Genomic DNA, 112766 nt, shown 5'->3' on the forward strand with positions numbered 1-112766 from the left:
ACCCGGCGCGCCCGGCGCCGGGCGCGCCCGTGGCCGACGGGAGCGGTGCCGCCTGATGCCCCGACTGTTCCACGCCCTCCTTCTCCTTCTCGCGGCGTCGTTCGCCTGCCAGGCGCAGGCACAGCCGCAGCAGGTGCCGGCACAGCGCCTGCGCATCGTCGGCGGCCTCGCCGGGGTCACCCAGTACACGCGGCACGAGGAGAACTTCTGGGCCCGCGAGCTCGCCGCGCGAACCGGCGGACGCTACAGCGCCAGCATCGTGCCCTTCGACCGCGCCGGCGTGCCGGGCCAGGAGATGCTCAGCCTGATCCAGCTCGGCGTGGTGCCCTTCGGCACCGCGCTCATGAGCCAGATGGCGGTGCAGTTCCCCGAGCTGGGCACGCCCGACATGGCCGGGCTCAATCCCGACATCGCGACGCTGCGCCGCGTGGTCGGCGCCTTCCGACCCTACCTGGCGCGCACGCTGCGCGAGCGCTACGGCGCGGAGCTGCTGGCGATCTACACCTATCCGGCGCAGGCCGTGTTCTGCGCGCGGCCCGTGGCGCGGCTGGCCGACCTCGCGAACCGGCGCGTGCGGGTGTCGAGCGCGACGCAGGCCGATTTCATGCGCGCGCTCGGGGCAACGCCCGTCTACACCGAATTCGCGGCCATCATGTCGAACATGACGACCGGCAACACCGACTGCGCGATCACCGGCACCATGTCGGGCCACACGCTGGGCCTGCACGCGGTGACGAGTTCGCTCTACACCATGCCGCTGAGCTGGGGCCTGGCGGTGTTCGCGGCCAACCGCGAGAACCTCGAGGCGCTCCCGCCCGACCTGCAGGCGCTGCTGCGCACCGAACTGCCGAAGCTCGAGGCCGCGGTCTGGGACCAGTCCGAGCGCGAGACCACCGAGGGCATCGCCTGCAACACCGGCGCGGCCGGCTGCACCCGGCCCGTGAAGGGGCGGATGACGGCGGTCGCCCCCTCGCCCCAGGACGAGGCGCGCCGGCGCGAGATCTTCGCGACCCGCGTGCTGCCCGGCTGGCTGCAGCGCTGCGGCCCGGTCTGCGCGCAGGTCTGGAACGACACCGTCGGCCCCGCGGTCGGCATCCGCGCCCCGCTCGCCCGGTGACACAGCGCTTCTCCCGCCGCGTGGTGGCCGTGGTCTACGGCGTGGCCCTGCTGCTGCTGGGCACGCTGGCGGCCGTGGCGAGCAGCATCATCTGGGACGCGCGCGGCAAGGCCATCGCCAATGCGCAGACCCAGGCGACGCGCTTCGTCGGCGGCTCGGAGGCGGCGCTCAACCGCGCGCTGCTGAGCATCGACATGATGCTCGCCGGCGCGGGCGAGCAGTTGCGCGAATCCCCGCGCGACCGCATCGCCGAGGATGCCAACCGGCCCGAGGTGCGGCGGCTGGTCGGCAACCTGGTGCGGCAGAACCTGCTGGTGCGCTTCGTCGCCTTCGTCGATGCGCAGGGCGTGCCCATCGCGTCGTCGGACCGGCGCGGCGCCCAGATCCCGATGGCGCTGCCCGAGGGCTTCGCGCACGACGTGCTGGCGCAGCCGCTGTCGACCATGGCGGTGAGCGCGCCGATCTCGAGCCCCGCCACGCTGCAGCAGGTGGTGTTCTTCGCGCGCGCCGTGCCGCTGGCCGACGGCAGCCGCATCCTCGCCGTGGCCGAGGTGCAGATCTCGCTGCTGGCGCTGGTGACGATGCAGGGCGCCGTCATCCCGGGCCTGGAGGTCACGCTCGAGCGCGACGCGGGCTCGCTGCTGGTGAGCGTGCCGGCGCGCGACGACCTGCTCGGCCGGCAGCTCGAGCCACCGCTGAGCGAGCAGACCAGCGACGGCCGCCCGGTGCAGATGGCCGCGCGCCTGAGCGGCGTGCCCGCGATCCTGGTGGCGCGCCCCACGCTGCACCGCAACCTGCTGATCGTCGCGAGCATCCCGCTGGACGCGGCGCTGCACGACTGGCGCCATGAGCGCGACCGCATCGCATGGACCGGCGTCCTGGTCGGCGCGATGATCCTCGCGATCGCGGCCTTCACCCACCTGCAGCTGCGGCGCCAATGGCAGGCGCGGCAGGAACTGGTCCGCTCCAAGGCCACGCTCGACCAGGCGCTCGAGTCGATGATCGGCGGCTTCGTGCTGCTCGACGCCGACGACCGCGTGCTGGCCTGGAACCACAGCTTCGTCGCGATGTTCCCGTGGGTGCGGCCGCTGCTCGCGCCGCAGGTGCCGTTTCGCGAGCTGGTGGCCGAGACCGCGAAGCACGTGGTGCACGAAGGCGGGCCGGGCGGCTGGCTCGACCTGAACATGCCGCAGCTCGCGCGCGAGCATTCCGAGCAGGAGGCGGTGTTCGACGACGGCCGGGTCACGCAGGCCACGCGCAGCCGCACGCCCGACGGCGGCACCGTCTGCGTCTACCAGGACATCACCGAGAAACGGCGCCACATGGCCGCCATCGTCGAGAGCAAGGCGCAGCTGCAGGCCACGCTCGAGGCGCTGCCCGACCTGCTGCTCGAGGTCGGGCTCGACGGCATCTGCCACGGCCACCATGCGCCGCGCGTACCGCTGCCGGGCATCCAGGTCGACCAGCCGGCCGGCCGGCGGCTGCAGGAGCTGCTGCCGCCGCAGGCGAGCGCGGAGGTCATGGCGGCGCTCAAGGAAGCCAACGAGACCGGGCGCTCGAGCGGGCGCCAGTTCGAGCGCCGCTACGCGCGCAGCAAGGCCTGGTTCGAGATCTCGGTCTCGCGCAAGGCCAGCGGCGCGCAGGCCGATCCGCGCTTCATCGTGATCCTGCGCAACATCACCGAGAGCAAGCGGGCGGCCGACGAGGTCGAGCAGCTGGCCTTCTACGACACGCTCACCGGCCTGCCCAACCGGCGGCTGCTGGTGGACCGGATCAAGCAGGCCATCGATGCCGCGCCGGGGCGCTCGCGCTGGAGCGCGCTGCTGTTCCTCGACCTCGACAACTTCAAGACCGTGAACGACGCGCACGGCCACGACACCGGCGACGTGATGCTCAAGCAGGTGGCCAAGCGCCTCACCGCCTGCCTGCGCCGCGGCGACACCGTGGCGCGGCTGGGCGGCGACGAGTTCGTCGTGATGCTGGCCGAGCTGCACGAACGGCGGCTGATCGCGACCTCAGAGACCGAGGCCATCGGCGCGGCCATCCTCGAGCAGCTCAACCGGCCCTACCAGCTCGGCAGCCAGCAGCACCACAGCACCTGCAGCATCGGCGTGGCGCTGTTCGACACCGCCGATGCCTCGCTCGACGAGGTGATCAAGCAGGCCGACATCGCGATGTACGACGCCAAGACCGCCGGCGGCAACGCGCTGCGTTTCTTCGAGACCCGCATGCAGACCAGCATCACCGCGCGCGCGGCGCTCGAGAACGAGCTGCACGCGGCCGTCGAGCAGCGGCAGTTCGTGCTGCACTACCAGAGCCAGGTCACGAGCGAGGATCGCGTGGTCGCCGCCGAGGTGCTGGTGCGCTGGCAGCATCCGCTGCGCGGCCTGCTGGCACCCGGCGAATTCATCGCCGCGGCCGAGGACACCGGGCTCATCATCCCGCTGGGCCTGTGGGTGCTCGAGACCGCCTGCCGCCAGCTCGCAGCCTGGAGCGAGGACCCGCGGCGCGCGCACCTGCAGCTGTCGGTCAACGTGAGCGCGCGGCAGTTCCGCACCGACGACTTCGTCAAGCAGGTCGCCCGCGTGCTCGAGCGCACCGGCGCCGATCCGCGCCAGCTCAAGCTCGAGCTGACCGAGAGCCTGCTGCAGTTCAAGGTCGCCGACACCATCGCCAAGATGAAGACCCTGGCCGGCATGGGCATCCAGTTCTCGATGGACGACTTCGGCACCGGCTTCTCGTCGCTGTCGTACATGATCCAGTTGCCGCTCAACCAGATCAAGGTCGACAAGTACTTCGTGCACGGCATCGGCCTGAACCCGAAGGTGGAGCTGGTGATCCAGACCATCATCGGCATGGCGCTCAACCTCGAGCTGCAGATCGTGGCCGAAGGCGTGGAGACGCAGGCGCAACGCGAGTTCCTCGAGCGCCACGGCTGCCACCTGTACCAGGGCTACCTGTTTGGCAAGCCCAAGGCGCTGGAAGCCTACGAGCGCGACCTCGACGCGCAGGCCTGATCGGCCCGCACAATGGCCCCCGGTGAACCGCGCGAGGCGATCGACATGAAACTGCTGCTGTTGGGTGCGACGGGTCTGGTGGGCGGTCGGGCACTGCAGCTCGCGCTCTCGGACGATGCCTTCTCCGAGGTGATCGCGCCGACGCGAACGCCACTCGCGGCCCACGCCAGGCTGGTCAACCCGGTCGCCTCGAAGCTCGAGGAGCTGGTGCCGGCCTGCATCGCGCAACGGCCCGACGCCGTGGTCTGCGCGCTAGGCACGACGCAGGCGAAAGCCGGTTCGAAAGAGGCCTTCCGCTACGTCGACCACGAGCTGCCCCTCGCCTTCGGCCGGGCCGCGCACGCCGCCGGCGTGGGCACCTTCGCGATCGTCACGGCGATGGGCGCGTCGGCCAGCTCCCTCTTCTTCTACCCGCGCACCAAGGGCGAAGTGGAGCGGGACATCCGCGCGATCGGATTCCGCTCGCTGACGATCTGCAGGCCCAGCCTGATCGGTGGCGAGCGCCATGAAGAAAGGCGCGCGGAAGGCATGGCGCTGACCTTGGCGCGGCGCCTGGGGCCGGTCCTGCCGGCGCGATGGCGCGTCAACCCGGCACAGGCCATCGCCGCGGCGCTGCTCGGCGCGGCGGTCGCCGCCAAGCCTGGCTGTCATTGGATTCGCTCCGAAGACATGCAATATATTTTTCAATAACACCCGGTCCCGGGGGCGTTTTCAGGGTCGCGGCGCGGCCGCGGAATTTCACTTCCATTGCACGGCGTATTCCCTATCGAAGGGTTTACCTGTACGGCGACGTCCCATCCAGACAGGCTCAATACTGCATGCGTGCCGGCAGTCACAGTTACGTGAATGCACTTTATTGCACGCATACACCTGGATGGAGACCCATGAAAACAAACCCACCATCGATGCTCCCGGCCGCGCTCGCGGCGCTTCTGCTCACCGCCTGCGGTGGCGGCAGCGGCAGCCACAACGCGTTCCTGCCGATCGCCACCGGCACGCCGCCACCTCCCGCGAGCGCCGCGCCGCTGGCCTGCGATGACACGCTCAAGGCGAACTTCAAGCCCGATGCGCTGACCACCGTGGTGGCGGTCAAGGCTTTCAAGAAGGGCGACGCGCTCATCCTCGGCGGCACGGCAACCGGCGCGACGCCGCTGGCCGCCAACGACGTCTGCATGGTCAAGCTCAATGTCGGGCCCGGCAACCCCGGCCCCGCGGACGCGCCCTCGACTTCGCCGGGCATCGGCATCGAGGTCTGGCTGCCCGCGAAGGCGGCCTGGAACTCGCGCGTCCACGCGCTGGGCGGCGGCGGCTGGCAGGGCGGCGCCGCGGGCAGCGCGAGCGCCATCGCCAGCACCGACGCGGCCGGCGTCGCCGGCAAGGAAGGCGCGGTCTCCTCGACCACGGACACCGGCCATGCCTCGTCCGCCGGCGGTTCGTTCGCGATGAATCCGGACGGCACCATCAACAAGACGCTGTGGACCGACTTCGCCAGCCGCGGCATCCACGAGCAGGCCGTCAAGACGAAGGCGCTGGCCGCGGCCTACTACGGCGCGGCACCCAAGTACGCCTATTGGGACGGCGGCTCCACGGGCGGTCGCCAGGGCCTGAACCTGGCGCAGAACCATCCCGCCGACTTCGACGGCATCGTCGCCAACTACCCGGCCATCCACTGGAGCCGCTTCATCACGGCGGAGCTCTATCCCCAGATCGTCTTCCAGCGCGACCTGGGCGGCGTCGCACCGACGCAGGCCCAGCAGGACCTGGTCTCCAACGCGGCCATCGCCGCCTGCGACCTGGTGGGCGGCCAGCATCTGGGCTACGTGCTCGATCCGCAGTCCTGCAGCTACGACCCGACGACGGACGCCAGCGTGCTCTGCACCGCCGATGGCGGCAGCAACGCCACCGCCGCCTGCGCGAGCAAGGCACAGGCGCGGGCCATCAACAAGATCTGGTACGGCATGACGGCCGACGGCTCGGCGCCGGCGCCCGCGGCGGACAACGGCTGGTCCGCGGCCTCGTCCTCCACGCTGCTCGGCACCGGCAACCAGCGCTGGTACGGCCTGACGCGCGGCACTTCCCTCTATGGCGCGATGTTCTCCGCCTTCGGCCTCAATGGCCTCGCAAGCCCGAACGGCGCCTTCCCCATCGCCTCGGACCAGGTCGCGCTCGAGCTGCAGAACTCCACCCTCGGCGATCCCTCGTTCCTGAACGCGACCGGCAACGGCCAGTCGCTCTGGAAGCAGCTGAGCTACGCGCAACTGAGCAATGCCTACGACCGCGGCCTCGCGCTACAAGCGGAGTTCGGGAACATCAACACCGACAACCCGGACCTCTCGGCGTTCAGGAACCGCGGCGGCAAGCTGCTGACCTGGCACGGCCTGGCGGACGAACTCATCATGCCGCAGGGCACGGTGAACTACTACAACAGCGTCGTCGCGAAGATGGGCGGACTGAGCGACGTGCAGGGCTTCTACCGGCTCTACCTGGTGCCGGGCGCCGGCCACGGCGACCCGAACGGCACCTCGAACCCGGGCGCGGCGGTTCCGTACTTCGCGCCGACCCAGTTCTACGACACGCTGACGGCCTGGGTGGAACAAGGCAAGGCGCCCGAGGCGCTGACGCTGCAGTCGCCCGGCGCGGCGCCGAAGACCCGCCCGATCTGCGTGTACCCGAAGAAGATCGCCTACACCAGCGGCGATGCGGGATCGGCCGCGAGCTACACCTGCTCGTAGCGTTCAGTCCGGTTCGAGCAGCCGCCCGGGGTCAGCAGGTTGCGGAGATCGAGCCGCCGTGGGCCGCCAGGTCGGCGCCGAGCACCTGGGTCGGCCCGAGCACGGACCGCAGATGGGCGATGAAGTCGACCGGGTTCATGCGGACTGCACCCAGCGCGTCACTCGGGCTTGATGCCGGCGGCCTTGATCAGCGGGCCCAGCCGGTCCATGTCCGCGCGCAGGGCACGCGAAAGCTGCTCGGGCGCGCCGCCGAGGATCAGCGCGCCATCGGCCTCGAGCTTGGCCTTCACGTCGGGCGTGCGCAGCGTCTCGTTGAGCTTGGCGTTCAGCACCGCGACGATCGCCGCCGGCGTTCCGGCCGGTGCCACGATGCCGTACCAGCTCACGAGCTCGAAGCCCGGGAAGCCGCTCTCCGCGATCGTCGGCACGCCCGGCAGCGCGGGCGAGCGCTGCGCCGAGGTGACGGCGATGCCGCGCACCTTGCCGCCTTCGATGAAGCCGCGCATCGTGACGCTGGTCCCGACCCAGGCGTCGAGCCGGCCGCCCAACATGTCGGGCATGCCCTGGGCGATGCCGCGGTAGGGAATCAGGTTGAACTTCGCGCCCGACTGCTTCTGCAGCAGCTCGGTCGCCAGCAGCGGGCTCACGGTCGGATAGCCGATGCTCACCGAGCCCGGGTCCTTCTTCGCCTTCGCGATGGCGGCCCCGAGATGGGCCGCGCCGCTGGCCGCGTCGACCGTGAACACATAGGGCGTGGAGGCGATCAGCCCGATCGGCTGGAAGTCCTTCACCGGGTCGAAGGGCAGCTTGTCGTAGAGCGACGGACTCAGCGCGATGTGATCGGTGAGCGTGAGGCCGAGCGTGTAGCCGTCGGCCCTGGACTTCGCCACCGCCTGCAGCGCGATGTTGCCGTTGGCGCCCGCGCGGTTGTCGATGATGACGCTGGTCTTGAGCAGCTCGCCGAGCGTGGGCGCCAACACGCGCGCCAGCTTGTCGCCGCCGCCGCCCGGCGGGAAGGGAACGATCAGGCGCACGGGCTTGTCGGGGTAGTCGGTGTCGGCGCGTGCCGGCAGGCCGAAGGTGGAGGCGAGCGCGAGGCCCAGGAGGCTCGCCGCGGCGAGGCCGCGGCGCTTCGTGTTCGGTGTGCGCTGGATGGGGTGCATGTGATGTCTCCGGTTGGTTGTTGTGTGGCAGGCGGCCGCGCCCCGGCCGCCGGCGGTCCGGCGGCAAGGTGTCCTCGCGGCAACAGAAAGATCAGCTCGTCTCGACGGCGGCTTCCGGCACGCGGGCCGGCGCCGTGTGGCGCGATCGGATCGACGCGATCGCGCACGCATGGAAGCGCTCGATGTCCTCGGGGCGCGCCACGGTCATCTCCAGGTCGTTGAGCCAGCCGTTGTGCAGCCCGTAAACCCAGCCATGCACCATCAGCGGCTGGCCGCGGCGCCAGGCGTCCTGGACCACGTCGGTGCGGCAGACGTTGAGCGTCTGCTCGACCACGTTGAGCTCGCACAGCGCGTCCAGCCGCCGTTCCTCGGGCACCTCGTCGAACCAGGCGGCATGCTTCTCGAACACGTCGGCCACGTGGCGGATCCATGCGTCCGCGATGCCGATGCGCAGGCCCCGGAGCGCCGCGCCGACGCCGCCGCAGCCCGAGTGGCCCACCACGATCACGTGCTCGACCTTCAGCAGGTCGACCGCGTACTGCACGACCGCGAGGCAGTTGAGGTCCGAATGCGCCACCACGTTCGCGACGTTGCGGTGCACGAAGAGCTCACCGGGCCGCAGGCCCACGAGCTCGTTGGCGGGCACGCGGCTGTCGGCGCATCCGATCCACAGGTACTTGGGTGCCTGCTGGCGCAGCAGCGACGAGAAGAAGCCGGGTTCGCTCGTCTCGACCTCGCTCGCCCAGTCGCGGTTCTTCGCCAGCAGCTTGCTCAGCGCGTCCATGGTCTGCGCGGGGCCGCGGGCCTCAGACGTGCGCTTCGGCACCCAGCAGCGCGGTGCGAAAGCGGCTGCGCAGGAACGGGCCGTCGCGCGGCGGCAGCGCCGTCGGCGCGGGATCCGTCGTGACCTTGATGGTCGCGAGCACCGGGCCCTGGCCGTGGAGGATCCTGTCGACCGCCTCCTCGAGCTCCGCGGCCGTGCGCACCGTCAGCGCCTGCGGGAAGCCCGTGGCCTTGGCCACCTCGGTGATGTCGACGCCGCGGCCCGCATGGGCCGGCTGCATGCCGGTCTCCGCGTAGTGCTCGTTGTCGATCACGACGACCGTGAGGTTCTCGGTGCGGTCGACCGCGGCGGTCGCCAGCGAGCCCAGGCCCATCATCATCTCGCCGTCGCCAACGAACACGATGACGCGCTTCTTCGGCTGCGCGCGGGCCAGACCCAGGCCCACCATCACGGCGCCGCCCATCGCGCCCCAGAGGTAGAAGTTCTGCGGACCGTCGCCCGCGGCGGCCACGTCGAAGGTCGGGTTTCCCAGGCTGGTGATGGCCAGCGCCTCGCCCCGGTCGCGAAGGATGCGCGCCACCACTTCGCGGCGATTCAGGACGGCTTGGTTCTCTGCTGTGGATGACATGGCGATGCTCACTTGTTGAAATTCTTCGTGCCGATGACGCGCTGCCCGATCAGCACCGCGACGCTGCGCCCGGTCTGGTAGGCGAACTTCGCGCCGGCGAGCACGGTGGGCGGAACCTCCTCGGGCGAATCGGCGCGGTACACGTAGACGCCCGAGTCCTCGAGCACCGCCTGCGTCGACTTGCCCATCGCGACCTGCCAGGGGTTGAACTCGCCCCATTCGCCGCGCATCGTCACGACCATGAACAGCGGCATGCGCGTCTCGTGCTGCAGCGACAGCATGTTGATGCAGTTGCCGACGCCGCTGGACTGCAGCAGCAGCACGCCGCGGTCGCCACCGAGCCAGGCACCGCCCAGCATCGCGACGCCCTCCTCCTCGGTGGTGAGCGAGACCGCGTGGATCCCGGGGTCCGCCTCGCACATGCGGATCAGCTGGCTGTGGCCCGCGTCGGGGACGTAGGCGACCTGCCGGACGCCGAGGTTCTTGAAGCCTTCGAAGATTTGCTGAGGCCAATCGATGGTGGACATGGGAGTGAGTGGAGGTGGTGAATGATGGAAAGAAGGGATCGATGCTCAGCGCATGACGAAGGGATTGGCCGTCGCCGCGCCGGTGTTGATCCAGACGCTCTTGGTCTGCAGGTATTCGTTGATCGCGTCCATGCCGTTCTCGCGGCCCAGGCCCGAATCCTTGTAGCCGCCGAACGGCGACATGAAGCTCACGGCGCGGTAGGTGTTGATCCACACCATGCCGGCCTGCAACCGCTCGGACATCCGGAACGCACGGCCCATGTCGCGCGTCCACACGCCCGAGCCGAGCCCGAAGCGCACGTCGTTGGCGATGCGCACCGCGTCGTCCTCGTCCTTGAAGCGGATGATCGAGAGCACGGGGCCGAAGACCTCTTCCTGCGCGATGCGCATGCCGTTGTCGACGTCGCCGAAGATCGTCGGCTGCACGAACCAGCCGGTGCCGCAGGCCTCGCCGGTGGCGGGACCGCCGCCGAGCAGCAGCCGGGCACCCTCGTCCTTCGCGATCCGGATGTAGCTCAGCACCTTGTCGTACTGGGGTCGCGTGGTCACCGGGCCGACCTGGGTGTCCATCGACATCGGGTCGCCCATGCGCGCGGTGCGCGCCAGTGCAAGCAGGCGCTCGACCACCTCGTCGTACACCGCGTCCTGCACCAGCAGGCGCGAGCCCGCGATGCAGGTCTGGCCGGTGGCCGCGAAGATGCCCGAGACCGCGCCGTTCACGGCGTCGTCGAGGTTCGCGTCCGCGAAGACGATGTTGGGCGACTTGCCGCCGAGCTCCAGGCTCACGTGCTTGAACTGGCGCGCGGCCGCCTCGTTGATGGCGCGGCCGGTGGCGTCGGCGCCGGTGAAGGTGATCTTCGCGACCCGCGGATGCTCGACGAGCGTGGCGCCCACCTCGCGGCCGAAGCCCGTGACCACGTTGATCACGCCGGCGGGAAAGCCCGCCTCCTCGAACAGCCGGGCGAATTCCAGGCTCGATGCCGAGGTGAACTCCGAGGGCTTGATGACCACCGTGCAGCCCGCGGCGAGCGCGGGCGCGATCTTCCAAGTGGCCAGCAGCAGCGGCGAGTTCCAGGGCGTGATGGCGGCCACCACGCCGAGCGGCTCGCGGCGCGTGAAGTTGAAGTAGCCCGGCTTGTCGAGCGGCATCACGCGCCCTTCGACCTTGTCGGCCAGGCCGCCGAAGTAGTAGAACCACTGCGGGATGTAGTCGAGCTGCCCCAGCATCTCGGCCAGCAGCTTGCCGTTGTCGCGCACCTCGATCTCGGCCAGCCGGCGCGCATCGCGGGCGATCAGGTCGCCGACGCGGCGCAGCAGCGCACCGCGCTCGGTGGCCGTGAGCCTGGCCCAGGGGCCCTCGGTGAAGGCCCGGTGCGCCGCCTGCACGGCGGCGTCCACGTCGGCCGCGCTGCCCGAGGCGATCTCGGCCCAGGCCTCGCCGGTGTAGGGGTTGTGTGTTTCGAACCAGGTACCGCCGAGAGGGGCGGCTTCCTGTCCGTCGATCCAGTGTGAGTAGCGTTTCATATCGGTGGACGAAGCTTCCTACATCGATGCGCGCGGCGCCATTTGCGATTCGCAAACAGGCACTTCAGGAGTGATCAAGGCGGCGCGACGAACAGGGCATGGGACGGTTGCGCGGGCCTATTCCTTGGCCACGTAGGCTTCCGCCGGCTTGTCGCTCGGATTGGCCCAGGCGTTCTTCGTGGCTTCGCCCAGCGGCAGGTTGATGGTCACGCCCACGGGCGGGATCGGCTTCAGGAACCACTTGTCGTAGAGCCTGGCGAGCTCGCCCGACCTGGCCTGGGCCTTGATGCTCTCGTCCACCGCGGCCTTGAACGCGGGGTCGTCCTTGCGGATCATGATCGCGATGGGCTCGACGGCCAGCACGTCGGGCAGCAGCCTGAAGTCCTTCGGCGACTTCGACTTCGCCGCCAGCGAGGCCAGCACCGAGGCGTCGAGCACGAAGGCATCGGCGCGGTCGGATTCGAGCAGCAGGAAGCTGTCGGAATGGTCCTTACCGTAGACCTCGGAGAAGCTCAGGTTCTCGGCGCGCTTCTGCTTGCGCAGGGTCTGCAGCGGCGTGGTGCCGGTGGTGGTGACGACCGTCTTGCCCTTGAGGTCCGCGAGCGCATGGATGCTCGAATTCGCCTTCACGAGGATCTTGGTCTCCTCGATGTAGGTGGTCACGCCGAAGGCCACGTCCTTCTGCCGCGCGGCGTTGTTGGTGGTCGAGCCGCACTCGAGGTCGACGGTGCCGTTCTGCACCAGCGGAATGCGGTTCTGCGAGGTCACGGGCTGGTACTTGACCTCGAGCTTGCGGCCGAGCGACTTCTCGAGGTCCTTGATGATGTTGGCACAGACGTCGAAGTGAAAGCCCGTGTACTGGCCGTTGCCCAGCGTGTAGGCCAGGCCCGAGGACTCGCGCACGCCCTCGGTGATGGCGCCCGAGGCCTTGACCTTGGCGAGGGTGTCGTTGGCCTGCGCGAGCGCGCTGCCGGCGGTCAGCGCGGCCGATGCCGCCAACGCGGAGACGGCCAGGATCGATGCTTGTTTCTTCTTCATGCGGGAGCTCCAGCGGAGGATGGGAAAAAAGGGAGTTCAGGCAGCGCGCGCCGCCACCAGCTGTTCGGCGGCAGCCAGCCGCACGCACAGCGCGACCACTTCGGCGGCGCGGCCCAGCTGCTCGATCGACGGCGAGGACGGCGCGATGCGCAGCGTGCGGTCCAACGGATCGATGCCGCCCGGGAACGGCGCGCCGGCCGGCGTGAGCGTGACCCCCGCGCGGCCCGCGAGCTCGACCACGCGGCGGGCCGTGCCCGGCTGCACGTCGAGCGCGATGAAGTAGCCGCCGCGCGGGCGCGTCCATTGCGCGATGCCCAGCGGGCCCAGTTCGCGCTCGAACACATCCAGCACGCGGTCGAAGCGCGGCGCCAGCAGGGCGCGGTGGCGCAGCATCAGCATCTCGAGGCCCACGCGATCGCGCAGGAAGCGCACATGGCGCAGCTGGTTGAGCTTGTCGGGACCCACGCTGCGCACCGCCGCATGGCCGAGCCACCAGCGCAGGTTCTCGGGCGAGGCGCCGAACAGCGCTACGCCGGCACCGGCGAAGGTGATCTTCGAGGTGGAGGCGAACACCAGCGGCCGGTTCGCATGGCCGTGCGCCGCGCAGCGCTCGGCGATGTTCGCGATCTGCACCTCCTCCACGCCGAGGTGGTGCAGGCCGTAGGCGTTATCCCAGAACAGGCGGAAGTCCGGCGCGGCCGTGGGCATGGACGCGAGCGCCTCGACGACCGCATCCGAATACACGGCGCCGGTCGGGTTGCTGTACTTGGGCACGCACCACATGCCGCGCACCGACGGGTCCTGCACATGGGCGCGCACCGCCTCCATGTCGGGCCCGTCGTCGTGCAGCGGCACCGGGATCAGGCGGATGCCGAAGGCCTCGCAGATCGCGAAGTGGCGGTCGTAGCCGGGCACCGGGCAGAGGAAGGCGACGCCCGAGGGCACGGCATGCCATGGCTCGCTGCCGCCGGGCACGCCGGCGCGCCAGGCGTGCGAGACGCAGTCGTACATCATCGACAGGCTCGAGTTGCCGCCGGCGACCACCTGCTCGGGCGGCACGCCGAGCATGAAGGCGAACAGCCGGCGCGCTTCGGGCAGGCCCTGCAGGCCCATGTAGTTGCGGCAGTCGGTGCCGTCCTCGGCGAGGAAGTCCTGCGTGCCGGGCAGCGCCAGCAAACCTTCGGACAGCGCGACCTGTTCGGCCGACGGCACGCCGCGCGCCATGCTGAGCTTCAGCGGATTCGCGCAGAGCGCTTCATGGGCCTGCGCCCACTGTCGATGCAAGGTGTCGAGTGCCGCCGGTGAAGCGTGGATCAGTTCGTTCATGGGTCCGTGGTGTTGCGCACGGCGTTGCATGCCGGCGCGCGGAGCTTCCTGGATCCGTGCGCCGCGCGCTATTTGAGATTCGCAAACGGGCACTTCGCGAGCCCTCAAGGCAGGAGCGGTGCGGGGTCGATGTCGAACAGGGCCTGCTCATCCGGCCGGTGTTTGGCCACGCGAAATGGCGGCTTGTGGAAGCGCAAATTGCGCGGCCCGCGCGCGGTGGGCATTCTTCAGGGCGAACTCACTGGCGAAACCATGACACTGCCCCAACGCTCCTTCCTCTTCGTGCCCGCGAACCGTCCCGACCGCTTCGACAAGGCGCTGGCCTGCGGCGCCGATGCCGTCGTCATCGACCTCGAGGACGCGGTGCCTCCCGAGAACAAGACCGAGGCGCGCCATTCCGTGGCCGCCTGGCTGGCGGCCCACCATCGCGTGATCGTCCGCATCAACGCGGCCGACACGCCCTGGTTCAAGGACGACCTAGCGCTGGCCCGGCTGCCCGGTGTCGCGGGCATCATGCTGCCCAAGACGGAGCGCATCGACGAGGTCTTCAGCGTGTCGTGCATCGGCGCGGGCACGGCGGTGTTTCCGATGATCGAGACCGCGGCCGGGCTGCACAACGTCCACACCATCGCGCGGGCGCAGGGCGTGCAGCGGCTGGTGTTCGGATCGATCGACTTCCAGCTCGACCTGGGCATCTCGGGCGACGAGCTCGAACTGCTGCCCTACCGCGCGCAGCTGGTGATGGCCTCGCGCCTGGCCCGGCTGGGCGCGCCGATCGACGGCGTCAGCACTTCCATTGACGACCAGGCCGCGCTCGCGGCCGACACGCTGCGTTCGCGGCGGCTCGGCTTCGGCGCCAAGCTGTGCATCCATCCGAAGCAGGTGGGCGTGGTGAACTCGGCCTTCTGTGCCACCGCCGAGGAACTCGCCTGGGCACGCCGCGTGCTCGAGGCGGCCGCGCGTTCGGCGGGCGCTGCCATCGCAGTGGACGGCAGGATGGTGGACCGCCCCGTCATGATGCGTGCCCAGGCGATCGTGCAGGAAGCAGGCGAACGTGCGTTGCGACTGGCCGGCGCGGCAGCGGCGCAGTCATGAACAAGACCGACCCGGTGCTTGCGCGCTGCTCAAGCCCGGGGGGCTGAAAATCAATCGGCCTCGCCGCCCGAGGACCGCGTGGCCGACAGCGCATCGGCCTTCAGCAGCTCGACCAGGTCGCGCGCGAAGCCCGGCAAGGCTTCGAGGCTGCGAAAGCAGATCTGCAGGTTGCGCAGCGCCCAGTCGTCCTCGAGCTGGACGACCTGGACGGCCATGTACTGCCGGTAACGCTCGGCCGAGGTGCCCGGCATGATGCTGATGCCGACGTTCGATTCGGTCATCTTGCAGCAGGCCTCGAAGTTGCCGACCTGGATGCGCGGCTTGAGCACGCGGTTCATGTCGCGGGCGATCTGGTTCAGGAACGAATGGATGGCCGTGCCCTCGTTGAGCACCACGTGCTCGTACTCGAGGGTCTCGGCGAAGGGCACCGGCGAGCGGACCGCGAGCGCATGGCCGTCGGGCACCACCAGCACCAGCCGGTCCTCGCGATAGGGCACGACCTCGAGCCCCTCGGTGCGCACGCGCCCCGAGACGATGCCGATGTCGGTGTGCCCGTCGGACACCGCGCGCACGATGTCGCCGCTGCCGCGCTCGCGCAGGTCGACGTTCACGTCGGGATGGGTGATGAGGTAACGGCTCATCACGGCCGGCAGGAAATCGGTGATGGCCGTCGTGCTCGCGAACACGCGCAGATGGCCCTTGATGCCGCTCGCGTACTCCTGCAGGTCGTTGCGCAGGTGCTCGAGCTGGCCGACCACCAGGCGCGCGTGATAGGCCAGCGCCTGACCCGGCGGCGAGAGGGTCACGCCCTGGCTGCTGCGGTACAGCAGCTTGGTGCCCACGCTTTCCTCGAGGTTCTTGACGCGGATGCTCGCCGCCGAGACCGACATGAACGTGGCCTCGGCGCCGCGCGTGAGGCTGTTGGCCTCGGCGATGGCCAGGAACAGCCGCAGGTCTACCAGATCGAAGTGGATCATCTTGCTTTCCGACTTTGCCGCTCGCCCGCCGCCCCGGCCCGCGAGCTCATCGGGAATCGACCGGCTCCAGCAGGATGCCGACGCGCGCCACCGACATCAGCGACCAGGCCCAGCCGATGACGCTCTGCATCTCGGCGGCCGTGGCGCCGTGGCGGTAGAGCGCCAGGCGCGTCGCCTTCTCTTCCAGTTCATGGCGCTCGAGGGTGTTGCCGGGATCGCCCTTGGGTTCGTCGACGCGGCCCTCGAGGCGGCGGCCGTCGATGGTATCAACATGCACCTTGCCGATCCATCGCGCCGGATAGGCCCGGTCCACCTCGGCATCGAGAACCATGCTCACCTTGTCGTGGAAGGCCGAGACCGCGGCGTCCTTGAAGTGCCCGTCGAATTCCGACAGGCCCGCGCGGCCATGCACAGCCACCAGGCCGAGCACGGTGCCCATCGAGAACTTCGACTGGTGCACGGTCTGCGGATCGGTGACCGGGCCGAGGACATCGATGGCCGCCTGGTGCACCTGCGCCGTCACCGCCTTCACGTCGCCGGCCGCGAGCTGGTGGCGCTGCAGGATCTGCTGCAGCGCATCGGCCGCGGGATGCGTGTGGCGACACGAAGCGTGGAACTTGAACGAGGTCTCGGCCAGCGCCCAGCGCGTGCCGAGGCCGTCCGTGAGCCGGGCCGGATCGGCATCGCTCGACATGCCCGCGGCCATGCCCTGCGCGCCGGTCAGGATGCGCCGCGCGCCCGTGAAGTCGTCCTTGGCCAGGTAGGCCGCCGTGAGGCCGGCGCCGGCCGCATGCGCCGTGTGCAGCTGCTTCGAATCGGCGGCGTCGCGCAGGAACTCCCACAGGCCCGAGGCCTGGGTGCCCGCGGAACCGATCGCATGCAGCATCTGGTCGGGCGTGAGCGCCAGCAGGTGGCCGGCCGTCACCGCGGCGGCCACGGCACCCGCGGTGCCGGTGGTGTGGAAGATCTTGTAGTGCGAGCGGCCCAGGAACTCGCCGACGCGGATGCCGACCTCGTAGCCGGCAACCGCCGCGGTCAGCAACTGCGCGCCGCTGAGGCCATGCGCCTGGGAGATCGCGAGCGCCACCGGGAACACCACGGCGGCCGGATGGAACACGGAGCCGTTGTGCACGTCGTCCTGCTCGGCGAAATGCGAAGCCGCAGCATTCGCCATCGCGGCCATCAGGGGGCTGGAACGCGTGCGGTGGATCAGGATCTCGCTGCGGCCGTCGCCCGCGCCCATGGCGGACGCGAAGCGCGTGATGCTCTCGACCGGGCGCGCGCCCTTGCCGGCCAGTGCCGAGCCGACCCAGTCGAGGAGCAGGTCCTCGGCGCGGCGCAGCACCGCCGGCGGAATGTCTTCGGCCTTCAGGTCGGCGGCAAAGCTGGCCAGGATGGACTCGGGGGTGCTCGAGGTGGTCATGTCGAATGTTCTTTCAGAGGATCTGGCTGTCGCGCAGGCGCGCGATCTCTTCGGGGCCATAGCCCAGCGCTTGCAGGATGGCGTCGGTGTGCTCGCCCAGCGCAGGAACCGGGTCCATGCGCGGCGCGAAGCGGTCGTTGTCGGCCGGCGGCTTCAGCGCCAAGATCGGCCCGACGGGCGAACCCACCTCGAGCCAGCGCTCGCGAGCGCGCAGCTGGGGATGGGCCCAGACGTCCGCGATGCCGTTGACGCTGGCGTTGCCGATGTTGGCGGCGTCGAGGCGCGCGATGCACTGGGCCGCCGTCAGCGGCTGCAGCAGCGACTCGATGCGCTGCTTGAGTTCCACCCGGTGGGCGCTGCGCTTGGCGTTGGCGTCGAAGCGTTCGTCGGTGGCCAGCTCCGGGTGCGCGAGCACCTGTTCGCAGAAGGCCTTCCACTCGCGCTCGTTCTGCAGGCCGAACAGCACGGTCTTGCCGTCGCCCGCCGTGAAGGGGCCGTAGGGATAGATGCTCGGATGGCTGGCGCCCGCGCGCGCGGCCTGCGCCTGACCCTCGAAGCCGTAGTAGAGCGGGTTGCCCATCCATTCGGCGAGGCACTCGAGCATCGACACGTCGATGTGGCTGCCCTCGCCGGTGATGCCGCGCTGGATCAGTGCCGCCAGCACCGCGCTGTAGGCATACATGCCGGCGGCGATGTCGGCCACCGAGATGCCGGCGCGCGCCATCTCCTCGGGCGAGCCGGTCACCGACAGCAGGCCGGCCTCGGCCTGGATCAGCAGGTCGTAGGCCTTCTTGTCGCGGAACGGTCCCGAGCTGCCGTAGCCCGAGATGTCGCAGACGATCAGGCGCTTGTGCGTGGGGCGCAGCGCTTCCTCGGACAGGCCGAGCCGCGCCGCGGCGCCAGGCGCCAGGTTCTGCACCAGCACGTCGGCCTGGCCCAGCAGCCTGGCGAGCACCTGTCGCGCCTCGGGATGCTTGACGTCGAGGGTGATGCTTTCCTTGGACCGGTTGATCCAGACGAAATAGGAGGCCTCGCCGCGCACGCGCCGGTCGTAGGCGCGCGCGAAGTCGCCGACGCCCGGGCGCTCGATCTTGATGACCCGCGCACCCATGTCCGCGAGCTGGCGCGTGGCGAAGGGCGCCGCGACCGCGTGCTCGAGCGTGACGACGGTGATGCCTTCGAGCGGGCGCCTGCCGGAAGTTCGTGCCATGGCGCTCAGAAGGAACGCGGCAGGCCGAGCAGGTGCTCCGCGACGTACGCGTAGATCAGGTTGGTGGAGATCGGCGCGACCTGGTAGAGGCGCGTCTCGCGGAACTTGCGCTCGATGTCGTATTCGTTCGCGAAGCCGAAGCCGCCATGAAACTGCAGGCAGGTGTTGGCCGCTTCCCAGCTCGCCTTGGCCGCCAGGTACTTCGCCATGTTGGCCTGCGCGCCGCAGGGCTGGTGCGCATCGAACAGCTCGCAGGCCTTGAAGCGCATGAGGTTGGCGGCCTCGACCTCGATGTAGGCGTCGGCGATCGGGAACTGCACGCCCTGGTTCTGGCCGATCGGGCGGCCGAACACCACGCGCTCGTTGACATACTTGGTCACGCGGTCGATGAACCAGTAGCCGTCGCCGATGCACTCGGCCGCGATCAGCGTGCGCTCGGCATTCAGGCCGTCGAGGATGTACTTGAAGCCCTGGCCTTCCTCGCCGATCAGGTTCTCGGCCGGGATCTTGAGGTTCTCGAAGAACAGCTCGTTGGTCTCGTGGTTCACCATGTTCGGGATCGGCCGCACCGTCATCCCGCTCTTCTCGGCCGCGCGCAGGTCGACCAGGAAGATCGACATGCCCTCGGACTTCTTCCTGACCTCGGCCAGCGGCGTGGTGCGTGCCAGCAGGATCATCCAGTCGGAGTGCTGCACGCGCGAGATCCAGACCTTCTGGCCGTTGATGACGTAGCGGTCGCCCTTCTTCACGGCCGTGGTCTTGATCTTGGTGGTGTCGGTGCCGGTCGTGGGCTCGGTCACGCCCATCGACTGCAGGCGCCATTCGCCCGAGGCGATCTTGGGCAGGTAGAGCTGCTTCTGCTGCTCGGAGCCGTGGCGCAGCAGCGTGCCCATGTTGTACATCTGTCCGTGGCAGGCGCCGGAGTTGCCGCCCGAGCGGTTGATCTCCTCCATGATCACCGAGGCCTCGGTCAGGCCCAGGCCAGAGCCGCCGTACTCGGCGGGGATCAGCGCCGCGAGCCAGCCCGCCTTGGTCAGCGCATCGACGAAGGCCTCGGGATAGGCGCGCTGCTCGTCGATCTTGCGGTGGTATTCGTCGGGAAACTCGGCGCAGAGTGCGCGCACGGCATCGCGGATGTCTTGGTACTTGTCGACGGCGTTCTTCGTCATTGGATCGCTGCTTGCTTGCTGGTTAGAAAAAACTGGCGCGGGCTTCCATCGCCAGCGCGCCGTCATGGTTGCGTGCCCACAGTTTCTGCGAACCGTCGGCCTCGGCCTTGCCGCACAGCTCGAAGGCGGCGGTGTCGAACAGGGGATGCACGGCGCGGAAGGCGAAGCCGCGCACGCGGCGCCGCGGCAGCTGGCGGCTCGCGAGCCCCAACAGCAGCGTGGCCACCATCGGGCCGTGGACCACCAGGCCCGGATAGCCCTCCACCTCGGTGGCGTAGGGCCGGTCGTAGTGGATGCGGTGGCCGTTGAAGGTCAGCGCGGAATAGCGGAACAGCAGCACCGGATCGGGCACGACGGTCTCGCGGTAGTCCTCGTCCGTGGCCGCCTTTTTTTCCGCCGGGGCAGGCGCGCCCGCGACCGGCATGCCGCGGTAGACGATGTCCTGCTGCTCGGTGATGGCGATGCCCCTCGCATTCGAGATCTCGTGGCGCACCTTGACGAAGACCAGCGGCCCGCTCTTGCCGTCCTTGGCATCCACGTCGAGGATGCGCGACTGGCGCACGATCTCGTCGCCCACCTGCAGCGGATGGTGGAACTGCAGCTCGCCGCCGGCCCACATGCGGCGCGGCAGTGCGATCGGCGGCAGGAAGCCGCCGCGCAGCGGATGGCCGTCGGCGCCGATCTGGTCCTGGCGCGCCAGCGGGATGAAATGCAGCCAGTGCCACAGCGGGGGCACGTCGCTGCCCAGGTTGAAGGCGAGGTCGTCCCGGTTGAACGTGGCGGCCAGCGCCGACAGGGGCGCAGCGCCCACGTCGTCGCCCCTGCGCTCGGTGCGGCCGATCCAGGTCCGGAGATCGACGGAGGTCTCGGTGGTCATGACCGCAGCATTGCCCGATCCGGCGAAACGCGCAATTTGGGATTCGCAAAGTGCGTCTTGTTGAGCCTTCAACGCGCCGGCTACCACCCGGTGCCGGGCGTCTTCGCGCCCTGACATCGGGTCAGTGGCCGGCCGGCCGCGCCTCCTCGGCATCGAAGGCACCACGCCCGCCGCGCTGCAGCCGCAGCCCATAGCCGCGGATCTTGGCGTAGAGCGTGGGCTTCGCGATGCCGAGCCGGCGCGCGGTCTCGGTCACGTTGAAGCCGCAGGCACGCAGCGCATTCGCGATCGCCTCCTTCTCGACCTCCTCGAGCGTGCGCACCTCGGAGGCCGGGCGCACCGGCGGCGGCGGCACGGCGTCGGGTTTCTGGCCGCCGGAGAACCACGCGGGCAGGTCGTCGACGCAGGCGGTCTCGGCATCGGTCATGTTCACCAGCCGCTCGACGGTGTTCTCGAGCTCGCGCACGTTGCCGGGCCACGGATGCGCGACCAGCCGCTGCATCAGGGCCGGCGAGACGCGGAACACGTTCTTGCGCAGCAGCTGCGCGTACTTGCGCAGGAAGTGGTGCACCAGCACGGGCACGTCCTCGGGCCGCTCGCGCAGCGAGGGCAGCTCGATCCCGATCACGTGGCAGCGGTAGTAGAGGTCTTCGCGGAACTCGCGCCGCTCGATCATGGCCTGCAGGTCGCGGTTGCTGGCCGAGATCACGCGCACGTCGATCGGGATGCTGCGCGTGTCGCCCACGCGCACCACCTCGCGCTCCTGCAGCACGCGCAGCAGCTTGGCCTGCACGTCGATCGGCAGCTCGGAGATCTCGTCCAGGAAGATGGTGCCGCTGCTGGCCGCCTCGAACTTGCCGGGCCGGCCCTCGCGCGTGGCGCCGGTGAAGCTGCCGGGCGCATAGCCGAACAGCTCGCTCTCGATCAGGTCGCGCGGCAGCGCGGCGCAGTTGATCGCGATGAATGGCCCCGCGGCGCGCGCGCTGGCGTTGTGGATGGCCTGGGCGAAGACCTCCTTGCCGACGCCGCTCTGGCCGATCAGCAGCACGTTGGCGAAACCGCGCGCGGCCTTGCGCGCGGCCTCGACGGCCGCCACCAACGGCGGCGCCGTGCCCACCACGTCGTCGAAGCTGTAGCGCGCATGGTTGCCCGCGATGCGGTCGGCCATGCGGCGGGCGCGCTGGATCTCGCGAAACGAATTCACGATCGACACCACCTGGCCCGCCGCGTTCTTGATCGGCACCGCGGTGTCGACCAGGTGCAGGTGCCGCTGCGGCGAGTCGATGATCAGCTCGCGGTCGATGTAGCCCTCGCCGGTTTCCAGCAGCGGCTGGATGATCGGCGCGAAATCGAGCAGCGAGCCGAAGGGCTTGCCAATGCTCTCGCGCGGATGCAGGCTCAGGATGCGGCCGGCCGCGGCATTCATGTGCTTGACCATCAGGTCGCGGTCGACCACCAGCAGGCCGTCGGTGATGTGCTCGACGATCGCGGACTGCTCCTGCAGCAGCGCGCCCTGCTGCTCGGCCACCAGCTCGGCCGAATGCGCGGCGGCCCACAGGTGGGCCAGCAGGCGCAGTTCGTCGCCGAGGTCGGCGCTGTCCGGCCGCGCGAGCAGCGCCACGAACAGCGCTTCGCCGGTCTTCGAGTCGGCGGCGCGCAGGTGCAGGCACTCGAAGCCCCGCGGCTGCGCCACCGGCAGGCAGGGAGCCCCCGCGACGCCCTCAGCCGACAGCGCGGCCACCAGAACCGAGGCCTCGATGCCGGGCGCGGTCCAGGCGCGCCGCGGCACGCGACCCGCGCCGAACAGCAGCGCGCCGTGGCCCTGGGCGACCGCCCGCTCGACCAGCACGTTCCAGACCTCGTCGAGCATCGGCGTCATCGCGTTCCTTGTCCTCGTCAGCCCGGCGCGCGCGGCGAGGACGCCGCGGCCGACCGGTCGCGCCGATTCTGCCAAGGAAGCGCGGGCGGCGGAACGCTGGCGCCATCCCTCGGCACACGCGCGCTCATTGCTTGCGCTCGACCGGCACCAGCTTGCCGCCGGCGATCTGGTAGGCCGTGACCGGCGCCTTGAGCCACTCGCCGGTGGCGTCGAACTGCACCGGGCCGAGCATCGAATCCATCTTCAGCGTCTTCAGCGCGGCCGTGACCTTCTTCGGCTCGTCGCTGCCGGCCTGCTGCATCGCGCGCGCGACCACCAGCGTCGCCACGTAGAAGGCCGGCGCATAGGCGTCGATCGGCGCGTCGAAGGTCTTGGTGAAGCGCTCGCGGAAGGCCGGGCCGCCCGGCAGGCTGTCGAGCGGGCGCCCGCTCTGCGCGCAGAAGTAGCGGCCCTCGAGCAGCTTGCCGCCCAGCGGCACCACCTCGGCCGTGCAGATGCCGTCGCCGCCGAGCAGCAGCGCGTTGATGTCGAGCTGGCGCATCTGGCGCGCGACGCCCGCGCCCTGCGCGTAGTATCCGCCGAGGAACACCGCCTCGGGCGCGAGCCCCTTGAACTTGGTCAGGATGGCGGTGAAGTCGGTGGCCTTGTCGTTGGTGAACTCGCGCCCCACCACCTCGAGGCCCAGGCCCTTGGCGGTCTGCACGAAGATGTCGGCCACGCCGGTGCCGTAGGCGGTGCGGTCGTCGATCACCGCCACCTTTCGCAGGCCGCGCGAGGCGGCGAACTCGGCCATGGCCGCGCCCATCACGTTGTCGTTGGCAGCGAGCCGGAAGGTGCTCGCGAAGCCCTGGCGCGTGAGCTGTGGGTTCGAGGACGCGCCGGTGATCATCGGGATGTCCTCCTGGCTGTAGATGCGCGAAGCGGGAATCGAGACGCCCGAGTTGTAGTGCCCGATGACCGCGCGCACGCCGGTGTCGACCATCTTCTGCGCCACCTGGGTGCCGGTGCGCGGATCGCCCTGGTCGTCCTCCGAGACCAACTCGAAGCGCGCGCGCTTGCCGCCGATGCGGAAGTCCTGCGCGTTGAGATCGGCGATGGCAAGCTTCACGCCGCGTTCGTTGTCGCGGCCCGCGTTGGCCTGCGGACCGCTGAGCGGGCCGGCATGGCCGATCTTGACGACCAGGTCCTGCGCGCTGGCGGGCAGGAGGGAGGCCCACAGGCCCAGGGAAGCAGCAAGAAGCAGGAAACGGCGCATGTTCTGTACCTCGAAGTGAATGGAAGAAACCGACTAGTCCAGGAGGGCGAGCACGCCCTCGAGGGTGGGGAACTCGTGGTCGGGCCGCGGCTGCCAGACGCTCAGCCGCTCGGCGCCGCGGTTGATCCAGGCCACCTGCATGCCCAGCGGCTTGGCGCCGTCGATGTCGGCCCAGCTCGCCAGCGAGCAATGCAGCACCGACTCCGCCGGTACCGCGAGGCGGTCGAGCGCGAGCCTGAAAATCGATTCCGAAGGCTTGTAGGCCCGTGCCATCTCGGCCGTGGTGACCTGGTCGAAGAAACGCACGAGCTGGCTGCGCTGCCACAGGTCGCTGTCCATGTTGGTGATGGGCATCAGCGGAAAGCGCTCGGCCAGCCGTTGCAGGATGGCCTCGACCTCGGGATGCGGCGGCGCCGACTCGACCAGGTGGCCGAGGTAGAGCTCGTTGAGCAGGTCGATGTCGAGCCGCGCCGTGACGCCGGGCTCGATGGCCTCGAGCGTCTCGCGCAGCGCCTCGCGCGCCACCTGGCGATAGGGGCGCCAGCGCCCGCCGCGGTAGCGCTGCACGTTGCGGATGTCCCAGTCGAGGTAGAGCTCGAACAGCGGCCGCTCGGTGCGCAGGCCGGCTTCGGCCAGCACGGCCTCGATGCCGGCCATGCCGCCGCGGTCGACGTCGACCAGGGTTCCGAAGTAGTCGAAGGTGATGGCCCGGACGTTCATCGCGGTCTCCCCGTTCAGGCGCGACGCCCGAACTTCAGCACGCGCTCGGCGGCGTCGGGCGTGGCGAAGGCGGCCACGGTGGCCTCCTGCTCGAGCTCGAGCGCCACCGCGAGGTTCGACTGCGCCTGCATCGTCACCACGCGCTTGAGCCGCGACACCGAGCCCCGCGACTTCGAAGCCACCACCGCCGCCACCTCGAAGGCGCGCGCCAGCACGCGCTCGGGCGGCACCACCCAGTTCGCGAGCCCCAGCCGCAGCAGGTCGGCGGCCGACTGGCGCTCGCCCAGCAGCCAGAGCTCCATCGCGCGCTGGTGGCCCACGGCCTGCGGCAGCAGCCAGGTCACGCCGCCGGTCACGAACTGGCCCCAGTCCATCTCCGGGAAGAAGCACACCAGGTCCTCGGAGGCCACCACCAGGTCGCAGTTCAGCAGCCATTCGAAGCCGCCGCCGACCGCGAAGCCGTGGATCGCGCCGATCACTGGCTTGCCGCCGAACATCAGGTCGCGCGTGATGGTCTGGATGCGCTCGATGTGATGGCGGATCGAGGCCGGCGTGCGCGTCTGCTCGCCGAACTCCTTGAGGTCGTCGCCGGCGCAGAAGGCCCGGCCCGCGCCCGAGAACACGATCGCGCGCACGTCGGCCGAGGACTGCGCCTCGCGCAGCGCCTCGTGCAGGTCGTCGAGCACCACGGCGCTGATGGCGTTGAGTCGCTCGGGCCGCTGCAGCCGCACGTGCGCGATGCCGTCGCTGGTTTCGAGGGTGACGTAGTCCATGGCGAAAATTCCTTTGCTCGTTTGTTGGTCCCTGGCGGGTCTTCAATGCTTCTCGACCCACTGGGTCTTGCCGTCGGTGCGTTCGTAGAACTCAAACGGCACCATTTCCACCAGCGCACTCGCGCCCGCGCGCTCGCGCACCGCGATCTCCAGCCGGCGCGCGGCCGCTTCCCAGTCGGCCGGCGCGAGCCCTGCGGCCGCCTCGGCCCGCAGCTCGACGCGGTCGTAGGGGCCGGGCCCGCGCAGCACGATGCGGAAGTGCCCCGAGCTCAGCGCGGGCAGCGACTCGATCGCCGCGCGCACCGCGCTCGGGAACACGTTGATGCCGCGCACGTTGAACATGTCGTCGGTGCGCCCGCTGACGCGGAAGCGCCAGGCGGTGCGGCCGTCGGGGCCGGGCTCGGTGCCGGTCACCGTCACCACGTCGCGCGTGCGGTAGCGCACCAGCGGCTGGCACTCCTTGCACAGGTGGGTGCAGACCAGCTCGCCGACCGTGCCCTCGCGGATCGGCAGCCGCTGCAGGGTGGCGGGATCGAGGATCTCGGCAAACACCACGTCGCCGGCGTGGAACAGCAGGTCGGTGGTCCAGTCGGTTTGGCCGCCGAGGATGCTCATCACCTCCGACAGGCCGAAGTTCGCGTTGCGCACCTTGAAGCCCCAGCGCGCCTCCATCTGCGCGCGGAACTCGGCGTTGTCGAGCCCCGCCTCGCCGCCGAACAGGCCCAGCTTCAGTCCCAGATCGGCCGGCTGCAGCCCCGGATAGTGCTGGCGCAGCACGCTCTCGAGCAGCGCCGGATAGGACGGCGTGCACGAGATCGCCGTGATCTTCAGGTCGAGGATGGCATCGATCAGCTGCCGCGTGTTGCCCACGCCGAAGGGCAGCACGGTGGCGCCGGCCGCCTCGAGCGTGGTGTGGTCGGTGAAGCCACCGGTCCACATGCAGTAGTTGAGGCAATGCACCACGCGGTCGCTGGGCCGCAGGCCCGAGGCCCACATCGAGCGGCCGCCGACCTCGGCCACGATCTCGGCGTCGCGGCGCGAATTGGCGAGGATCAGCGGCCGGCCCGTGGTGCCCGAGGTGCGGTGCAGCCGCACCACGCGCCCCTCGGCGCAGGCCACGTAGTCGCCGAGCGGGTAGTCGGCCTCCTGGCTCAGGCGCAGTTCGTCCTTCTCGGTCAGCGGCAGCTCCTGCAGCTCGTCGAGGGTGAGCGCGCGGTCGAGCCAGCCCGACAGCTTGCGCCGGTAGAACACCGAGCGGGTGCGCACGTAGCGCCACTGCTCGGTCCAGCGTGCTTCCTGCAGTGAACGCAGGGTCGCGGGCGAGAGCGTCTCGACCTCGGGATGCAGCATCGCGGCGGTGCTCATCGCGCGGCCTCCGCGGCGCCGTTCGCGCGGTGCAGCGCCGTGGCTTCGACCGCGGCGGCCGGCACGATCGCACGCGCATGCTCGCCCGTGGCCACGACGCCCGCGTCGTCACGCGCCTCGACCCCGAACACGTAGAGGCGTTTCTCGCGGCGCAGCAAGGTGGCTTTCGCGCGGACCACCTGGCCGAGCGCCGTGGGCGCGCCGTGCACGAGCTGGACCCGGTGTCCGACCGACATCTCGCCGGCGCGCAGGGCGGGCACGAGGATGGCCGCGCAGGCGCGCTCGAGCAGGCCGACCAGGGCCGGCGTGGCGAGCACCCGCGGATAGGCCTCGCCGGATTCTTCGGCGAAGGCGCTGGCCAGGTGCTTCGGCGCGACGACGAGCGTGGCGCTGCCGGTCGCGCCCTCGCGCAGCGCGGGCCGGCCGTCGGGATCGGCGCCGTGCGCGCCGGGTGTTTCGGGGGTGGCTGTGGTAGAGGTCATGCACACGACATGGCAAGCGCCGTGCCAAGGAAAAACACCGTTTTTTGCGCGCCGAAAGCAGTGGTTTCGAGGCTTTTTGGGGCCTTTTGGCGGCCGTCAGGCCCTCGGCGCGCGGCCACCGAACAACTCCTGAACGTTCAGCTTCTGAACGGGCGGCAGCATTCGACCCACCCGCCACGGTGGCCCGTCAGCGGCGGATGTGCTCGCGCCCCACCACCGCCGTCGGCGTGGCTGTCATGGTCGCGTAGCGGATCTCGACGAACGGCGTGGCGAAACGATGCCGCCCTGGCGCAGTCAGGGTGCCGTCGTCGACGCGGCGCTCTGGCGTCGTGCCGCCGGCGCCTCGTCGCCGACCGCGTCCCCGATCACGGCGCGCGTGGCCACCGCCTGCTCCAGCAGCCATGCGCCGAAGGCCTGGAGCTCGGGCCGGCCGTCGCCATCGCGCGGGCCGCTCACGAGCCAGTAGGCCATCGGCGAATCCATGCGCTGGCGCGGCAGCACCTCGACCAGGTCGCCGTTGGCGAGGCTCTCGGCGATCAGCGGGCTGCGCGCGAGCACCACGCCCTGGCCGGTCAACGCGGCCTGCGCCATCTGGTAGTCGTAGTTGAAGTAGAGCCAGCGGCGCGGCTGGATGCGGGCCAGGCCGTTGGTCTCGAACCAGCGGCGCCAGACCAGCCACTCGACGTAGCTCGGATGCGCGTCGCCGACCTCGATCAGCGTGAAGCGCGCGAGGTCCTCGGGCTTCTCGATCGGCGGGCTGCTCTTGATGAGCCAGGGGCTCGCCACCGGCATCAGGTGCTCGCCGAACAGCCGCACCGCGCCCTCGGGCATGTGCTCGGCGCGGCCGTAGCGCAGCGCGAGGTCGATGTCGCTGACCTCGAGATCGATCACCGCGTCGGAGGCATCGATGCGGATGTCGATGTCGGGATGGTCGCGCTGGAAGGCCTCCAGCCGCGGGATCAGCCACATCGAGGCGAACGAGGCGAAGGTGGTCAGCGCCACGCTGCGGCGCGACGCGCTCTGGCGGATCTGCCGGATGGTGCTGTCGATGCGCGGCAGCGCCTGCTGCACCGCGAGCAGCAGCTGGGCGCCGGCGCTCGTGAGCTCGACCGCGCGCGTGTGGCGCAGGAACAGGCGCACGCCGACCTCCTCCTCGAGCGCCTGGATCTGGCGGCTCACGGCCGGCTGCGTGAGCGCCATCTCCTCGGCCGCGGCGCGGAAGTTCAGGTGCCGCGCGACGACCTCGAAGGCGCGCAGGTGGCCGGCACCGATGGGACGCGTGCGCAAGGGAGATGGGGAGTGCTGCATGAAGGGAGTCGGCCGGCAGGCCACCGGGTACGGCCGCGATTGTGGCGCCGCCGCGTGACGGGCGGCAAACCGCGGCTCAGACGATGCGCCCGAACCATAGCACCGACAGCGCCGCGCCCGTGATCGCGAGCAGCGCCGACAGCAGCGCCAGCAGGCCCGAGAGCTCGTTCTCGCGCGGCTGCACCTGCACGCGCGAGCCGAGCTTCTCGTAGACGCCGTGCAGCGCCTCGGCGGTGCCGGCGTGGTGGTACTCGCCGCCGGTCATGCGCGCCACTTCGCGCAGGGTGGGCTCGTCGAGCTTCATGTAGATCGCCATGCCGTCGGGCGCGGCGATGTCGCCGTCGAGCGTGCCCATGCCGATCACGTAGACGCGCACGCCGCGGTCGGCCGCCATCTTCGCGGCCTCGAGCGTGTCGATGCCGGTGGTGCGGCGGCCGTCGCTCAGCAGGATGATCGCGGCGGCATCGTAGGAGCCGGGCGCCACCGGCGTGATCTGGCGCGGCGGCGGCTTCGCCTTGTCGTCGAGGCTGCGACCGCGCGGCGCGTTGCCGCCGAAGGTCATCTCGCCGAGGCTGATGTTGTCCTGCGGGAACAGTTCGGCCAGGCACAGCACGATCGCATCGCCGACCGCGGTGCCCATCTGCATCTGGAAGGCATCGATGCTGGCCGCGAGCGCATCGCGGTCGAGCGTGGCGCGCTGCGCGACCTGGCTGCTGCCGGCGAAGGTGACAAGGCCGACCTCGATGCGCCGCGGCAGCTCGCGCAGGAAGGACTTGGCCGCCGCCTGCGCTGCCTCGAGCCGAGTTGGCTTGACGTCGTTCACGCGCATGCTCAGCGAGACGTCCATCGCCAGCATGATCGAGGTGCGCGCCCAGGGCAGCGGCACGCGCGCCACCGGCCGCGCCGCGGCGAACAGCAGGCCGGCGCAGGCCAGCAGGAACAGCGCGGGCGGCAGGTGCCGGCGCCAGCCGCGCCGCAGCGTCGCGGCGCCCTCGGTCTGCAGCCGGCCATAGCGTTGAGCGAGCCGGCCGCGGCGCCGCAGCAGCCATGCATAGGCCAGCGGCAGCGGCGCGAGCGCCAGCAGGAACCAGAGGTAACCGGGCCACAGGAAGGACATCGGCGCTGCCTTGGAGGTGGAGGATGCGGATCGGCCGTACGCCGGCGCATCCGCAAGCATCGTGCCCATGAAGCCGCGCCCGCGCAATCGGCCGGCCGGCCAGTCCCTGCATTGATGCGGGGCTCTTATCAGTGGGGCGGCTGCATTTCATTGGACCGCGCCATGGGCGCCGGGGATCATCCTGCCCCGAAGCGCGCCGCGCCGCGGCGCCTCGCCAGGAGACCCCGATGAGCGCACGCACGCTGCTGACCTCGATGTTCCGCTACAAGGCCTGGGCCGACGAGGGCCTGTTCGCGGGCCTGCTGGCCGCGCGGGGCCGGCTGCCCGACGACGACCTCGAGGCGGCCTGGGCCACCCTCGACCACGCCCATGCGGTCGACGGCATCTTCAGGGCCCACCTCGAGGGCCGGCCCCATGGCTACGGCGGCACCCACTCGCCCGAGCGGCTCGCGCCCGGACTCCTGCTGCAGGCGGTGCGCGACAACGACCGCTGGTTCCTGGCGCATGTGCAGGCGATCGGCGACGACGAGCTGGCAGCCAGCCTCGACTTCGACTTCACCGACGGCTCGGCCGGCCGCATGTCGCGCGAGGAGATGCTGGGCCACGTGATCGCGCATGGCGGCTACCACCGCGGCGAGGTGGGGCGAATCCTCACGCGCCACACGGGCTCGTCGCCGCGCGACACCTTCACGGCCTACCTGCACGAGGCCGAGCCGGCGCGCCGGTTGCGCAGGTAGCGCCCTCCCCGTTTTCTTTCCGCTACACCCCGCGCCTGGGGGTTGGCACGGATTTGGCTTGCTGCATGAATTGTGCACAATTTCTTTTGAAGAGCGCACAATTATTGGGCTGACTGGCGGCTGCCACGGCCTTCCATCCACCCATTTGGGGCATCGCCCCCCAAGGACATGCAGATGAATCGCTCAGCATCCGGCCTCTCGCGCCGCGCCTTCGGGCAGGGACTCCTCGCCGCTTCCACGCTGGCCGCGCCGGCCTGGGTGCGCGCCCAGGGCAAGGGCCGCGAACTCGTGGTCGGCGGCGCGGGCAGCCACAAGGCCTTCCTCGATCCGCTGATCCCGGTGTTCGAGAAGCAGACCGGCTGCAAGGTGATCTTCGAGGGCACGCGCTCGCTCGTGAACCTCGAGAAGATGGTCAACAACAAGGGCCGCCAGTACATGTCGGTGGTGCTGATGGACGACCCGGTGATGATCCCGGCCGTCAAGGAAGGCGTGCTGGAGCCGCTCACCGCCAAGGACATTCCCAGCCTCGCGAAGCTCAAGCCCGGCACGGTCCACATGGACGGCATGTGGGCCAACTACATGCAGTCGACCACCGGCGTGGCGGTCAACACCGGAAAGCTCAAGCAACTGCCCTCGTACGCGGCGCTGTGGGAGCCGGCCAACAAGGGCAAGGTCGTGATCCCCTCGCTGCAGAACACCGAGGGCCTGTCGATGTTCCTGGTGGCGGCCGCGCTCGAGACCGGCAAGCCGATGAAGGATTCGCAGTACCAGCCCGAGGCGGCGTTCCGCAAGCTCAAGGCGCTCAAGCCCAACCTGCTGACCGTCTACACCCAGCTGCCGCAGGCGCTGAACCTGCTCGAGCAGGGCGAGGCCACGGCCATCGCGGGCATGATCGGATTCAACGCCTTCGACCGCAAGGCCAAGGGCGCGCCGATCGACTTCGTGCTGCCGAAGGAAGGCGGCATGGCCATGCCGACCGGCATCGCCAAGGTCCGGGGCGGGCCGCAGGCCGACCTCGCCAATGCCTTCGTCGAGGCGATGCTCGGTGCCTGGCAGCAGCAGATTGCCGAGATCTCGCTCGCGATGCCCACCAACACCGGCGTGGCCGCGCCGGCCGGCCTGCCCAAGGGCGAGGTGTTCATTCCCGACTGGGCCTACATCGCCGAGAACCGCAAGGCCTGGGTGGAGCGCTGGGACCGCGAGATGGCGCTGTGAGGCGCGCCGCATGAGCACCCTCGAACTGAGCGGGATCGTCAAGCGCTACGGCGCGCAGACGGTCGTGGACGGGCTGGACCTGCAGGTGGGGTCCGGCGAATTCGTGTCGCTGCTCGGACCCTCGGGCTGCGGCAAGACCACGCTGCTGCGCATCGTCGCCGGGCTCGCATCGTGCGACGCCGGCACGGTGCGCGTGGGCGGCAGCGACGTGACCGCGCTGCCCGCGCACCAGCGCAACATCGGCGTGGTGTTCCAGAGCTATGCGCTGTTCCCGCACCTCACGGTCAGCGAGAACATCGCCTTCGGCCTGAAGGCCCGCGGCACGCCGCGCGCCGAGCTCGCGCCGGCGGTGGACGCGGCGCTGCGCTCGGTGCGGCTCGCGGCGCTCGCGGACCGGCCGATCTCGGCGCTGTCGGGCGGCCAGCAGCAGCGCGTGGCGGTGGCGCGCGCGATCGCCACGCGGCCGCGGCTGATCCTGCTCGACGAGCCGCTGTCGGCGCTCGATCGCAAGCTGCGCGAGACCATGCAGGTCGAGCTGCGCCAGATCCTGCGCGACGCGGGCATGACGGCGATCTTCGTCACGCACGACCAGGAAGAGGCGCTGGTGATGTCCGACCGCATCGCGGTGATGAACCGCGGCGCGATCGAACAGCTCGACGTGCCCGAGCACATCTACGGCCAGCCGCGCACCGAGTTCGCGCTCAACTTCGTGGGCCTCTCCTCGCAATGGCGCGGCACGCTCGAGGGCGCGCGCGTGCGCACCGCCTGCGGCGAGATCGAGGTGCCGGCCGAGCGCGCGCGCGACGTCGGCGCGGGCGGCCTGCGCCACGAGGTGCTGGTGGGCGTGCGGCCCGAGCGGCTGCGTGCCTCGCGCGATCCGCAGCCCGCGGCCGCGGGCATGAACCGGCTGTCGCTGGTGGTGAGCCAGACGGTCTACCGCGGCGCCAACCGGCTGGTCTACTTCAGCGCGCCCGGCGGCGGCGCGACGCTGCTCGCGGAATTCCCGGCCCACGACGACCTGGCGCCGCGCCCCGGCGAGACGCTGTCGGTGCAATGGCCGGTGTCCGACACGCTGCTGTTCGCGGCCGAGGCGGCGCCATGAGCGGCACCATGCGCCGCGCCGAAGGATCGCCGGGCTGGCTCGCCGTGCCGGGCACGGGCTACCTCGTGTTGCTGTTCGTGCTGCCGCTGGCCGCGCTGCTGGCCACCAGCTTCCAGGGCGAACAGGGCGGCTTCTCGCTCGCGGGCTACGCGCGCTTCGCGACCGATCCCTTCAGCGCCGTCGTGGTCTGGAACACGCTGAAGATCGCGCTGCTCGTCACGCTGCTGTGCCTCTTGATCGGCTACCCGGTGGGCTTCGCCATGGCGCGCGCCTCGCTGCCGGTGCAGGGGCTGATGTTCCTCGCGTTGATCCTGCCGCTGTCGGTGGGCGTGGTGGTCAAGAGCTTCGCCTGGACCATCCTGCTGCGCAGCAACGGCCTGGTCAACCAGGTATTGCTGGGCCTGGGGCTGGTCGACGAGCCGGCGCGGCTGCTGTTCAACGAGCGCGGGCTGGTGATCGCCGCGGTGCACGTGTTCCTGCCCTTCATGGTGCTGCCGGTGTTCACGGTGGCGCGCCAGATCGACTCGCGCCTGGCCGAGGCCGCCGCCACGCTCGGCGCGGCGCCGCTGCATGCCTTCGCGCGCGTGACCTGGCCGCTGTCGCTGCCGGGCGTGGTGGCGGGTTCGGCCTTCGTGTTCTCGATGGCGGTGTCGATGTACGTGATCCCCGCGCTGCTGGTGGGCGACCGCTACCAGACCCTGCCCGCGCTGCTGGCGCGCGCCTACCTGTTCATGCGCGACCGGCAGTCGGGCTCGACGCTCGCGGTGATCCTGCTGGCCATCGCGGTCGCGGTGGTGGTGGGCAGCACGCTGCTCACGCGCCGGCTGCAGGCGCGCGCGCAGCCACAAGGAGCCACGACATGAGCGCCGCGCCGGGCCGCCCCAAGCAAGCTCGCACCGCAGTGCGAAGCACGGAGGTACTTCGATGAGCACACGCTGGAACCGCCTCGCGGGCGGGCTGCTGATGGCGGCGACCGCGGTCTTCATGCTCGCGCCGCTGGTGGTGGTGGTGCTGGTCTCGTTCAGCCCCTCGCCGGTGTTCAACCTGCCCGAGGGCCAGTGGTCGCTGCGCTGGTACCGCGCGATGCTGGCCAAGGAGGGCCTGGCCGACACCGTGCTGCTGTCGGCCGCGGTGGCCGCGGGCGCGACGCTGGCGGCGCTGGTGCTCGGCACGCTGTGCGCGATCGCGATCGAGCAGGGGCGCTTCCGCGGCCGCGAGGCGCTGCTGGCCTTCCTGGTCTCGCCGCTGATGATGCCGGGGCTGGTGATCGGCGTGGCGCTGCTGCAGGCCTTCCGCGCGGTCGGGCTGGCCAACGTGTTCTGGAGCCTGCTGATCGGGCACGTGGTCATCACCCTGCCCTACGTCACGCGCACGGTGCATGCGAGCCTGGCGCTGTTCGACACCCGGCTGCTCGAGGCGGCGCAGACCCTGGGGCTGTCGCGCCCGCGCGCGCTGCTGCAGGTGATGGTGCCGGCGCTGGCACCGGCCTTCCTGACCTCGGGGCTGTTCGCCTTCCTCGCCTCGATGGACAACTACCCGATCTCGATCTTCCTGACCGACGCGCGCAGCAAGACGCTGCCGATCGAGATCCTGCACTACCTGGAGGAGTCGCCAGACCCCACCATCGCCGCCATCTCGGCCTGCCTGATCCTGCTGGCCGCCGTGGTGCTCTTCATCGCCGAAAGGCTGGTCGGCCTGCGCCGGCTGGCCCAGTTCTGACCATGGCCGATTCATCCCCTGCTTCCACTCCACCCTCCACGCGCGACTTCATCGGCTACGGCCGCGACCTGCCCGCCGTGCACTGGCCCGAGGCGGCGCGCGTGGCCGTCTCCTTCGTCGTCAACTTCGAGGAGGGCGCGGAGTTCTCCATGACCGACGGCGACAGCCGCAACGAGGCCATCTACGAGGTGATCGACGGCCAGCCGGTGCCCGACCGCTGCATCGACAGCCACTTCGAGTACGGCACGCGCGTGGCCTACTGGCGCATCGCCGACCTGTTCGAGCAGCATGGCGGGCACTTCACGCTCAGCGCCTGCGGCCGCGCGGTGGAGCGCTCGCCGTGGCTGGCGCGGCACGCATCGCAGGCCGGCCACGAGGTCTCGGCGCACGGCTGGCGCTGGGAGCGCGGCATCGACCTCACGCTCGACGAGGAGCGGCTGGCCATCGACCGCTGCTGCACCGCGATCGAGGCCGCCACCGGGCGCCGCCCCGTGGGCTGGCACACGCGCTCCAACCCGAGCCCGCACACGCGCCGCCTGCTGGTGGAGCGCGGCTTCCTCTACGACAGCGACGCCTACAACGACGACACGCCCTACCGCGTGGCGGTCGACGGCCGGCCGCACCTCGTGCTGCCCTATGCTTTCGACACCAACGACATGCAGTTCCAGAACACCCAGCGCTTCGATACCGGCGACGCCTTCGCCGACTACGTCTGTGCCGCCTACGACTGGCTGTGGCGCGAGGGCAGCGACGCGCCGCGCATGCTGTCGGTGGGCCTGCACCTGCGCATGATCGGCCGGCCCGGGCGCATCGGCGCGCTCGAGCGCATCCTGCGCCACCTCCACGACAAGGGCGGCGCCTGGGTGACCAGCCGCGAACGCATCGCCCGCCACTGGTTGGCGCACACCGACGAGGGCACGGCCGCATGAAGGAACGCGAGGACGCGGTCTACGACACGCTCTCGCGCGCGCTGCTGGCCGGCGCGCTCGCGCCCGGCGCACCGCTGCGCGAGACCGCGCTGGCCGAGGTCTTCGGCGTGAGCCGCGAGCGCATCCGCAAGATCCTGCTGCGGCTGGGCACCAACCGGCTGATCGAGATGATCCCGAACCGCGGCGCCTTCGTGGCCGCGCCCTCGCTCGAGCAGGCGCGCTCGATCTACGACGCACGCCGCATCCTCGAGGGCGGCATCGTCGCCCACCTGGCGCAGAACGCGGGCGCCGAGGCGCTGCGCCGCCTCGACGAGCACATGGAACGCGAGCAGGCCGCGCTGGCCGAGGGCGACCGCGCCACCTCGGTGCGGCTGTCGGCCGACTTCCACATGATCCTGGCCGAGGCCACGGGCAACACCTTCATCCTGCAGCAGATGCAGGAACTGGTGAGCCGGACCTCGATGCTGGTGGCGATGTACGAGGCGCCGCATTCGGCGCAATGCGCCTGCGACGAGCACCGCGACATCTTCACCTCGCTGCTCAAGGGCGACGGCGGCGGTGCCGCGCGCGCGATGCGCTCGCACCTGTCGCTGGTCGAGACCCGGCTGCGACCCGGCGCGGCCGCGCCCTCGCAGGACGTGGTGGGCGTGCTGCTGCGCATGTGGGCGGGCCAGCGCGCCGCGCAGTCCACGGACGAAGGCCGATGAGCGACGCCACGCTGCTGGTGCTCAACCCGAACACCAGCCAGGCGATGACCGAAGCCGTGGTCTCGGCCGCCCGCGCGCTGCTGCCGCCGGGCCTGCGGGCCATCGGCTGGACCGCCTCCGCCGGGCCGCCGGTGATCAAGGACCGCCCGAGCTACGACGCGGCCGCGGCCGCGATGCCGGCGCTGCTGGCCGAGGCGCCGCGCGCCGACGCCATCCTGCTGGCCTGCTTCGGCGACCCCGGGCTGGCGGTGCTGCGCGAGCGCGCCGGCGTGCCCGTGACCGGCCTGGCGGAGGCCGCCATCCTGGCCGCGCGGCAACGCGGCGAGCGCTTCGCGATCCTCACGGCGGGCGCGACCTGGGTGCCGATCCTCACCGACTGCGTGGCGGCCGGCGGCGCGTCGCACCTGCTGGCGGGCGTGTTCGCGCTCGATGGCGACGGCGCGGCGCTGCGGGCCGATCCCGAGCGCTTCCGCGCGCAGGTGCGCGCGCTGTCGGCCCGCGCGCGCGCGGCCGGCGCAACGCGGCTGGTGCCCGGCGGGGCGGCCTTCGAAGGGCTGCGCTTCGATTGGGCCGAGGGCCTGGCGGTGGACCGGCCGGTCGAGGCGGCCGTGGCGCTGCTCGCACACGCGCTGCCCAAGCCCCCGGCCTGAGCGCCGGGCCCGGCGCGGGCGGGTTGGATTTCGATACAAATTCGTGCCCCGCTCGCTGGCCCGCGCCGCCCCTGGCGAAACGCCGTCCGGGCCACTGCCAGCGGGCCCGGCCTCGGGATTCCGCCGAGGGTCGGCGGTGTAGACTGCCGGGTTTTTCCGACTCTGGCATGGCGCACGTTCCACAGCGCACTGGTTTCAACGGTTCGGCGCTCGTCCGCTTGCTCTCCCGACTGACCGATGGCGACATCCGCGAATCCGAACAGGCTTCGGCGGACCGGCTGAGCCAATGGTTCGGCTGGACCGACGCGATCTCGCTGTCGGCCGCCCTCAACGGCACGCCGGCCAGCCTGCCGCCGGCCCCGCGGGGTTCGGTGCGCGCCGATGAAAGCGAATGCGCGCGCGTGCGCGCCGCGCTGGCCCAGGCGATCGCCGAGGACAGCAGCTTCGCGCCCGCCAAGGCACGCGCGGCCGCGGCCACCGCCGGCGCCGAAACGCCGCCGCCCGACTTCGCGCCGATGCGCCAGCGCTACCTCGCGCGGCAGCAGGCGATGGAGACGGCCATCGGCCCGCTGCGCGGCCGGCTGCGCGCGCGGCTCGCGGCCGGTTCGCACGACATGGCGCGGCTCGCCGCCGTCGACGTGGTGATGGAACAGGTGCTGGGCGCGCGCGAACGCAGCCTGCTGGCGAGCGTGCCGGCGGCGCTCGAGAAGCGCTTCGCGCGGCTGCGCAAGGCCCGCCAGGACGAGGAAACGGGCGCGGAAGACAACGCCGCCGGCGGCCATGCCGACTGGCTCGCGGTCTTCCGCAAGGACATCCAGGACGTGCTGCAGGCCGAACTGGACTTTCGATTTCAACCGGTCGACGGGCTGCTCGAAGCCCTGCGCGCCGGTCACAAGGGCTGACTGGATACACATGACCCGATTTCTCCATCACGCCGTGTTCGTCGCAGGCCTGGCCGTCGTCGGCTGGGTCGGCGCCGGCTACATCGGCACGAACACGCTGGCGCTGGCCGTCACCGGGCTCGTGGCCGCGTTCTACCTGATGGGCGGGCTCGAACTGCACCGCTTCCAGCAGGCCACGGGCTCGCTGGTGCAGGCGACGAACGCGCTGTCCGAGCCCCCGGCCAGCCTCGGCGACTGGCTCGCCTCGCTGCATCCCTCGCTGCGCAACGCGGTGCGCCTGCGCGTCGAGGGCGAACGCGTGGGCCTGCCCGGGCCGGCGCTGGCGCCCTACCTCGCGGGCCTGCTGGTGCTGCTGGGCATGCTCGGCACCTTCCTCGGCATGGTGGTCACGCTCAACGGCACCGGCGCGGCGCTGCAGGGCGCGACTGACCTCGAGGCGATCCGCGAATCGCTCTCGGCCCCGGTGCGCGGCCTCGGCCTCGCCTTCGGCACCTCGGTGGCCGGCGTGGCGGCCTCGGCGGCGCTGGGCCTGGTGTCGGCGCTGTGCCGGCGCGAACGGCTGCAGGCCTCGCAGGCGCTCGACGCGAAGATCGCGAGCACCCTGCGCGTGCACTCGCAGGCGCACCGGCGCGACGAATCCTTCAAGCTGCTGCAGCGCCAGGCCGACCTGATGCCCGAGCTGGTCGGCCAGCTGCAGGCCATGATGGGCGCGATGGAGCGCCAGACCCAGGTGCTCAGCGAGCGCCTGATCGGCAACCAGGCCGAGTTCCACGGCAAGGCCGAGGCGGTCTACGCCGGCCTCGCGAGCTCGGTCGACCAGTCGCTCAAGCACAGCCTGATCGAGAGCGCGCGCGTGGCCGGCGCCGCGATCCAGCCGGTGGTCGAGGCCACCATGGCCGGCATCGCGCGCGAGACCGCCTCGCTGCACGGCAGCATCGCGCAGACGGTGCAGCAGCAGCTCGAGGGCCTGTCGTCGCGCTTCGAGGCCAGCACCGGCCGCGTGGCCGACACCTGGCAGGGCGCGCTCGCCGCGCACCAGCGCACCAGCGAGGCGCTGTCGAGCGACCTGCGCGGCTCGCTCGAAGGCTTCGCGCAGAGCTTCGAGCAGCGCTCGACCGCGCTGGTCGACGGCGTGTCGACGCGGCTCGAGACCACGGTCGGCAAGGTGTCCGACACCTGGCAACAGGCGCTGGCGCGGCATCAGGAGACGAGCGACAGGCTCTCGGGCGACGCGCAGCAGGCGCTGTCGGCCGCCGCCACGGCCTTCGAGGCGCATGCGGCCTCGCTGCTGCGCACCGTGGGCGACGCGCGGGGCGAGCTGCAGGCTGCACTGGCCGCGCGCGACGAGCAAAGGCTCGCGGCCTGGACCGAATCGCTGACCTCGATGGGCGCGGCCCTGCAGAAGGAATGGCAGCAGGCCGGCGCGCAGGCACTGATCCACCAGCAGAAGCTGCTCGACACCCAGGCCGATCTCTCGTCGCGCGACGAGGAACGGCTGTCGGCCTGGACCCGCTCGCTCGCGGCGATGGCCGCGTCGCTGCAGCAGGAATGGCAACAGGCGGGCAGCCATGTGCTGGGCCATCAGCAGAAGCTGCTCGCAACGCAAGCCGACCTCGCCGCGCGCGACGAGGAGCGCCTCGCGGCCTTCACCGGCTCGCTCGAGGCCATGGCCGCGTCGCTGCGGCAGGAATGGCAACAGGCCGGTGCCCATGCGCTCAACCATCAACAGAAGCTGCTCGAGACGCAGGCCGACCTCTCGTCGCGCGACGAACAGCGCCTCGCCGCCTGGACCGGTTCGCTCGAGTCCATGGCCACTTCGCTGCAGCGTGAATGGCGGCAGGCCGGTGCGCACAGCGCCGACCAGCAGCGCCAGCTGCTCGATGCGCTGACGAAGACCGCCGGCGAGATGTCGTCGCAGAACGAGGCGCATGCCAAGCGCACCGTCACCGAGATCGCGCAGCTGCTGCAAGCGGCCGCCGAAGCGCCGCGCGCCGCCGCCGAGGTGGTGTCGGAGCTGCGCCAGAAGCTGTCGGACAGCATGGCGCGCGACAACGCGATGCTCGAGGAACGCAACCGCCTGCTCGAGACGCTGGGCACGCTGCTCGACGCGGTCAACCATGCCTCCACCGAGCAGCGCAGTGCGGTCGACGCGCTGGTGGCGGCCTCGGCCGAGGCCATGGAGCGCGCGGGCAGCCGCTTCGCCGAACAGGTGGAGACGCAGACCGGCAAGATGGCCGAGGTGGCCGCGCAGGTCACGGGCAGCGCGGTCGAGGTCGCGAGCCTCGGCGAGACCTTCGGCTTCGCGGTGCAGCGCTTCGGCGAATCGAACGACAAGCTGGTGGCGCACCTGCAGCGCGTGGAAGGCGCGCTTGGCAAGTCGATGGCGCGCAGCGACGAACAGCTGGCCTACTACGTGGCGCAGGCGCGCGAGGTCATCGACCTCAGCATCATGTCGCAGAAGCAGATCGTCGAAGACCTGCAGCAGATCGCCAGCCGGCAGCCCGCCGCCGTGGCCAGCGAGGCGTGATGCGCCAGGACGCGGACATCGACGACGCCGGTCTCGACACCAGCGTGCCGGTCTGGGCCGTCTTCGGCGACCTGATGTCGGGCCTGCTCGGCGCCTTCGTGCTGATCCTGGTCTGCGCGATCGGCATGCAGCTCGACCTCGCGGCCAGGCTCGAATCCGAGGTCAAGCAGCGCCAGGCCGAGGCGCAGCGCCGCGAGGCGCTCGAGAAGGCGCTGGCCGGGCCGCTGGCCGCGGGCCGCGTCACGCTCAACAACGGGCGCATCGGCATCAGCGGCAGCGTGCTGTTCGCCTTCAACTCCGCCGACCTGCAGCCCGAGGGCCGGCAGGTGCTGCGCAGCCTGGCGGCGCCGCTGGCCACCTACTTGCGTTCGCGCGACGAGATCCTGATGGTGAGCGGCTTCACCGACAACCGCCAGATGCGCGAGGGCGCGCGCCTGTTCGCCGACAACTGGGAGCTCTCGGCCCAGCGCGCGCTGACCGTGACCCGCACGCTGATCGAGGAAGGCGTGCCCTCCTCCGCGGTGTTCGCCGCGGCCTTCGGCGCCGAACAGGCCGTGGCCTCGAATGCCGATGCCGATGGCCGCGCGAAGAACCGGCGCGTGGAGATGGCGCCGACGCCGCGCCCCTCCTATGCGGCGGGCACCGGCACCGCAGCGAAGGCCCGTGAGTAGCGACGCGCCCATCGACGCGAACAACGACCCGCTCGCGGTCGTCGCGGCCTGGCGCGCGCGCGGGGCCGAGCGCTTCGATCCCGTGCGGCTGCATTTCATCGAGACGCTCGCGAAACGCACCGCGGCGCAGCATGGCGAGGCCAGGCGGCTGCTCGACGAGCGGCTGCGGCAACTGCTGAGCCGCTACGGCGAGGACTTCGAGAAGGCGGTGCCGCAGGCGCCGGCCGCGGCTGCGCGGCCATTGCCACGCAGCGCGCTCGCCGAGCTCGTCGAACACATCGCGCGCCAGTCGCCGCTGTCCGAGGAAGCCTCGGCGCCCAGCGGTGCCGTGCCGGCTCGCGCCACGTCGGCGAGCCCCGCCTCGTCCGTCGCCGCCGCGCCCGCCGAGCTCAAGACCATGCGCTACTTCCGCGGCACCTGGTCGCGCCTGAGCGCCGATCGCCGGCTCACGCAGTCGCTCGCGAAGATGCCCGAGAACGCGGGTCCGCTCAATTCGCACCACCTCGTGCACCGCGCGCTGATCCTCATGCGCGATCTCTCGCCCGAGTACCTCAACCGCTTCATGACCTACGTCGACACCTTGCTGTGGGTGGAGCAGTTGCAGGCCAGCCAGGCTTCGGCACCCACGGCGCGGGCCGAGGGCGGGAAGAAGTCGGGACGCGGGAAGTCGGGCTGAACGTCCCCTTTTGCCGCAGGGCCATGGGGAAACACATTGAATGTGGCCTCCATGCACATCGTCACCGTCCACTTCCACATCGCCCCCGAACACCGGGAAGACTTCCTCCGCGAGATCAAGGCCAACGCCTCGCGCTCGGTCGAGCACGAGCCCGGCTGCCGGCAGTTCGACGTCTGCGTGGCGCCCGACGACGCGGGCCATGTCTTCCTCTACGAGGTCTACGACGACCGCGCGGCCTTCGACGCGCATCTGGCGAGCGCGCACTTCCAGAGCTTCAACAGCCTGACGACCGACTGGGTGGTCTCGAAGCAGGTGCAGAGCTTCGAGCGGGTCTGAGGCAGCGCCCTCAGCCCTGCTTCGCGGCCGGCTCCTGGACCGCGAGCACGGCCTTCAGCAGGCCGGGAAAGCGCTTGTCGACTTCCTTGCGGCGCAGTTCGTTCATGTGCGCCGGGCCGTCGGTGCGGGTGCGCACGATGCCCGCTTCGCGCAACACCCTGAAGTGATGCGACATGCTCGACTTCGCCCTGCCGCCACCCAGCGCGGCGCAGGTGGCCTCGCCGCAACCGGCCAGTTCGTGCACCACGCGCAGCCGCTCGGGATCGCTCAGGGCATAGAGGACCTGGGTCAGCGAGACATCGTCGAGGGCCGGATGGTGGAGGCTGCGCATCGCGCGACCATAGCACGGATCGCGATTTGTCCTATTGTTCGATATTTATCGAACTAGAGTACTATCGAATCTTGTCATTCACACGTTCACCGGGGATCCGATGTCAAGCCTCTTCTCGCCTTTCACCCTGAAAGACGTCACGCTGAAAAACCGCATGATCGTCTCGCCGATGTGTCAGTACTCCGCCGTCGACGGCGTGGTCAACGACTGGCACCACGTCCATCTGTCGGGCCTCGCGCGCGGCGGCGCGGCCCTGGTCATCGCCGAAGCCACGGCCGTCTCGCCCGAGGGCCGCATCACGCCCGGATGCGCCGGGATCTGGACCGACGCGCAGGCCGACGAATGGCGCAAGATCGTCGCCTCGGTCAAAGCCGCGGGCGCCGTGCCCGGCATCCAGATCGCCCACGCCGGGCGCAAGGCGAGCGCCAACCGGCCCTGGGAAGGCGACGACCACATTGCCGCCGACGACGCGCGCGGCTGGCAGACCATCGCCCCCTCGGCCGTCGCGTTCGGCGGCGGCCTCCCGAAGGTGCCCGAGGCCATGACCTTGGCCGACATCCAGCGCGTCAAGGGCGACTTCGTGGCCGCGGCCCGGCGCGCGCTCGACGCGGGCTTCGAATGGCTCGAGCTGCATTTCGCGCACGGCTACCTCGCGCAGAGCTTCTTCTCGACCTGGTCCAACAAGCGGACCGACGCCTACGGCGGCGACTTCGAAGGCCGCGCGCGCTTCCTGATCGAGACGCTCGCCGCCGTGCGCGAGGTCTGGCCCGAACGCCTGCCGCTCGCGGCCCGCTTCGGCGTGACCGAGTTCGCCGGCCAGGACGACCTCGAGGAAGGCATCGAGCTCGTGCGCAGGCTCAAGGCGGCCGGCCTCGACTTTATCGACGTCAGCATCGGCTTCTCGACGCCCACCGCGAAGATCCCGTGGGGCCCGGCGCTGATGGCGCCGATCGCGCAGCGCGTGCGACGCGAAACGGGCCTGCCCGCCACCACGAGCTGGTTCATCAGCGAGCCCCGGCAGGCGGACGAGCTGGTCGCCGGCGGCACCGTCGACCTGGTCACGCTGGGCCGGCCGCTGCTCGCAAATCCGCACTGGCCGTACCGCGCCGCGCTCGAGCTCGGCGTGGACAAGGCGGCCTGGACGCTGCCGGCGCCTTACGCGCATTGGCTGGAGCGCTACCGGTCCTCGTGATTTGCGCGACGCGGGAGCCCGGCGGCGGGCTCAGGCAGCGACGCCTGGCTGCGACCCCGGCAGCCCGTGGCCGCCGCTCACCGCGTTGACGAAGAGATAGGAAAGCACCTTCACGGCGGTGGAGTCGTCGATAAAGCGATCGGGGAAGTCGCCCCCCTTTGCGGTCCAGTTGTAGCAGGTGTATTCGAGCATCGAGCACAGCGCGGAGGCCGCGAGCTCGGTGTCGAGGTCGCGCGCATAGCCCTGCTTCTTGGACAGCTCGATCAGCGCGGAGACACCGCGGATGCCCTGCTGGCGCACGTTGCGCCAGGCGCGTTCGAACTGGCTGTCGACCATCGCCATCTGGAAGGCCGCGGTGGCCGTGGGCCAGTCGTCGCGGTAGATCTTCCAGAACGCGCCCAGCCGCGTGGACAGCGTGTCGAACGCCGTCTCCCGCTCCTCGAGCGGCTTGTTGACCTCGTCCTTGAGGCGGCGGCGGAAGTCCTCGACCAACTCGAGCAGCAACTGCTCCTTGGTCTTGAAGTACAGGTAGAAGGCGCCCGGCGACTTGCCGGCCTTGGCCATGATGTCCGCGATCTTCACGCCCGAGAACCCGTCGCTCGCGATCGCGCGCTTGGCCGCCTGCTTGACCGCCTCGCGGGTCGCGTCGCCCTTGGTGGTCGCACGCTTGCGGACTGCTACCTCTGCTTCCATTCTGAATCTTCCTTTACTTGCGATTATGCAATAGAGGCTCCTCTCTCTTTGGCCTAAACCTAGGGTTTACGATATATGAATGGAGATTTACTTTTATATTTGACGGCGTTTTAATCAGGCATCGCAGGAAATCACCCTCGAAAGAGGACGAATCCCTTCGTGTGAACATGAATTCATGTTCGTCACGAAAACAACAAAAGGAGACAACGATGCTTTCAAGACGATCGCTCATGCAGGGCGCGCTCGGCGCCGGGTTCGGCGCGCTGTCCCAGGCGCCGGCGCTGGCACAGGCGGCCGAATGGCCGCAGCGCCCGGTGCGGCTGGTGGTGCCGTTCGCCCCCGGCGGCGGCGCGGACATCGCCACGCGGCAGCTGTGCGAGCAGCTGCGCAAGGGCTGGGGCGGCACGGCCACCGTCATCGACAACAAGCCCGGCGCCAACACCATCATCGCGGCCGAGACCGTGCTCAACGCGCCGCGCGACGGCAGCACCTTCCTCGCGACCATCTCGTTGACGACGCAGCTGCCCTACCTCATGGCCAAGGTGCCGTTCAATCCCGCCACCGACTTGGTGCCGGTGGGCGCGATCACCGTCGAGCAGCTGGTGCTGGTGGCCAACCCCGCCGCCGGCGCGCGCACCCTGCCCGAGCTGTTCGCCGCCGCGCGGCGCGAGCCCCATCGCTTCGCCTTCGGCTCCTACGGTATCGGCTCCAACTCGCACCTGGTGCTCAACGAGCTCAACCGCGCCTCGGGCACCGAGATCGTCCACTCGCCCTACAAGGGCGCGGCGCCCGCCGTGCAGGCGGTGCTGGGGGGCGAGGTCACGCTGGCGGTCTCGAACTACGGCACGGTCAAGCAGCACATCGCGAGCGGCAAGCTGGTGCCCCTGGCCGTGACCGGCGAGCGGCGCTCGCGCTTCCTGCCGGCCGTCCCCTCCTTCGCCGAACTGGGCATCAAGGGCTTCGAGACGCCGGCCTGGATCGGCGTCTTCGCCGCGCGCGGCGTGCCCGACGCCATCGTCCAGAAGCTCGGCGCCGACATGCGCAAGGCGCTGCAGGCCCCCGAACTGGTCACCAAGCTCGTCGACTTTGGCCAGGAGCCGGGCCAGATGACGGTGGCCGAGTTCCAGGCACTGGTGCGGCGCGACGAAGAGAACGCGGGCCGGATGATCCGCGCGGCCGGGATCCGACTCGAATGAACGAGACGCCGATCGTCCAGGCGCTCGCGGCGCTCGCCACGGCGCATCCCGATCGCCGCGCGTTCGCCGGCGAGGGCGAGGCCTCGCGCTGGGGCGAAGTGCTGCGGCGCGTGGCCTCGATGGCCGGCGGCCTGCGCGCGGCGGGCCTGAACCCCGGTGACCGCGCGGCCACGCTCGCGCTCAATTCGCCGCGCCATTTCGAGCTGCTGCTGGCCGTGTGGTGGGCTGGCGGCGTGCTGGTGCCGCTCAACACGCGGCTCGCGAACGACGAGCTGCGCTTCATCCTCGCGCATTCGCGGGCATCGATGCTGGTCGTGGACGACGACTTCCGCGACTTCGGCCAGGCCATCGCCGCCGCGGCGGATGCGCCGAAGTCGGTGCTGACGCTCGACGAGGCGCTGCATGGCCACCTTGCCGCCAGCGAGCCGATCCCGGCCTTCGCGGTTGACCCCGCGGCGCTCGCGGCGCTCATGTACACCGGCGGCACCACCGGCCTGCCCAAGGGCGTGGAACTCACGCACCGCAACTTCGCCGCCGCGGCCACCAACATGCGGCGCGATCTCGCGCACGACGAGCACACGGTGTACCTGCATGCCGCGCCGATGTTCCACCTGGCCGACCTCGGCATCGGCCTGGCCGTGAGCCTGGCCGGCGGCGGCCACGGCTTCATGGCGCGCTTCACGCCCGAGGACTTCTACCGGCGGCTCGCGCGCGACGGCATCACCCACCTGCAGCTGGTGCCGACGATGCTCGCCGCGGTGCTCGATGCGCCGTGCCGCGACGACGCGCTGCTCGCGCGCGTGCGCCGCATCTCGTACGGCGCGGCGCCGATCTCCGCCGCGCTGCTGCAGCGCGTGCTCGACGCCTTTCCGAATGCCGGCATCCACCAGTTCTACGGCATGACCGAAAGCTGCGGCGCCTGCGTCATGCTGCCTCCCGAACGGCACGTGCTCGCGGGACCGCTCGCCGGCAAGCTCGGCGCCGCCGGCACCGCGACCGAGGGCTTCGAGATCCGGATCGTGGACGGCCAGGGGCAGCCGCTGCCCGCGGGCCAGGTCGGCGAGATCCAGATCCGCGGCGTGCCCGTGATGCGCGGCTACTGGAACGATGCCGCGCAGACGCAGGCAACGCTGAAGGACGGGTGGCTGGGCTCGGGCGACGGCGGCTACCTCGACGACGAGGGCTTCCTGTTCGTGGTCGATCGTATCAAGGACATGATCATCAGCGGCGGCGAGAACATCTACTGCGCCGAGGTCGAGAGCGCCATCGCCGGCCATCCCGCCGTGCGCGAATGCGCGGTGATCGGCCTGCCCGACGACCATTGGGGCGAACGCGTCCATGCGGTCGTCGTCGCGCGTGCCGGCTTCGCGCTGGACCGCGAGGCGCTCGACGCCCACTGCCGCGCGCGGCTGGCCGGCTACAAGGTGCCGCGCAGCTACGACTTCGCCGAATCGCTGCCGCTGTCGGGTGTCGGCAAGGTCCAGAAAAAGGCGCTGCGCGAGGCGCATCTCCTGAGGAGCGCGGCGCGATGACCGAACTGCTCTTCACACGCCACCTGTTCCAGCCCGAGCACGAGGACTTCCGCGCCCAGGTGCGGCGCTTCGTCGCGGAGCGCATCGTGCCGCACCACCGCGACTGGGAGCGCGCCGGCCAGGTGCCGCGCGACATCTGGCGGCAGGCCGGCCAGCTCGGCATGCTGTGCTGCACCGTCGACAGCCGATGGGGCGGCGCGGGCGCCGACTATCTCTACACCGTGGTCGCGCTCGAGGAGATGGCTTTCGCGCATGCGGCCGGGCCGGGCTTCGGCATCCATTCGGAAATGGCCGTGCCCTACCTCGCCCATTTCGGCAGCAATGCGCAGCGCGAGCGCTGGCTGCCGCGTCTGGTGGCGGGCGATGCCATCGCCGCGGTCGCGATGACCGAGCCCGCCGCGGGCAGCGACCTGCGCGCCATCCGCACCCGCGCCCGGCGAACGGACGGCGGCTGGCGCCTCTCGGGCCAGAAGGTGTTCATCTCCAACGGGCAACTCGCCGACCTGTTCGTGGTCGCGGCCAAGACCGACGACGACGAACGGCTGTCGATCTTCCTGGTCGATGCCGCCCTGCAAGGCGTGCAGCGTGGCCGCAAGCTCGAGAAGCTCGGCCATCACGCGCAGGACACGTCCGAACTCTTCTTCGACGAAGTACAACTCGATGGCGCGGACCTGCTCGGCGAGGCCGGCCAGGGCATGCGCTACCTGATGCACGGCCTGGCGCGCGAGCGGCTGACCATCTGCATCACCTGCCAGACCCGGGCCGAGGCAGTGTTCCGCGACACCTGCGCCTACGTGGCCGAGCGCCGCGTGTTCGACGCGCCGCTGTCGCAGATGCAGAACACGCGCTTCGCGCTCGCCACGGCGAAGGCGGACCTGCTCGCGGGCCGCGCGCTGGTCGACCGGCTGATCGCCGAGCACATGGCCGGCACGCTGGACGCGACCACGGCCGCGGCGGGAAAGCTCTGGGTGACCGAGATGCTCGGGCGCTGCGTCGACGCCTGCCTGCAGCAGCACGGCGGCTGGGGCTACATGTCGGAGTACGAGGTGTCGCGCGCCTATGCGGATGCGCGCGTGGAGCGCATCGCCGGCGGCACCTCCGAAATCATGAAGGAAATCATTGCGCGCGGCCTCTGGCCCCGCGCATCGGGCAGCAACTAGAGAGGTACGGAAATTGGAAGCATTGATCTACGACGCGGTGCGCACGCCGCGCGGCCGCGGCAAGGCACAGGGCGCACTGCACACGCTGTCGCCGCTCGAACTGTCGGCCACGGTGCTGCGGGCCCTGCCCGAGCGCAACGGCTTCGACCCCGCGGTGGTCGATGAAGTCATCCTCGGCTGCGTGGAGGCCGTCGGCGACCAGGGCGCGAACATCGCGCGCTCGGCCGTGATCGAGGCCGGCTACGGCGACACGGTGCCCGGTTTCATGGTGGCGCGCTTCTGCGGCTCAGGCCTGGACGCGGTCAACGCCGCGACCGCCAAGATCATGGCGGGCCAGGCCGACTGCGTGGTCGCGGGCGGCGTCGAAATGAACTCGCTGGTGCCGATGCTCTTCGGCACCGGCGGCCCCTCGGTCTCGGACGTCTATTTCAACGACCGCGTGCTGCAGACGCCCCAGGGCGTGGCGGCGGACCTGATCGCCACCCTCGAAGGCTTCTCGCGCGCCGACGTCGATGCCTTCGCGGCGCGCTCGCACCAGAACGCGGCCGCCGCGCAGCGCGCCGGCTGGTTCGACCGCTCGCTGGTGCCCGTGCACGACCGCAACGGCCGCCTGTGCCTGGCAACCGACGAGCTGGTGCGGCCCGAGACCACGGTCGATTCGCTCGCGGCGCTCAAGGCCTCGTTCCTGAGCTCCGGCGAGAAGATGGGTTTCGACGCCACCGTGCGCTACCGCTACCCGCAGGTCGACAGGGTGAACCACGTGCACCACGCCGGCAATTCATCCGGCATCTCGGACGGCGCTTCCGCGGTGCTGCTCGGCAGCCACCGGCTCGGCGACCAGTTGGGCCGCAAGCCCCGCGCGCGCGTGCTCGCCACCGCGAGCGCGGCCGCCGACCCCTGCGTCATGCTGACCGCTCCCACGCCGGCCACCGAGAAGGCGCTCGCGCGCGCCGGGCTGCGCATCCAGGACATCGACCTGTTCGAGGTCAACGAGGCCTTCGCCTCCGTGGTGCTCAAGTACATGAAAGACCTGGGGGTCGATCCCGAGCGCATGAACGTCGCCGGCGGCGCGATCGCGCTCGGCCATCCGGTCGGCGCGACCGGCGGGATGCTGATCGGGACGCTGGTCGATGAACTCGAGCGCCGCGGACTGCGCCGCGGGCTGGTCGCGATGTGCACCGGCCTGGGCATGGGCGTCGCAACGATTGTGGAACTGGTCTGAGGGAGCGCTGCAAATGATCGACTACGAACAAGACGCCGACGGCGTCGCCCACATCGTCTGGAACAACCCGGACGGACCGGTCAACCTCAAGACCGACGCCTCGATCGCGGCCTTCTCGGCGGCGGTCGACCGGGCGCTGGCCGACGACGCGGTGCGCGGCGTGCTGGTGCGCTCGGCCAAGCGCGACTTCGTCGCGGGCGGCGACCTGCTGGGCCTCTATGCCACGCAGACGGCCGAAGGCGCCATCGCCAAGGTCTCCACCGTCGGTGCGACGCTGCGCCGCATGGAGCGCGCGGGCAAGCCCTTCGTGGCGGTGCTCGGCGGCTCGGCGTTGGGCGGCGGGCTCGAGGTCGCGCTGGCCTGCCACCACCGGCTGGCGGCGGACGACGCGCGGCTCCGGTTCGGCCTGCCCGAGGTCACGCTGGGACTGATCCCCGGCGCCGGCGGCACGCAGCGCCTGCCGCGGCTGATCGGCATCGCGCCCGCGACGCGGCTGCTGATGGACGGCAAGCCGGTCGGCGCCGCCGAGGCGCTGGCGCTCGGGCTGGTGAACGAAGTGGTGGCGGCCGACCGCCTGCTCGAGACCGCGCGCGCCTGGGTGCTCGCCCATCCGCAGGCGCAGCAGCCCTGGGACCGCAAGGGCTTCCGCTATCCGGGCTTCGAGCCGCAATCGCTGGAAGGCCGCGCCTTCTTCTTCAATGCCTGGCCGCAGCTGCGGCGCAAGTCGCCGATGGAGGACCGCGCGCCCGGCGTGCTGCTGCACGTGCTCGGCCAGGCGCTGCAGCGCGACATCGACGCGGGCCTCGCGATCGAGCAGCGCTACTTCGCCCAGGTCGTGACCTCGCCATCCGCCAAGAACCGCATCCGCACCCAGTTCATCGCGGCCAACGCGGCGCGCAAGCTCACGCGCCGCAGCCCTGACGTGCCGCGCTTCGAGCCGAAGCGCGTGGGCGTGATCGGCGCCGGCACCATGGGCGCGGGCATCGCCCTGGTCTGCGCGCGCGCCGGCATCGCCACCGTGCTGCTCGATCGCGACGACGCCACCGCCGCGCGCGGACGCGAGCGGATCGCGAAGACGCTCGACGGCTCGGTCGAACGCAAGCTCATGGGCGCGCAGGAGCGCGATGCCATCCTCGGCCGGCTGCAGGCCGGGTCGGACTTCGAACTGCTGCAAGGCTGCGAACTAGTGGTCGAGGCCGTGATCGAGGTCGCGCAGGCCAAGCGCGAGGTGTTCGAGCGCGTGCTCGCGGCCGCCGGCCCCGACGTGCTGCTCGCCACTAACACCTCGACGCTGTCGATCTCCAGCCTCGCGAAGACGGTGGCGCATCCGCGCAACTTCATCGGCCTGCACTTCTTCGCGCCGGTGGACCGCATGGCGCTGGTGGAAGTCATCATGGGCGCGGACACCTCCGAAGCCACGCTCGCCCGCTCGCTGGACTTCCTCAGGCTGCTCGGCAAGACGCCGGTGGTGGTCAACGACGGCCCCGGCTTCTACACCTCGCGCGTGGTCGGTGCCTACACGCGCGAAGCGCTGCACCTGCTCAACGAGGGCGTGTCGCCGGCGCTGATCGACAACGCGGCCTTCATCGCGGGACTGCCGATCGGGCCGCTCGCGATGGCCGACCTGACCTCCTACGACCTGCTGGCCGACATCGTCGGCAGCCTGGCGCGCGAGGCCCGCGGTACCGCGGTGCAGTCGCAGGGCGCGCAGCAGGCGATAGCGAAGCTGCTGGGCGCCGGCCGCCTCGGCCGCAAGGCCGCGGGCGGCGTCTACGACTATCCGCCCGAGGGCAAGACCGTGTGGAGCGGGCTGGCCGAGCTGTTCCCGCCGCGTTCGCCGCAGCCCTCGACGCAGGAGGTGGTCAACCGGCTGCTGCACATCCAGTCGCTGGAAACGGTGCATGCGATGGACGAAGGCATCGCCAGCGATCCGCTCGCGCTCGATGCCGCTGCCGTGCTGGGCTGGAGCTATCCGGCCTTCCGCGGCGGCGTGCTCGCGCACATCGACCAGGCGGGTGCCGGCCGCTTCGTGGCCGAATGCGATGCCCTGGCGCGCCAGCACGGCCCGCGCTTCGAGGCGCCGGCATCGCTGCGCGCCATGGCGCGCGACGGCGGCCGCTTCCACGCGCTGGGCTAGGAGCGCGCAATGGCCACATTCGACCTGCCATCCGCGCCCGCGATCCTCGCGGAGGTCTTTCCGCCCTGGGTGCTCTCGCTGCGCCCCGAGATCGTCCATATCGGCGATGGCCGGACGGTGCTCGCCATGCCGCTGTCGCCGGTCGCCTGCCGCGAAGGCGGGACCGTGTCGGGCCAGGCGATCGCGGCGCTGGCCGACACCGCGATGGTGTGCGCGCTGTGGGCCGCGCTGGGCGAGCAGCGCCCGATCGCGACCGTCGACCTGCACGTCACCTACCTGCGCGCCGCGAAGGACGGCCTGCGCGCCACGGCCGAGGTCGTGAAGCAGGGACGCAGCCTGTCGTTCGCGCGCGTGAGCATCGCGAGCATCGGCGAACCCGATCGCCCGGTGGCCACGGCCATCGGCACTTTCGCGACCGGCGCATGAGCGGGCCTCAGACCACGGCGCTGCCGCGCATCCTGGTCGCCGGCGCGGGCATCGGCGGCCTCGCGCTGGCCGCGCTGCTGCATCGGCGCGGCTTCGCGGTCGAGGTGTACGAGCAGGCCAGCCGGCTGCAGGAAGTCGGCGCGGGCGTGCAGCTGAGCGCGAACGCGGTCAAGGTGCTGCGCGCGCTCGAGATCGACGAGCAGGTCGTGTCCCGAGGCTTCCTGCCGCGTCACTTCATCGGCTGGAGCTGGCGCTCCGGCCGCATGCTCTACAAGACCCCGCTGCATCCCTCGCACAAGGCCCGCTACGGCGCGCCCTATGTGCACGTGCATCGCGCCGACCTGCACGCGCTGCTGCGCTCGGCGCTTCCGGACGGCATGGTCCGGATCGCGCACAAGGTCTCGGCCGTGACCCAGGAGGCCGACCGGGTGCGCGTCGACTTCGAGAACGGCCATGTGGCGTTCGCGGACGTCGTCATCGGCGCCGACGGCATCCATTCGGCGGTGCGGCGCTCGCTGTTCGGCGACGAGGCGCCGCGCTTCACCGGCAACATCTGCTGGCGCGGCATCATCCCCGCGGAGCTGCTGCCTCCGGGCCAGGTGCTGCCCGCCTCGTCGAACTGGATGGGGCCCGACGGCCACGTCGTGACCTACTACCTGCGCGGCGGTGCGCTCGTCAACTTCGTGGCGATCCGCGAGACCGAGGCCTGGACCGGCGAGTCGTGGACCACGCCCAGCTCGAAGGACGAACTGCTGCGGGCCTTCGAGGGCTGGAACCCGCGGCTGCTCGCGCTCTTCGAGCGCGCCGAGGGCCTGTACAAGTGGGGCCTGTTCGATCGCGATCCGCTCGCGCAATGGAGCGTGGGCCGGGTCACGCTGATCGGCGATGCCGCGCATCCGATGCTGCCCTTTCTCGCGCAGGGCGCCGCGCAGGCGCTCGAGGACAGCTATGCGCTGGCCGACTGGCTGACGCGTTTTCCGCATGCGCCGGTCGAGGCGCTCGCGGCCTACGAGGCGGAGCGCAAGCCACGCACCAGCCGCATCCAGCTCGGCGCGCGCGAACGCGGTCGCACCGCGCACCTGCGCTCGCCGTGGGCACGGCTGAAGCGCGACCTGGGCTTCTTCTGGCAGAACCTCACGGCACCCGGCAAGACCTCGCACCGCGCCGAGTGGATCTTCCAGCACGACGTGACGCAGGCGCCGCGAACGCTCGAGGCCCGCGAGACGGCGCGCGCATGAGGCCGGCGCCGCACGGCCCCTTGCAGGGCCTCAAGGTGGTGGAGATGCCCGCGATCGGCCCCGTGCCCTTCTGCGGCATGCTGCTGGCCGACCTCGGCGCCGACGTGCTGCGGCTGGACCGACCGCACACGGCCGGCCTCGGCGAGCCGCTGGACACGGCCTGCGACGATCTGGGCCGCGGCAAGCGATCGCTGGTCGCGGACCTGAAGGCGCCGGGCTCGCGGGAGCGGGTGCTGGCCATCCTCGAGAAGGCCGACGTCGTCATCGAGGGCTTCAGGCCCGGCGTGATGGAGCGGCTCGGCCTCGGGCCGGAGGTGGCGCTGCGGCGCAACCCTCGCCTCGTCTACGGCCGCATGACCGGCTGGGGACAGCACGGGCCGCTCGCGGCATCGGCCGGGCACGACATCAACTACCTCGCGCTCACGGGCGCGCTGCATGCCATCGGACGAAGCGGCGAAGCGCCGGTGCCGCCGCTCAACCTGGTCGCGGATTTCGGCGGCGGCTCGCTGTACCTGGCGCTGGGCATTCTCTCGGCGCTGCACGAGCGCCAGTCGTCGGGCGCGGGCCAGGTGATCGATGCCGCGATCGTCGATGGCGCATCGTCGCTCATGACCCTCTCGTATGCGCTGCGGCGCCAGGGCCTGTGGCGCGACGAGCGCGGGGCGAACTCGCTCGACGGCGGCGCGCCCTGGTACGACAGCTACCGCTGCCTCGACGGCGAGTACGTCTGCGTCGGCGCGCTCGAGCGGAAGTTCTTCGTCGAGCTGATGGGCCTGATCGGCCTCGATGCCGACGACTTTCCCGATCACATGGACCGGGCATGCTGGCCCGCGCTTCGCTCCGTGCTGGCCCGCACCTTCGCGCAGCGCAGCCGCGACGCCTGGTGCGCGCTGCTCGAGGGCACGGACTGCTGCTTCGCGCCGGTGCTGTCGATGGCACAGGCCGCGGAGCATCCGCACCTGAAGGCGCGCGCCACCTTCGCGGACCCCGGCACGGGAATGCAGCCGGCCGCCGCGCCGAGGTTCTCGCGCACCCCCGGCCGGGCCGGACATGCGGCGCCCGCGCCTGGATGCGGCGGCGACGAAGCGCTGCGCGACTGGGGCGTGGAAGGCCTAGCGTGACCGCCGGGTCGACGTGGGCAGCTTGATCAGGTACTGGCAGATCAGCCGGTCGCCGCGCAGGCACTGCTCGGTCGCGGGCCGTCCCGTCGCCTCCGAGAAGAACGAAGCCATCGCCCGGCACATGCACGAGGCCTCGCGCACCGCGCTGCCCAGCGGACAGCTGTAGTTGCGAACGAGCATGCCGTCGGACTGCACCGTGGCATCGGTGCTGGCCCCGAGCGCATCGGCCGCGGCCATCGCCGCCTTCAGGCCGGCCTCGAAATCCGCGGGCTTCGACAGGCCCGCCTCGCGCGCGAGCTGGCGGCCGGTCGCGTCCATCACCTCGTGCAATGCCTTCTCGTCGAGGCGCTTGCCGAGCACCGCCACCAGCCCCGAGAGAAAGACCTGGTAGGCGCTGGAGGACAGGTCCTCGCTGCCGGGCGCGGCCTCGTAGACCGCGGCGGGCTTGCCCAGGCCGCCGCGCGGGCGCGCCTTCGCGCGGCGCACGCTGCCTTCGGCCTCGAGCTGGCGCAGCTGGACGTTGATCGCGTTGCGCGTCACGTTCAGGCGTTCGCACATCTCGGCGACGCTCAGTGCTTCGCGCCGGAGCAGGTCCAGCATGTCGTTCTTGGTGCTCATGGCGCTTCTTGCGAGGGGATCTCGCGCAAAAGTGTACGGGCAGCCCGAGCGACACGCGACAACAATGCCATTAATGACAATAAGTATTGTCATTAATGACTGGAAATTCTAGAATTCGCCCACAACGACCCCACGGACGACCATGCAAGCCACACCCCTGATCCCCGGCAACACCCTGCTCACCGCGACGCCCGAAGAGGGCCGCCAGCTCGCCATGAAGATGGCGCGCCTCGTCATCAAGGCCACCCAGCCCGACGATGCGATCCGCGGCAAGCTCCGCGACGTCTATGCCAACGATGCGGCGATGCTGCTGCAGTTGGGGCAGACCGTCGCCGCCGAATTCGCGACCATCGCCGCAGCCAACAACCACTGGCGCGGCTGAGGCTCCGCGCAAATCGCTAGGAGCCCGTGCCCGCGGTACGCGCGTGCTTCGGGTAGTAGCGCAGCACGGCCGGGCCGGTGGCATCCCAGCCCAGGCAGGTGTTCAGGTGCGCGGGTGCCCTTGCGTCGTCCGCCGCTTCGATGCCGCTCGCTGCCCGCCGCCGCGCCAGCACCGGCGGAATGGTCTGGATCGCCGCGGTGGCGACGCCGAACAGCAGCTCGCGCAGGTGCGTGCAGCCTTCGATGCCGCCGATGCGCGCCTGGATGGCATCGCGCCAGCCGCGGCCCAGCCTGACACCGACCAGCGCCTGCATCCTGGCCTGCACGCGCCGGCATTCGCCGAAGGGCGCGCTGTCCATCGCGATTTCGATCGCCACGATCTCGAGCCCGTCGTCGAGCGTCACGCGCAATCCCATGTCGTGGACCGGCGTGCCGGCGCTCAGCAGCCGCCCGTCGACCTCGCGGTCATAGGCCTTGATGTCGCGCAGCCATGCATCGATGTCCCAGCGGCCGTCGGCGCGCAGGTAGCCGCGGTAGCTGATGCTGCGTTCATGCAGGGGCTCCCGGTCCGTGGCCTGCGGGAGGGGCATGTTCAGTCGCGCCAGTCGACGACCTGCTCGATCGGCGCGCGGGTCGTGCGGAAGCTGTTGGCCGCATGGGCCTCGTCCTCGTAACCGAAGGACATGCCGCAGACCACGAGCCGCTCCTCGGGAATGCCGAGCTGCTTCTTCACCAGCGGGCTGTAGACCGCCAGCGCGCCCTGGGCGATGGCCGCGAGGCCGTGCGCCTGCATGGCCAGCAGCACCAGCTGCACATAGCCGCCGACGTCGATGGCGCCATAAGTGCCCAGCCCGGGGTCGGTGCTGAAGATGGCCGCATGGGGCGCGCCGAAGAAGCGGAAGTTCTCCTTCATCTGCCGGGCCGTCCCCTCCTTGTCGCCCTTGGGGATCGCCAGCGCGTCGTAGAGCTGGAAACCGCATTCGCGGCGCCGGTCCTGGTAGACGCCGGTGTAGGCATGCGGCAGCGGGAAGTCGCTCGAGCGGTCGTCCGGCCCGGCCGCCAGCAGCGCGGCGCTGAGCGCGTCGCGCGCGCCGCCCGACACCACGCTGACCTGCCAGGCCTGCACGTTGGACCAGGAGGCCGCGCGCTGGGCGCTGCGGAAGACCTGCTCGATCAGCGAACGCGGCACCGCGCGCGGCAGGAAGCCCCGGCAGCTGTGGCGTTCCGAGAGAAGCCGGTCCAGTGTCTGCGCCGCGGTGGGCGCCTCGAGGGTGTCTTGCATGTGGAATCGATCCTTGTGATGTGGGGTGATGCGGTCAGGCAACGGCCCGCGCGTCGAGCAGCGCGCGTACCTGTTCGGGCCCGTAGCCGAGTTCGTCGAGGATGCCCCGCGTGACCTCTTCGCCCTGCATCACCGGCGCGCCCTTCGACGCGGGCGTGCGCGACAGCCGGGGCGCGGGCGCCGGCTGCGGCAGCGGGCCCGCGCGGTCGAAAGCGAGACGTTGCGCCAATGCCGGGTCGGCCAGCGCCTCGTCGAGGCTCGCGACCGCGGTGACGCAGGCCTCCTTGCCGTCGAACAGCTGCAGCCATTCGGCGAGCGGCTTGCTGGCGACGACCGCGGCGATCTCGGCCTTCACTGCGGCCCAGGCCGCGGGCTGCTCGCACAGCGCGGCGCGGTCCGCGGGCAGGCCGAGCACCGCCATCAGCGTGGCGCGAAACGGCGCCTCCATCGCGCCGACCGCGAGATGCCGGCCGTCCGCCGTGCGGTAGACCGCGTAGTGCGGCGCGCCACCATCGAGGAAATTGCCGCCGCGCCCGCCCGCCCAGTCGCCGCGCGCGCGGATCGCCCACAGCGAGGTCATGAGCGAGAGCACGCCGTCGGTCATGGCGATGTCGAGCACCTGGCCCTGGCCGGAGCGATGGCGCTCGAGCAGCGCCGCGCAGATGCCGAAGGCGGCGTGCATCGAGCCGCCGGCGAAATCGGCCAGCAGGTTCAGCGGGATCGCGGGCCCGCCCTCGACCGTGCCGATGCTGTCGAGCGCGCCGGTGGCCGCGAGAAAGTTGATGTCGTGTCCGGCCGAGCGGGCCAGCGGCCCCTCCTGCCCCCAGCCGGTGATGCGCGCATAGACCAGCGCCGCATTGGCGGCCTGGCACGGCGCCGGCCCCAGGCCCAGCCGCTCCATCACGCCGGGCCTGAAGCCCTCGACCAGCACGTCGGCCCTGTCGATCAGCCGCCGCACAGCCGCCAGTCCCTCGGGCTGCTTGAGATCGACGCGCATCTCGCGCTTGCCGCGGTCGGTGAAGCGCAGCGCGGGATCGTGGCGCCGCGGCTCGTCGAAGCGCGCGACCTGGATCACCTCGGCGCCCATGTCCGCGAGCATCATCGTGCACAGCGGCACCGGCCCCTTGGCCATGAACTCGACCACGCGGATGCCCGCCAGCGCGCCCGCGCTCATGGCCGGCTCCCAGTCGCCTTCGAGGCCATCTTCGCCACGTCGTAGCCGTACAGCGACTGGCCGCGCTCGATCTGCGCGTCGCGCTTCAGCCGGCTGTTGAAGAACAGCGTGGCATTGCGACGCAGCGATTCGCGCGCGCTGCCCACGTGCATCGCGTGGCCGCGAGCGCGCGCGGCCAGCTGGATGCGGCCGGTGCGCTGGATGCGCGCGCCCTCGTAGGTGCGCAGTGCCTGCGCGGCATCGGATCCCGCGGCCAGGCTCTCGGCCAGCAGGAAGGCGTCTTCCATCGCCATGACGGCGCCCTGCGCGAGAAAGGGCAGCATGGGATGCGCGGCATCGCCCAGCAGGGTGGCGCGCCCGCGCCCCCAGGCCGGCAACGGATCGCGGTCGTAGAGCGCCCAGCGGTTGCATTGCTCGGCGCGCTCGAGGATGCGCAGCAGCCCCTTGTTCCATCCGGCGAAGGCCTGCAGCAGGTCGCCGCGCTCCGCTTCCTGGGTCCACGACTCGTCGGCCCAGCGCGTGGTCTCCCGCACCGCGACGATGTTGAGCAGGCTGCCGCCGCGCACGTAGTAATGCACCACGTGGCCGCCGGGGCCGACCCAGATCGTGGAGTCGCGCGCCACCTCGCGGCGCAGCGCGTCGTCGACCGGGACCATGGCGCGGAAGGCCACGTTGCCGGTGAAGCGCGGCGACTCGTCGCCGTGCAGGAAGCGCCGTACCGCCGAATGGATGCCGTCGGCGCCGATCGCGGCGTCGAAGCGCGCGCGGTCCTCGCCGAAGCCGAGCGTGACCTCGCCATCTCCATCGTCCATGTCCATCGACGTGAGCCGGCGGCCGACCTGCAGCGCCGATGGCGCCACGGCGCCGAGCAGCATCTGGTGCAGGTCCGCGCGATGCACGTGGTAGTACGGCGCGCCGTAGGCACGGTCGAAGTCGCCCTGGATGCCGGTGCGCGAGATCGCAATGCCGGTCTTCCAACCACGGATCACCAGCTGCTGCGGCCGCACGCCCAGGGCGTCGAGCGCATCGCCCAGGCCCAGGCTGCGCAGCACCTTGACGCCATTGGGACTGACCTGCAGGCCCGCGCCGACCTCGCGGAAGGTCGGCGCCTGCTCGAACACCACGGCCTCGATGCCACGCTGCCGCAACAGCGCCGCGGCGCACAGGCCGCCGATGCCGCCGCCCACGATCGCGACGCGGCCCGGTCCGGATGCGGCGCTCATCGCTTGGCGAACCCGTACTTGGTGAGCAGGGCGCGCTCATCGACCGTGGCCTTCACCGCGAAGCGCGTGAACTCGGCCGCGTCCTTGAAGCGCGGGCCCTGGCCGTAGCGCAGCATCGCGGCCTTCACGTCGGGCGCCTCGAGGCTGCGCCGAAACGCTTCCTGCAACGTGCGCACCACCGCCGGGCTCATGTTCTTCGGACCCACCAGCCCCCAGGGCGAATCGATGCTCGCGCGGTAGCCGAGCTCGCGCGTCGTCGGCACCGTCGTCCATTTCGGCGAACGCTCGTCGCTCGCCACCGCCAGCAGCCGCGCCTTGCCCGAGTCGACCAGCGAACCATAGCCGCCGGAGCCGTCGACCACGAACTGGACGTCGCCCGCCAGCAGCGCCACCGAGACGTCGGCGCTGCCCTTGTAGGGAATGGGATTCCACTTCACCTTCTCCTGCGCGGTCATCTCTTCCATCAGCAGGTGGCCGCTGTTCCCGAGGCCCGCGGGCACGCCGTAGTTCATGCGCTCGGGGTTCGCCTTGCCGAAGGCGACGAGGTCGGCCCAGGTCTTGAACGGCGAATCGGCGCGCACCACGATCGCGAACGGCACATGGGTCAGACACACGACGTAGCTCAGGTCGGCGATGGGGTCGTAGCCCACGTCCTCCGTCACCGGCGCGCGGTACACCGCCATGGTCGCAAGCCCCAGCGTGTAGCCGTCGGGCGGCGCGTTCCTGGTCTGCAGGATGCTGATGGTGCCGCCGGCGCCGGGCCGGTTGTCCACCACGATGGGCTGGCCGAGGATGCCCTCGGCGGCGCGCGCCATGACGCGGAAGACCGCATCGGTCGAGCCGCCGGGCGGAAAGCCGACCAGCACGCGGATCGGCTTCGACGGAAAGCCCGCGGGCTCGGCCGCGAAGGCCGAAGGCAGGGTGGCAGCGGCCGGGGCCAGGAGCGCGGCCCGCAGCAGGGCGCGCCGCGTCGGCGTGGTGATGGATGGCATGGCTTGTCTCTGTGGTTCGAAGGGAAGCGGGCGGCGTGGCTCAGATGCGGCGGCCATGGCCGGCCCAGTAGGGCTCGGAGAGGCGGCGCTTGTAGATCTTTCCGTTGTCCTGCCGCGGCATCTGGGTCTCGAAGCGGATCACCGACGGCACCTTGAACTTGGTGAGCCGCGCCAGCAGCGTGGCGCCGATCTCCTCGGCCGTGAGCACCGCGCCCGGCGCCAGCTGCACATGCGCCGCCAGGGCCTCGCCGTACTCTTCGTGCGGAATGCCGAACACGGCGCAGTCCTGGATGCCGGCGATGTCGATTAGCGCGGCCTCGATCTCGGCCGGATAGATGTTGACGCCGCCCGAGATCACCATGTCCTTCACGCGATCGCAGACGAACAGGTAGCCGTCCTCGTCGAGGTAGCCCATGTCGCCGGTCGCGATCAGGCCATGCCGGTCGAGCGCGGCGCGGTCCGCGTGGCGGTTGCGGTAGGTGAAGTCCGGGTAGGTGTCGTTGCGGCAGCAGATCTCGCCGATCTCGCCCGCGGGCAGCACGAGGCCGTCTGCATCGAGGATCCGCATGCGCACCGTCGACTGCGGGTGGCCCACGGTGCCGGGGCGCTCCCTGGCGTCCTGCGGCGTGGCCACCGTCACCGGCCCGGTTTCGGAAGCGCCGTAGAACTCGTAGATCACGTCGCCCATCCACTCGCACATGGCGGCCTTCACGGCCACGGGACAGGGCGCGGCCGTATGGATGATGTGCCGCACGCTGCTGACGTCGTAGCGTGCGCGGACCTCCGGCGGCAGCTTCAGCAGCCGGATGAACATGGTGGGCACCATGAACAGGTGCGAGATGCGGTAGTCCTGGATCAGCTGCAGCAGCTCGATCGGATCGAACTTCGAGCGCACCACCACCATGCCTTCCTTCGCGGTGGCCGCGTAGCAGGCGCGCCAGTAGGCCGTGGGCCCGCCGTGATAGAGCGGCCCGAGGATCGCGGCATGCATGCCGGGCTGGGTGCCGAAGGCATGGTGCAGCGTGCCCAGGTTCTGGCGGAACGCCGCCAGGTCGGCATAGGGCTCGCGCTGCACGCCCTTGGGCTTTCCGGTCGTGCCCGAGGTGTACATGATCACGCCGCGCGGCTTGGTGGTCGGCCGGGCCGCCTCCTGCTGTGCATCGAGCCAGGACTGCCAGCCGATGTGGCCGGCCGCGGACGCATCCGCCGCCGCGGGCTCCACGCCATGGCGCACCGCGATCTCCTTCGGCGTCGGCACCGCGATGACCTGGAGCGTGTCGAGCAGGTCCGCATCGACCAGCGCCAGCAGGTCATCGTGCGCGATGAGCACGCGCGCGCCGCAGTCCTGCAGCACGTAGCCGATCTCCTCGCTCTTGCCGTGCCAATTGAGCGGCACGGCATAGATGCCCGCCATGTCGGCCGCGGCCATCGCCTGCGCCATCGGCGCGTCGTTGCGCATCAGCAGCGCCACGGTGTCGCCTTCGACGAGCCCGAGCGCCTGCAGGCCGGCAGCGATCCGGGCGACCGCGCGGTCGAACGCGGACCGGGTCTGGGAACCGCTTTCGCAGTTGAAGAAGATGGGGGCGATCTCTGTCATGCCTGTCTCTGTTCTGGGTGAGGAGGAAACACCGGCTGGGTGGCCGCCGAAGCGGCGACGGGATCCAGCCCTTGGGAAAAATTAAATCACCGTTCACATTAAAAGTAAACCGTGATTCAGTATTTCAAAGCCTAGGGAAAACCCATGCCTCTCCTTAATAAACACTGCTCTCTCAGGGGGAAACGCCGGGAAATATTTTTAGTAAACGGAGATTTATATAAAGCGACCCGCACGCATCAAGCCTGGTACGAGGAAGCAGCACCCAAAATAGGGATCGATCGTTTCCCATATACTCGTCGCCCATGTCCTCCTCCCCTTCGATCCAGGCCAGCCCCACCCGGGGCCGGGGCCGCCCGCGCGAGTTCGACATGGACGAGGCGCTCGACAAGGCCGTGCTGGTCTTCCGCGAACGCGGCTACCACGGCACCTCGATCACCGACCTGACGGCCGCGATGGCGCTGACCTCGGGCAGCGTCTACAAGGCCTTCAAGGACAAGCGCGGCATCTTTCTCGCGGCCCTCGACCGCTACAAGGAGAAGCGCGACCCGCTGATCCGGGCCCAGGTCGAGCGCGGCGCCACCGGCCGCGAGCGGCTGTTCAACGTGCTCGGCTTCTTCGCGGGTTCCTCGCATGGCGTCGAGGGCGAGCGCGGCTGCCTCGTGGTCGGCACGGCGACCGAGCTGGCCACGCTCGACGACGAGGTCGCGCAACGCATCAAGCGCTCGCTCGATCGGAACGAGGCGCTGCTCGAGGAATTGATCCGCCAGGGCAAGGACGACGGCTCGCTCGCCACCGCCCTCGACGACAGGACCGCCGCGCGCCTCGTGCTGTGCGTGCTGCAGGGCATGCGCGTGGTCGGCACCACCGGCCGCGGCAAGAAGGAGATGCAGGCGGTCGCCGAGGCCGCGATGCACATCTTCGACTGATCCTTTTTTTTGCCAATTTCGGACATGAACATTTCCTTATTTGGCGCTTTCGTTTCCTCCACCCTCCCACGCTCCCCATGACGACCTCCACGAACACGGCAACACCGCACGCCGCCGCCGCGCAACCCCATGCCTGGCTGGTGCTGCTGGTGGCCACGGCCTGCGGCCTGGCCGCGGCCAACCTCTACTACGCGCAGCCGCTGGCCGGGCTCATCAGCGCCTCGCTCGGGCTCTCGCCGGCCGCCACCGGCCTCATCGTCACGCTGACGCAGATCGGCTACGGGCTGGGCCTGCTGTTCATCGTCCCGCTCGGCGACCTGGTCGAGAACCGGCTGCTGGTGCTGGTCTTGCTGTGCGCCGACGCGCTGTCGCTGCTGGCCGCGGGCCTGTCCACCCATCCGCTGCCCTTCCTGGCGGCGGCGCTGAGCATCGGGCTCTGTACCGTGGCGGTCCAGGTGCTGGTGCCCTATGTCACGCACCTGGTGCCCGAGGCCCGGCGCGGGCGCGCCGTCGGCAGCGTGATGAGCGGGCTGATGCTGGGCATCATGCTGGCGCGGCCCACGGCGAGCTTCGTCGCGCAGCTGTCCTCATGGCACGTGGTGTTCGTGCTCTCGTCGGCGCTGATGCTGGTGCTGGCCCTGGTCCTCGCCCTGGCGTTGCCGGCGCGCAAGCCCTCGCACAGCCTGCGCTACGGCCAGCTGCTGGCATCGATGGTGCGGCTCGCGCGCACCACGCGGGTCCTGCAGCGGCGCGCGCTCTATCACGCCTTCCTGTTCGCCTCGTTCAGCCTGTTCTGGACCGTCACGCCGCTGCTGCTGGCCAGCAGCGCCTACGGGCTGTCGCAGGCGGAGATCGCCCTCTTCGCGCTGGTGGGCGTGGCGGGCGCCGTGGCCGCCCCCCTGGTCGGCCGTGCCGCCGACCGCGGCTGGAGCCGCGGCGCGACCATCGGCGCCATGCTCGCGGTGGCGGGCAGCTTCCTGCTGGCCCATGTCACCCCTGGCGGATCGCCGCTGTCGCTGGGCCTGCTGGCGGTCGCGGCGGTGGTGCTGGACTTCGGCGTGTCGGCCAACATGACCCTGGGGCAGCGCGCGATCTTCAGTCTCGGCGCCGAACTCCGTTCGCGGCTCAACGGGCTCTACATGGCGACCTTCTTCCTCGGCGGCGCGGCGGGGTCGGCGCTCGGTGCCTGGGCCTATGCGAAGGGCGGATGGCCGCTGGCCTCGTGGATCGGGTTCGCATTGCCAGCTGTGGCGCTGGCGTGGTTCGCGACCGAGTGAGCGCGACGGTCGAGGCCCTCGAGCCCGGAGGCCCAACAGCGCGATCAACGCGATCAACGCACCGGCGAGGACAGCGCGCGCCTCCAGCGTTCGCGCTCTTCATTCTCCAGCGCCAGCAAGCTCTCGGGTGATCCGCCTCCGCCGACGACCTGAAGGTCCTGCAGCTGCTTTCGTACCTCGGGCCTGGCAAGCACCTGGGCCACGGCTTCCTGCACGGTGCGATTGGACGCGGCCTCCGAATTCGCCGGTGCCCAGAGGCTGAAGTGGTCGTACGCCGCATAGCCGCTCAAGGGCGCGCTCGAGGCCAGCGTCGGCCACGGCACACCTTCGAAGCTTTGCGGGCGCGCCGGATCGGCGGTGGTGCCGAGCACGCGCAACTGGCCGCGCCGTACGGCGACCGCCACGCCGTTCACCGGCGCGAACAGCAGGTCCACCGCATGCGCCTTCGTGACGATGTCCGAGTCGGGGTACATGCCCTTGAAGATCACGCGTTGCACGTCGACGCCACTCAGCGCGCGGAACTGGCCGAAGGCGAGATGGCCGGTCCAGCCGTCTTCGCCCGTGCCGATACGCAGGCTGCCGGGATGGGCCCGCGCATAGGCGAGCAGGTCATCGGTGTTGTGAATGCCCAGCGTGTCGGCCTTCGTGCTGTCGATGGCCAGCACCAGCGGCTGCGACGCCAGCAGCGTGACGGGGCGAAGGGCCTGCATCAGCGCATCGATCGGCGGGCCCTGGTGCACGCCCTCGATCCCTCCGCGCGGCAGCCTCAGCGCCGCGAGCAGGACCTTCTCGTTGCCGCCCTCCGTCATCAGCCGGCGGTAGTCGGCTTCGGTGGCTTGCGGCACATGATCGACCTGCACGCCACGGCCCAGCAGCTTCGGCAGGTGGCTGGCCAGCATCCCGGCATAGTGGCTGCTGCGGCCCCCGGGCGGAAACGGCACGGTGACGTGCAGCGTGGGGTGCGGCACGACGGCCAGCCATTGCCCCGCATCGTCGAGCAGGCCGTAGCGTATCTCCCACGCTCCAGTGGACGCGTTGCGCACCACGGCTTCGGCCACCCAGTGGCGGCCCATGCGATGGAACTGCCGGAAGATCGGCCGCTCGTCCTGCCACCCGGGCGGCCGCCAGTCCTGGGGGAACGCGCCCGCGACGACGGCATAGCCATGGCGGAACGGACGCGCCTCCTGGAACTGCGGCGCGATCGCCCATTGGCCCTGCGCGTTCCGGTAGCCCCATCGGCCGGTGTCCTCGTCCTTGGCCGGCCGCAGTGCGGCGACGGCATCGCTGCCGTGCAGCCGTTGCCAGCGGCATGCGCGCGGCGTGCTGGCATTGCGCTGGCGATCGAGGCCGACGGCGGTGCACAGCCGGATGCGCCGCTGGGCTGTTGCATCGGGCAGTCCGCCGAAGATGAACGGGATCACCATCCTCCCTCGCGCGTCGATCAGGCCCGAGCCGGTGGAGCCCGGTGTCGGCATCTGCCGCTGGTAGTCCATCCATTGCGCGGTGGCGATGTCCCGCGGCGGTGGCGGGGTGCGCCACTGCCCCGCGGCATCGCGCAAGCCGGGCTGTGCGTACACCGTGTCCACCCGCAGGTCGGAAGGCGCTGGCCTGGATTCGTCGGGCATCAGGTAGGACAGGGCGGCGGGGGCGTCGATGGATGTCGTGTCCTTGCCATCGCAAGTCACGGGCGGCACGGCCCACTGCCCTTGCGCATCGATGCGCCCGATGCCCACGGTGGTGCGTTGACCGCCACCGGGCTTCTGCTCCACCAGCCACACCTTGAACGCGGGCTGGAGCACGGTGCCGACACCAATGATGCCGATGCGTTCCAGCCATGCGACCTGCCAGCGACCTTCGCAGAAGCTGCGCGCCGTCGGTGACAGGAAAAGCACTCGCCCATCGAGCGCGTCGAACAGCGCGGGGGCACGCTCGCTGTTCCTGCCCGGATTCAGGCTCAGCCAACGCGCCCGTTCGATCAGGTTTGGGGCGATGCCGATGGTGAACGTGAAGATGTCTTCCCAGGGCGGCGCCGGTGCATCCACCGGCCGCAATTGCCAGGTCGGCTGCATCGGCACCGCACCGGGGTTGGCCTGCAGGTCCTGGTAACTCGGCGGCGCCGCGTTGGCCGGGCCGAGGGCGATGCAGAGCCACAGCAGGGCGGCGAAGAGAGACAGGCGCTTCATTGGGTGAACGAGAAACAAGGGCCCTGCCTCGGGACGGATGCTTGGTGCCGCACGCTGGCCGTTACCCGAGATCAGGCCCAGTTCTCGACCGACAGACCCTCGACACGGCTGAACTCGCGCTCATTGTTGGTGACGAGGATCCACGCTTCGGCACGCGCATGGGCAGCGATCCATAGATCGTTGTTGCCGATCGGCCGGCCCTTGCGCTCGAGATCGCTGCGTATCTCGCCATAGCGCTGCCCGACCGCCTCCGACAGCGGCATGACCTGGATGACGCTTTGCAACTGCTGCAATGCGGCCAGGGCTTTCGAACGGGCCTGGCTTTTTTCCGCCCCATGCTGAAGCTCGCCGAGCGTGATGACCGACATGGCCAGCGCGTCGGCGGGCAGTTGCTCGAAACGCGCTCGCACCTTGGCCGGGTTGTGCTTGGCGATGTAGATGCAGATGTTGGTGTCGAGCAGGTAGCGGATGGCCATTCAGAATCCGTCCCGTTCCTGGGGAGGCGTATCGCCGCGGCCATCCGCCATGAAGTCCGCGGGCATTTCGGCGAGTGCGTCGAATATGGCCGCCGCGCTGGCCGGCAGTTCTCGCAGGACGACTTCGTTGCCGCGGCGAAAAATCTCCACCTGGTCGGAGGCGAATCGAAATTCCCTCGGCAGGCGGACCGCCTGGCTGTTGCCTGACTGGAAGACACGGGCATGGGTCATGGGCCCTCCTTTGTATATACAAAAAGTATATACGCCGTAAGCCTCCGAGTCAACGATCCTGGTCGGACACGCAATGTCGCTGCTGGCCGGTGCCTGGGCCTATGCAAGAGGCGGATGGCCGCTGGCGTCGTGGATCGGGTTCGCGATGCCGGCGGTGGCGCTGGCGTGGTTTGCGAAGGCGTGAATTCAGTCCGTCGGAATCGTCGAAGCCTCGGGATAGAGATTGGAAAACAGGATACAGAGTGACTGGAACGGAAAGCCGATGCTCAATTCCGCGCGATGGCTTTCGCTTCGAAGAATGCCGTCGGCGATGAAGCGCGAGATGACCTTTCGCGCGGTGCGCTCCTCCAGGCCGGTCATCCGAATGAAGTCCCCGCGCAACACCGGGCCCGCCACCGCGATCGTCTGCAACGGAAGCACTGCCTCGTCGCGGTACTCGGTGATGCCCTCGGCCGTACCGCGCACGAGGACATAAGCGCGGATGCGTTCCTTGAGCTTCGACAGATCCAGCATCGTGGTCATGAAACTCACCTGGTCGTGGCAGACCAGGGGATCGGTTTTTCGCTCATGGCTTCCGGTTCTTTTGCCCGTTCATTCTGCAAAAAAACCAATATATATCAACGTCTTATATTAATTTTGGGCGCCATTCCGAAGGCTGCTTTTTCCAATTGGTTTTCCTGTTCGCTTGCCCTGCCAGTCGCGCGCTCCCCCTCACCCATGCGTCCACCGCGCATGCAGCCACCGCGCCAACCCATCGAGCAGATAGCCCAACGCCCCGATCAGCACGATCACCGCCATCAGCTCCGAATAGGCAAGCCGGTCGCGCGTGTCGAGGATGAAGTACCCGAGCCCGGCCGACACACCGAGCATCTCGGCCGGCACCAGCACGATCCAGATGATGCCGATGGCCAGCCGCACGCCCGTGAGCAGGTGCGCGGTGATGCCCGGCAGGATCACGCGCAGCACGGTCTCGCGGCGCGTGGCCGACAGGCTGCGCGCGAACGTGAGCCAGTGCGGGTCGAGTTGCGCCACGCCGGCCGCGGTGTTGAGCAGGATCGGCCACACGGCCGCGAAGGCCAGCAGGAAATACACCGGCAGGTCGCCCACGCCGAGCACCATCACGGCGATCGGCATCCACGACAGCGGCGAGATCATGCGCAGGAACTGGAACACCGGCGTGCTGGCTTGCGCGAAGCCGCGCCACAGCCCGGTGAGCACGCCCAGCGGCACGCCGAACACGATCGCCAGTGCGAGGCCGATGGCCACGCGCTGCAGGCTCAGCAGCGCGTGCTGCCAGATGTCGGGGCCGGCGACGAGACGCGCGAGCGCCAGCGCCGACGGCCAGGGCGCGAAGGCCGCGGCGATAGGCGTGCGCTGCGCGAGCCAGGCGCTGCCGGCCCACCACAGCACGAGCGCCAGCGCGAGGCCGGCCAGCGGCAGTCCGAGGCGGCGACCCACGTCAGACCGCGATGGTCTCGCGCCGCTGGTAGTCCGGCGCCACGCCGAACACCTGCGGCCCGCCCACGGCCTCGATCGCCTTGCGCACGAAGCGGTCGTCGACCAGGTCGCGCGCCACGAACTTCGGATCGAGCGCGCGCAGAAAGGCGTTCTCGCCCTCGACCCGGGTGCCCTGCACCGCGCGCACCAGCTGCTCGGTGTAGGAGGCGAAGGGATAGGGCTGGAAATCGATGCGCCGCTGGCTCCAGCCCTTGTGGCGCACCACGCCGCTGGCCTCGTAGCTCGCGTAGTCGGTGGCGGCCAGCACCTTGGCCAGGGTCTGCGGCGGATGCGGCGTGTAGCGCCGCTCGCCGGCGTTCGACAGCAGCCGTGCCGCGTCGAGCCGGTTGTCGCGTGTCCACAGCTGCGCCTTGACGATCGCGTGGGTCACGCGCTGCGCCCACTCGGGCTTCTCGGCGATGTCGCGCTCCGCCAGGAAGGTGACGCAGCAGGCATGGTCCTTCCAGACGTCGCCCGAGAAGCGCAGCACCTTGCCCACGCCCGCGATCTCGGCCGCCGCGTTGAAGGGCTCGGCCACGATGAAGCCCGCGATCGAGCGCGCGGCCAGCGCCGACACCATCTCGGCCGGCGCCAGCACCACGAGGTTGACTTCCTTCGGGCCCACGCCGCCGCCGGCGCCCGCGCCCTTGGTGACGGCGCTGAGGCCTTCGGCGCGCAGCATGTCTTGAAGCAGCACGTTGTGGATCGAATACCAGAACGGCACCGCCACGGTCTTGCCGCCGAGGTCGGAGAGCTTGCCGATCTCGGGCAGCACGGTGAGCGCCGAGCCGTTGATGTGGTTCCAGGCCACGATCCTGGCCGGGAACTTCGAGCCATAGCGCACCCACAGCGTGGCCGGCGTGAGCAGGTGGATCACGTTGACCTGGCCCGCGACGAAGGCCTCGACGATCTGCGCCCATGAACGGAACATGCGCGGCGCCTCGGCGCGCAACCCTTCCTTGTCGAATAGCCCGCGCGCATGCGCGATCAGGAGCGGCGTGGCGTCGGTGATCGGCAAATAGCCGATCTTCACGGGCTGATCGTCGCCCTTGAAGCCTTGGGCCATCGCATCGCCGGCCGAGAGAAAAGGCGCCGCCACCGCCGCGCCGGCCAGGGCCGACAGCCGCAGCATGTCGCGCCGCGTGAGGCCGCAGTCGCAGGCGGACGAGGCGCAGACATGGGTGGCGCGCAGCGCGGCGCCGTGGGCGGGATTCGGGTCGGTCATTCGACGGGCTTTCTTTCTGGCATGCCGGGTGGCGATTCGATGGAGGAATGACGGCGCGTGGCCTGCAGGGCGGCGAGGATGTCGAGCCGTAGCGCGGTGAAGGCGGCGCCATCGCTGCGCGGACGCGGCATGTCGACGCGCCATTCGCGCACGATGCGGCCGGGCCGCTCGCCCATCAGCAGGATGCGGTCGCCGACGAGGATCGCCTCGTCGATGTCGTGCGTGACCAGCAGCGCGGCGGTGCGCCAGCGGTGCACCACATCGACCAGCAGTTCCTGCATCTCGGTGCGCGTGATGGCATCGAGCGCCGAGAAGGGTTCGTCGGCCAGCAGCAGCACCGGCTCGCGCGCGAGTGCCCGGGCCAGCGCCACGCGCTGCGCCATGCCGCCCGACAGCTGCGAGGGATAGAGCCCGCCCTGCCCCGCGAGCCCCACGGCCGCGAGTGCGTCGCGCACGCGGCGTGCGCGCAGCTCGCGTTCGAGCTTCGGCTGGCGCGCGAAGTCTAGGCCGAAGCCCACGTTGCGCGCCGCATCGAGCCATGGCAGCAGGCCCGGCTGCTGGAACACCAGTGCCGCGCGCGGATGCGGTGTGCTCGAGGCCTCGCCGAGAAAACGGATCTCGCCCTCGGCATGCCCGACGCCGGGCACCTCGAGCCGCGCGAGCTGGCGCAGCAAGGTGGACTTGCCGCAGCCGCTGCCGCCGAGCAGGCAGACGATCTCGCGCGGCGCCACCGCGAGCGATACGCCACTGAACACCGGCCTTGCCGCATCGAAGCCGAAGGCCAGATCGCGCGCCTCGAGCACCGGGTGCGGCGCGTTCGCGGCCTCGTCGAGGCCGATCTCGGCAGCCAGGGCGCTCACGATGCGGACTGCGCCGCGCGGCGCGCGAGTTCGCCACGCAGTTGCACCACGCTCGGCGTCACGATCGGCACGAACGACACCTCGCGCCAGTGCCGCGCCAGGCTCAACGGCTGGTCGCGGTGGTAGCCGCGGCCGCCGCTGGCCTGCAGCTCGAGCTGCACCGCGGCCTGCGCGATGTCGGCCAGCGCGAGCCGGGCGCGGAACAGCGCCTCGGGCTGGGTGCGGAACCGGCCATCGGCGATGCCCGCATAGAGCCCATCGACCGTGGCATCGAGCGCCCGCCGCTGTTCGGCCAACGGTGCGTCGAGTACCGCGCGCCCGGCAGCGCCGATCTGCGCCGCGGTCGCGAGCGCGGCGCGCGCGAGCCCGATCGACAGCCCGCACTGCAGGCCGAGGAACTCGGGCCGCGCCGTCGGCAGGAAGCGGTTGGCATCGTCGTGGATCAGTTCGTCGGCCGCGAGTCGCGCGCCTTCGATGCGCAGCGAGGCGGTGTTGCTGCCGCGCAGCGCGATCAGGTCGAGGTCGGCGCTGCGCTCCACGCCCGCCTGCTCACTCTGCAGCGCGGCCACGAGCGGCGCGCCGCCATCGGCACGCTGCACCACCACCGCGGCCACGAAGCCCTGCGGCCGCAGGTTGGTGCACCACGGCACGCTGCCGTCGAGCCGCCAGCCGGGCGCGCCCTCCTGCCGCGCGGCCGTGATCTGCAGCGCCTCGATGCCGCCGAGGAACTTCATCGCGTTCGACAGCCCCGAGGCACCGGCCAGCGAGCCGTCGAGCAGCGCGGGCAGCCAGCGCTCGCGCAGCGCCTGGTTGGGCGACTGCAGCAGGTATTCGATGAAGACGCGCTGACCCCAGAAGGTGAAGGCCGCCGCCAGCGAATGGCCGGCCACGGCGGCGATGGCCTCGATGGCATCGCGCGTGTCGCCGCCCTGCCCGCCGATCGCGCGCGGCACGCCCAGGCCGAACAGCTGCGCGCCCGCGAGCCGCGGCAGCACCGCGTACGCCTGCGCGTTGTCGCTGTCGAGCGCCTCGGCCTGCGCGTCGAGCCAGTGCCGGTCGGCCTCAGCCAGCATGGGCGGGCGCTGCGTCGGCGCGCAGGTTCTCGGGCAGGTAGGGCTGCAGCTGCGGGTTGACCGCGCTGCCGGCCAGGCTGTTGGCGAAGTTGCACAGCGTGGCCAGGCTCACGCCGAGCACCACCTCGAGCACCTGGCGCTCGGAGAAGCCCGCGCCGCGGAAGGCGGCGAGCGCCTCGTCGCTCACCTTGCCGCGGCTCGCGATCACGGCCTCGGTGAAGGCGCGCACCGCATCGAGCCGGGCCTCGCCCGTGGCCTCGCCGCGCTGCAGCGCCACCACGGCCGATGCCGGCAGCTTCGCCTGCTTGAGCGCCGCGGCCGAATGGCCGGCCACGCAGAAGTCGCAGCCGTGGATGCGCGCGGCCGTGATCTGCAGCACCTCGCGCTCGGCCAGCGTGAGTTCGCCGCGCGCGGTGGTCTGGGCCACGCCGAGGTAGGTCTCGAGCGCCTGCGGCGAATTGGCGAGGATGCCGATCAGGTTCGGCAGGAAGCCGTTGTTGGCGGCGGCGCGCGCCACCAGCGCGCGGCTGGCTTCGGGCGCGGAGGTCTCGGTGTGCAGGGTCAGGCGTGTCATGTCGGTGCGGCTCAGGTTTTGCGGAAACTGGCACCGATTCTTCGCGGCGCGCCCGCGGGCATCAATGACCGGGCGTCTCGGATCTGTGCTGGTTCGTCTCGCCCGCGGTCACGCCGGCGGCCTCGCTGCGGTCGAGCCGGCGCGCGCGCTGCCAGGCGCCCGGCTGCTTGCCGATCACGCGCTTGAAGGTGCGCGAGAAGGCGGCATAGGAGTCGTAGCCCACGGCCTCGGCGGCCTGCGCGATCGACTCGCCCTGCGTCAGCTTGCGCGCCGCGATCTGCATGCGCAGCAGCTGCAGGAACTGCAGCGGCGACTGGCCGCAGGCCTCGCCGAACTGGCGGAAGAAGGCCGCGCGCGAGAGATGCACGCGTTGCGCCATGTCGGCCACGCTCCAGGGCCGCTCGGGCGACTGCAGCAGCGCCGCCAGCAAGGGCGCGAAGCCGCGCCGGCGCAGCAGCCCCCAGAAGCCGCGCGCGTTCGCGTCGCTGCGCGCCACATGGCGCAGGCCATAGAAAAACAGCAGGCCGGCCAGCCGGTCCATCAGCACCGAGGGCTCAGTGCCGGCGCGCAGCGCCTCGCCGCGCATCAGGTCGAACAGGGTCGCGGCCGAGGCCATCGCGAGGTCGTCGGCGCGCAGCACCAGGCAGTCGGGAAAGGACTGCGCGACCAGGTCGCGCAGCGGCCCGTCGAACGAGAAGAAGCCGCAGGCCAATGCCGTTTCGCCGAGCGCGGGGCTGGCCGACAGCGGCTGCATCGCGCGCGGCGCGCAGTCGATGCCGGGGTCGGCATAGGGCGAGAGGAAATGCGGCACGTCGCGCATCAGGAACACGCCGTCGCGGGGCGACAGCGGCACCGATTCGAGCCCCGGCCGGTGCAGCCAGCAGCGGCCCTCGAGGATCAGGTGGAAGCTCGCGCGCGCCCGGCCCGCCGTGGAGGCGCGCCAGCGGCCGCAGTACTGGCCCACGTGGAACAGCGTGGCGTTCCATTCGAGGCTGCCGAGCAGCCAGTCGGCCACCCGGTCGGCCTGGGCATCGATCCCGGCATCGGCCGACGGGCTGGCAACGTCGGGAATGACGGAGAGGGAAGGCATGGGCCCGCCAGTGTGGCCGAGGCCGCGCGCGGCGCCAAAGAACGAATCGCTGTGAGCTTATGACCCGGAAACGATCCGTTCGCGCTCGTCCGCGGCCTGCGCCGTCGTCCGCGCACGACCGAGCTCCGCGCTCACCGCGCCGCTGAGCGTCTCGAGGTCGAAGGGCTTGCGCAGCACGGAATGCGAACCCACCACCTTCTGCACCTCCGCCATGTCGGCATAACCGGTCGCGACCAGCACCGGCATCTGCGGATAGAGCCGGCGCGCGGCCGCCACGAGCTCGGCGCCGTTCATGCCGGGCATCAGGTAGTCGACCATCAGCAGGTCGGGCCGGCGGCGCTGCAGCTCCTGCAGGCCGCTGTGACCATCGCTGGCCTCGCGCACGGTGTACTGCAGCAGGCGCAGGCCTTCGGCGATGCCCTGGCGGACCTCGGCATCGTCCTCCACCACCAGCACCTCGCTGCGCGGATCGTCCCGCGCGGGCGCGGCGCCCTCGCGCCCGGCCGGCGATGCGGCATCCTCCACCGGCTCGGGCTGCGACAGAGGAAAGCGCAGGGTCACGGTCGCGCCCTGGCCCGGCGTGCTGCGGATCTCGGCCTGGCCGCCCGACTGGCTCGCGAAGCCGTAGACCTGGCTCAGCCCCAGCCCCGTGCCATGGCCATTGGCCTTGGTGGTGAAGAAGGGATCGAACACCTTCGAGAGCACCGCGCTCGGTATGCCGCTGCCGGTGTCCCGCACGCTCACCAGCACCTGCGGGGAACCGTCGGCCGCGCTCGCCAATGCCGTGCCGATGACCAGCTTCCCGCCCTCGGGCATCGCATCGCGCGAGTTCACCGACATGTTCAGCAGCGCCATCTCGAGTTGCGCGCCGTCGAGCATCACCCAGAGTTCGCCGGGCCAGAGCTCGAAGCTCACCCGCACCTTCGAGCCCACCGAGACCTCGATGAGCTCGCGCAGGTTGGTGACCAGCGCATTCACGCCATGCAGCCGCGGCACCAGGCTGCGCGTTCGCGCGAACGACAGCAGCTGCCCGGTCAGGCGCGAGCCGCGCGCCACCGACTCCTTCGCGCGACGCGCGTAGTCGGCCAGCTTGCCCTCGGGCGCCAGCCGCGAGATGAATTCCAGGTTGAGGTTGACCACGTGCAGCAGGTTGTTGAAGTCGTGCGCGATGCCGCCCGTGAGGCGGCCGATGGCCTCGAGCTTCTGGCCCTGCACCACGTTGGCCTGCAGCCGTTCGCGCTCGGCGATCTCGCGCATCAGCCAGTCGTTGGCGCCCGCGAGCTCGGCCGTGCGGGTCGCGATGCGCCCTTCGAGCTCGGCGTTGAGCCGCTCGACCGTGGCCTTGGCGGCCTCGATGTCGTTCAGGTGGCGGCGCGTCACGTACTGCCGCTGGCGCGCGCGCAAAGCGGAGCGCGCGGCGCTCGCGAGCGTCTCGGGATTGAGCGGCCGCTCGAGCAGCACCGAATTGCCCAGCTGCTGCAGCGAGGCCTGCGCGCTGGCCGAACGCCGCCCCGACTGGCGCATCGCCAGCACCACGAAAGGCAGGTCGGACCAGGCCGGTTGCCGCGCCAGGCAGGCGCCGAGCGCGCCGTCGAAGCCGCCCGAGAGCGACTCCTCGGTCACGATCGCCGCCGCGGCGGCAATTTCCAGTTCCGCCAGCAGCGATGCAGTGTCGGGGCAGACCAGGCAATCGATGCCCTGGCTCTCCAGCACGGCCCGGATCACCTGCGCATCCCGGCCGCGCGGCGCGAGGATCAGGATGCGGTCTTCCACGCCGCCCCTTTCATGCGGACGGCGTGGCGATATCGCTATCGCCCAGCAGCGGCTGCGTGCCGGTGTAGCGGGCCGCGCCCGACAGCACCCCCTGGAAGTCGCTCAGCGCCTTGCCGACCTCGACGCCGTGCGGCCCGAGGCGGAACTCGCGGATCGACTGCTCGTGCGCGTTGGTGCGGCTCTTGATCACCGAGATCGCCTTCAGCAGGTTGCCGCGCGCCTCGAAGTACCTGAAGTTCAGCATCGCGTCGCTGAGGTAGCTCAGGTCCACGTCGGCGCGCACCTCGCCCACGGTGCCGTGCAGCGACAGAATCAGCAGCGTGGTGAGCCCGCGCAGGTTCAGGTAGGCCAGCAGCTCGTGCATCTGCAGCACCAGGTACTTGCCGCCGGGCATGGCGTGCAGGTAGGCATTGAGGCTGTCGATCACCACCATCTGCACGCCGTCCTGCTCCACCGCCGTGCGCACCGAGTGCGCGAACTGGCCCGGCGAGACCTCGGCCGGGTCCAGCGTGCGGATCGCGATGTGGCCCGAGCTCATGTAGGGCTCGACGTCGAGCCCCAGCGCCCGCGAGCGCTGCCGCAGCGTGCCCAGGCCCTCGTCGAACAGGTAATAGGCCACCTTCGCGCCGCGCCGCGCGGCCGCCACGGCGCAGCTGATCGCGGTGGTGGTCTTGCCCACGCCCGCAGGGCCCGCCAGCAGCAGGCTGCTGCCGGGTGTCAGGCCGCCGCCCAGCAGGGCGTCGAGCGCCGCGGTGCCGGTCGAGACCGAGCGCTCGTCGATCCGCTGTTCGTGTTCGCTGGCCACCAGCCGCGGAAACACCTGCAGCCCGCCGCGGTCGAGGTTGAAGTCGTGCTCGCCGCTGCGGAACTTCACGCCGCGCAGCTTCACCACGCGCAGCCGCCGCTTGTCAGCGCCATAGTCGTTGGTGTTCTGCTCCAGGTGCAGCACGCCGTGCGCGATGCTGTGCAGGTGCTGGTCGCCATCGCCGCCCGAGCGGTCGTCGAGCATCAGCACCGTGCAGCCACGCTGCGCGAAGAAGCGCTTGAGCGCGAGGATCTGGCGCCGGTAACGCAACGCGCTCTGGGCCAGCAGCCGCATCTCCGACAGGCTGTCGAAGACCACGCGCTGCGGCTTCTGTTCGTTGACCAGGCGCATCACGTCGCGCGTGGTCTCCCCGAGCTCGAACTCAGAGGGATGGAGCACCGTCTGCTCGGCCTCCTCACTGAGTCCCTCGTCGCTCACCAGGTCGTAGACCTCGATGCCCTCGAGCGACCAGCCGTGCGAGGCAGCCACCTCGGCCAGTTCCTCGGAGGTTTCGGACAGCGTGACGTAGAGCCCGCGCTCGCCCGCGGCGCGGCCGGCCTGCAGGAACTGCAGCGCGAGCGTGGTCTTGCCCGTGCCCGGCGTGCCCTCGACCAGGTAGAGGTGTTGCGCGGGCAGCCCGCCGCCGAGGATGTCGTCGAGGCCGGGGATGCCCGTGGAGGTGAGTGAGGATGGCATGACAGCGGGGGCGGTTTTTCCGGAAGCAAAGCCCTTTGGGGGCTCCTGCACGGATTTTCCCGTGCCGCCTGTGCCGCCAGAGGGGCGGTTCGGACACTTCGCGTGTAAGCCGCCGCCTCGTGAAGGCGCCGCGCGGCGGCGCCGTGCCACCGCGATCGGTGGCGCTCAGCCGTGCGCGATCGCGGCCCAGGCCGCAGCGAACAGCGTCGAGCCCGCGGCAGCGAGCAGCCCGCCCACCAGCCATTTGAGCGTGCGCGGCTGCAGCCGGTTGGGCAGCCGGTGATGCAAGCGCGTGGCGGCATAGACCACCGGCATCGCGCAGGCCGCGAGCAGCGCCGCGTGCCACGAGAAGTGCCCGGTCGGCACCACGATCACGAGCCGCACCAGCGAGTTGAACGCGAACATCAGCAGCAGCGCGCGCCGCACCAGCTCGCGGTCCAGCGGCTGCCGGTACATGTGGAACACGATCGGCGGCCCCGAGCTCGAGAACAGCCCGCCGAGCACGCCCGACAGGCAGCCGACGATGGCGAAGCTCTTGCGCCCCGAGATCGCCGGCAGCGGCTTCGCCTGCAGCACCAGCAGCACCGCGCAGCCCAGGATCGACACCCCCAGCAGCGCGCGCAGCCAGTCGACCGCGCTGCCGCTGAGCCAGGTCAGCAGCATCAGCCCGACGATCACGCCCACCGTGCTGCCATTGAGCGCCGGCTTCATCAGCTGCCAGGGCACCGGGCCGGGCCGGGCACGGAAGTAGGTCCAGGCATTGATCAGGCTCAGCACCGTGGCCGCGTTGGCCGCGTCGCTGACGCTCGCGATGTGGAACACCGAGACCAGGCCCAGCAGGATCAGGCTGAAGGCGAAGCCGGTGAGGTTCTGGGCGTAGGTGGCGAGGGCGACGCAGGCCATGAAGGCCAGCACCGGGCCGGCGCTGGAGAGGAGGGCTTGCACGGGGCGGGCTTCAGCGGCGCGAGGCGGTCAGGCCTTGGCTGGCGTCGGAGGCTTTGCGAAGCGGCGGGAACGCGCGAGGGCGCCGAGACAGCGATTCGGCGGGATCGGGAACGAACGAGGACACGGGCGAAGACATGGGGAAAGCGGGGGGAGGCGCGGTCGCGGCATGGAGGCGCCTGCAGGCATGGCCGATGTCGGCGGCGACATCGGCCCGCCATTATAGGTGGGGCACCTCGGGTGCCCTGGACGCCAAACCAAACGCCTCCTACGCGCCGCCGGCCTTCTCGCTCCCGGCCCCCTGCACCATAGCATCGAGGTACCCCGCCTCCAGCAACAGCCGCCTCACCTGCGAATCCACATGCGCATCCGACAACGCCGGATGCCACTCCCCGTCGCGCCGCCAGCGCCACAGCATCGCGACCACGGTCGAATCGATGTTCGGGAAGACCTCGAGCAGCAGCGAGCCGAAGTCCTGCCGACGGGCGACCAGCCCGCGCTGCAGCAGGTCCTCGAAGACCTGCGTGGGTCGTGCGTCCGACAGCAGCCGGCGCAGCTCGACCTGCCTGAGGTCCAGTTTGCTCATGGTTCTGGAAAGGGTTCCATTGACGACGGGAAGGCCGGGGCCGCGACGGGCGGCGCACGGCGGCGTGCCTTTCAGGATCGCCCATCGATCGCGCATTCGCAAGCCGGTGGCGATTGCCATGGCGCGCCCCCCGGATAGATAGCTTCCCGAAAGCTTCGCTGCCTAGGCTGGTCGGCTCCTTCCTTCTCCGACGTCGTGCCCGCACGGTCGGTCCTTGCCGCCGCACCGATGAGCCTGCGTCCTCCCGCCTCCCGCCGCCGGGTCCTCCTGGTCCTTCTTGCCCTGCTGGCCGTCGCCGGAGGGGCCTTCCTCGCCTGGCGCGCGACACGGTCCGACGCCACGCCGCCCGCGCCGGCCACCGGCGCAGGCAACGCCGCGACCGCCACCGACCCCGAGCAGCTGCGCTATCCGAAGGGCGCGGCCCAGCTCGCGATGATCCGCGCCGAGGCCATGCCGCGCGTGCCGCTGCCGCTGGCCGAACCGCTGAGCGCGCGCCTGGTCTACGACGAGGACGCGACGGCGCGCATCGGCGTCGGCTTCTCGGGCCGCATCGTCGCGCTGCGCGTGGGCCCCGGCGACAGCGTGCGCGCGGGCCAGGTGTTGGCCGACATCGATTCGCCCGACTACGGCACGGCGCGCGCCGACCTCGGCAAGGCGCTGGCCGACGAGAAGCGCAAGCAGCTCGCGGCCGAACGCGGGCGCGAGCTGGCGCCGGGCGACGCGATTCCGCGCAAGGACCTCGAGGCGCTCGAGGCCGACCATGCGCAGGCGGCGGAGGAAGTGGAACGCGCGCGGCGGCGGCTGCAGAACATGAATCCGCGCGGACTGCGCGGCGAGGGCCAGCGCCTGCAGCTGGTCAGCCCGATGGACGGGCTGGTCGCCGAGCGCACGGCCACGCCGGCGCTCGAGGTCGCGCCGGGCATGGCGGCGCCGCTGTTCGTGGTCACCGATCCGCGGCGGCTGTGGCTGATGATCGACCTGCCGGAACGACTGCTGGGCCGGATCAAGCTCGGCAGCGCGGTGAGCGTGGAGTCGGATGCCTATCCGGGCCAGCGCTTCGCCGCCAAGGTGCGCCAGGTCGGCCATGCGGTCGACACCAACACCCGGCGCGTGCCGGTGCGCGCGCAGCTCGACAACGCCGGGCTCGAGCTGCTGCCCGAGATGTTCGTGCGCGCGCAACTGCTGCAGGAAGATGGCAGCGGCGTGCGCGTGCCCAACGAGGCGCTGGTCAACCGCGGCGTGCACAACTATGTGTTCGTCGAGGAGTCGCCCGGTGCGTTCCGGCGCCGCCAGGTCGAACTGCTGGCACAGGGCAGCGACCGCAGCTACGTGCGCGAAGGCCTGGCCGGCAACGAGCGCGTGGTGACGGCGGGCGCGCTGCTGCTCGACGCCGAGCTCACGACCCGCGCGAGCGAGCGGCCGTGATGCAGCGGCTCATCGCCTTCGCGCTGACGCAGCGCGTCTTCGTGTTCGTGCTGGTCGCGGCGCTGGTCGGCTTCGGCGGCTACGCGGCCTCGAACCTGCCGATCGAGGCCTTCCCCGACGTGCAGGACGTGCAGGTGCGCGTGATCTCGCAGCGCACCGGCGCGGCGCCGCAGGACATGGAGCGCTCGGTCACGCTACCGATCGAGCGCGAGGTGGCCGGCATACCGCGGCTGTCGAACGTGCGCTCGGTCACGATGACCGGGCTGTCGATCGTGACCTTGACCTTCGCCGACGGCACCGACGACTACTTCGCGCGCCAGCAGGTGCTCGAGAAGCTCTCGACCGTCGACCTGCCCACCGGCGTGCAGCCGCAGCTCGCGCCGCTGTCGACGGCCGTCGGCGAGATCTACCGCTACACGCTCGAGGCGCCGGGCCTGTCGGAAGTGGAGGCGCGCACGCTGCAGGACTGGACCGTGCGCCCGTTCCTGCGCATGACGCCCGGCGTGGCCGACATCGTCACCTTCGGCGGTGCGCTCAAGGAATTCCAGATCGAGGTCGACCCGGTGGCGCTGCGCAAGTACCAGGTGACGCTGGACCAGCTCGGCCAGGCGGTCTCGAACGCCAACGGCAGCGCGGGCGGCGGGCTGATGCGCCGCGGCGACACCTCGCTGGTGGTGCGCGCCAGCGGGCTGTTCGACAGCCTCGCCGACATCCGCGCGGCGGTGGTCGCCTCGCGCCAGGGCCGGCCCGTGACGGTGGCCGACCTGGCGCAGGTGCGCGAGGGCGAGCGCCCGCGCCTGGGCATTGCCGCGGCGGGCCAGCGCGACAGCATCGTCGAGGGCATCGTCTCGATGACCAAGGGCGGCGACCCGGCCAAGATCAACGCCGAGCTGCGCGAGCGCATCGCGCAACTCGAGCCGCGCCTGCCGGCCGGCGTAAAGATCGTGCCCATCTACGACCGCACGCAGCTCGTGCACCACACGGTGGCCACGGTGGTCGAGAACCTGGTGGTGGGCGCGCTGCTGGTGGTGGCGGTGCTGGTGGTCTTCCTCTCGAGCTGGCGCGCCGCGCTGGTGGTGGCCACCGTGATCCCGCTCGCGCTGCTGTTCGCCTTCATCCTGATCACCGCGCGCGGCGTGTCGGCCAACCTGATCTCGCTGGGTGCGGTCGACTTCGGCATCATCATCGACAGCGCGGTCGTGATCGTCGAGGCGCTGATGGTGCGGCTCGCGGCCAAAACCGCGCTCGACGCCGATACGCCCGAGGCGCGCCACCAGCGGCTGGGCGTGCTGCACCACACGGTCAGCGACCTCGCGCACCCGGTGCTGTTCTCGAAGGCGATCATCATCCTGGCCTTCGTGCCGATCTTCACCTTCCAGCGCGTGGAGGGAAAAATCTTCACGCCGGTGGCCCTGACCCTGAGCTTCGCGCTGCTCGGCGCGGTGCTGCTGACCTTCACGCACCTGCCCGCGCTGCTGGCCACGGTGCTGCAGCGCCGTACCCTGGCCGAGAAGCACAAGCCCTGGCTGGACTGGCTGCAGGCGCGCTACCGCGGCCTGCTCGCCGCGACCATGCGCCACGCCGGCCGCACGCTGTGGCTCGCGGCGCTGCCCGTGGCACTCGCGCTGGGACTGGCACCGCGGCTGGGCAGCGAGTTCCTGCCCAAGCTCGACGAGGGCAACATCTGGCTGACCATCACGCTGCCGACCTCGGCCGCGCTCGAGACCACCAAGCAGGTGGAACGCAGCGTGCGCGCCACCCTGCTGACGTATCATGAGGTGGCGCGGCTGATCAGCCAGGTCGGCCGGCCCGACGACGGCTCCGACCCGAAGGGGCCGAACAACCTCGAGATCCTGGTCGACCTGCAGCCGCGCTCGGGCTGGCGCTTCGCGGGCAAGGAGGCGCTGATCGCCGACATGTCGGCCAAGCTGGAAGACATCCCCGGCATCAGCACCAACTTCTCGCAGGTGATCCAGGACAACGTCGAGGAGTCGCTGTCGGGCTTTCGCGGCGAGATCGTCGCGAAGGTGATCGGCAACAACCTCGACATCCTCGACGAGCTCGGCGAAAAGGTGGCCACCACCTTGCGCGCCATCCCCGGCGCCACCGACGTGGACAGCACGCGCATCGGCGGGCAGAGCGAGCTGGTCGTCACGCCCGACCGCGCGCGGCTCGCGCGCTACGGCCTCACGGTCAACGATGTCGACAACGCCGTCGGCCAGTCGATGTCGGGCGCCTCGACCACCAGCTTCTACGACGCCGACCGCCGCTTCGACGTGGTGGTGCGGCTCGCCCAGCAGCACCGCGACAGCGTGGACGCGGTGCGCGGCCTGCAGCTCGCCGTGGCCGGCACGCAGGTCGGCAACGGCCCGGGCACCATCTCGCTGGGCGAGGTCGCGAACGTCGAGGTGCGCCAGGGCGCCTCGCGCATCTTCCGCGAGTCGGGCTCGCGCATGGTCATCGTCAAGGTCAACCTGCTGGGCCGCGACCAGGGCAGCTTCGTGGAAGAGGCCCAGCGCACCGTGGCGCGCCAGGTCGCGCTGCCGCCGGGCTACCAGCTGGTGTGGGGCGGTCAGTTCGAGAACTCGCAGCGGGCCGCGGCCCGGCTCGCGGTGATCGTGCCGTTCACGTCGCTGCTGATCTTCTCGCTGCTGTTCTGGGCCTTCCGTTCGGTGCGGCTGGCCTCGCTGGTGTTGGGCATGGTGCCGTTCACGCTGGTGGGCGGGCTCGCGGCGCTCGGGCTCGCGGGCCTGCACCTGTCGGTCTCGGCCGCGGTCGGGTTCATCGCGGTGGCGGGCATCTCGGTGCAGAACGGCGTGATCATGGTCGAGGAGATCATGGCGCGCGTGCGCTCGGGCGCGGCGGTCGCGACGGCGATCGTCGAAGGCGCGACGACGCGGCTGCGCCCGATCCTGATGACGGCGCTGATGGCGGGCCTGGGCCTGCTGCCGGCCGCGCTCTCGCACGGCATCGGCAGCGAGACGCAACGGCCCTTCGCCTGCGTGATCGTGGGCGGCATCGTCACCGGCACGCTGTTCACGCTGCTGGTGCTGCCGGTGGCGATCCGCCGCTTCGGCGATTTCTACGACGAGCCGCAGCAGGCGCGCGAGGCGCGCCCGGCGGCCGCGCCCTGATGCACCGGAGTCCGCGATGAAGCACGCCTCCACCTCCCCGTTCCGTCCCCGCGTTCGATCGATGCTCGCGCTGGCCTGCGCGACGCTGCTGGCCGGCTGCACGGTCGGCCCCGATTTCCGGCGCCCCGATCCGCCCATGGCCAAGGGCTATGCCCCGTCGGCGCTGCCGCTCGACACCGTGTCGGCACCGGTGCCCGGCGGCGACGCGCAACGCTTCGCGCCCGGGCGCGACATCCAGGCCGACTGGTGGACGCTGTTCGGCTCGCCGCGCCTCGACGCGCTGATCGCGCGCGCGCTCGCGCGCAGTCCCACGCTCGAGGCCGCGCAGGCGGCGCTGCGCGCGGCGCAGGAGAACGTCTACGCGCAGCGCGGCTTCTTCTTTCCCACGGTCGGCATCGGCTACTTGCCCGCGCGCACCAAGATCGCGGGCAACCTCGGCGGCAACTCGCCGGGCGTGCAGGGCAACGGCAGCGTGATCTCCACCTATCAGGGCACGCCGGCCAGCGAGGGCGGCAGCGCGCCCTTCAACGCGCCGGTGATCTACAACTTCCACACCGCGCAGCTCACGGTCGGCTACGCGCCCGACATCTTCGGCGGCCAGCGCCGGCAGCTCGAGAGCCTCGAGGCGCAGGCGCGGATGCAGCACTACCAGCTCGAGGCCGCCTACCTCACGCTGGCCTCGAACCTGGTGGCGGCATCGATCCAGGAGGCGCTGCTGCGCCGGCAGCTCGCGATCGCCGACGGCATCGTCGAGGCCAACGAACAGTCGGTGGCGCTGCTGCAGCGCCAGCTGCGGGCCGGCTACGCGGCGCGGCAGGACCTGGCGCAGCAGGAACTCGCGCTCGCGCAGGCACGTCAGCAGCTGCCGCCGCTGCGCAAGCAGCTCGAGCAGACGCACAACCTGCTGCGCGCGCTGGCCGGCGACGGCCCCGACGAAGACCTAGCGATCGACTTCGACCTCGATGCGCTGGCGCTGCCGCGCGAGCTGCCGCTGGCCCTGCCCTCGCGCCTGGTCGAGCAGCGGCCCGACATCCGCGCCGCCGAAGAGCAGTTGCATGCCGCCAGCGCGCAGGTCGGCGTGGCGGTGGCCGACCGGCTGCCGCAGTTCTCCATCGATGCGAGTTGGGGCGGCGCGGCCAGCCGGCTCGGCGAGATGTTCCTGAAGTCGGGGCGCTTCTTCAGCCTCGCGGGCAGCGTCGGGCAGACTCTGTTCGACGGCGGCACGCTCGCGCATCGCCAGCGCGCCGCCGAGGAAGGGCTGCGCCAGGCCGATGCGCAGTACCGCGCGACCGTGATCGCGGCGCTGCAGAACGTGGCCGACACGCTGCAGTCGATCCAGGCCAACGCGCAGTCGCTGCAAGATGCGGCACTGGCCGAGGAGAAGGCCCGCGTCGCGCTGGACCTCACGCGGCGCCGTCTGCGGCTCGGCGACGTCGACCGCCTCGCGCTGCTCAACGCGCAGCAGGCCCACGACCAGGCGGTGCTCGCGCGCGCGCAGGCGCAGGCCGCGCGCCTGGGCGACAGCGCCGCGCTGTTCCAGGCCTCGGGCGGCGGTTGGTGGCAGCGCACGCCGAAGTCGTGAACGCGCCGCCGCTGGCCGACAATGGCGGCCCACCCGCTCGCCCGCCCCGCCGCCTCGCACCGCGATGCTCCTGCTGCTGATCGAAGACGACCCCGTGATCGCGCGGGAACTGCAACTGCGCTGGCGCCAGCGCGGCTGGGTGGTGCGCGGCTGCGGCGACCTCGCCGAGGCCGACCGCGCGCTCGCCGAGCGCGAGGTGCAGGACTTCGAGCTCATCGTGCTCGACCTCAACCTGCCCGACGGCGACGGCCTGGACTGGCTGCGGCGGCTGCGCCAGCGCGACCGCCTCACGCCCGCGCTGATCCTGACCGCGCGCAGCCGCGTGGCCGACCGCGTGCTGGGCCTGCAGGGCGGCGCCGACGATTACCTGGTCAAGCCCTTCGCGCCCGAGGAGCTCGACGCGCGCATCGAGGTGCTCGGCCGCCGCGCCCAGGTCGCACGCGGCGACCACCTGCACTACGGCCGGCTGACCTGGCGCGGCGACCTGGGCCGGGCCTATGTGGACGACCAGGCGCTCGACCTGGCGCCGCGCGAGTTCGAGGTGCTGGGCCTGCTGATGCAGCGCGCGCCGCGGCTGGTCGCCAAGCGCGCGCTGATCGATGCCCTCGCCGAACGCAACCTCGAGCTCGGCGACAGCGCCGCCGAGATCTACGTCTCGCGCCTGCGCCGCAAGCTGGTCGACGCGGGCGTGCAGGTGCGCACGGTGCGCGGCTTCGGCTACATGCTGGTGCTCGACACGGCCGCCCCCGGCGCGCCGCAAGCCTGATGGAAGCCTTGCCGTCGCAGCCGCCGCGCCGCATCCGCTGGTTGCGCCGCGAGCTGCTGCTGCGCCTGATGCTGCCGCTGGCCACGATGCTCGCCGTGGCCGGCGGCTTCGGCCTCCACTACACGCACGAGGTCATCGAGCGCGTGTTCGACCGCTGGCTGCTCGACGCCGCGCGCTCCAGCATCGCGCTGCTGCGCTACGACGACCGCGGCGTCGCGACGATCGACATGTCGCCGCAGCTCAAGGCCATGCTGCTGTTCGACGAGATCGACCAGAACTGGTACAGCGTCACGCAGTCCGAGCGCCTGCTGGCCGGACAGCCCGGCCTGCCCGGCGGCGGCACCGCGCGCGTACGCTACCGCCGCGGCGAAGCCTTCGATGCCGACTACCTGGGCCAGCCGGTGCGCATGGTGCGGGTCGAGCTGACGCGGCCCGGCGCCGCGCCGGTCACGATGCTGATGGGCGAGACGCTGACCAAGCGCCATCGCGCCGAGCAGGAACTCTGGGTGCTGCTGTGGCCCATGGTGGCGCTCGTGGTGGCGGCCGCGCTGGCGATCGCGATCGCGGTGCGCCGCACGGTGCGGCCGCTGCAGGCCATCGCCACGCGCTGGAACGAACAATCGCATGCCTCGCTCGATGCGATCGGCGTCGACGAAGTGCCGCGCGAACTGCAGGCCTTCGCGAGTTCGCACAACGAGCTGCTGGCGCGCATCCGGACCATGCTGGCACGCGAGCGGCAATTCGCCGCGACCGCGGCGCACCAGTTGCGCACCTCGCTGACCGGCCTGCAGCTCGGCCTGGCGCGCGCCACCGAGGCGCCCGATCCGCAGGCGATGCGGCGCATCGTCGACGAGCTCGGCGGCTCGATCCAGCGCTCGGGGCGGCTGGTGCAGCAGCTGCTGAGCTTCGGCGCGCTCGACCCCGAGGCGCGCGCCGACCTCGACCGGCGCCGCATCGACCTCGTCGCGCTGGCGCAGGACGTGGGCGCCACGCACATCGAGCAGGCCCTGGCCCGCACGATCGAGCTGGAGCTCGCCGCGCCCGAGCGGCCGGTGTGGGTCGCGGTGCAGCCCGAGCTGATCGCCGATGCACTGAGCAACCTGCTCGACAACGCCATCCGCTACACGCCGCCGGGCGGGCGCGTGCTGGTCGAGTTCGAGACCGAGCCGCCGGCGCTGCGCGTGAGCGACTCGGGACCGGGCATTCCCGAGGACGAACGCGAGGCCGTGCTCGAGCGCTTCGTGCGCGGCCGCGACGCGACCGGCGACGGCAGCGGCCTGGGGCTGGCGATCGTGCGCGACATCGCGGCGATGCACGGCGCCTCGGTCGTGCTGTCGGACAGCGCCTGGGGCGGGCTCGCGGTCACACTGCGCTTTCCGGCCGGCGACTGAGTACGGGCTCAGGGCCCTCGGCCGCAGGCGATGCCGGGCGCGCCGTGCTCGTCGCCGGGCAGCACGATGCCCCAGCGCATGCGCACGCTGCGTTCGGGCCCTTCGCCAGCCCAGGGCAGTTCGATCGAACCGCCGCAGTCCACGGTCTGCATCAGGGGCTGCAGCGGCGGGCCTTCGGAGCGGAAGGCCGGCGTGTCGAGCACCAGCACCATGCCGCCCTCGCGCGCCAGCGTGCCCGGCGCCAGCCACGGCGAGGTGCGCTCGTCGCCATCGATCAGCAGCCGTACGCCGGGGTCCATGCGCAGCGCGATGGCGCCCGCGAACCAGGTGTCGCCGACCAAAAGCCGCAGCGGCCGCTCGCCCATGTGCGCATGCCAGGTCGCCTCGACCGCGTCGGCGATGCGCCGCGTCGGCAGGTTGGCGCGCGTGACGTGGCCCAGCCGCGTGCTCCCCACGCCGTCGACCCAGGCATAGGCCCAGGCGGCCGTGACGTGCAACAGCGCCGCGACGGCCAGCATCGCGCCCCAGCGGCGCCGGCTCCAGCGTTCCGCGTCGAGCCAGGGCAGCGCGGCCGCCACCCACACGCCGGCCGGCAGGAAGAAGGTGGTGAGCCAGGCCGGCACCAGCCGCGAATGCAGCAGCACCGAGGCCGCCAGCACCAGCGCGGTGGGACCGAGGGTCGCCCAGGCGAGGAAGCGCCGGTCGAAGGCCGCGGGCATCGGTGCCGTTGGCCCCGCCGCCGCCTCGCGCCGCTGCGCGATCCAGGCCCAGCCGACGAACAGCAGCATCGGCGACAGCCGCGCGAGCTGCACCAGCAGCACGCGCAACGGCCGCGGCAGCAGGTGCCCGCCGGCCGGGCCATGGACCGCATGCACCGAATGGCGCGCATAGGCCACCGTGGTGTCGCCATGCTGCAGCACCCACCACAGGTGCGGCGACAAGAGCAGCAGCGCGAGGCCGCTGGCCAGCAGCAGGTCGCGCCGCACCCGCGCATCGCGCCACAGGCCCTGGCGGACCACGAAGCCCAGGCCCACGGCGAACTGCACCGCGGCGCTGTACTTGGTGAGCATCGACAGGGCCGCGAACAGGCCGAGCCAGACCCAGTCGGCGCGCCCGCTGCCGGCCGGCCGCAGCACGCGCCACAGCATCCACCAGTAGCCCGCGAGCGGCAGCAGCTGCACCGTGTTGTGGTTGTAGACCACCGCGCGCTGCACGTGGTAGGTGACCAGCGTGCCCAGCAGCAGCGCGAAGGCGGCGCGCGCCGGCGTCATCATCTCGCGCGACCAGCGCCACAGCAGGTAGAGCGCGCCGACGCCGCAGCCCACGCCGGCCACGTAGGTCAGCCACGGCTGGCGGCCGAACAGCGCCAGCGGCAGGCTCAGCAGCCAGCTCGGCAGCGGCGGATGCTTGTAGTAGCCCCACTGCAGGCTGCCGCTCCAGAACAGCTCCTCCACGTTGTCCCACGGTGGCGTGAGGTCGAGCGCGACCATCGGCCAGGCCCAGGCGAGCACCAGCGCGACGAGCAGCGCGGGCACCCAGCGGTCCAGCGGCAGGCGTGCCGCCGCGGCGGCGGGAAGAAAGCGGCCCGGCACGGGCGTCGATCCAGGATTCATGGGCGCGATTTATAGGGACCGCACCCCACCGCCGCCTGACTTCGCGCGGCGCTCACCACGCGTCGGCGGGCGCCGGCCGCGAGAGCGGCTGCAGCGGCGCCTCGCAGTCGCGCACGTCGACGCGCACCGTATCGCCGACCCGCAGGTCCGGCGGCAGGCGCGTGGTGCCGAGCGCGCGCGTGCGCAACCCGCCGTCGTGGTAGCGCACGACCGCATAGGGTTCGTTCGCGCCCGCCTGCGGCGCGCAGTCGCGGTACATGGCATGCGCGAGCTCGCCGGCACGGCCCAGGGCCTCGACGCGCCCGGTGCGCCAGCCCGCCACGAAGTCGGCATGGCTGGCCCCGAGCCCGGCGCAGCCGGCCAGCGCGAGCAGGCCGGGCGCCAGCGCGCAGGCGATGCCACGCATCAGCCGCGTGCCCCCACCGCGGCCGTGGCCTGGATCTCGACGCGGTACTCCGAATCGATCAGCCTGGCCCCCACGGTGGCGCGCGCGGGCGTGTGGCCGGCGGGCACCCATTCGTCCCACACCGCGTTCATGGCGGCGTAGTCGCCCACCGTGCGCAGGTAGATCGTGACGCTGACCAGGTTCTCGCGCGTGGCGCCCTCGGTGCCGAGCAGGTCGTCGATCTGGCGCAGCACCTGGCGCATCTGGCCGGTCACGTCGAGCGAGGGGTTCTCGGCCACCTGCCCCGACAGGTAGAGCAGGCGGGCGGTGCCGAGGTCGACGGCCACCATCTCGCTGAAGCGGGGGCCCATCTCGTGGCGGACGATGTTCATGGCGTTGCGGACGAAGAGGATGCGAGGGAGGAAAGCGTCGGCGACGGCGGCTCGGCGGGTGCGTTCCACCAGCCGCCGCCGAGTGCCTGGAACAGCGCGGCCGCATCGCCGAGCCGCTGCGCGCGCGCCTGCACGAGGTTGATCGCGGCTTGCGCCTGCTGCTGCTGCGCGAGCAGCAGCGCGAGCGCGCTGGCATCGCCCCATTGCAGCTGCGCGCGGGTGCGCGCGAGCGCCTGCGCGGCGGTGCGCTCGGCGCGCAGCGCCGCCTGCAGCGCACGCGTGTCGGCGTCGATGGCGGCCAGCGTGTTGGCCACGTCCTGGAAGGCCGCGAGCACGGTCGCACGGTACTGCGCGGCCGCCTCGTCGAACGCGGCGCGCGCGGCCGCCTCTCGGTGGCCGAGCGCGCCCGCATCGAACAGCGGCTGCGCGACGCCGGCCGCGACGGTCCAGAACATCGCGGGCGAACGGAACAGCTGCGACAGCGTGTAGGCCGAGGAACCGAGGTTGGCGCTCAGCGTCACGGCCGGCAGCCGCGCGGCCACCGCCACGCCGATGGCGGCACTCGCGGCCTGCAGCTGGGCCTCGGCCGCGCGCACATCGGGCCGGTGCTCCACGAGCAGCGCGGGCAGCGAAAGCGGCAGCTCGGCGGACAGCTCGAACGCATCGAGCTCGAAGCGCGGCGCGGTGTCCTCGCCGGGATAGCGCCCGCCGAGCACCGCCAGCAGATGGCGCTGTTGCGCGAGCTGCTTGTCGAGGCCGGGCAGCGCGGCCTCGGTGGCCGCCAGCAGTGCCGCCTGCGCATCCACGTCGGCGTCGGCGACCTGGCCCAGCGCGCGCTGGCGCCGGTAGGCCTCCAGCACCTGCGACTGGCTCTCGGCGATCGCCAGCGTGGCGCGCCGCTGGGCGCGCAGCGAGGCCTCGGCGATCGCGGCCGCCACCACGTTGCTGCCGAGCGTGAGCCGCGCGGCCAGTGCCTGGAAGCGCTGCACCTCGGACTGCGCATGCGCGCCCTCGACCTGCCGGCGCGTGGCGCCGAACACGTCGGGCGCATAGCTCACGCTGAGCTGCGCGGTGTGCAGCGTGTAGAGGCTCGCGTTCGACGACACCGGGCTCGCGACCGCGTTCGCCACGCGCTGGCGCGTGGGCGAGAAGCCGGCCGCCAGCACCGGCCAGAAGGCGGCGTCCTGGGCCGCCTCGTTTTCGCGCGCCGCGCGCAGCGCCGCGTCGGCGGCCTCGACGCCGGGATTGCCGGCCAGGCTGCGCACCACCAGCGCATTCAGCGGCTCGCTGCCGAAGGCGGCCCACCACTGGGCCGGGATGTCGAGGCCGGGCGACAGCCGCGGCAGCGGCACGCCCTCGCCTTCCTCGGCCACGGGCGGCGCGGCCGTGTAGCGCGCGGGCAGGTCCAGCGGCGGGCGCGCGTAGTCGGGGCCCACGGCGCAGCCGGCAAGGCACAGCGCGACGGCCAATGCAACAGGGATGCTCTTGTTCATCTCGTTCCCTCCCCTTCAGCGATCGCGCCGCGGGCGCAGGCCCCAGCCCTTGCGCTCGAACAGCCGCTCCATCGCGTAGTAGAAGGCCGGCAGGATGAACAGCGTGAGCAGGGTCGACACCACCAGCCCGCCCACCACGACCGTGGCCAGCCCGCGCTGCACGTCGGTGCCCACGCCAGTGGCCAGCGCCGCGGGCAGCATGCCGACCGAGGCCACCGAGGCCGTCATCAGCACCGGGCGCAACCGCTCGGCCGCGCCCTCGAGCACCGAGGCCCGCAGCGCCAGCCCCTCGCCGCGCACGCGGCGGAAGTTCGCGACCATGATGATCCCGTTCTGGATCGACACGCCGAACAGCGCGATGAAGCCCACCGCGGTCGCCATGTTGAGGGTCTCGCCCGCGAGGTGGACCGCGATCAGCCCGCCGAGCGTGGCCATGGGCACCACGCCGAGGATCAGCGCCACGTGCCGGATCTTGCCGAACTGGAAGAACAGCAGCACCGCCATGATCGCGACCACGATCGCGAGCGACACGCCCAGGCGCGCCTGCGCGCGCTGCTGGTTCTCGAACTGGCCGGCCCACTGCAGCCGGAACTTCGCCGGATCGAAGGGCACCTCCTTCGCGATGCGCGCGCGCGCCTCCTCGAGGTAGGAGGCCAGGTCGCGGTCGCGGTTGTCCACGCGCACCGTGATCTGGCGCTCGTTCATCTCGTGCGAGATGGTGCTCTCGCCGGTCTGCAGCCGGATGTCGGCCACCTGTGCCAGCGGCACCTTGGTGCCGTTGGAACCGTTGAGCAGCAGCGCGCCGAGGGCTTCGGTGCCGCCCTTGGCGCTGCGCGGCAGCTTCACCGACACGTTGTAGGTGCGCGCGCCCTCGTACACCGCGATGACCGGCGCGCCGCCGATGCCGGTCTGCACCAGGCTCGCGACGTCGGCCGCGCTCACGCCGCGGCGCGCGGCCGCCTCGCGGTCGAGCCGGATCACCACCTGCGGGATCGGCGGCTCCTGGAACAGCGAGGCCGAGGCCGTGCCGCGCACCGTGCCTAGCAGCTCGACGATGCGGTTGCCGATGCGCCGGCTCTCGGCGAGGTCGTCGCCGTAGATGCGCAGCACCAGCGGGCTGTGGGCGCCGCCGACGGCATCGTTCACGCCGTCGATGATCGGCTGGCTGATGCCCACGTCGAAGCCCGGCATGCGCGCGAAGCGCTCGCCCAGCATGCGCACGAAGTCGGCCTTGTGCATGCCCGCGGGCCATTCGGCATAGGGCTTGAGGCCCACCGGCACCTCCATGTGCGAGGGCGTCCAGGGGTCGGTGCCGTCGTCGTTGCGCCCGAGCTGCGTCACCACGTACGAGACCTCCGGGTACTCGAGCAGCACGTGGCGCAGCTCGGTGGCCATCTCGCTGGCCTTGTCGAGCGACAGGCCCGAGGGCAGCTGCACCTGCAGCCACAGCGCGCCCTCGTCGATGTCGGGCAGGAACTCGCGCCCGGCCGTGGCGCCGAGCACGGCCACCGCCAGCAGCGCGGCCACGCCCAGGCCGTAGGCGATGGCCGGCATGCCCAGCAGCAGGTCGAGCGCGCGCCGGTAGGCCGCGGTGAGCCACAGCAGCGGCCGGTTGACGAAGGGACGCCGCGGCTTGCGCAGCGCCACGTAGGCCAGGCTCGGGATCAGCGTGAGCGCGCACAGCAGCGCGCCCACCAGCGCGTAGCCGACGGTGAAGGCCATCGGCCGGAACAGCTTGCCCTCGGCGCGCTCGAAGGCGAACAGCGGAAAGTAGGCCGTGATGATGATCAGCGTGGCGAAGAAGATCGGCCCCGAGACGTGGCTCACGGTCTCGAGGATGTTGCCCTCGGTGAGCGTGGCATCCGGCTCTTCCTCGCGCCGGCGCAGGATCGCCTCCATCACCACGATCGCGCCGTCCACGATGATCCCGAAGTCGATCGCGCCGAGCGAGAACAGGTTGGCCGGCATGCGGGTGAAGTGCATCACGATGAACACCGTCACCAGCGACATCGGAATCGCCATCGCCGCCACCACCGCGCTGCGCGGGCTGCCGAGGAACAGGATCAGCACGAAGCACACCAGCGCCATGCCCTCGAGCACGGTGTGCGTCACCTTGTCGACCGTGAGCTTCACCAGGTCGTCGCGGTCGATGTAGGGCACGATGCGCACGCCCATCGGCGCGAGCTCGGCCTGCAGCGCGTCGATCTTGCGATGCACGCCCTCGAGCACGCGCGAGGGGTTCTCGTACTTGAGCATCAGCACGATGCCCTCGATGGTGTCGGGGTCGGTGTTCTTGCCGAGGATGCCGCCGCGCTCCTGGTGCCCGAACTGCAGCCGCCCGAGGTCGCGCACCAGCACCGGCGCGCCGCCGCTGTTCGACACCATCACCGCGCCCAGGTCGTCGAGCGAGCGGATCTGGCCGATGCCGCGCACCACGTAGCTCTGCTCGCCGCGCGCGATGCGCCCGCCGCCCGCGTTGGCGCTGCCGTTGTTGATCGCCGTCACCACGTCGTTGAGCACCAGCCCGTGCGCCTGCAGCCGCGCGGGATCGAGCTCGAGCTGGAACTCGCGCGTGAAGCCGCCGAAGTTGTTGACGTCGACCACGCCCGCCACCTGCTTGAGGGCCGGGATCACCTTCCAGCGCTGCAGCTCCGACAGCTGCATCAGGTTCATGCGGTCGGACTCGAGCGTGTAGCGGTAGATCTCGCCCGCCGGCCCCGCCACCGGCCCGAGGCCCGGCTGCGCGCCCGCGGGCAGGCTGACCTGGCCGATGCGCTCGGTCACGCGCTGGCGCGCGAAGTAGTCGTCGGTGCCGTCCTTGAAGGTCAGCGTGATCAGCGACAGGCCGAAGGTGCTGCTCGAGCGGATCGAGGCCAGTCCCGGCGTGTTGCTCAGCGCGCGCTCCAGCGGCGTGGTGATCTGCTGCTCCATCTCCTCGGAGGCCAGGCCGTTGACCTGCGTCGTCACCTGCACCGTGACGTCGCCGAGATCGGGATAGGCCTCGACGGTCATCTGCGTCCACGACCAGGCGCCGAACAGCACCAGCGCGACCGACAGCGCCCAGGCCAGGTGGCGGCGGCGCAGGAACTGGGAAATGACGAGGTTAATCATTGAGCAGCACGCCGCCCTGGACCACCACGCGCTCGCCGGCCGCGAGGCCGCTGCGGATGCGCACCCGCTCGCCGTCCTCGCGCCCGAGCTCGACCGGGCGCCGCTCGAAGGTCCACGGCCGCACCTCCACGAACACGCTCACGCTGTCGTTGTTCATCAGCAGCGCCGAGCTCGGCACCTGCGGCTGCGCGGCCTGCGGCAGCTCGAGCTCCGCGCTCGCGAACATGTTGGGCCTGAAGCTGCCATCGGCGTTGTCGAAGGCGATGCGCGCGCGCGCGCGGCGCGTGTCGGCATCGAGCAAGGTTCCGACGAAGCCGACCGTGCCCGCGAAATGGCGTCCCGGCTGCGCGGCAAGCGTCACCGTCGCCTGCTGCCCGGCGGCGACCTGCCCGAGCAGGTTCTCCGGCACGCCGACGGTGACCCAGACGCGCTCGAGGTTGGAGACGGTCATCAGCGCCGCGTTGGTGTCGTTGAGCACCGCGCCGCGCGCGACATTGAGCGCGGTGACGGTGCCGGCCATGGGCGCGACGATGCGCAGCACCCGGCCGTCGCCGCCGTCGCCGGCACCGATGCCGCGCAGGCGCGCCTCGCTGCGCCGCAGCTCGGCCGTCTGCTGGACCACCGCGCTGCGCGCCGCCTCCACGTCCTTGGCCGCATTGGAGCCGGCCTCGTTGACGCCCTGCGCCCGCGCCAGCGCGCGTTCGGCCAGCGCGAGCGCGTCGCGCGCCTTCTGCGCGTCGGCCACGGCCTGGGCGAGGTCGGGCGAGCTCATCGTCGCGAGCAGCTGGCCCGCGCGCACCGTGTCGCCGAGGCGCACCTCGAGCGCGAGCAGGCGCCCGGCCAGCGGCGGCAGGATGTTGACGGTGCGCGCCGGGTCGGCCTCCACCGTCGCGGGCAGGGCAAGCCGATGCGAGCTCGCGCTCTCGCCGACGGCGTCGACCCGCAGCCGCTCGCGCAGCGGGGAGCCGGCGGGCACGCTCAGGCGGTGGCCTTCGCGCACCAGCAGCGGCACGGGCGCGGGCACGGCGGGTGCACCGCGCGCGGCGGCATGGAACCAGCCGGCGTACAGGGCCGCGCAGGCCAGGGTGCCGGCAATGGCATGCGCGAGGATGATCTTGTGGGGAGGCTTCTTCATGGCGATGAATGCGTCGCGGCGCGGCTGGCTGCCGGCACCGGCGCGAGCGTAGGAAAACGCGGCTGAAGATTTCCCCAAGAAATCCTGAAGACGGCTTCAGGATCGCGGCAGCGGGCGGTCAGGTTGCGGCACGATGATCGCCACCATGCGAATCCTGCTGATCGAAGACGACCGCAAGGCGGCCCGGCTGCTCGCGCGCGGCCTCGAGGAGGAGGGCTTCGTGGTCGACACCGTGCACAGCGCCGAGGAAGGCGACGAGCGGGCCTTCGTGCAGGCCTACGACCTGCTGATCCTCGACTGGATGCTGCCGGGGGGCGACGGCCTCTCGCTGTGCCGCGAGCTGCGCCGCCGCGGCTGCGCGACGCCGGTGCTGATGCTCACGGCCCGCGATGCGCTGCGCGACCGCGTGGAGGGCCTGAACACCGGCGCCGACGACTACCTGACCAAGCCCTTCGCCTTCGACGAATTGCTGGCGCGCGTGCGCGCGCTGCTGCGCCGCCCGGAGAGCATGCGGCCCGCGATCCTGTCGCTGGCCGACCTGAGCCTCGATCCGCAGCGCCAGCGCGCGCAGCGCGGCGGCGCGGTGCTGGACCTGACGCACAAGGAGTTCGCGATCCTGCACATGCTGCTGCGGCATGCGGGCGAGGTGGTGAGCCGTGCGCGCCTGGCCGAGCAGGTCTGGAAGGACGACCTGATCGGCATCGACAACCTGATCGACGTGCATGTGGGCAACCTGCGCCGCAAGGTCGACGCGGCACCGGCGCCGCCGCTGATCCGCACCGTGCGCGGCCGCGGCTTCCGGCTCGCGGCGGACGACGGCCATGCTTAGCCTGCGCCGGCGCCTGGTGCTGGTGCAGGTGGGCGTGACGGTCGCGGTCATGGCCATCGCGGCCTTCGGCGCCTATGCGGTGTTCGCGCGCAACGTGCACCGCGAGCTCGACGCCGCGCTGCTCGCACTGGCCGAGACCGAGCTCGGCATGCTGCTGTCGGCCGACGCGGGCAGCGCGGCCACGGTGCACGAGGCGCCCTCGGGCCCGGGCGCGCCCTCTTTCGTGCGGCTCGACCGGCTGGTGCAGATCGTCGGCCCCGACGGCCGCGTGCTCGCGCGCAGCACCAACCTCGGCGAGGCCCAGCTGCCGATCCCGCCGCTGCTGCGCGAGAGGCTCGCCGCGGGCGAGACCGTGTTCGAGACCCTCGAGGGCTTCGGCGAGGAACCCACGCGCATGGTCTCGGTGCCAGTGCCCGGCCGCGCGGCGACGCTGGCGGTGCAGGTGGCCGGCTCGCTCGACGACGTCAACCGTACGGTCGCGATGGCCAGCGTGCTGTTCCTCGTGCTCGGCGGCGCGCTGCTGCTGGCGCTGGGACTGGCCGGCACGCTGATCACGCGGCGCGCCTTCCGCGCCATCGACGAGGTGGTGCAGCAGGCGCACCGCATCAGCGACGCCAACCTCAGCGAACGGCTGCCGAGCCCTGGCACGGCCGACGAGGTCGGCCGGCTCGTCGAGACGCTCAACGCGATGCTGGCGCGCATCGAGCACGGCATGGAGGCGCAGCGGCGCTTCACCGCCGATGCCTCGCACGAGCTGCGCTCGCCGCTGTCGCGGCTGCGCACCGAGCTCGAGCTCGCGCTGCGCCGGCCGCGCGAACCGGCGGCCTACGTCCAGACCCTGCGCTCCGCGCTCGACGAGGTGGAGTCGCTCACGCTGCTGGTCGAGGAGCTGCTGGTGCTGGCGCGCATCGACGCGGGCCAGGAACGCGAGGCCGCGGAGACCGTGGCGCTCGACCGGCTGGCCGAGGAAGCGGTGCGGCGCCTCGAGCCGATGGCGCGCGAGCGCGGCATCCGGCTGCGGCTGGAACTGCAAGCGCCGGTGGCGGTGCGCGTGGCGCGCGGCGCCGCGAACCTCGCGCTGGCCAACCTGCTCGACAACGCGCTGAAGTTCTCGCCCGACGGCGGCACCGTCCACGTCGACGTGTTCGCGCCGCCCGGCGGTGGCGAGGCCGTGGTGCGCGTCGCGGACCACGGCCCGGGCATCCGCAACGACGAGCTGCCGCACCTGTTCGAGCGCTTCTATCGCGGCGCCGGCGCGCGTTCGGACGAGGCCACGCCGGGCCTGGGACTTGGCCTCGCGCTGTCGCAGGCGGTGGTCCAGGGGCATGGCGGCCGCATCGAGGCCATGAACGCGCCGGGCGGCGGCGCGCGCTTCGAGCTGTGGCTGCCGCTGGCCGCGGCGCAGTCGGAGCCGGCGATGCTGACCCCGCACTGACCGCGCGCAAAGGGTCGCGTCGCGCACATGGAATTGAGTGCTTTCTTATGCACAAGCTCGTAATCTCCAGCTCATTCTTCGTCACGGCACCCGAGGTGCCGCCGGTCCATCCATGAACGCCCCCCTCCCCGAATCGAGACTGCAGAGGCCGCGGGTCGCCATCCCGAGCATCTCGTGCGTCGTGCCGTGCTTCAACGAGGCGCGGAACCTGGGCGCGCTGCTGCCGGAACTCGAGCGCATGCTGCGCGCCACCGGGTTGCGTTGGGAGGTGATCGTGGTCAACGACGGCAGCACCGACGACACCGACCTCGTGCTCGGCGCCTGGTGCGAGCGGCCCGGCATCCGCAGCCTCTCGCTGTCGCGCAACTTCGGCAAGGAAGCGGCCCTGACCGCCGGCCTGGGCGCGGCGCGCGGCGATGCGGTGGTGCTGCTCGACGGCGACATGCAGCACACGCCCGCGCTGGTGCGCGCCATGATCGACCAGTGGCGCGCGGGCGCGGAGGTGGTCTACGCGGTGCGCGAGGACCGCCGCGACGAGGGGCCGCTGAAGACCTGGAGCACGCGCCTGTTCTACCGGCTGCTCAACGCCTCCGACCGCTTCGCGGTGCCGGAGAACGCCGGCGACTTCCGCCTCATGGACCGCAAGGTGGTCGATGCGCTGCTGAAGCTGCCCGAGCGCAGCCGCTTCATGAAGGGCCTGTACGCCTGGGTCGGCTTTCGCGCCGTGGCACTGCCCTACACGCCGGCGCCGCGCGCCGAGGGGCGCAGCCGCTTCAACGCGCGGCGCCTGTTCAAGCTGGCGCTCGACGGCCTCACCTCCTTCACCACCTGGCCGCTGCGCATGGTCAGCGTGGCCGGCCTGATGCTCGCGGTGCCGGCCTTCGGCTACGGCAGCTACGTGGTCTTCGACTACATGTGCTTCGGCAACGAGGTGTCGGGTTGGTCGACCATCGTCGTGAGCCTGATGTTCTTCATCGGCGTGCAGATGATCTCCACCGGCATCCTCGGCGAATACGTGGCGCGCATCTTCGAGGAGGTCAAGGGCCGGCCCGTCTACGTGGTGCGCGAGCAGCGCGGCCACGGCCTGGAAACCGAGGAGCCATGACCGCGCCCGCGGCAGCAACGCAACGGCTTTGCATCTGCGCCGACGACTTCGGCATGAGCGCGGGCATCAACGCGGCGGTGCTCGACCTGATCGCGCGGCGCAATCTCTCGGCCACCGGCTGCCTGGTGCTGCGCGAGGCCTGGCCGGACGGACTGCCGGCGCTGCGGCGCATCGATGCCGCGCGCGTCGACGTCGGACTGCACCTGGACCTCACGCCGCCACGGACCCCGGGAGCCGAGGAACCCGGCCTGGGCCCGCTGGTGCTGCGCTGCTATGCGCGGGCCATGCCGCGGACGCGCCTGCGGCAGACCATCGCCGGGCAGCTCTCGCGCTTCGAGGACGGCCTGGGCCGCGCGCCCGCCTTCGTCGACGGGCACCGGCACGTGCACCAGCTGCCGGTGGTGCGGGAGCTGCTGCTCGAGGAGCTGTCGCGCCGCTACGCGGCGGCGCCGCCATGGCTGCGCAACACCCGGCCCGGCGCCGTCTCGCTCAAGTCCCGGGTCATCCACGCGCTGGGGGGCCGCGCGCTGATGCGCGAGGCCGCACGCCGGTCGATGCCGACGAGCCGAAGGCTGCTCGGGGTCTACGACTTCGCGGACGACGCGGATGGCTACCGGCGGCGGCTGCTCGGGTGGCTGTCCGAAGCGCGCAGCGGCGACGTGCTGATGTGCCATCCCTCGCTGGCCGGGGATGCCGGCATGCCGCACCAGACGGCGAGGCTTGCCGAGTACACGGTGCTGGCCGCCATGGCGTTCCCATGGCGCGATCCGCGCGGCGGGCGGGTCGAACTCGCGCCGTGGTCGGCAGGCGCGCGTCATGCAGTTTGATCGGCCCGGTCATGCCGCGCGCCGACCCGGCTTCGTATCCTCGGACCATTGAACGAGAGACAAGGTCCGCGCCGCTCCAGGTGGCCAGGGCCACACGGAGACCGACTTGCCATCGAACGAACCCGTCCTTGACGGCCTGGCGCGCTTCGCCGCCGAGGCCCCCGCGCGACCGGCGGCCATCCTGGCCGAGACCGGCGAAACGCTGGACTACCGCAGCCTGCACGAACGCTCGGCGCGGCTCGCGCGCTTTCTCGCGGCCCGGCTCGAGGCCGGCGAGGTGGTGGCGATCCTGCTGGGCAACCGGCTCGAATACTTCGAGCTCACCTTCGCCGCGCGCCGCGCCGGCCTCTACTACGTGCCGATCAGCACGCACCTCACGCCGGGCGAGATCGAGTACATCCTGCGGGACTCGGGCGCGCGCATCCTGCTGACCGAGACGGCGCTGCGGCCCTGGGCCGAACGCGCGGCCTGGCCGGAACAGCTGGAGGCGGTGCTCTGCATCGACGCCGAAGACCCGGTCGAAGGCGCCGCGAGCTACCGCGCGTTGGTCGAGGACGACGGTCCGGTGCCGCCGCTGCCCGACCGGCCGCTGGGCCTGGACTTCGCCTACTCCTCGGGCACCACCGGCCGGCCCAAGGGCATCAAGCACAAGCTCGAGGACCAGCAGCTGCGCAAGGCGCTCGCGGGCGACTGGCTCTCGTTCTTCGCCTTCGATCCCGCGAGCGTCTATCTCTCGCCCGCGCCGCTCTACCACGCGGCGCCGCTGCGCTTCAGCGTGCGCTGCGTGGCCTTCGGCGGCACGGTGGTGCTGATGCGCCGCTTCGATGCCGAGGGCGCGCTCGCGGCGATCGCGCGCTGGCGCGTCACCCATTCGCAATGGGTACCGACGATGTTCATCCGCCTGCTCGCGCTGCCGGCCGAGCGCCGCGCGGCCCACGACCTCTCGAGCCACCGGCTGGCGCTGCATGCGGCCGCGCCCTGCCCGATCGAGCTCAAGCGCCGCATGATCGACTGGTGGGGCCCGATCGTCTGGGAGTACTACACCGGCTCGGAGCGCGCCGGCGCCACCGCGATCTCGGCGCCCGAATGGCTCGCGCACCCCGGCTCGGTGGGCCGCGCGAAGCAGGGCGTGCTGCACATCGTCGGCGACGACGGCGGCGAATGCGCGCCGATGGTCGATGGCCTGGTCTGCTTCGAAGGCGGCCCGAGCTTCGCGTACCACAACGATCCGGTGAAGACCGCCGAGACCCACACGCCGCAGGGCTGGGGCACCTTCGGCGACATCGGGCACGTGGATGCCGAGGGCTACCTCTACCTCACGGACCGGCGCGCCAACATGATCATCTCGGGCGGCGTGAACATCTATCCGCAGGAGGCGGAAAACCTGCTGCAGGACCACCCGCTGGTGCACGAGGTGGCCGTCATCGGCGTGCCGCATGCCGAGTTCGGCGAGGAGGTGAAGGCCGTGGTCCAGCTCAAGGACCCCGCGCTCGCCGATGCCTCGACCGCGCAGCAGCTCATCGAGCACTGCCGCGCCCACCTGTCGGCCATCAAGTGCCCGCGCAGCGTGGACTTCGCGACCGAGCTGCCGCGCACCGAGACCGGCAAGCTGCTCAAGCGCGTGGTGCGCGACCGCTACCGCGCGCTCGCGGCACCCGCTTCCCAACCGTGACGGAGACCCGACCATGACGATCGACATCGGACGCAGGCACTGGACGATGGCCCTGCTGGCCTCGCTGGCCGGCCTGCCCGAGCTGGCCGGTGCGCAGCCGGAAACCCGGCCGCTGACGCTGCTCGTGCCCTATGCCGCCGGCGGCGCGGCCGACCCCGTGGTGCGCCCGCTCGCGCAACGCCTGCAGGAGGTGCTCGCGCGCACCGTGCTGGTCGACAACAAAGCCGGCGCCAACGGCCTCATCGGCACGCAGTACCTGCTGCGCCAGCCGCCCGACGGGCTGACGGTGCTGTTCCACATCACGAGCCTGATCCAGAACATCGCGCTGTCGCGCGGCAAGCCGCCCTACGACTTCGCCAAGGACATCGAGCCGCTGGTGCTGCTGGGCCGCCAGGCGGTGGTGCTGGTGGTGCCCGCGTCGAGCCCCTACCAGAACCTGGCCGAGCTCGCGCGCGCGGCCAAGGCCAACCCGGGCAACTTCTCCTTCGGCTCCTATGGCGCGGGCTCGACCTCGCACATCTACGGCGAGCAGCTGCGCGCGGCCTGGAACATCGAGATGCCGCACGTGGCCTTCCGCGGCACCAGCCCGCTGCTGCAGGACATGCTGGGCGGACGCGTGCCGATGGCCTTCGTCTCGGCCGCCACCGCGATCGAGCGCCAGGGCGACAAGGGACTGCGCTCGATCGCGGTGGCGCACAGCAAGCGGCTGACGGCGCTGCCGCAGGTGCCGACGCTGCACGAGCTCGGCTATGCAGGCTTCGACTACACGGGTTGGTGGGGCCTGTTCCTGCGCGCGGGCACGCCGGCGCCGGTGGCCGAGCGCCTGCGCAACGCGATCCGCGCCATCCTGCAGGAGCCCGACATGGTCGGCCGGCTGCAGCTCGCGGGCCTCGAGCCCAGCAGCGAGACGCCCGAGCAGATCACCGCCGCGATGCAGAACGAGTACCGCCACTGGGAGGCGCTGAGCCGGCGCTTCAACATCACGGCCGATTGACGGCGCCGCGCGTGCGGGCGGCGCGACAATGCGAAGCGCATGCCCGCGCCTTCCCGCACCAGTCCGCACCCGCCCGCTTCATGACCGCCGCCCCCGGCCCCTCGCCGAGCGCCACGCCGCCGCCGATCGCCGGCTGGTTCGTGCAGCTGTTCCTGCGCAGCGCGGCCCTGCCGCCGGCGCAGGCCGAGGCGGTACTGCGCCGTTCGGGCATCGATCCGCGGCAGCTGGATGCGCGCGGGTTGCGCGTCAGCGAACAGGCCTTCACGCGCTTCCTGATCCTGCTGGCGCGGCGCGCGCGCGACGAGGCCTGGGGCATCGCCTCGCGGCCGATACCGCCGGGCACCTTCCACACCCTGTGCCGGCTGATCGTCAATTGCCGCACGCTCGGCGAGGCGCTGGTCGTCATCGGCCGCTTCTATGCGCTGGTGGTCGACGACTTCTCGATCAAGATCCGCCGCGAAGGCGGCGAGGCCATCGTCTGGCTCAAGCCGCTGCGCGCGCTCTCACCCGAGCGGCATGTGGCGCTGCATGGGGCGACCATCTTCCTGCTCTACCAGTTCATGTGCTGGCTGGTCGACCGCCGCATCCCGCTGACCGCGGTGGAGTTCTCGTATCCGCGCCGGCCGGCCAGCGCCGAGACGCTGCGCACCTACGACACGCGCGAGATCCGCTTCGAGCAGCCGTTCACCGCGCTGCGGCTCGAATGCCACCTGGCCTCGCTGCCGATCATCGGCGGCGAGGAGCGCCTGAGCCGCTTCCTCTCGGAAGCGCCGCGCATGCTCATCACCCGCTACTACGACCAGAGCCGCGTCAGCGACCGCGTGAAGTCCATCCTGCGCGCGCAGGTGGGCACGCCGATGAGCCTGGACGACGTGGCGGCCCGCCTCCACATGACGCCGGTGACCCTGCGACGGCATCTGGTCGACGAGGGCTGCGGCTTCTCCGAACTGCGCGACGACGTGCGCCGCCGCGCGGCGCTCGACATGGTGCGCCAGGGCCATGTGAAGCTCGAGACCATCGCGCTGCGGCTGGGCTTCGCCGAGTACAGCACCTTCCATCGGGCCTTTCGGCGCTGGACCGGCACGGGGCCGACCGAGTACCGGGCCAACCCGCCGGCCTCCTGATTCAGGGTCCTGGCCGCGCCCAGTCCGCCAGCCAGTGCGCATCGGCCACCACCGATGTCGCGGGGCGCGGCAGCGAAGGTGAATGGCTGAAGCGCGGCGCCGGCGCGGGCTGCAGTTCGCCTTCGAGTTCGACGAAGGTGCCGCGCGCCACGAGGTGCGGATCGCGCGTGCTCGCGCCGAGGCTGTGGACGGGCGCGACGCAGGCGTCGCCGCCTTCGAACAACGCCTCCCAGTGCGCGCGTGGCTCGCGCGCGAACAGCGCCTCGAGCGCGCGCGCCTGCTCGGGCCAGCGATCGCGATCGTGCTGCGCGAACGCCTTGGCATCCAGGCCCAGGCGCGCGAGAAATTCGGCATGGAACTGCGGCTCGATCGCGCCCACCGCCAGGTGCAGCCCGTCGGCGCAACGGTAGCTGCGGTAGTACGGCGCGGCGCCATCGAGCACGTTGGCCTGCCGCTCGTCGCGCCAGCGCGAGGCGGCGCGCAGGCCATGGATCAGCGACAGCAGCGACACCGCGCCGTCGCAGATCGCGGCATCGACGACCTGGCCGCGCCCGCTGCGCGCCGCCTCGTGCAGGGCCGCGAGCACGCCCACGGCCAGGTAGAGCGCGCCGCCGCCATAGTCGCCGACGAGGTTCAGCGGCACGCTGGGCGCCTCGACGGGACCGATGGGATGCAGCCCGCCGGCGACCGCGAGGTAGTCGATGTCATGGCCTGCCTGGTGGCTGAGCGGGCCGTCCTGTCCCCAGCCGGTCATGCGGCCGAACACCAGCGCGGGCCGCAGCGCGAACAGCTCGGCGGGGCCGAGCCCCAGCCTTTCCATCACGCCGGGACGAAAGCCCTCGATCGCCACGTCGGCATGGCGCAGCAGTTCGCGCGCGGTCGCGAGTCCTTCCGCCGCGCGCAGGTCGAGCGCGAGGCGTTCGCGGCCACGCATCGTCGCGCCGCGCTCCATCTGCGCCGCGCCAGGCCGCTCGATGCGCGCGACCCGCGCGCCCATGTCGGCGAGCAGCATCGCGGTGAAGGAGACCGGGCCCAGGCCCGCGAACTCCACGACCCGCAGGCCGCGCAAGGGGCCGGCGGGCGATGATGGCGTGTTCTTCGACGTGTCGTGCATCGCCGCATGGTGCCGTCGCGCTTGCACGGCCGCGATGACCGCCACGCTCGTTCCCCATGACCCCTGCGCGCCGCGCCATGCGGGTTGCGCGCGGCGGTCATGGCGCGGGCCAGGCCGGCCTTTCATCATGGCGCTAACCAAAGGAGTCGAACATGAAAGCATGGGTGAGTCATCGCCCCGGGGGACCGGAGACGCTGGTGTGGCAGGAACTGCCGGACCCGGTGCCCGCCGAGGGCGAGGTGCTCGTGAAGATCGCCGCGGTGGGCGTCAACTATCCCGACGGGTTGCTGATCCGCGACCTCTACCAGGTCAGGCCCGAACGGCCCTTCGTTCTGGGCAGCGAGTTCTGCGGCGTCGTGGAACAGGCGGGCCGGGGCGTGTCTGGGCTGCGCGAGGGCGACCTCGTCATCGGCCGCTGCGGCTGGGGCGCCATGGCCGATCGCATCGCCGTGGCCGAGCAGCGCTGCGTGCGCGTGCCGGCCGACACGCCGCGCACGCAGGCGGCCGCCTTCATGTTCGCCTATGCCACCGCCTACCACGCGCTGTGCGACGCCGCCCAGCTGCAAGCGAAGCAGACGGTGCTGGTGCTCGGCGCCGCGGGCGGCGTGGGGTCGGCCGCGGTCGAGGTCGCGCATGCGCTGGGGGCCCGCGTGGTGGCCGCCGTGTCCTCGCCCTCCAAGCTGGCCTTCGCGATGGCGCGCGGCGCGTCGGGCGGCCTCGTCTACGAACAACAGGTCGAAGGCCGGGAGGCGCAGCAGGCGCTCGCGCGCCGCATCAAGGAGGCGGTGGGCGGCGACGGCTGCGACGTGGTGTTCGATCCGGTCGGCGGCGGCTACACCGAACCGGCCTTGCGCAGTCTGCGCCGCGGCGGCCGCCACCTGGTGGTGGGCTTCACCGCTGGCATCCCGAGCGTGCCGCTCAACCTGGCGCTGCTCAAGAGCCGCCACATCGTCGGCGTGGACTGGCGCAGCTTCGTGCAGGAAGACCCGAAGCTCAACGACCGCAACGTGCACTCGCTGCTCGCGATGTGGCGCGAGGGCCTGCTGCAGCCGGAGGTGACCGAGACCTTCGCCTTGGCCGATGCGCCCGCGGCCATCGCGCGACTCGATGCGCGCGGCGCGCTCGGCAAGATCGTCGTGGTCGCGTGAAGGCGGCGGCCTCCCGGGCCGCCGCTTTCTTCTTCAGTTCAGTTCGCCCGACAGGATCTCGCGCGCCATCACGATCTTCATGATCTCGGTCGAGCCCTCCATCTGCTTGCACATGCGCAGCAGGTTGTGGAAGTCGAAGAAGGGATAGTCCTCGATCGCGAGGCCGCGGCCGCCCAGCACCTGCATCGAGCGGTCGATCACGCGCAGCCCCGCATCCACGCAATAGGCCTTCACCATGGCCGCCTGCATCCGCGAGGCCGAGTAGCCGCCGCGCGCCACCATCCAGGCCGCGTAGTAGGTGTTGAGGCGGATCGATTCGATGTCGTACTGGTTGTCGGTCAGCATCCACTGGATCGCCTGGTTGTCGCCGAGCGCCTTGCCGAACACCTTGCGCTCGCGCGCGTATTCGACCGCCAGTTCCTGGCTGCGCTCGGCCATCCCGAGCGCGGTGCCGCCCAGGCGCAGGCGGAAGCGGTTGAACTGGTGCTGCGCGATGGAGAAGCCCTCGCCCTCCGCGCCCAGCAGGTTCTCGGCCGGCACGATCACGTTCTCGAGCCGCACCTCCTGCTCCGTGCCCCATTGCCGCGCGATCACCGGGATGTCGCGCGACTTCGTGAAGCCCGGCGTGTCGTTGTCGACCAGGAACACGCTGATGCCCTTCGGCCCCTTGCTCGGGTCGGTGACCGCCGCGATCGCCGTGTACGACGCGAAGTGATGGCCGGTGCGCCACATCTTCGTGCCGTTGAGCACCCAGTGGTCGCCCTCTCGCACCGCCGTCGTGCGGATGCCCGCGAGGTCCGAGCCGGCCTCGGGTTCAGTGAAGCACATCGACCAGCCCGTCTTGCCCTCGAGCACCGGATAGAGGTACTTCTCGCGGATCTTCTCGGGCGCCTGGTAGAGCACCGGCCAGGGCGCGAACGGCCCGCCCGGCATGCGCCGCGGCGACTTCGAGAACTCGGCCAGCACGATCACGTCCTCCATCGGCCCCAGGCCCTGGCCGCCGAATTCCTTGGGCACGATCAGCTTGGCCAGGCCGTACTCGGCCAGCTTGCCCTTGAGGTGGGCGTTGAGCTCGGGGCTGTAGTCGCTGTTGGCGACCGGCCATTCGCGGTAGTGCGGCAGGACTTCCGTCCCGATGAAGCTGCGCGCGCGCTGCTGAAGATCGCGTTGCGCGGGGTTGAGTTCGAAATCCATTGGTGTGCCTCTCGCGGTTCGGACATGCACCCGATGGCATGTCAACGCGATCGATTGGATCGGCGCGGGCGCGCGGCTTCCATGGCACTGTCGTTCAAACTGCATGACATCGCCGCCGGGCTCGCAGCGAATCGCAGTGTGTCGCGCGCGCGGCGCGGATACACGGGCATACGAAGGCCGCGCAATGGCGCGCGGAGGCGCCGAAGAATCGCGGCGCCCCCACTTCAAGAAAGCCTTCGATGAAAACCATCCGCATGGAAATCGCCGCCGTGGCGCTCGCGCTCGGTGCCTGCGTCTTCGCGGCCGTGTCCATCGCCGCGGACGGCAAGCCCGCCGCCTCGACGTCCACCTCCGCCGCGTCACCGATCTATGGCGTGACGATCCCCAAGGGTTATCGCGAATGGCAGCTGATCGCGCCCGCGCTGGAGTCCGAGCCGCTCAACGAACTGCGCGTGGTGCTCGGCAACAAGACCGCCGTCGACGCCTACAAGAAGGGCGCGCTGCCCTTCCCAGACGGCACCGTGCTGACCAAGCTCGCGTGGAAGCACGTGCAGTCGCCGGACTTCGAACCCGCGCTGGTGCCCGGCGCGGCGACCACGGTGCAGGTGATGGTCAAAGATTCAGCGAAGTACGCCGCCACCGGCGGCTGGGGCTTCGGGCGCTTCGTCGATGGCAAGCCGGTGGACATCGCGCAGCACCAGACCTGCTTTGCCTGCCATGCGGCGCGGGTGAAGGACAGGGACTATGTGTTCACGCGGCTGGCGCCGTGAGCTTGGGCCTGTCCAGTCCAAGCTCTGAGGGGAGGCGTGTAGCGCAGATTGGCTGGCCACCGTCAGCCACCGCCATCCCGCCGTGCAGCTGAGCGTGGTGCGAGACAGGCTCGATCCAGCCCCTCTCCAGCTTGGGCGCTGCAGATGCACACGACCTCATGTGCGCATCGCCGAGAGGTTGCCAGGGTCTCATCTCATCGCGGCTATGGCAACATTCGCCCCAACCACCGTTCGGGGCCAACGTAGACTCGCTCGGAAGCGGTCACTCATGCGCGGCCAGAACACCATTTCGGCGCAAAGCATGTCCAACACCCAATTCGCATTTCTCAGATCCGAATCCCTTCCCAGCCGTTCGGCTCTGCAAGGGTGGATCGACGAGCTGGGCTTCGACCTCCAACTCTGCCCCGATCTGGACCTCAAGAGCGATCAAGGCTTCTCGCCCTGCGTGCTGGAAGGGGATAGCGACGTCGGGCCAGAACTGTGGCCGAGCACGACAGCACAGGCGGCGGATGGAGACGATGGAATCCTCGAAATGGCCGGCGCGCGCGACTTCTGCGTTTCCATGGCCTGGCGAGGCAGCATGAAGGACTGTGCCGCGGTGATGATCATCAGTTGTGCGCTGGCGAAGTACTGTGATGCCGTCATCTCGTACGAAGGCGAGGCGCCCGAGCCTTTCGAGAACCTGTTGGCGGCGGCAGCCGAAGCCCTGAACGAAGCTCGCAAGACGCGATAGCAGCCTTGGAACGATCGGAGCATCGCTTTCCGGGCACATGACAGTGCCAGGCGCTATGGATCCAATGAGGAATGACGGAATGAAACCATGGACAGATCGCGGGATCAGCGGCGCAAAGTTGTTGCTGGGAGGCGCGCTGCTGACCTTGTGCAGCGAGCCTGCTACAAGAGCCGTTCAAGGGCAGCCTCTTCTGGCTGTACTGGCATCGCATCTGTGCGGGGTCGTGGGACCGATCTGCGTCGTACTCGGGCTGTACCGCATCGGAACGAGCCACAAGCCAGTGGCCCGGAAGGCGCCGAAGGACACATCGAATCTCGATCGCTGAGTATTTGCGCCTTTCTCAAAATGAACATCGAGGCCGCACCAACGCATGCTGTAGACCTGGGTAAGCTCGAGAAGGCAAGAGAAATCCTGGTCGCCGGAGTCGATCCGGATGAAGGAAACGGCTTCGGCGAGACGGCGCTCGGTCATGGCCAACGTCGGAGAGTGCGCTTCTAGCAGAAGGCTAGGTCCCCTTTACAAGCCAGTTCTCGCCCATCTTCTGGAAGTAGATGGTGTCGGTCCCCTTTTGCGTTCCGCGGGTGGTTTCCACCTTGCATCGATAGTGCTCCCCGGAATCCTTCACCTCCCCCTCTTTGGCCTTCTCGCAACCGAGGTTCTTCACGGAATCGATCACCATTCCCCGGGTTGCGCCGAAGGCCTTGGTGAGATTCACGACATCCTCGTCTTTCGGCCCCGCAGAGCACGCCGCCAACGGCAGGCAAGACACGATCACGGCAACGAATCGAAACTTCATGCTCTCTCTCCTCTTGTAAACCTTGTTGCCCGATCAGCCGGGGGGAAGGCGCCGGCTGACTGCGATCGCAACACCGACGAGCACCGCGAAGAACGCAAGAAGCACCAGCGACTTCAATGGGCTGGCACCGGCAACAGCCATGTTCGACAGCGGCCTGCGCTGGAAACACGCGGGGCGGGTGCCGCCATCGGTGAGAGTCACCGATCCAACCGTCCAGTTTGTGCTGGCTTCGGCAGGCATTCGGTTCTTTCCCAGATAGGGTGAGCCAGGATCACGGCGAATGGCATCCCACATTTCGCAGTAAGTGATTTCGGGCCCCAGGACCGACTTGGGGGGGACCACCCGCTTCCAGTCTTCGAAGGACGGCACCACGCAAGCGTCCTGCTTGCATTGCGCCATCAAACGCGGTTGAACCGCCTCGGGAATCTGTGCCGCCCTCATGCCCTGACGCACGAGAGTCTGCCAGGCAGCGCCTTTCAGGGCCAACGGATAGATGCTGAACTGCTGCGGTGTCGGTCTGTAGATCCAGTAGTGGAACAAGGCCCAGCTCAAAAGTACCGAAACGAGCAAGCCAAGAGAAAAGCAGCGACCTCGACGCGTCGTGAGCAATCCGAACGTCGGATCGAAGCCGCTGCCGGCAGACATGGCGACCTGCTCGTTGTCATGCGCTTCGAGCTTCCCCCTGGCTACTTTTTCGGTATCCCAATCCTCAATCTTGGCAAGTTTCTTCGTGTGTTCTTGCGCCAGGTCGGGATCTTTCATGTTTGCATTTCTTCTTGTTGAACTGGGTTGCGGCGAGGCGACTTGGAGGCGCCACGCTCGAGCAGGCTGGATTCTGAATTAAACCCACTATCGCCAATCAGCCAAGTTCTAGATACTTTCAATCCGATAATCGAATAGTGGTCCCGCCTCCAACCGAGAAACGAAGTCGAAAGCCGGCTCGAAGCGGCGCCTGCGCGGCGGAGTAGTGGTGTTTCCGGCTTGACGACAGAAAACGATCGAGGTAACCGACCTGGTCGGACCAATGAATGCAAAGCTCGGGTCCCGACTGGACAGGGCATCCAAGGGGATGCGAGCGACACGACGTTCAACCACGCGCGGGACAGCGCACGACCGGGGGAATTGCCCGAGCTTGAGCCTCCTCGTCCCCCGTCTCCACCTCAGTTTCCTCTGCCAGCCCCGCGCGCTACTGGTCGGGTCGTCGGTCTATCTGCAGCAGGAGAGCTGGAAGCAGGTACACCAAGCGGCACGGCCCAGGCGTCGTAGGCGTACACCCAGTCGACGTTGCCGCCCTCGCGCAGCCAGTTGTTGCCAAGCGAGCTGAGCTGCACCTGGCTGGCGCGCTCGATGCGGGCGGTCTCGAAGTCGGCCAGCGCGGCGGCGGTGCCGTCCACCGCCACGCCCTCGAGGTGGCGCGCGCAACTCGTCCACGTCGCCGGGCCCGGTCCAGGAATCGAGCTGCCAGCTGTCCCGCGGCGTGGTCGCGAAGATGAAGATGTCCTTGCCGCGGTTGAGCGGGAAGGTGACGACCAGGTCAACTGTCCCGTCCAGCCATCCAGGATTTTCAAGACGGCCTCACGTTCGCTTCAATGCCCTGCCGGGGCCGACTCCCCCGGCAGCTTGATGATCGCGCGAAGGCCACCCTCGGGCAGGTTGAAGAGCACCACTTCTCCGCCGTGCGCGCGAGCACAGGAACGCGCAATCGACAGTCCGAGTCCCACGCCTCCCTCGGAATGGTTTCGGGCACGGCTGCGCTGGAAGAACGGTTCGAAGACCCGCTCGAGCATGTCGGCGGGCAGTCCCGGTCCCTCGTAGTCGATCTCGATGCGGATGCCGTCGTCGACCACGAGGCGAACCCCGGCGTGGTGGCCGTGACGCACTGCGTTGTCGACCAGGTTGCTCACCGCGCGCTGCAAGCTGATCGGCCGGGCGCGGTGCGCATGCGGCGCATGTGCGGCCAGCGACACGTCACGGCCCAGGGCACGGTGCTCGTCCACCACCTCCTCGAGCATCGCCTGCAGGTCGATGTCCTGCATGCCTTCGCTCTGTGCATCGTCCTGGGCGAAGCGCAGGGTCTGCTCCGCCATCTGCCGCATACCGTCGAGTGTGCGCGTCATGAGGACGCGCAGCGCGTCGTCTTCCACCATCTCGACGCGCAGCCGCAGCGACGTGATCGGCGTACGAAAGTCGTGGCTGATGGCGGCGAGCAGCTGCGTGCGGTGGTCGATGAAGCGGGTGAGCTTGTTCTGCATCAGGTTGAAAGCAGTCGACACCTCGCGTGCCTCGCTGGGTCCGGTGATGGAGAGCGGCTCGATGCGCGCGCCGCGGCTGACGCGCTCCGCGGCCAGTGCCAAGGCCTTGATCCCGACACGACACTGGTCAAGCGCCTGCCGATGGTCTGGATCGGGTCGAAGGACTTCGCCGTACGGCGCGGCGAAGAGCTACCGCTGGCTCTGCTCGAAGCGCCCTGCGCCTTCCGCGAGCCGGGCATCGAGGCACTCGACCGGGCCCGGCGACGCTGGCGCCTGGCCTTCAGCTCGCCGAGCCTCGCGGGACTGTGGGCGGCATCGTCGGCCGAGCTGGGCATCACCATCCGCACCACGCTGGGCCTGCCGCCGCAACTGGCGGTACTCGGACGCTCGAACGCCTTGCCGAAGCTGCCGGATATCGCGCTGTCGCTCTACACGGCCAAGGCTGCGCCGACACCGGCAGTGGCACGACTGCGCGAGATCCTGCTGGACGAACTTGCCGCCGCCACCCTCTGATCGAGGGCAGGCCGCCTTCGCGGGCCTGGGACAATGACGAGAGAACCTACGCCTGGGCTCGTCCGCGGCGAAGCCTCTCGCTGACGAGGGTGAAGGACAGGGACCATGCGCGCTCTCGACCATTCGGGTGCGCTCGCTAGCCCCAATCCATTCTTGCGTGACGAACTTGGGCGATCAATGTCTCCAACGGCGTTGGCCGCGCCAGGTAGTAGCCCTGAACCAACGGACAACCGAGCAAACGCAAATGCTCGAGCTCTTCGACCGTTTCCACGCCCTCGCCCACCACCTCCATGCCCAGTGCGTGTCCGAGGTGGATGATCGAATCCACGAGCAGCATGCGCCTGTCGGAGCGGTGGAACTCCGATATCAGCAGTCGATCGATCTTGATCTGCTTGACGTACTTGTCGCCCAGCATCGCCAGCGACGAATAGCCGGTACCGAAGTCGTCCACCGCGATGGCGATTCCGGCCGCTGCAAGCGCTTCGAGCTGCCCGGAAGACGACAGACTGTCCAGCGCACTTTCCTCGGTGATCTCGATCCTCAGATGCCGAGGGGCGATGCCCTCGCGCAGCAAAGTCCTCGACACGATGTCGCTCAGAGGAAGATCTCCGATCTCACGGGGCGACACGTTCATGGCCACGGGAACCTTCTCGAACCGAGGGTCCGCATCCGCCAACGCGTGCAAGCCGTGGCAGACCTCCTGCAGGATGTGCTGCAACAGCGTTTCGCCCATCCCCATGACCGCGGCCGCGTGAACCACCTCCTCGGGTGAAGTCCATCCTTGCCTCGGATGGTTCCAGCGCAACAGCGCCTCCAGGCTATGGAGGCTGGAGCCATCGCTCGAGAGGATCGGCTGATACCACAGCCCGATCTCCCGTGCCTCGATGGCACAGGCCAGATCCTTTTCGATGTCCTGGCGGCGCAACAGACGTCGATGCATCGCCTCATCGAAGCGATAGCCCCATGCGCCCGTCGACCGCGTGGACGCGTGAAGCGCCTCGCTCGCGAAGGTCAGGAGGTCATCGATCTGGCGTGAAGCGCTGTCGCAAAACCCGACGTGCAGGCGAGTCAGGTCCGCCTGCCTGCCCAGACTCGATCCAAGCCCGAGGGATCCGAGGCTCGCGCGGTGGATCTCACCGGGAAAAGCCTCGGTGCCGCATGGCTCGTACAGCACGACGAACTTGTTGCCCGCCCACCGCCCCAGAACACACCGAGCCGGATCGAATTTCGACGCCAGCCATCGAGCCACCTCCTGCAGCACCTTGTCTCCCAACGCCAGACCTTGTGTCTCGTTGATGATCGACAAGCCAAAGACTTCGAAGATCACCAAGCGCTGGCGCGGCCGCTTCTCCGATCCGAGCCAATGCGAAGCCGCATCGACAAAGCTCTGACGAGCGAGCAAGCCCGTGAGCGGATCTTGGACACTCTTCATCTTTCCCTCTCTGATTCTCAACGGCATCCATCCTGAAGATCCGATCCGTGACATCCATCCCTGTGCTTTTCTGGTGCTGATTGCGTGCCCCTTCCGCGCTTCGTGGGCGCGCTCTTTGGTGCGAAGGGGAACGGTGCCATGACGTCAGGAACCTCGACGTGAGCGGTGCCTATCGGAAGAGTTCTGCAGCTTTGTGTCCGATGCGTCCTCGCTGTCGCCTTCCAGCTCCAAGGCTCCGAAGTCGGTGGAAGCAAACTCCGGCGGTACGTGCACGCCCTCGTCGTCCCGCCGAACCAGGCCGCGGTTCTCGAGTTCACGCATCGCCTTGTTCACCCCTTCACGCGAGAGCCCGGCATACGAAGCGATCACGGCCTGCGTGATCCGCTTGTCGTAGCCGCCGGGGCCGGCCGGGGCCAGATGAGTCAGTTCATGAAGGACCCGGCCGACCAGCTCGACGGGCGAGAGCGAAGAAATTCGCCTCAGCTGACCATGAACCATGGAGACCCGCTTGACGGCCGACTCCAGGAGGCCCACGGCGACCTGCGGAAAAAGCGTGCAAAGACGCCGCAGCACATGGATGGGGATGAGGTAGACGGAAGAAGGAAGCGCTGCGATCAACGTGGACTGCGCCACATAGCTGTCTTCCTTCAATGAGGGGCTGAAAAAGAAATCGTCCTTGCTGACGAAATCGGTGGTGACGCCTTCGCTGTCACCGCCGCTGCCGTGTACCACGACACGTAGCAGTCCAGTGGCGACGCAGTAAACATGTTCGGATGTCTCGTCTACGGCGAGGACGACATCGTTGCGGCGATAGTTTCGGAGCTCGGTGCTTTGAACAAGCAACGCACGCTCGCTGTCGGGCAGCGTGGCAATAAGTGGGTGCAGATACATGCTGGAACGGACGCGGTCTCCTCCTTCGTGCTCCAGCTCATCCCCCAAAGGGGACCTGTATCGCTGGCCGTCAGGGTCCCGGCTTTTCCGTGATTGATGAAATG

At 70.6% G+C, this 112766-nt stretch carries 103 protein-coding genes; 46 read left to right on the plus strand and 57 right to left on the minus strand.

The genetic code is table 11. The features are described 5' to 3' along the window. Positions 1–55: 55 nt before the first annotated feature. The 4 genes from ACODT0_RS22565 to ACODT0_RS22580 all read left to right on the plus strand — a co-directional run bounded on the left by ACODT0_RS22565 (position 56) and on the right by ACODT0_RS22580 (position 6866). Positions 56–1117 (plus strand): TRAP transporter substrate-binding protein, encoded by a 1062-nt coding sequence (locus ACODT0_RS22565; protein WP_261214669.1) that lies wholly within the window; start codon positions 56–58, stop codon positions 1115–1117. After that, complete coding sequence (locus ACODT0_RS22570; RefSeq protein ID WP_296742249.1) at positions 1114–4134, plus strand: bifunctional diguanylate cyclase/phosphodiesterase; 3021 nt, start codon at positions 1114–1116, stop codon at positions 4132–4134. Before ACODT0_RS22565 ends, ACODT0_RS22570 begins: the two co-directional genes overlap by 4 nt. Before the next feature lie 45 nt (positions 4135–4179). After that, on the plus strand, positions 4180–4824 hold the full coding sequence (locus ACODT0_RS22575) for a Rossmann-fold NAD(P)-binding domain-containing protein (protein ID WP_296742245.1): 645 nt from the start codon (positions 4180–4182) through the stop codon (positions 4822–4824). 194 nt (positions 4825–5018) lie between these two features. Further along, the gene (locus ACODT0_RS22580; RefSeq protein WP_489042307.1) at positions 5019–6866 is read left to right on the plus strand and encodes a tannase/feruloyl esterase family alpha/beta hydrolase; all 1848 of its coding nucleotides are present in this window, start codon (positions 5019–5021) and stop codon (positions 6864–6866) included. 158 nt (positions 6867–7024) lie between these two features. On the opposite strand, the gene ACODT0_RS22585 is transcribed toward ACODT0_RS22580, so the two are convergent. The 7 genes from ACODT0_RS22585 to ACODT0_RS22615 all read right to left on the minus strand — a co-directional run bounded on the left by ACODT0_RS22585 (position 7025) and on the right by ACODT0_RS22615 (position 13856). Further along, a complete protein-coding gene (locus tag ACODT0_RS22585; protein WP_296742240.1) occupies positions 7025–8029 on the minus strand; it encodes a Bug family tripartite tricarboxylate transporter substrate binding protein in 1005 nt (334 codons plus the stop codon). 91 nt (positions 8030–8120) lie between these two features. After that, complete coding sequence (gene can / locus ACODT0_RS22590; protein WP_489042308.1) at positions 8121–8813, minus strand: carbonate dehydratase; 693 nt, start codon at positions 8811–8813, stop codon at positions 8121–8123. A gap of 22 nt (positions 8814–8835) precedes the next feature. Continuing rightward, positions 8836–9441, minus strand: coding sequence for a thiamine pyrophosphate-dependent enzyme (locus ACODT0_RS22595; RefSeq protein WP_296742234.1), 606 nt, complete (start codon positions 9439–9441; stop codon positions 8836–8838). Between the two features lie 8 nt (positions 9442–9449). After that, positions 9450–9968 (minus strand): thiamine pyrophosphate-binding protein, encoded by a 519-nt coding sequence (locus ACODT0_RS22600; protein WP_296742232.1) that lies wholly within the window; start codon positions 9966–9968, stop codon positions 9450–9452. Between the two features lie 45 nt (positions 9969–10013). After that, positions 10014–11492 carry an aldehyde dehydrogenase gene (locus tag ACODT0_RS22605; protein ID WP_422099307.1) on the minus strand — a complete coding sequence of 493 codons (1479 nt, stop codon included), beginning with the start codon at positions 11490–11492 and terminating at the stop codon, positions 10014–10016. Positions 11493–11609: 117 nt separating this feature from the next. Then, complete coding sequence (locus ACODT0_RS22610; protein WP_296736177.1) at positions 11610–12530, minus strand: amino acid ABC transporter substrate-binding protein; 921 nt, start codon at positions 12528–12530, stop codon at positions 11610–11612. A gap of 36 nt (positions 12531–12566) precedes the next feature. After that, positions 12567–13856 (minus strand): aspartate aminotransferase type Ic, encoded by a 1290-nt coding sequence (locus ACODT0_RS22615; protein ID WP_296736173.1) that lies wholly within the window; start codon positions 13854–13856, stop codon positions 12567–12569. 252 nt (positions 13857–14108) lie between these two features. Between ACODT0_RS22615 and ACODT0_RS22620 the strand changes: the two genes are divergently transcribed. Next, positions 14109–14951 carry an HpcH/HpaI aldolase/citrate lyase family protein gene (locus tag ACODT0_RS22620; protein WP_489042309.1) on the plus strand — a complete coding sequence of 281 codons (843 nt, stop codon included), beginning with the start codon at positions 14109–14111 and terminating at the stop codon, positions 14949–14951. Between the two features lie 50 nt (positions 14952–15001). Here ACODT0_RS22620 and ACODT0_RS22625 read toward each other — a convergent pair whose 3' ends face one another. From ACODT0_RS22625 to ACODT0_RS22685, 13 genes are all read right to left on the minus strand, one after another. Further along, a complete protein-coding gene (locus ACODT0_RS22625; RefSeq protein ID WP_296736150.1) occupies positions 15002–15928 on the minus strand; it encodes a LysR family transcriptional regulator in 927 nt (308 codons plus the stop codon). A gap of 46 nt (positions 15929–15974) precedes the next feature. Continuing rightward, positions 15975–17351, minus strand: coding sequence for an MmgE/PrpD family protein (locus ACODT0_RS22630; RefSeq protein ID WP_296736147.1), 1377 nt, complete (start codon positions 17349–17351; stop codon positions 15975–15977). A 13-nt stretch (positions 17352–17364) separates the two neighbouring features. After that, positions 17365–18561 carry a CaiB/BaiF CoA transferase family protein gene (locus ACODT0_RS22635; protein WP_296736144.1) on the minus strand — a complete coding sequence of 399 codons (1197 nt, stop codon included), beginning with the start codon at positions 18559–18561 and terminating at the stop codon, positions 17365–17367. 5 nt (positions 18562–18566) lie between these two features. Next, positions 18567–19730 carry an acyl-CoA dehydrogenase family protein gene (locus ACODT0_RS22640; protein ID WP_489042310.1) on the minus strand — a complete coding sequence of 388 codons (1164 nt, stop codon included), beginning with the start codon at positions 19728–19730 and terminating at the stop codon, positions 18567–18569. A 22-nt stretch (positions 19731–19752) separates the two neighbouring features. Beyond that, positions 19753–20607, minus strand: coding sequence for an HTD2 family dehydratase (locus tag ACODT0_RS22645; protein ID WP_296736139.1), 855 nt, complete (start codon positions 20605–20607; stop codon positions 19753–19755). Between the two features lie 121 nt (positions 20608–20728). Then, positions 20729–22486: a sigma-54 interaction domain-containing protein gene (locus ACODT0_RS22650; RefSeq protein ID WP_489042311.1), complete on the minus strand. Its 1758-nt coding sequence runs from the start codon at positions 22484–22486 to the stop codon at positions 20729–20731. Between the two features lie 124 nt (positions 22487–22610). Beyond that, positions 22611–23741 carry a branched-chain amino acid ABC transporter substrate-binding protein gene (locus tag ACODT0_RS22655; RefSeq protein ID WP_489042312.1) on the minus strand — a complete coding sequence of 377 codons (1131 nt, stop codon included), beginning with the start codon at positions 23739–23741 and terminating at the stop codon, positions 22611–22613. A 33-nt stretch (positions 23742–23774) separates the two neighbouring features. Further along, positions 23775–24461: an HAD family hydrolase gene (locus ACODT0_RS22660; protein WP_203207648.1), complete on the minus strand. Its 687-nt coding sequence runs from the start codon at positions 24459–24461 to the stop codon at positions 23775–23777. 14 nt (positions 24462–24475) lie between these two features. After that, positions 24476–25234, minus strand: a complete 759-nt coding sequence (locus ACODT0_RS22665) for an enoyl-CoA hydratase/isomerase family protein (protein WP_296736128.1) — start codon at positions 25232–25234, stop codon at positions 24476–24478. 42 nt (positions 25235–25276) lie between these two features. Continuing rightward, the gene (locus ACODT0_RS22670) at positions 25277–26599 is read right to left on the minus strand and encodes a phenylacetate--CoA ligase family protein (protein ID WP_479669011.1); all 1323 of its coding nucleotides are present in this window, start codon (positions 26597–26599) and stop codon (positions 25277–25279) included. Next, the gene (locus tag ACODT0_RS22675) at positions 26596–27081 is read right to left on the minus strand and encodes a thioesterase family protein (RefSeq protein WP_296742444.1); all 486 of its coding nucleotides are present in this window, start codon (positions 27079–27081) and stop codon (positions 26596–26598) included. The genes ACODT0_RS22670 and ACODT0_RS22675 overlap by 4 nt, the downstream gene beginning before the upstream one ends. 294 nt (positions 27082–27375) lie before the next feature. Next, a complete protein-coding gene (locus ACODT0_RS22680) occupies positions 27376–28389 on the minus strand; it encodes a LysR substrate-binding domain-containing protein (RefSeq protein ID WP_296742441.1) in 1014 nt (337 codons plus the stop codon). A 76-nt stretch (positions 28390–28465) separates the two neighbouring features. Then, on the minus strand, positions 28466–29506 hold the full coding sequence (locus ACODT0_RS22685; protein WP_261216763.1) for a VWA domain-containing protein: 1041 nt from the start codon (positions 29504–29506) through the stop codon (positions 28466–28468). Between the two features lie 227 nt (positions 29507–29733). Between ACODT0_RS22685 and ACODT0_RS22690 the strand changes: the two genes are divergently transcribed. The 13 genes from ACODT0_RS22690 to ACODT0_RS22750 all read left to right on the plus strand — a co-directional run bounded on the left by ACODT0_RS22690 (position 29734) and on the right by ACODT0_RS22750 (position 41677). Beyond that, on the plus strand, positions 29734–30243 hold the full coding sequence (locus ACODT0_RS22690) for a DinB family protein (RefSeq protein ID WP_296742437.1): 510 nt from the start codon (positions 29734–29736) through the stop codon (positions 30241–30243). Positions 30244–30417: 174 nt separating this feature from the next. After that, entirely contained in the window at positions 30418–31458 is a 1041-nt protein-coding gene (locus ACODT0_RS22695; RefSeq protein ID WP_296742434.1) for an extracellular solute-binding protein, read from the plus strand. 10 nt (positions 31459–31468) lie between these two features. Continuing rightward, positions 31469–32560, plus strand: a complete 1092-nt coding sequence (locus tag ACODT0_RS22700) for an ABC transporter ATP-binding protein (RefSeq protein WP_296742432.1) — start codon at positions 31469–31471, stop codon at positions 32558–32560. Continuing rightward, the gene (locus ACODT0_RS22705; RefSeq protein WP_296742429.1) at positions 32557–33423 is read left to right on the plus strand and encodes an ABC transporter permease; all 867 of its coding nucleotides are present in this window, start codon (positions 32557–32559) and stop codon (positions 33421–33423) included. The genes ACODT0_RS22700 and ACODT0_RS22705 overlap by 4 nt, the downstream gene beginning before the upstream one ends. A 61-nt stretch (positions 33424–33484) precedes the next feature. Continuing rightward, positions 33485–34279, plus strand: coding sequence for an ABC transporter permease (locus tag ACODT0_RS22710; protein ID WP_093345404.1), 795 nt, complete (start codon positions 33485–33487; stop codon positions 34277–34279). 2 nt (positions 34280–34281) lie between these two features. Further along, positions 34282–35208: a polysaccharide deacetylase family protein gene (locus ACODT0_RS22715; RefSeq protein WP_489042313.1), complete on the plus strand. Its 927-nt coding sequence runs from the start codon at positions 34282–34284 to the stop codon at positions 35206–35208. Further along, positions 35205–35915: a GntR family transcriptional regulator gene (locus ACODT0_RS22720; protein WP_093345398.1), complete on the plus strand. Its 711-nt coding sequence runs from the start codon at positions 35205–35207 to the stop codon at positions 35913–35915. The genes ACODT0_RS22715 and ACODT0_RS22720 overlap by 4 nt, the downstream gene beginning before the upstream one ends. Next, positions 35912–36565, plus strand: a complete 654-nt coding sequence (locus ACODT0_RS22725; RefSeq protein WP_489042314.1) for an aspartate/glutamate racemase family protein — start codon at positions 35912–35914, stop codon at positions 36563–36565. Before ACODT0_RS22720 ends, ACODT0_RS22725 begins: the two co-directional genes overlap by 4 nt. 167 nt (positions 36566–36732) lie before the next feature. Continuing rightward, entirely contained in the window at positions 36733–37467 is a 735-nt protein-coding gene (locus tag ACODT0_RS22730; protein ID WP_489042315.1) for a DUF3348 domain-containing protein, read from the plus strand. Positions 37468–37477: 10 nt separating this feature from the next. Further along, positions 37478–39994, plus strand: coding sequence for a DUF802 domain-containing protein (locus tag ACODT0_RS22735; RefSeq protein ID WP_489042316.1), 2517 nt, complete (start codon positions 37478–37480; stop codon positions 39992–39994). Continuing rightward, positions 39994–40665, plus strand: a complete 672-nt coding sequence (locus tag ACODT0_RS22740) for an OmpA family protein (protein ID WP_489042317.1) — start codon at positions 39994–39996, stop codon at positions 40663–40665. Before ACODT0_RS22735 ends, ACODT0_RS22740 begins: the two co-directional genes overlap by 1 nt. Next, positions 40658–41341 (plus strand): DUF2894 domain-containing protein, encoded by a 684-nt coding sequence (locus tag ACODT0_RS22745; protein WP_489042318.1) that lies wholly within the window; start codon positions 40658–40660, stop codon positions 41339–41341. The genes ACODT0_RS22740 and ACODT0_RS22745 overlap by 8 nt, the downstream gene beginning before the upstream one ends. Positions 41342–41392: 51 nt before the next feature. Beyond that, complete coding sequence (locus ACODT0_RS22750) at positions 41393–41677, plus strand: putative quinol monooxygenase (RefSeq protein ID WP_057590142.1); 285 nt, start codon at positions 41393–41395, stop codon at positions 41675–41677. Between the two features lie 10 nt (positions 41678–41687). On the opposite strand, the gene ACODT0_RS22755 is transcribed toward ACODT0_RS22750, so the two are convergent. Beyond that, the gene (locus ACODT0_RS22755) at positions 41688–42008 is read right to left on the minus strand and encodes an ArsR/SmtB family transcription factor (RefSeq protein WP_489042319.1); all 321 of its coding nucleotides are present in this window, start codon (positions 42006–42008) and stop codon (positions 41688–41690) included. Positions 42009–42108: 100 nt separating this feature from the next. Here ACODT0_RS22755 and ACODT0_RS22760 point away from each other — a divergent pair, with 100 nt between their 5' ends. Further along, on the plus strand, positions 42109–43200 hold the full coding sequence (locus tag ACODT0_RS22760) for an NADH:flavin oxidoreductase/NADH oxidase (RefSeq protein WP_489042320.1): 1092 nt from the start codon (positions 42109–42111) through the stop codon (positions 43198–43200). A 30-nt stretch (positions 43201–43230) separates the two neighbouring features. Here the strand turns inward: ACODT0_RS22760 and ACODT0_RS22765 are convergent, their stop codons facing one another. Continuing rightward, positions 43231–43893 (minus strand): TetR/AcrR family transcriptional regulator, encoded by a 663-nt coding sequence (locus ACODT0_RS22765; RefSeq protein ID WP_489042321.1) that lies wholly within the window; start codon positions 43891–43893, stop codon positions 43231–43233. A gap of 209 nt (positions 43894–44102) precedes the next feature. Here ACODT0_RS22765 and ACODT0_RS22770 point away from each other — a divergent pair, with 209 nt between their 5' ends. From ACODT0_RS22770 to ACODT0_RS22805, 8 genes are read left to right on the plus strand one after another with little or no spacing between them, the layout of a single operon-like run. Then, positions 44103–45089, plus strand: a complete 987-nt coding sequence (locus ACODT0_RS22770) for a Bug family tripartite tricarboxylate transporter substrate binding protein (protein WP_489042322.1) — start codon at positions 44103–44105, stop codon at positions 45087–45089. Further along, positions 45086–46621: a class I adenylate-forming enzyme family protein gene (locus tag ACODT0_RS22775; protein ID WP_489042323.1), complete on the plus strand. Its 1536-nt coding sequence runs from the start codon at positions 45086–45088 to the stop codon at positions 46619–46621. The genes ACODT0_RS22770 and ACODT0_RS22775 overlap by 4 nt, the downstream gene beginning before the upstream one ends. Next, the gene (locus ACODT0_RS22780; RefSeq protein WP_489042324.1) at positions 46618–47781 is read left to right on the plus strand and encodes an acyl-CoA dehydrogenase family protein; all 1164 of its coding nucleotides are present in this window, start codon (positions 46618–46620) and stop codon (positions 47779–47781) included. The genes ACODT0_RS22775 and ACODT0_RS22780 overlap by 4 nt, the downstream gene beginning before the upstream one ends. Positions 47782–47794: 13 nt before the next feature. Then, positions 47795–49003, plus strand: a complete 1209-nt coding sequence (locus ACODT0_RS22785) for an acetyl-CoA C-acetyltransferase (RefSeq protein WP_057590149.1) — start codon at positions 47795–47797, stop codon at positions 49001–49003. A 13-nt stretch (positions 49004–49016) separates the two neighbouring features. Further along, a complete protein-coding gene (locus ACODT0_RS22790) occupies positions 49017–51140 on the plus strand; it encodes a 3-hydroxyacyl-CoA dehydrogenase NAD-binding domain-containing protein (protein WP_489042325.1) in 2124 nt (707 codons plus the stop codon). 9 nt (positions 51141–51149) lie between these two features. Further along, the gene (locus ACODT0_RS22795) at positions 51150–51566 is read left to right on the plus strand and encodes a PaaI family thioesterase (protein WP_489042326.1); all 417 of its coding nucleotides are present in this window, start codon (positions 51150–51152) and stop codon (positions 51564–51566) included. Then, the gene (locus tag ACODT0_RS22800; RefSeq protein ID WP_489042327.1) at positions 51563–52804 is read left to right on the plus strand and encodes an FAD-dependent monooxygenase; all 1242 of its coding nucleotides are present in this window, start codon (positions 51563–51565) and stop codon (positions 52802–52804) included. Before ACODT0_RS22795 ends, ACODT0_RS22800 begins: the two co-directional genes overlap by 4 nt. Next, on the plus strand, positions 52801–53925 hold the full coding sequence (locus tag ACODT0_RS22805) for a CaiB/BaiF CoA transferase family protein (RefSeq protein ID WP_489042328.1): 1125 nt from the start codon (positions 52801–52803) through the stop codon (positions 53923–53925). Before ACODT0_RS22800 ends, ACODT0_RS22805 begins: the two co-directional genes overlap by 4 nt. Here the strand turns inward: ACODT0_RS22805 and ACODT0_RS22810 are convergent. Then, positions 53917–54543, minus strand: a complete 627-nt coding sequence (locus ACODT0_RS22810; protein WP_489042329.1) for a helix-turn-helix transcriptional regulator — start codon at positions 54541–54543, stop codon at positions 53917–53919. The genes ACODT0_RS22805 and ACODT0_RS22810 overlap by 9 nt on opposite strands. A gap of 142 nt (positions 54544–54685) precedes the next feature. Between ACODT0_RS22810 and ACODT0_RS22815 the strand changes: the two genes are divergently transcribed. Further along, positions 54686–54925, plus strand: coding sequence for a hexameric tyrosine-coordinated heme protein (locus ACODT0_RS22815; RefSeq protein ID WP_489042330.1), 240 nt, complete (start codon positions 54686–54688; stop codon positions 54923–54925). Between the two features lie 16 nt (positions 54926–54941). Here ACODT0_RS22815 and ACODT0_RS22820 read toward each other — a convergent pair whose 3' ends face one another. Genes ACODT0_RS22820 through ACODT0_RS22845 form a run of 6 tightly spaced genes read right to left on the minus strand, consistent with a single transcriptional unit; the run spans position 54942 to position 61192 of the window. Beyond that, a complete protein-coding gene (locus ACODT0_RS22820; protein ID WP_489042331.1) occupies positions 54942–55514 on the minus strand; it encodes a DUF2889 domain-containing protein in 573 nt (190 codons plus the stop codon). A gap of 2 nt (positions 55515–55516) precedes the next feature. Beyond that, on the minus strand, positions 55517–56206 hold the full coding sequence (locus ACODT0_RS22825) for a nitroreductase (protein WP_489042332.1): 690 nt from the start codon (positions 56204–56206) through the stop codon (positions 55517–55519). A gap of 34 nt (positions 56207–56240) precedes the next feature. Continuing rightward, entirely contained in the window at positions 56241–57380 is a 1140-nt protein-coding gene (locus tag ACODT0_RS22830; RefSeq protein ID WP_489042333.1) for a CaiB/BaiF CoA transferase family protein, read from the minus strand. After that, positions 57377–58603 (minus strand): FAD-dependent monooxygenase, encoded by a 1227-nt coding sequence (locus tag ACODT0_RS22835; RefSeq protein ID WP_489042334.1) that lies wholly within the window; start codon positions 58601–58603, stop codon positions 57377–57379. Before ACODT0_RS22835 ends, ACODT0_RS22830 begins: the two co-directional genes overlap by 4 nt. Beyond that, positions 58600–59595 (minus strand): tripartite tricarboxylate transporter substrate binding protein, encoded by a 996-nt coding sequence (locus ACODT0_RS22840; protein ID WP_489042335.1) that lies wholly within the window; start codon positions 59593–59595, stop codon positions 58600–58602. Before ACODT0_RS22840 ends, ACODT0_RS22835 begins: the two co-directional genes overlap by 4 nt. Positions 59596–59635: 40 nt before the next feature. Next, positions 59636–61192, minus strand: coding sequence for an AMP-binding protein (locus tag ACODT0_RS22845; RefSeq protein WP_489042336.1), 1557 nt, complete (start codon positions 61190–61192; stop codon positions 59636–59638). A 302-nt stretch (positions 61193–61494) separates the two neighbouring features. Between ACODT0_RS22845 and ACODT0_RS22850 the strand changes: the two genes are divergently transcribed. Both ACODT0_RS22850 and ACODT0_RS22855 read left to right on the plus strand, forming a co-directional pair. Beyond that, positions 61495–62118 (plus strand): TetR/AcrR family transcriptional regulator, encoded by a 624-nt coding sequence (locus ACODT0_RS22850; protein WP_489042337.1) that lies wholly within the window; start codon positions 61495–61497, stop codon positions 62116–62118. A gap of 77 nt (positions 62119–62195) precedes the next feature. Then, positions 62196–63395, plus strand: a complete 1200-nt coding sequence (locus ACODT0_RS22855) for an MFS transporter (protein ID WP_489042338.1) — start codon at positions 62196–62198, stop codon at positions 63393–63395. A 53-nt stretch (positions 63396–63448) separates the two neighbouring features. Here the strand turns inward: ACODT0_RS22855 and ACODT0_RS22860 are convergent, their stop codons facing one another. From ACODT0_RS22860 to ACODT0_RS22925, 14 genes are all read right to left on the minus strand, one after another. Then, on the minus strand, positions 63449–65578 hold the full coding sequence (locus ACODT0_RS22860; protein ID WP_489042339.1) for a tripartite tricarboxylate transporter substrate-binding protein: 2130 nt from the start codon (positions 65576–65578) through the stop codon (positions 63449–63451). 71 nt (positions 65579–65649) lie between these two features. Next, a complete protein-coding gene (gene vapC / locus ACODT0_RS22865; RefSeq protein ID WP_489042340.1) occupies positions 65650–66054 on the minus strand; it encodes a type II toxin-antitoxin system tRNA(fMet)-specific endonuclease VapC in 405 nt (134 codons plus the stop codon). Next, positions 66055–66285 (minus strand): antitoxin, encoded by a 231-nt coding sequence (locus ACODT0_RS22870; protein ID WP_057590165.1) that lies wholly within the window; start codon positions 66283–66285, stop codon positions 66055–66057. Between the two features lie 186 nt (positions 66286–66471). Continuing rightward, on the minus strand, positions 66472–66807 hold the full coding sequence (locus tag ACODT0_RS22875; protein ID WP_489042341.1) for a hypothetical protein: 336 nt from the start codon (positions 66805–66807) through the stop codon (positions 66472–66474). 189 nt (positions 66808–66996) lie between these two features. Next, complete coding sequence (locus tag ACODT0_RS22880) at positions 66997–67743, minus strand: ABC transporter permease (RefSeq protein WP_489042342.1); 747 nt, start codon at positions 67741–67743, stop codon at positions 66997–66999. Position 67744: 1 nt separating this feature from the next. Then, positions 67745–69007, minus strand: a complete 1263-nt coding sequence (locus tag ACODT0_RS22885; protein ID WP_489042343.1) for an ABC transporter substrate-binding protein — start codon at positions 69005–69007, stop codon at positions 67745–67747. Next, positions 69004–69867, minus strand: a complete 864-nt coding sequence (locus ACODT0_RS22890) for an ABC transporter ATP-binding protein (protein WP_489042344.1) — start codon at positions 69865–69867, stop codon at positions 69004–69006. Before ACODT0_RS22890 ends, ACODT0_RS22885 begins: the two co-directional genes overlap by 4 nt. Continuing rightward, the gene (locus ACODT0_RS22895) at positions 69864–70940 is read right to left on the minus strand and encodes an acyl-CoA dehydrogenase family protein (RefSeq protein WP_057590169.1); all 1077 of its coding nucleotides are present in this window, start codon (positions 70938–70940) and stop codon (positions 69864–69866) included. The genes ACODT0_RS22890 and ACODT0_RS22895 overlap by 4 nt, the downstream gene beginning before the upstream one ends. Beyond that, positions 70930–71514: a carboxymuconolactone decarboxylase family protein gene (locus tag ACODT0_RS22900; protein WP_093345342.1), complete on the minus strand. Its 585-nt coding sequence runs from the start codon at positions 71512–71514 to the stop codon at positions 70930–70932. Before ACODT0_RS22900 ends, ACODT0_RS22895 begins: the two co-directional genes overlap by 11 nt. Positions 71515–71575: 61 nt before the next feature. Next, positions 71576–72604 (minus strand): cupin domain-containing protein, encoded by a 1029-nt coding sequence (locus ACODT0_RS22905; RefSeq protein ID WP_489042345.1) that lies wholly within the window; start codon positions 72602–72604, stop codon positions 71576–71578. A 57-nt stretch (positions 72605–72661) separates the two neighbouring features. Then, positions 72662–74377: a response regulator gene (locus ACODT0_RS22910; RefSeq protein ID WP_413765222.1), complete on the minus strand. Its 1716-nt coding sequence runs from the start codon at positions 74375–74377 to the stop codon at positions 72662–72664. 10 nt (positions 74378–74387) lie between these two features. Then, a complete protein-coding gene (locus ACODT0_RS22915) occupies positions 74388–75878 on the minus strand; it encodes an ATPase domain-containing protein (protein WP_057590173.1) in 1491 nt (496 codons plus the stop codon). Positions 75879–76043: 165 nt separating this feature from the next. After that, complete coding sequence (locus tag ACODT0_RS22920) at positions 76044–76823, minus strand: sulfite exporter TauE/SafE family protein (RefSeq protein WP_082321650.1); 780 nt, start codon at positions 76821–76823, stop codon at positions 76044–76046. Between the two features lie 265 nt (positions 76824–77088). Then, the gene (locus ACODT0_RS22925; RefSeq protein WP_489042346.1) at positions 77089–77526 is read right to left on the minus strand and encodes a hypothetical protein; all 438 of its coding nucleotides are present in this window, start codon (positions 77524–77526) and stop codon (positions 77089–77091) included. Positions 77527–77634: 108 nt separating this feature from the next. On the opposite strand from ACODT0_RS22925, the gene ACODT0_RS22930 reads away from it, so the two are divergent. From ACODT0_RS22930 to ACODT0_RS22950, 5 genes are all read left to right on the plus strand, one after another. Continuing rightward, a complete protein-coding gene (locus ACODT0_RS22930) occupies positions 77635–78831 on the plus strand; it encodes an efflux RND transporter periplasmic adaptor subunit (RefSeq protein ID WP_489042347.1) in 1197 nt (398 codons plus the stop codon). Then, positions 78831–81965, plus strand: a complete 3135-nt coding sequence (locus ACODT0_RS22935; protein WP_489042348.1) for an efflux RND transporter permease subunit — start codon at positions 78831–78833, stop codon at positions 81963–81965. The genes ACODT0_RS22930 and ACODT0_RS22935 overlap by 1 nt, the downstream gene beginning before the upstream one ends. Before the next feature lie 16 nt (positions 81966–81981). Then, positions 81982–83547 carry an efflux transporter outer membrane subunit gene (locus ACODT0_RS22940; RefSeq protein ID WP_489042349.1) on the plus strand — a complete coding sequence of 522 codons (1566 nt, stop codon included), beginning with the start codon at positions 81982–81984 and terminating at the stop codon, positions 83545–83547. 64 nt (positions 83548–83611) lie between these two features. Further along, positions 83612–84313: a response regulator gene (locus ACODT0_RS22945; protein ID WP_489042350.1), complete on the plus strand. Its 702-nt coding sequence runs from the start codon at positions 83612–83614 to the stop codon at positions 84311–84313. Continuing rightward, positions 84313–85704 carry a sensor histidine kinase gene (locus tag ACODT0_RS22950; protein ID WP_489042351.1) on the plus strand — a complete coding sequence of 464 codons (1392 nt, stop codon included), beginning with the start codon at positions 84313–84315 and terminating at the stop codon, positions 85702–85704. Before ACODT0_RS22945 ends, ACODT0_RS22950 begins: the two co-directional genes overlap by 1 nt. Before the next feature lie 8 nt (positions 85705–85712). Here ACODT0_RS22950 and ACODT0_RS22955 read toward each other — a convergent pair whose 3' ends face one another. From ACODT0_RS22955 to ACODT0_RS22980, 6 genes are read right to left on the minus strand one after another with little or no spacing between them, the layout of a single operon-like run. Beyond that, the gene (locus ACODT0_RS22955) at positions 85713–87317 is read right to left on the minus strand and encodes a glycosyltransferase family 39 protein (protein WP_489042352.1); all 1605 of its coding nucleotides are present in this window, start codon (positions 87315–87317) and stop codon (positions 85713–85715) included. A gap of 52 nt (positions 87318–87369) precedes the next feature. Next, positions 87370–87723, minus strand: coding sequence for a hypothetical protein (locus ACODT0_RS22960; RefSeq protein ID WP_489042353.1), 354 nt, complete (start codon positions 87721–87723; stop codon positions 87370–87372). Further along, positions 87723–88094 (minus strand): RidA family protein, encoded by a 372-nt coding sequence (locus ACODT0_RS22965; RefSeq protein WP_057595081.1) that lies wholly within the window; start codon positions 88092–88094, stop codon positions 87723–87725. Before ACODT0_RS22965 ends, ACODT0_RS22960 begins: the two co-directional genes overlap by 1 nt. After that, complete coding sequence (locus tag ACODT0_RS22970) at positions 88091–89587, minus strand: efflux transporter outer membrane subunit (protein ID WP_489042354.1); 1497 nt, start codon at positions 89585–89587, stop codon at positions 88091–88093. Before ACODT0_RS22970 ends, ACODT0_RS22965 begins: the two co-directional genes overlap by 4 nt. Positions 89588–89602: 15 nt before the next feature. Beyond that, the gene (locus ACODT0_RS22975; protein ID WP_489042355.1) at positions 89603–92698 is read right to left on the minus strand and encodes an efflux RND transporter permease subunit; all 3096 of its coding nucleotides are present in this window, start codon (positions 92696–92698) and stop codon (positions 89603–89605) included. Then, positions 92691–93833 (minus strand): efflux RND transporter periplasmic adaptor subunit, encoded by a 1143-nt coding sequence (locus tag ACODT0_RS22980; protein WP_489042356.1) that lies wholly within the window; start codon positions 93831–93833, stop codon positions 92691–92693. Before ACODT0_RS22980 ends, ACODT0_RS22975 begins: the two co-directional genes overlap by 8 nt. 145 nt (positions 93834–93978) lie before the next feature. Here ACODT0_RS22980 and ACODT0_RS22985 point away from each other — a divergent pair, with 145 nt between their 5' ends. The 7 genes from ACODT0_RS22985 to ACODT0_RS23015 all read left to right on the plus strand — a co-directional run bounded on the left by ACODT0_RS22985 (position 93979) and on the right by ACODT0_RS23015 (position 101819). Then, positions 93979–94662 carry a response regulator transcription factor gene (locus ACODT0_RS22985; protein WP_489042357.1) on the plus strand — a complete coding sequence of 228 codons (684 nt, stop codon included), beginning with the start codon at positions 93979–93981 and terminating at the stop codon, positions 94660–94662. Next, the gene (locus ACODT0_RS22990) at positions 94655–96097 is read left to right on the plus strand and encodes a sensor histidine kinase (RefSeq protein WP_489042358.1); all 1443 of its coding nucleotides are present in this window, start codon (positions 94655–94657) and stop codon (positions 96095–96097) included. The genes ACODT0_RS22985 and ACODT0_RS22990 overlap by 8 nt, the downstream gene beginning before the upstream one ends. Positions 96098–96209: 112 nt before the next feature. Further along, positions 96210–97202 carry a glycosyltransferase family 2 protein gene (locus ACODT0_RS22995; protein ID WP_489042359.1) on the plus strand — a complete coding sequence of 331 codons (993 nt, stop codon included), beginning with the start codon at positions 96210–96212 and terminating at the stop codon, positions 97200–97202. Continuing rightward, the gene (locus ACODT0_RS23000; protein WP_489042360.1) at positions 97199–98029 is read left to right on the plus strand and encodes a ChbG/HpnK family deacetylase; all 831 of its coding nucleotides are present in this window, start codon (positions 97199–97201) and stop codon (positions 98027–98029) included. The genes ACODT0_RS22995 and ACODT0_RS23000 overlap by 4 nt, the downstream gene beginning before the upstream one ends. Before the next feature lie 106 nt (positions 98030–98135). Continuing rightward, the gene (locus ACODT0_RS23005; RefSeq protein ID WP_489042361.1) at positions 98136–99701 is read left to right on the plus strand and encodes an AMP-binding protein; all 1566 of its coding nucleotides are present in this window, start codon (positions 98136–98138) and stop codon (positions 99699–99701) included. A 13-nt stretch (positions 99702–99714) separates the two neighbouring features. Beyond that, positions 99715–100695: a Bug family tripartite tricarboxylate transporter substrate binding protein gene (locus ACODT0_RS23010; protein ID WP_489042362.1), complete on the plus strand. Its 981-nt coding sequence runs from the start codon at positions 99715–99717 to the stop codon at positions 100693–100695. Positions 100696–100775: 80 nt separating this feature from the next. Then, positions 100776–101819 carry an AraC family transcriptional regulator gene (locus tag ACODT0_RS23015; protein ID WP_057595090.1) on the plus strand — a complete coding sequence of 348 codons (1044 nt, stop codon included), beginning with the start codon at positions 100776–100778 and terminating at the stop codon, positions 101817–101819. A gap of 1 nt (position 101820) precedes the next feature. Here the strand turns inward: ACODT0_RS23015 and ACODT0_RS23020 are convergent, their stop codons facing one another. Further along, positions 101821–102933 (minus strand): CaiB/BaiF CoA transferase family protein, encoded by a 1113-nt coding sequence (locus tag ACODT0_RS23020; protein WP_489042363.1) that lies wholly within the window; start codon positions 102931–102933, stop codon positions 101821–101823. Between the two features lie 152 nt (positions 102934–103085). On the opposite strand from ACODT0_RS23020, the gene ACODT0_RS23025 reads away from it, so the two are divergent. Further along, complete coding sequence (locus ACODT0_RS23025) at positions 103086–104081, plus strand: NADPH:quinone oxidoreductase family protein (protein ID WP_489042364.1); 996 nt, start codon at positions 103086–103088, stop codon at positions 104079–104081. Between the two features lie 33 nt (positions 104082–104114). Here the strand turns inward: ACODT0_RS23025 and ACODT0_RS23030 are convergent, their stop codons facing one another. Continuing rightward, on the minus strand, positions 104115–105275 hold the full coding sequence (locus ACODT0_RS23030) for an acyl-CoA dehydrogenase family protein (protein ID WP_489042365.1): 1161 nt from the start codon (positions 105273–105275) through the stop codon (positions 104115–104117). A 239-nt stretch (positions 105276–105514) separates the two neighbouring features. Between ACODT0_RS23030 and ACODT0_RS23035 the strand changes: the two genes are divergently transcribed. Next, positions 105515–106045: a cytochrome P460 family protein gene (locus tag ACODT0_RS23035; RefSeq protein ID WP_489042366.1), complete on the plus strand. Its 531-nt coding sequence runs from the start codon at positions 105515–105517 to the stop codon at positions 106043–106045. 268 nt (positions 106046–106313) lie between these two features. After that, positions 106314–106778, plus strand: coding sequence for a hypothetical protein (locus ACODT0_RS23040; protein ID WP_489042367.1), 465 nt, complete (start codon positions 106314–106316; stop codon positions 106776–106778). 505 nt (positions 106779–107283) lie between these two features. On the opposite strand, the gene ACODT0_RS23045 is transcribed toward ACODT0_RS23040, so the two are convergent. The 4 genes from ACODT0_RS23045 to ACODT0_RS23060 all read right to left on the minus strand — a co-directional run bounded on the left by ACODT0_RS23045 (position 107284) and on the right by ACODT0_RS23060 (position 109928). After that, positions 107284–107574: a hypothetical protein gene (locus tag ACODT0_RS23045; protein ID WP_489042368.1), complete on the minus strand. Its 291-nt coding sequence runs from the start codon at positions 107572–107574 to the stop codon at positions 107284–107286. Positions 107575–107607: 33 nt separating this feature from the next. Next, a complete protein-coding gene (locus ACODT0_RS23050) occupies positions 107608–108336 on the minus strand; it encodes a hypothetical protein (RefSeq protein ID WP_489042369.1) in 729 nt (242 codons plus the stop codon). A 398-nt stretch (positions 108337–108734) separates the two neighbouring features. Further along, on the minus strand, positions 108735–108968 hold the full coding sequence (locus tag ACODT0_RS23055; RefSeq protein ID WP_431513687.1) for a hypothetical protein: 234 nt from the start codon (positions 108966–108968) through the stop codon (positions 108735–108737). A 192-nt stretch (positions 108969–109160) separates the two neighbouring features. Beyond that, a complete protein-coding gene (locus tag ACODT0_RS23060; protein ID WP_489042370.1) occupies positions 109161–109928 on the minus strand; it encodes an ATP-binding protein in 768 nt (255 codons plus the stop codon). Positions 109929–109961: 33 nt separating this feature from the next. Between ACODT0_RS23060 and ACODT0_RS23065 the strand changes: the two genes are divergently transcribed. Beyond that, positions 109962–110339: a LysR substrate-binding domain-containing protein gene (locus ACODT0_RS23065; RefSeq protein ID WP_489042382.1), complete on the plus strand. Its 378-nt coding sequence runs from the start codon at positions 109962–109964 to the stop codon at positions 110337–110339. A 136-nt stretch (positions 110340–110475) separates the two neighbouring features. On the opposite strand, the gene ACODT0_RS23070 is transcribed toward ACODT0_RS23065, so the two are convergent. Beyond that, positions 110476–111771 (minus strand): EAL domain-containing protein, encoded by a 1296-nt coding sequence (locus ACODT0_RS23070; RefSeq protein ID WP_489042371.1) that lies wholly within the window; start codon positions 111769–111771, stop codon positions 110476–110478. Between the two features lie 144 nt (positions 111772–111915). After that, the gene (locus tag ACODT0_RS23075) at positions 111916–112662 is read right to left on the minus strand and encodes a Crp/Fnr family transcriptional regulator (RefSeq protein ID WP_431513683.1); all 747 of its coding nucleotides are present in this window, start codon (positions 112660–112662) and stop codon (positions 111916–111918) included. Between the last annotated feature and the right edge of the window lie 104 nt (positions 112663–112766).

The sequence above is a fragment of the Variovorax sp. FG153 genome (assembly GCF_057809595.1).

Bases quoted from the DNA above. Each gene is read 5' to 3' on its own strand.
- ACODT0_RS22565 (WP_261214669.1), top strand. From the start codon at position 56: ATGCCCCGACTGTTCCACGCCCTCCTTCTCCTTCTCGCGGCGTCGTTC.
- ACODT0_RS22575 (WP_296742245.1), top strand. From the start codon at position 4,180: ATGAAACTGCTGCTGTTGGGTGCGACGGGTCTGGTGGGCGGTCGGGCA.
- ACODT0_RS22580 (WP_489042307.1), top strand. From the start codon at position 5,019: ATGAAAACAAACCCACCATCGATGCTCCCGGCCGCGCTCGCGGCGCTT.
- ACODT0_RS22585 (WP_296742240.1), bottom strand. From the start codon at position 8,029: ATGCACCCCATCCAGCGCACACCGAACACGAAGCGCCGCGGCCTCGCC.
- can (WP_489042308.1), bottom strand. From the start codon at position 8,813: ATGGACGCGCTGAGCAAGCTGCTGGCGAAGAACCGCGACTGGGCGAGC.
- ACODT0_RS22595 (WP_296742234.1), bottom strand. From the start codon at position 9,441: ATGTCATCCACAGCAGAGAACCAAGCCGTCCTGAATCGCCGCGAAGTG.
- ACODT0_RS22600 (WP_296742232.1), bottom strand. From the start codon at position 9,968: ATGTCCACCATCGATTGGCCTCAGCAAATCTTCGAAGGCTTCAAGAAC.
- ACODT0_RS22605 (WP_422099307.1), bottom strand. From the start codon at position 11,492: ATGAAACGCTACTCACACTGGATCGACGGACAGGAAGCCGCCCCTCTC.
- ACODT0_RS22610 (WP_296736177.1), bottom strand. From the start codon at position 12,530: ATGAAGAAGAAACAAGCATCGATCCTGGCCGTCTCCGCGTTGGCGGCA.
- ACODT0_RS22615 (WP_296736173.1), bottom strand. From the start codon at position 13,856: ATGAACGAACTGATCCACGCTTCACCGGCGGCACTCGACACCTTGCAT.
- ACODT0_RS22620 (WP_489042309.1), top strand. From the start codon at position 14,109: ATGACACTGCCCCAACGCTCCTTCCTCTTCGTGCCCGCGAACCGTCCC.
- ACODT0_RS22625 (WP_296736150.1), bottom strand. From the start codon at position 15,928: ATGATCCACTTCGATCTGGTAGACCTGCGGCTGTTCCTGGCCATCGCC.
- ACODT0_RS22630 (WP_296736147.1), bottom strand. From the start codon at position 17,351: ATGACCACCTCGAGCACCCCCGAGTCCATCCTGGCCAGCTTTGCCGCC.
- ACODT0_RS22635 (WP_296736144.1), bottom strand. From the start codon at position 18,561: ATGGCACGAACTTCCGGCAGGCGCCCGCTCGAAGGCATCACCGTCGTC.
- ACODT0_RS22640 (WP_489042310.1), bottom strand. From the start codon at position 19,730: ATGACGAAGAACGCCGTCGACAAGTACCAAGACATCCGCGATGCCGTG.
- ACODT0_RS22645 (WP_296736139.1), bottom strand. From the start codon at position 20,607: ATGACCACCGAGACCTCCGTCGATCTCCGGACCTGGATCGGCCGCACC.
- ACODT0_RS22650 (WP_489042311.1), bottom strand. From the start codon at position 22,486: ATGACGCCGATGCTCGACGAGGTCTGGAACGTGCTGGTCGAGCGGGCG.
- ACODT0_RS22655 (WP_489042312.1), bottom strand. From the start codon at position 23,741: ATGCGCCGTTTCCTGCTTCTTGCTGCTTCCCTGGGCCTGTGGGCCTCC.
- ACODT0_RS22660 (WP_203207648.1), bottom strand. From the start codon at position 24,461: ATGAACGTCCGGGCCATCACCTTCGACTACTTCGGAACCCTGGTCGAC.
- ACODT0_RS22665 (WP_296736128.1), bottom strand. From the start codon at position 25,234: ATGGACTACGTCACCCTCGAAACCAGCGACGGCATCGCGCACGTGCGG.
- ACODT0_RS22670 (WP_479669011.1), bottom strand. From the start codon at position 26,599: ATGAGCACCGCCGCGATGCTGCATCCCGAGGTCGAGACGCTCTCGCCC.
- ACODT0_RS22675 (WP_296742444.1), bottom strand. From the start codon at position 27,081: ATGACCTCTACCACAGCCACCCCCGAAACACCCGGCGCGCACGGCGCC.
- ACODT0_RS22680 (WP_296742441.1), bottom strand. From the start codon at position 28,389: ATGCAGCACTCCCCATCTCCCTTGCGCACGCGTCCCATCGGTGCCGGC.
- ACODT0_RS22685 (WP_261216763.1), bottom strand. From the start codon at position 29,506: ATGTCCTTCCTGTGGCCCGGTTACCTCTGGTTCCTGCTGGCGCTCGCG.
- ACODT0_RS22690 (WP_296742437.1), top strand. From the start codon at position 29,734: ATGAGCGCACGCACGCTGCTGACCTCGATGTTCCGCTACAAGGCCTGG.
- ACODT0_RS22695 (WP_296742434.1), top strand. From the start codon at position 30,418: ATGAATCGCTCAGCATCCGGCCTCTCGCGCCGCGCCTTCGGGCAGGGA.
- ACODT0_RS22700 (WP_296742432.1), top strand. From the start codon at position 31,469: ATGAGCACCCTCGAACTGAGCGGGATCGTCAAGCGCTACGGCGCGCAG.
- ACODT0_RS22705 (WP_296742429.1), top strand. From the start codon at position 32,557: ATGAGCGGCACCATGCGCCGCGCCGAAGGATCGCCGGGCTGGCTCGCC.
- ACODT0_RS22710 (WP_093345404.1), top strand. From the start codon at position 33,485: ATGAGCACACGCTGGAACCGCCTCGCGGGCGGGCTGCTGATGGCGGCG.
- ACODT0_RS22715 (WP_489042313.1), top strand. From the start codon at position 34,282: ATGGCCGATTCATCCCCTGCTTCCACTCCACCCTCCACGCGCGACTTC.
- ACODT0_RS22720 (WP_093345398.1), top strand. From the start codon at position 35,205: ATGAAGGAACGCGAGGACGCGGTCTACGACACGCTCTCGCGCGCGCTG.
- ACODT0_RS22725 (WP_489042314.1), top strand. From the start codon at position 35,912: ATGAGCGACGCCACGCTGCTGGTGCTCAACCCGAACACCAGCCAGGCG.
- ACODT0_RS22730 (WP_489042315.1), top strand. From the start codon at position 36,733: ATGGCGCACGTTCCACAGCGCACTGGTTTCAACGGTTCGGCGCTCGTC.
- ACODT0_RS22735 (WP_489042316.1), top strand. From the start codon at position 37,478: ATGACCCGATTTCTCCATCACGCCGTGTTCGTCGCAGGCCTGGCCGTC.
- ACODT0_RS22740 (WP_489042317.1), top strand. From the start codon at position 39,994: ATGCGCCAGGACGCGGACATCGACGACGCCGGTCTCGACACCAGCGTG.
- ACODT0_RS22750 (WP_057590142.1), top strand. From the start codon at position 41,393: ATGCACATCGTCACCGTCCACTTCCACATCGCCCCCGAACACCGGGAA.
- ACODT0_RS22755 (WP_489042319.1), bottom strand. From the start codon at position 42,008: ATGCGCAGCCTCCACCATCCGGCCCTCGACGATGTCTCGCTGACCCAG.
- ACODT0_RS22760 (WP_489042320.1), top strand. From the start codon at position 42,109: ATGTCAAGCCTCTTCTCGCCTTTCACCCTGAAAGACGTCACGCTGAAA.
- ACODT0_RS22765 (WP_489042321.1), bottom strand. From the start codon at position 43,893: ATGGAAGCAGAGGTAGCAGTCCGCAAGCGTGCGACCACCAAGGGCGAC.
- ACODT0_RS22770 (WP_489042322.1), top strand. From the start codon at position 44,103: ATGCTTTCAAGACGATCGCTCATGCAGGGCGCGCTCGGCGCCGGGTTC.
- ACODT0_RS22775 (WP_489042323.1), top strand. From the start codon at position 45,086: ATGAACGAGACGCCGATCGTCCAGGCGCTCGCGGCGCTCGCCACGGCG.
- ACODT0_RS22780 (WP_489042324.1), top strand. From the start codon at position 46,618: ATGACCGAACTGCTCTTCACACGCCACCTGTTCCAGCCCGAGCACGAG.
- ACODT0_RS22790 (WP_489042325.1), top strand. From the start codon at position 49,017: ATGATCGACTACGAACAAGACGCCGACGGCGTCGCCCACATCGTCTGG.
- ACODT0_RS22795 (WP_489042326.1), top strand. From the start codon at position 51,150: ATGGCCACATTCGACCTGCCATCCGCGCCCGCGATCCTCGCGGAGGTC.
- ACODT0_RS22800 (WP_489042327.1), top strand. From the start codon at position 51,563: ATGAGCGGGCCTCAGACCACGGCGCTGCCGCGCATCCTGGTCGCCGGC.
- ACODT0_RS22805 (WP_489042328.1), top strand. From the start codon at position 52,801: ATGAGGCCGGCGCCGCACGGCCCCTTGCAGGGCCTCAAGGTGGTGGAG.
- ACODT0_RS22810 (WP_489042329.1), bottom strand. From the start codon at position 54,543: ATGAGCACCAAGAACGACATGCTGGACCTGCTCCGGCGCGAAGCACTG.
- ACODT0_RS22815 (WP_489042330.1), top strand. From the start codon at position 54,686: ATGCAAGCCACACCCCTGATCCCCGGCAACACCCTGCTCACCGCGACG.
- ACODT0_RS22820 (WP_489042331.1), bottom strand. From the start codon at position 55,514: ATGCCCCTCCCGCAGGCCACGGACCGGGAGCCCCTGCATGAACGCAGC.
- ACODT0_RS22825 (WP_489042332.1), bottom strand. From the start codon at position 56,206: ATGCAAGACACCCTCGAGGCGCCCACCGCGGCGCAGACACTGGACCGG.
- ACODT0_RS22830 (WP_489042333.1), bottom strand. From the start codon at position 57,380: ATGAGCGCGGGCGCGCTGGCGGGCATCCGCGTGGTCGAGTTCATGGCC.
- ACODT0_RS22835 (WP_489042334.1), bottom strand. From the start codon at position 58,603: ATGAGCGCCGCATCCGGACCGGGCCGCGTCGCGATCGTGGGCGGCGGC.
- ACODT0_RS22840 (WP_489042335.1), bottom strand. From the start codon at position 59,595: ATGCCATCCATCACCACGCCGACGCGGCGCGCCCTGCTGCGGGCCGCG.
- ACODT0_RS22845 (WP_489042336.1), bottom strand. From the start codon at position 61,192: ATGACAGAGATCGCCCCCATCTTCTTCAACTGCGAAAGCGGTTCCCAG.
- ACODT0_RS22850 (WP_489042337.1), top strand. From the start codon at position 61,495: ATGTCCTCCTCCCCTTCGATCCAGGCCAGCCCCACCCGGGGCCGGGGC.
- ACODT0_RS22855 (WP_489042338.1), top strand. From the start codon at position 62,196: ATGACGACCTCCACGAACACGGCAACACCGCACGCCGCCGCCGCGCAA.
- ACODT0_RS22860 (WP_489042339.1), bottom strand. From the start codon at position 65,578: ATGAAGCGCCTGTCTCTCTTCGCCGCCCTGCTGTGGCTCTGCATCGCC.
- vapC (WP_489042340.1), bottom strand. From the start codon at position 66,054: ATGGCCATCCGCTACCTGCTCGACACCAACATCTGCATCTACATCGCC.
- ACODT0_RS22870 (WP_057590165.1), bottom strand. From the start codon at position 66,285: ATGACCCATGCCCGTGTCTTCCAGTCAGGCAACAGCCAGGCGGTCCGC.
- ACODT0_RS22875 (WP_489042341.1), bottom strand. From the start codon at position 66,807: ATGACCACGATGCTGGATCTGTCGAAGCTCAAGGAACGCATCCGCGCT.
- ACODT0_RS22885 (WP_489042343.1), bottom strand. From the start codon at position 69,007: ATGACCGACCCGAATCCCGCCCACGGCGCCGCGCTGCGCGCCACCCAT.
- ACODT0_RS22895 (WP_057590169.1), bottom strand. From the start codon at position 70,940: ATGCTGGCTGAGGCCGACCGGCACTGGCTCGACGCGCAGGCCGAGGCG.
- ACODT0_RS22900 (WP_093345342.1), bottom strand. From the start codon at position 71,514: ATGACACGCCTGACCCTGCACACCGAGACCTCCGCGCCCGAAGCCAGC.
- ACODT0_RS22905 (WP_489042345.1), bottom strand. From the start codon at position 72,604: ATGCCTTCCCTCTCCGTCATTCCCGACGTTGCCAGCCCGTCGGCCGAT.
- ACODT0_RS22915 (WP_057590173.1), bottom strand. From the start codon at position 75,878: ATGCCATCCTCACTCACCTCCACGGGCATCCCCGGCCTCGACGACATC.
- ACODT0_RS22925 (WP_489042346.1), bottom strand. From the start codon at position 77,526: ATGGCAATCGCCACCGGCTTGCGAATGCGCGATCGATGGGCGATCCTG.
- ACODT0_RS22930 (WP_489042347.1), top strand. From the start codon at position 77,635: ATGAGCCTGCGTCCTCCCGCCTCCCGCCGCCGGGTCCTCCTGGTCCTT.
- ACODT0_RS22935 (WP_489042348.1), top strand. From the start codon at position 78,831: ATGCAGCGGCTCATCGCCTTCGCGCTGACGCAGCGCGTCTTCGTGTTC.
- ACODT0_RS22940 (WP_489042349.1), top strand. From the start codon at position 81,982: ATGAAGCACGCCTCCACCTCCCCGTTCCGTCCCCGCGTTCGATCGATG.
- ACODT0_RS22945 (WP_489042350.1), top strand. From the start codon at position 83,612: ATGCTCCTGCTGCTGATCGAAGACGACCCCGTGATCGCGCGGGAACTG.
- ACODT0_RS22950 (WP_489042351.1), top strand. From the start codon at position 84,313: ATGGAAGCCTTGCCGTCGCAGCCGCCGCGCCGCATCCGCTGGTTGCGC.
- ACODT0_RS22955 (WP_489042352.1), bottom strand. From the start codon at position 87,317: ATGAATCCTGGATCGACGCCCGTGCCGGGCCGCTTTCTTCCCGCCGCC.
- ACODT0_RS22960 (WP_489042353.1), bottom strand. From the start codon at position 87,723: ATGCGTGGCATCGCCTGCGCGCTGGCGCCCGGCCTGCTCGCGCTGGCC.
- ACODT0_RS22965 (WP_057595081.1), bottom strand. From the start codon at position 88,094: ATGAACATCGTCCGCCACGAGATGGGCCCCCGCTTCAGCGAGATGGTG.
- ACODT0_RS22970 (WP_489042354.1), bottom strand. From the start codon at position 89,587: ATGAACAAGAGCATCCCTGTTGCATTGGCCGTCGCGCTGTGCCTTGCC.
- ACODT0_RS22975 (WP_489042355.1), bottom strand. From the start codon at position 92,698: ATGATTAACCTCGTCATTTCCCAGTTCCTGCGCCGCCGCCACCTGGCC.
- ACODT0_RS22980 (WP_489042356.1), bottom strand. From the start codon at position 93,833: ATGAAGAAGCCTCCCCACAAGATCATCCTCGCGCATGCCATTGCCGGC.
- ACODT0_RS22985 (WP_489042357.1), top strand. From the start codon at position 93,979: ATGCGAATCCTGCTGATCGAAGACGACCGCAAGGCGGCCCGGCTGCTC.
- ACODT0_RS22990 (WP_489042358.1), top strand. From the start codon at position 94,655: ATGCTTAGCCTGCGCCGGCGCCTGGTGCTGGTGCAGGTGGGCGTGACG.
- ACODT0_RS22995 (WP_489042359.1), top strand. From the start codon at position 96,210: ATGAACGCCCCCCTCCCCGAATCGAGACTGCAGAGGCCGCGGGTCGCC.
- ACODT0_RS23000 (WP_489042360.1), top strand. From the start codon at position 97,199: ATGACCGCGCCCGCGGCAGCAACGCAACGGCTTTGCATCTGCGCCGAC.
- ACODT0_RS23010 (WP_489042362.1), top strand. From the start codon at position 99,715: ATGACGATCGACATCGGACGCAGGCACTGGACGATGGCCCTGCTGGCC.
- ACODT0_RS23015 (WP_057595090.1), top strand. From the start codon at position 100,776: ATGACCGCCGCCCCCGGCCCCTCGCCGAGCGCCACGCCGCCGCCGATC.
- ACODT0_RS23020 (WP_489042363.1), bottom strand. From the start codon at position 102,933: ATGCACGACACGTCGAAGAACACGCCATCATCGCCCGCCGGCCCCTTG.
- ACODT0_RS23025 (WP_489042364.1), top strand. From the start codon at position 103,086: ATGAAAGCATGGGTGAGTCATCGCCCCGGGGGACCGGAGACGCTGGTG.
- ACODT0_RS23030 (WP_489042365.1), bottom strand. From the start codon at position 105,275: ATGGATTTCGAACTCAACCCCGCGCAACGCGATCTTCAGCAGCGCGCG.
- ACODT0_RS23035 (WP_489042366.1), top strand. From the start codon at position 105,515: ATGAAAACCATCCGCATGGAAATCGCCGCCGTGGCGCTCGCGCTCGGT.
- ACODT0_RS23040 (WP_489042367.1), top strand. From the start codon at position 106,314: ATGCGCGGCCAGAACACCATTTCGGCGCAAAGCATGTCCAACACCCAA.
- ACODT0_RS23045 (WP_489042368.1), bottom strand. From the start codon at position 107,574: ATGAAGTTTCGATTCGTTGCCGTGATCGTGTCTTGCCTGCCGTTGGCG.
- ACODT0_RS23050 (WP_489042369.1), bottom strand. From the start codon at position 108,336: ATGAAAGATCCCGACCTGGCGCAAGAACACACGAAGAAACTTGCCAAG.
- ACODT0_RS23070 (WP_489042371.1), bottom strand. From the start codon at position 111,771: ATGAAGAGTGTCCAAGATCCGCTCACGGGCTTGCTCGCTCGTCAGAGC.
- ACODT0_RS23075 (WP_431513683.1), bottom strand. From the start codon at position 112,662: ATGTATCTGCACCCACTTATTGCCACGCTGCCCGACAGCGAGCGTGCG.